This is a genomic window from Cryobacterium cryoconiti, assembly GCF_004403065.1.
GTDB lineage: Bacteria > Actinomycetota > Actinomycetes > Actinomycetales > Microbacteriaceae > Cryobacterium > Cryobacterium cryoconiti.
Map to the genome: position 1 here is coordinate 455,282 of NZ_SOHA01000005.1, position 106,014 is coordinate 561,295.

At 67.6% G+C, this 106,014-nt stretch carries 97 protein-coding genes and 2 tRNA genes (1 of these 99 running past the window's edge); 14 read left to right on the forward strand and 85 right to left on the reverse strand.

Annotated elements, in window-relative coordinates:
* From tkt to pgl, 6 genes are all read left to right on the forward strand, one after another.
* On the forward strand, positions 1–1,676 hold the 3' portion of the coding sequence (tkt, locus tag E3T49_RS03565; RefSeq protein ID WP_134423505.1) for a transketolase. It extends 418 nt beyond the left edge of the window; only the last 1,676 of its 2,094 coding nucleotides appear in the window; the start codon falls outside the window, past its left edge; it ends in the stop codon at positions 1,674–1,676.
* Between the two features lie 58 nt (positions 1,677–1,734).
* A complete protein-coding gene (gene tal, locus E3T49_RS03570) occupies positions 1,735–2,871 on the forward strand; it encodes a transaldolase (protein WP_134423506.1) in 1,137 nt (378 codons plus the stop codon).
* Entirely contained in the window at positions 2,868–4,475 is a 1,608-nt protein-coding gene (locus tag E3T49_RS03575) for a glucose-6-phosphate isomerase (RefSeq protein ID WP_134423508.1), read from the forward strand. Before tal ends, E3T49_RS03575 begins: the two co-directional genes overlap by 4 nt.
* Positions 4,476–4,542: 67 nt before the next feature.
* Positions 4,543–6,084, forward strand: coding sequence for a glucose-6-phosphate dehydrogenase (gene zwf, locus E3T49_RS03580; protein ID WP_134423509.1), 1,542 nt, complete (start codon positions 4,543–4,545; stop codon positions 6,082–6,084).
* Complete coding sequence (locus E3T49_RS03585; RefSeq protein WP_134423510.1) at positions 6,081–7,046, forward strand: glucose-6-phosphate dehydrogenase assembly protein OpcA; 966 nt, start codon at positions 6,081–6,083, stop codon at positions 7,044–7,046. The genes zwf and E3T49_RS03585 overlap by 4 nt, the downstream gene beginning before the upstream one ends.
* The gene (gene pgl / locus E3T49_RS03590) at positions 7,043–7,813 is read left to right on the forward strand and encodes a 6-phosphogluconolactonase (RefSeq protein ID WP_134423511.1); all 771 of its coding nucleotides are present in this window, start codon (positions 7,043–7,045) and stop codon (positions 7,811–7,813) included. The genes E3T49_RS03585 and pgl overlap by 4 nt, the downstream gene beginning before the upstream one ends.
* Positions 7,814–7,905: 92 nt before the next feature.
* Here pgl and E3T49_RS03595 read toward each other — a convergent pair whose 3' ends face one another.
* The 16 genes from E3T49_RS03595 to polA all read right to left on the reverse strand — a co-directional run bounded on the left by E3T49_RS03595 (position 7,906) and on the right by polA (position 29,130).
* The gene (locus tag E3T49_RS03595) at positions 7,906–8,274 is read right to left on the reverse strand and encodes an RNA polymerase-binding protein RbpA (protein WP_134423512.1); all 369 of its coding nucleotides are present in this window, start codon (positions 8,272–8,274) and stop codon (positions 7,906–7,908) included.
* A gap of 91 nt (positions 8,275–8,365) precedes the next feature.
* The gene (gene secG, locus E3T49_RS03600) at positions 8,366–8,617 is read right to left on the reverse strand and encodes a preprotein translocase subunit SecG (RefSeq protein WP_104170978.1); all 252 of its coding nucleotides are present in this window, start codon (positions 8,615–8,617) and stop codon (positions 8,366–8,368) included.
* 168 nt (positions 8,618–8,785) lie between these two features.
* A complete protein-coding gene (gene tpiA, locus E3T49_RS03605; protein WP_134423513.1) occupies positions 8,786–9,586 on the reverse strand; it encodes a triose-phosphate isomerase in 801 nt (266 codons plus the stop codon).
* Positions 9,577–10,791 (reverse strand): phosphoglycerate kinase, encoded by a 1,215-nt coding sequence (locus E3T49_RS03610; RefSeq protein ID WP_134423515.1) that lies wholly within the window; start codon positions 10,789–10,791, stop codon positions 9,577–9,579. Before E3T49_RS03610 ends, tpiA begins: the two co-directional genes overlap by 10 nt.
* A gap of 11 nt (positions 10,792–10,802) precedes the next feature.
* Positions 10,803–11,807, reverse strand: coding sequence for a type I glyceraldehyde-3-phosphate dehydrogenase (gap, locus tag E3T49_RS03615; RefSeq protein ID WP_134423517.1), 1,005 nt, complete (start codon positions 11,805–11,807; stop codon positions 10,803–10,805).
* A gap of 85 nt (positions 11,808–11,892) precedes the next feature.
* Positions 11,893–12,519: a superoxide dismutase gene (locus E3T49_RS03620; protein WP_134423519.1), complete on the reverse strand. Its 627-nt coding sequence runs from the start codon at positions 12,517–12,519 to the stop codon at positions 11,893–11,895.
* Between the two features lie 125 nt (positions 12,520–12,644).
* Positions 12,645–13,625, reverse strand: a complete 981-nt coding sequence (gene whiA / locus E3T49_RS03625) for a DNA-binding protein WhiA (protein ID WP_134423679.1) — start codon at positions 13,623–13,625, stop codon at positions 12,645–12,647.
* Between the two features lie 95 nt (positions 13,626–13,720).
* Positions 13,721–14,596 carry an RNase adapter RapZ gene (gene rapZ, locus E3T49_RS03630; protein WP_134423521.1) on the reverse strand — a complete coding sequence of 292 codons (876 nt, stop codon included), beginning with the start codon at positions 14,594–14,596 and terminating at the stop codon, positions 13,721–13,723.
* A gap of 62 nt (positions 14,597–14,658) precedes the next feature.
* Positions 14,659–16,527 (reverse strand): excinuclease ABC subunit UvrC, encoded by a 1,869-nt coding sequence (gene uvrC, locus E3T49_RS03635; protein WP_134423523.1) that lies wholly within the window; start codon positions 16,525–16,527, stop codon positions 14,659–14,661.
* A gap of 18 nt (positions 16,528–16,545) precedes the next feature.
* The gene (gene uvrA / locus E3T49_RS03640; protein ID WP_241972615.1) at positions 16,546–19,413 is read right to left on the reverse strand and encodes an excinuclease ABC subunit UvrA; all 2,868 of its coding nucleotides are present in this window, start codon (positions 19,411–19,413) and stop codon (positions 16,546–16,548) included.
* A 103-nt stretch (positions 19,414–19,516) separates the two neighbouring features.
* Complete coding sequence (gene uvrB, locus E3T49_RS03645; RefSeq protein ID WP_134423527.1) at positions 19,517–21,580, reverse strand: excinuclease ABC subunit UvrB; 2,064 nt, start codon at positions 21,578–21,580, stop codon at positions 19,517–19,519.
* Positions 21,581–21,590: 10 nt separating this feature from the next.
* Entirely contained in the window at positions 21,591–22,220 is a 630-nt protein-coding gene (gene coaE, locus E3T49_RS03650) for a dephospho-CoA kinase (RefSeq protein WP_134423529.1), read from the reverse strand.
* A gap of 127 nt (positions 22,221–22,347) precedes the next feature.
* Positions 22,348–22,881, reverse strand: coding sequence for a hypothetical protein (locus E3T49_RS03655; protein WP_134423531.1), 534 nt, complete (start codon positions 22,879–22,881; stop codon positions 22,348–22,350).
* Between the two features lie 162 nt (positions 22,882–23,043).
* Positions 23,044–24,501 carry a 30S ribosomal protein S1 gene (gene rpsA / locus E3T49_RS03660; protein WP_134423533.1) on the reverse strand — a complete coding sequence of 486 codons (1,458 nt, stop codon included), beginning with the start codon at positions 24,499–24,501 and terminating at the stop codon, positions 23,044–23,046.
* 179 nt (positions 24,502–24,680) lie between these two features.
* Positions 24,681–26,357 carry a DUF885 domain-containing protein gene (locus E3T49_RS03665; protein ID WP_134423535.1) on the reverse strand — a complete coding sequence of 559 codons (1,677 nt, stop codon included), beginning with the start codon at positions 26,355–26,357 and terminating at the stop codon, positions 24,681–24,683.
* Positions 26,358–26,433: 76 nt separating this feature from the next.
* Entirely contained in the window at positions 26,434–29,130 is a 2,697-nt protein-coding gene (gene polA / locus E3T49_RS03670) for a DNA polymerase I (protein WP_134423537.1), read from the reverse strand.
* Between the two features lie 56 nt (positions 29,131–29,186).
* Between polA and E3T49_RS03675 the strand changes: the two genes are divergently transcribed.
* A complete protein-coding gene (locus E3T49_RS03675) occupies positions 29,187–29,618 on the forward strand; it encodes a hotdog fold thioesterase (protein ID WP_134423539.1) in 432 nt (143 codons plus the stop codon).
* Between the two features lie 64 nt (positions 29,619–29,682).
* On the opposite strand, the gene E3T49_RS03680 is transcribed toward E3T49_RS03675, so the two are convergent.
* The gene (locus E3T49_RS03680; RefSeq protein WP_134423541.1) at positions 29,683–30,288 is read right to left on the reverse strand and encodes an ANTAR domain-containing response regulator; all 606 of its coding nucleotides are present in this window, start codon (positions 30,286–30,288) and stop codon (positions 29,683–29,685) included.
* 38 nt (positions 30,289–30,326) lie between these two features.
* On the opposite strand from E3T49_RS03680, the gene E3T49_RS03685 reads away from it, so the two are divergent.
* A tRNA-Leu gene (locus E3T49_RS03685) sits at positions 30,327–30,412 on the forward strand.
* Between the two features lie 73 nt (positions 30,413–30,485).
* On the opposite strand, the gene E3T49_RS03690 is transcribed toward E3T49_RS03685, so the two are convergent.
* The 37 genes from E3T49_RS03690 to cyoE all read right to left on the reverse strand — a co-directional run bounded on the left by E3T49_RS03690 (position 30,486) and on the right by cyoE (position 70,869).
* On the reverse strand, positions 30,486–30,968 hold the full coding sequence (locus E3T49_RS03690) for a hypothetical protein (protein WP_134423543.1): 483 nt from the start codon (positions 30,966–30,968) through the stop codon (positions 30,486–30,488).
* Positions 30,961–32,007, reverse strand: coding sequence for a DUF6545 domain-containing protein (locus E3T49_RS03695; protein WP_134423545.1), 1,047 nt, complete (start codon positions 32,005–32,007; stop codon positions 30,961–30,963). The genes E3T49_RS03690 and E3T49_RS03695 overlap by 8 nt, the downstream gene beginning before the upstream one ends.
* Entirely contained in the window at positions 32,007–32,546 is a 540-nt protein-coding gene (locus tag E3T49_RS03700) for a hypothetical protein (RefSeq protein WP_134423547.1), read from the reverse strand. Before E3T49_RS03700 ends, E3T49_RS03695 begins: the two co-directional genes overlap by 1 nt.
* Before the next feature lie 292 nt (positions 32,547–32,838).
* Positions 32,839–34,284, reverse strand: a complete 1,446-nt coding sequence (gene pyk / locus E3T49_RS03705; RefSeq protein WP_134423549.1) for a pyruvate kinase — start codon at positions 34,282–34,284, stop codon at positions 32,839–32,841.
* Positions 34,285–34,394: 110 nt separating this feature from the next.
* Positions 34,395–35,852: a glutamate synthase subunit beta gene (locus E3T49_RS03710; RefSeq protein ID WP_134423551.1), complete on the reverse strand. Its 1,458-nt coding sequence runs from the start codon at positions 35,850–35,852 to the stop codon at positions 34,395–34,397.
* Positions 35,845–40,422 carry a glutamate synthase large subunit gene (gene gltB, locus E3T49_RS03715; RefSeq protein ID WP_134423553.1) on the reverse strand — a complete coding sequence of 1,526 codons (4,578 nt, stop codon included), beginning with the start codon at positions 40,420–40,422 and terminating at the stop codon, positions 35,845–35,847. The genes E3T49_RS03710 and gltB overlap by 8 nt, the downstream gene beginning before the upstream one ends.
* A 123-nt stretch (positions 40,423–40,545) precedes the next feature.
* Positions 40,546–41,541, reverse strand: a complete 996-nt coding sequence (gene lgt, locus E3T49_RS03720) for a prolipoprotein diacylglyceryl transferase (RefSeq protein ID WP_134423555.1) — start codon at positions 41,539–41,541, stop codon at positions 40,546–40,548.
* Between the two features lie 50 nt (positions 41,542–41,591).
* On the reverse strand, positions 41,592–42,407 hold the full coding sequence (gene trpA, locus E3T49_RS03725; RefSeq protein WP_134423680.1) for a tryptophan synthase subunit alpha: 816 nt from the start codon (positions 42,405–42,407) through the stop codon (positions 41,592–41,594).
* 32 nt (positions 42,408–42,439) lie between these two features.
* Positions 42,440–43,651, reverse strand: coding sequence for a tryptophan synthase subunit beta (gene trpB / locus E3T49_RS03730; protein WP_134423557.1), 1,212 nt, complete (start codon positions 43,649–43,651; stop codon positions 42,440–42,442).
* Between the two features lie 6 nt (positions 43,652–43,657).
* Positions 43,658–44,428: an indole-3-glycerol phosphate synthase TrpC gene (gene trpC, locus E3T49_RS03735; RefSeq protein WP_134423559.1), complete on the reverse strand. Its 771-nt coding sequence runs from the start codon at positions 44,426–44,428 to the stop codon at positions 43,658–43,660.
* Positions 44,429–44,432: 4 nt separating this feature from the next.
* Positions 44,433–44,657, reverse strand: a complete 225-nt coding sequence (locus E3T49_RS03740; protein ID WP_134423561.1) for a DUF6704 family protein — start codon at positions 44,655–44,657, stop codon at positions 44,433–44,435.
* Between the two features lie 99 nt (positions 44,658–44,756).
* On the reverse strand, positions 44,757–45,410 hold the full coding sequence (locus E3T49_RS03745) for a Trp biosynthesis-associated membrane protein (protein ID WP_134423563.1): 654 nt from the start codon (positions 45,408–45,410) through the stop codon (positions 44,757–44,759).
* A complete protein-coding gene (locus E3T49_RS03750) occupies positions 45,411–46,949 on the reverse strand; it encodes an anthranilate synthase component I (protein ID WP_134423565.1) in 1,539 nt (512 codons plus the stop codon).
* Between the two features lie 2 nt (positions 46,950–46,951).
* Positions 46,952–47,383: a phosphoribosyl-AMP cyclohydrolase gene (gene hisI / locus E3T49_RS03755; RefSeq protein WP_134423566.1), complete on the reverse strand. Its 432-nt coding sequence runs from the start codon at positions 47,381–47,383 to the stop codon at positions 46,952–46,954.
* Between the two features lie 33 nt (positions 47,384–47,416).
* Positions 47,417–48,178, reverse strand: coding sequence for an imidazole glycerol phosphate synthase subunit HisF (gene hisF / locus E3T49_RS03760; RefSeq protein ID WP_134423567.1), 762 nt, complete (start codon positions 48,176–48,178; stop codon positions 47,417–47,419).
* 30 nt (positions 48,179–48,208) lie between these two features.
* Positions 48,209–49,048 (reverse strand): ATP phosphoribosyltransferase, encoded by an 840-nt coding sequence (gene hisG / locus E3T49_RS03765; protein WP_134423568.1) that lies wholly within the window; start codon positions 49,046–49,048, stop codon positions 48,209–48,211.
* A 79-nt stretch (positions 49,049–49,127) separates the two neighbouring features.
* A complete protein-coding gene (locus E3T49_RS03770) occupies positions 49,128–49,391 on the reverse strand; it encodes a phosphoribosyl-ATP diphosphatase (protein WP_134423569.1) in 264 nt (87 codons plus the stop codon).
* Between the two features lie 12 nt (positions 49,392–49,403).
* The gene (gene rpe, locus E3T49_RS03775; protein WP_134423570.1) at positions 49,404–50,072 is read right to left on the reverse strand and encodes a ribulose-phosphate 3-epimerase; all 669 of its coding nucleotides are present in this window, start codon (positions 50,070–50,072) and stop codon (positions 49,404–49,406) included.
* Between the two features lie 31 nt (positions 50,073–50,103).
* Positions 50,104–51,558, reverse strand: coding sequence for an RsmB/NOP family class I SAM-dependent RNA methyltransferase (locus tag E3T49_RS03780; RefSeq protein ID WP_134423571.1), 1,455 nt, complete (start codon positions 51,556–51,558; stop codon positions 50,104–50,106).
* A complete protein-coding gene (gene fmt, locus E3T49_RS03785) occupies positions 51,555–52,472 on the reverse strand; it encodes a methionyl-tRNA formyltransferase (protein WP_134423572.1) in 918 nt (305 codons plus the stop codon). Before fmt ends, E3T49_RS03780 begins: the two co-directional genes overlap by 4 nt.
* Positions 52,473–54,560 (reverse strand): primosomal protein N' family DNA-binding protein, encoded by a 2,088-nt coding sequence (locus E3T49_RS03790; protein ID WP_134423573.1) that lies wholly within the window; start codon positions 54,558–54,560, stop codon positions 52,473–52,475.
* Between the two features lie 53 nt (positions 54,561–54,613).
* Positions 54,614–55,807 (reverse strand): methionine adenosyltransferase, encoded by a 1,194-nt coding sequence (gene metK, locus E3T49_RS03795; protein WP_134423574.1) that lies wholly within the window; start codon positions 55,805–55,807, stop codon positions 54,614–54,616.
* A gap of 169 nt (positions 55,808–55,976) precedes the next feature.
* The gene (gene coaBC / locus E3T49_RS03800) at positions 55,977–57,203 is read right to left on the reverse strand and encodes a bifunctional phosphopantothenoylcysteine decarboxylase/phosphopantothenate--cysteine ligase CoaBC (RefSeq protein ID WP_134423575.1); all 1,227 of its coding nucleotides are present in this window, start codon (positions 57,201–57,203) and stop codon (positions 55,977–55,979) included.
* 21 nt (positions 57,204–57,224) lie between these two features.
* Entirely contained in the window at positions 57,225–57,482 is a 258-nt protein-coding gene (gene rpoZ / locus E3T49_RS03805; RefSeq protein ID WP_134363655.1) for a DNA-directed RNA polymerase subunit omega, read from the reverse strand.
* Between the two features lie 61 nt (positions 57,483–57,543).
* The gene (gene gmk / locus E3T49_RS03810) at positions 57,544–58,464 is read right to left on the reverse strand and encodes a guanylate kinase (protein WP_134423576.1); all 921 of its coding nucleotides are present in this window, start codon (positions 58,462–58,464) and stop codon (positions 57,544–57,546) included.
* On the reverse strand, positions 58,457–59,380 hold the full coding sequence (gene pyrF, locus E3T49_RS03815; RefSeq protein ID WP_134423578.1) for an orotidine-5'-phosphate decarboxylase: 924 nt from the start codon (positions 59,378–59,380) through the stop codon (positions 58,457–58,459). Before pyrF ends, gmk begins: the two co-directional genes overlap by 8 nt.
* Entirely contained in the window at positions 59,377–62,664 is a 3,288-nt protein-coding gene (gene carB / locus E3T49_RS03820) for a carbamoyl-phosphate synthase large subunit (protein WP_134423580.1), read from the reverse strand. The genes pyrF and carB overlap by 4 nt, the downstream gene beginning before the upstream one ends.
* Positions 62,664–63,857, reverse strand: coding sequence for a glutamine-hydrolyzing carbamoyl-phosphate synthase small subunit (gene carA, locus E3T49_RS03825; protein ID WP_174722371.1), 1,194 nt, complete (start codon positions 63,855–63,857; stop codon positions 62,664–62,666). Before carA ends, carB begins: the two co-directional genes overlap by 1 nt.
* Complete coding sequence (locus E3T49_RS03830; protein ID WP_134423582.1) at positions 63,841–64,374, reverse strand: PH-like domain-containing protein; 534 nt, start codon at positions 64,372–64,374, stop codon at positions 63,841–63,843. The genes carA and E3T49_RS03830 overlap by 17 nt, the downstream gene beginning before the upstream one ends.
* Positions 64,367–65,716, reverse strand: a complete 1,350-nt coding sequence (locus E3T49_RS03835; RefSeq protein ID WP_134423584.1) for a dihydroorotase — start codon at positions 65,714–65,716, stop codon at positions 64,367–64,369. The genes E3T49_RS03830 and E3T49_RS03835 overlap by 8 nt, the downstream gene beginning before the upstream one ends.
* Positions 65,717–66,667 (reverse strand): aspartate carbamoyltransferase catalytic subunit, encoded by a 951-nt coding sequence (locus E3T49_RS03840; RefSeq protein ID WP_134423586.1) that lies wholly within the window; start codon positions 66,665–66,667, stop codon positions 65,717–65,719.
* Entirely contained in the window at positions 66,664–67,218 is a 555-nt protein-coding gene (pyrR, locus tag E3T49_RS03845) for a bifunctional pyr operon transcriptional regulator/uracil phosphoribosyltransferase PyrR (protein WP_134423589.1), read from the reverse strand. The genes E3T49_RS03840 and pyrR overlap by 4 nt, the downstream gene beginning before the upstream one ends.
* A gap of 93 nt (positions 67,219–67,311) precedes the next feature.
* Complete coding sequence (locus E3T49_RS03850; protein WP_134423591.1) at positions 67,312–68,307, reverse strand: DUF4190 domain-containing protein; 996 nt, start codon at positions 68,305–68,307, stop codon at positions 67,312–67,314.
* Between the two features lie 22 nt (positions 68,308–68,329).
* The gene (gene nusB, locus E3T49_RS03855) at positions 68,330–68,749 is read right to left on the reverse strand and encodes a transcription antitermination factor NusB (protein ID WP_134423593.1); all 420 of its coding nucleotides are present in this window, start codon (positions 68,747–68,749) and stop codon (positions 68,330–68,332) included.
* A complete protein-coding gene (efp, locus tag E3T49_RS03860) occupies positions 68,749–69,309 on the reverse strand; it encodes an elongation factor P (RefSeq protein ID WP_104100509.1) in 561 nt (186 codons plus the stop codon). Before efp ends, nusB begins: the two co-directional genes overlap by 1 nt.
* A 112-nt stretch (positions 69,310–69,421) precedes the next feature.
* Complete coding sequence (locus E3T49_RS03865; RefSeq protein ID WP_134423595.1) at positions 69,422–69,871, reverse strand: type II 3-dehydroquinate dehydratase; 450 nt, start codon at positions 69,869–69,871, stop codon at positions 69,422–69,424.
* A gap of 47 nt (positions 69,872–69,918) precedes the next feature.
* On the reverse strand, positions 69,919–70,869 hold the full coding sequence (gene cyoE, locus E3T49_RS03870) for a heme o synthase (protein ID WP_166785456.1): 951 nt from the start codon (positions 70,867–70,869) through the stop codon (positions 69,919–69,921).
* 152 nt (positions 70,870–71,021) lie between these two features.
* Here cyoE and E3T49_RS03875 point away from each other — a divergent pair, with 152 nt between their 5' ends.
* From E3T49_RS03875 to E3T49_RS03885, 3 genes are all read left to right on the forward strand, one after another.
* The gene (locus E3T49_RS03875; RefSeq protein ID WP_134423599.1) at positions 71,022–71,195 is read left to right on the forward strand and encodes a YegP family protein; all 174 of its coding nucleotides are present in this window, start codon (positions 71,022–71,024) and stop codon (positions 71,193–71,195) included.
* A gap of 67 nt (positions 71,196–71,262) precedes the next feature.
* Positions 71,263–71,958, forward strand: coding sequence for a signal peptidase I (lepB, locus tag E3T49_RS03880; RefSeq protein ID WP_134423601.1), 696 nt, complete (start codon positions 71,263–71,265; stop codon positions 71,956–71,958).
* A 105-nt stretch (positions 71,959–72,063) separates the two neighbouring features.
* Positions 72,064–73,230, forward strand: coding sequence for an AI-2E family transporter (locus E3T49_RS03885; RefSeq protein ID WP_166785457.1), 1,167 nt, complete (start codon positions 72,064–72,066; stop codon positions 73,228–73,230).
* Between the two features lie 44 nt (positions 73,231–73,274).
* Here E3T49_RS03885 and E3T49_RS03890 read toward each other — a convergent pair whose 3' ends face one another.
* The 17 genes from E3T49_RS03890 to E3T49_RS03965 all read right to left on the reverse strand — a co-directional run bounded on the left by E3T49_RS03890 (position 73,275) and on the right by E3T49_RS03965 (position 89,216).
* Entirely contained in the window at positions 73,275–73,748 is a 474-nt protein-coding gene (locus E3T49_RS03890) for a SixA phosphatase family protein (protein ID WP_134423605.1), read from the reverse strand.
* A 77-nt stretch (positions 73,749–73,825) separates the two neighbouring features.
* Positions 73,826–74,029 (reverse strand): hypothetical protein, encoded by a 204-nt coding sequence (locus tag E3T49_RS03895; protein WP_134423607.1) that lies wholly within the window; start codon positions 74,027–74,029, stop codon positions 73,826–73,828.
* A 50-nt stretch (positions 74,030–74,079) separates the two neighbouring features.
* Complete coding sequence (locus E3T49_RS16095) at positions 74,080–74,229, reverse strand: hypothetical protein (protein ID WP_166785458.1); 150 nt, start codon at positions 74,227–74,229, stop codon at positions 74,080–74,082.
* Positions 74,230–74,311: 82 nt separating this feature from the next.
* Entirely contained in the window at positions 74,312–74,722 is a 411-nt protein-coding gene (locus tag E3T49_RS03900; protein WP_134423609.1) for a DUF779 domain-containing protein, read from the reverse strand.
* A 136-nt stretch (positions 74,723–74,858) separates the two neighbouring features.
* The gene (gene exaC / locus E3T49_RS03905; RefSeq protein WP_134423611.1) at positions 74,859–76,382 is read right to left on the reverse strand and encodes an acetaldehyde dehydrogenase ExaC; all 1,524 of its coding nucleotides are present in this window, start codon (positions 76,380–76,382) and stop codon (positions 74,859–74,861) included.
* Between the two features lie 81 nt (positions 76,383–76,463).
* Positions 76,464–77,831, reverse strand: coding sequence for a sigma-54-dependent transcriptional regulator family protein (locus tag E3T49_RS03910; RefSeq protein WP_134423613.1), 1,368 nt, complete (start codon positions 77,829–77,831; stop codon positions 76,464–76,466).
* 87 nt (positions 77,832–77,918) lie between these two features.
* Positions 77,919–79,049 carry a 3-dehydroquinate synthase gene (aroB, locus tag E3T49_RS03915; protein ID WP_134423615.1) on the reverse strand — a complete coding sequence of 377 codons (1,131 nt, stop codon included), beginning with the start codon at positions 79,047–79,049 and terminating at the stop codon, positions 77,919–77,921.
* Positions 79,046–79,561: a shikimate kinase gene (locus E3T49_RS03920; protein ID WP_174722372.1), complete on the reverse strand. Its 516-nt coding sequence runs from the start codon at positions 79,559–79,561 to the stop codon at positions 79,046–79,048. Before E3T49_RS03920 ends, aroB begins: the two co-directional genes overlap by 4 nt.
* Before the next feature lie 17 nt (positions 79,562–79,578).
* Positions 79,579–80,784, reverse strand: coding sequence for a chorismate synthase (gene aroC, locus E3T49_RS03925; protein WP_134423617.1), 1,206 nt, complete (start codon positions 80,782–80,784; stop codon positions 79,579–79,581).
* A 5-nt stretch (positions 80,785–80,789) separates the two neighbouring features.
* On the reverse strand, positions 80,790–81,683 hold the full coding sequence (locus E3T49_RS03930; protein WP_134423618.1) for a shikimate dehydrogenase family protein: 894 nt from the start codon (positions 81,681–81,683) through the stop codon (positions 80,790–80,792).
* The gene (gene mltG / locus E3T49_RS03935) at positions 81,676–82,920 is read right to left on the reverse strand and encodes an endolytic transglycosylase MltG (protein ID WP_134423619.1); all 1,245 of its coding nucleotides are present in this window, start codon (positions 82,918–82,920) and stop codon (positions 81,676–81,678) included. Before mltG ends, E3T49_RS03930 begins: the two co-directional genes overlap by 8 nt.
* Positions 82,917–83,441, reverse strand: coding sequence for a Holliday junction resolvase RuvX (ruvX, locus tag E3T49_RS03940; protein ID WP_174722373.1), 525 nt, complete (start codon positions 83,439–83,441; stop codon positions 82,917–82,919). The genes mltG and ruvX overlap by 4 nt, the downstream gene beginning before the upstream one ends.
* A 4-nt stretch (positions 83,442–83,445) precedes the next feature.
* On the reverse strand, positions 83,446–86,100 hold the full coding sequence (gene alaS / locus E3T49_RS03945; RefSeq protein WP_134423620.1) for an alanine--tRNA ligase: 2,655 nt from the start codon (positions 86,098–86,100) through the stop codon (positions 83,446–83,448).
* A 43-nt stretch (positions 86,101–86,143) separates the two neighbouring features.
* Positions 86,144–86,374: a hypothetical protein gene (locus E3T49_RS03950; protein ID WP_134423621.1), complete on the reverse strand. Its 231-nt coding sequence runs from the start codon at positions 86,372–86,374 to the stop codon at positions 86,144–86,146.
* 133 nt (positions 86,375–86,507) lie between these two features.
* On the reverse strand, positions 86,508–86,882 hold the full coding sequence (locus E3T49_RS03955; protein ID WP_134423622.1) for a DUF948 domain-containing protein: 375 nt from the start codon (positions 86,880–86,882) through the stop codon (positions 86,508–86,510).
* A 133-nt stretch (positions 86,883–87,015) separates the two neighbouring features.
* Entirely contained in the window at positions 87,016–87,645 is a 630-nt protein-coding gene (gene rpsD, locus E3T49_RS03960; protein WP_134423623.1) for a 30S ribosomal protein S4, read from the reverse strand.
* A 230-nt stretch (positions 87,646–87,875) separates the two neighbouring features.
* Positions 87,876–89,216, reverse strand: a complete 1,341-nt coding sequence (locus tag E3T49_RS03965; protein ID WP_134423624.1) for a replication-associated recombination protein A — start codon at positions 89,214–89,216, stop codon at positions 87,876–87,878.
* Positions 89,217–89,387: 171 nt separating this feature from the next.
* On the opposite strand from E3T49_RS03965, the gene E3T49_RS03970 reads away from it, so the two are divergent.
* The 3 genes from E3T49_RS03970 (at position 89,388) to E3T49_RS03980 (ending at position 92,218) form a co-directional block, all read left to right on the forward strand.
* A complete protein-coding gene (locus E3T49_RS03970; RefSeq protein WP_134423625.1) occupies positions 89,388–90,188 on the forward strand; it encodes a peptidylprolyl isomerase in 801 nt (266 codons plus the stop codon).
* A gap of 91 nt (positions 90,189–90,279) precedes the next feature.
* Positions 90,280–91,512 (forward strand): DUF349 domain-containing protein, encoded by a 1,233-nt coding sequence (locus tag E3T49_RS03975; RefSeq protein ID WP_134423626.1) that lies wholly within the window; start codon positions 90,280–90,282, stop codon positions 91,510–91,512.
* A 103-nt stretch (positions 91,513–91,615) separates the two neighbouring features.
* Positions 91,616–92,218, forward strand: a complete 603-nt coding sequence (locus tag E3T49_RS03980) for a hypothetical protein (protein WP_134423627.1) — start codon at positions 91,616–91,618, stop codon at positions 92,216–92,218.
* 24 nt (positions 92,219–92,242) lie between these two features.
* On the opposite strand, the gene E3T49_RS03985 is transcribed toward E3T49_RS03980, so the two are convergent.
* From E3T49_RS03985 to E3T49_RS04050, 14 genes are all read right to left on the reverse strand, one after another.
* A complete protein-coding gene (locus tag E3T49_RS03985) occupies positions 92,243–94,516 on the reverse strand; it encodes a RelA/SpoT family protein (RefSeq protein WP_420898524.1) in 2,274 nt (757 codons plus the stop codon).
* An 86-nt stretch (positions 94,517–94,602) separates the two neighbouring features.
* Positions 94,603–95,628 (reverse strand): protein translocase subunit SecF, encoded by a 1,026-nt coding sequence (gene secF, locus E3T49_RS03990; protein ID WP_134423628.1) that lies wholly within the window; start codon positions 95,626–95,628, stop codon positions 94,603–94,605.
* On the reverse strand, positions 95,628–97,364 hold the full coding sequence (secD, locus tag E3T49_RS03995; RefSeq protein ID WP_134423629.1) for a protein translocase subunit SecD: 1,737 nt from the start codon (positions 97,362–97,364) through the stop codon (positions 95,628–95,630). Before secD ends, secF begins: the two co-directional genes overlap by 1 nt.
* 67 nt (positions 97,365–97,431) lie before the next feature.
* Entirely contained in the window at positions 97,432–97,818 is a 387-nt protein-coding gene (gene yajC / locus E3T49_RS04000; protein ID WP_134423630.1) for a preprotein translocase subunit YajC, read from the reverse strand.
* A 99-nt stretch (positions 97,819–97,917) separates the two neighbouring features.
* The gene (gene ruvB, locus E3T49_RS04005) at positions 97,918–98,967 is read right to left on the reverse strand and encodes a Holliday junction branch migration DNA helicase RuvB (protein ID WP_134423685.1); all 1,050 of its coding nucleotides are present in this window, start codon (positions 98,965–98,967) and stop codon (positions 97,918–97,920) included.
* A 14-nt stretch (positions 98,968–98,981) separates the two neighbouring features.
* Complete coding sequence (ruvA, locus tag E3T49_RS04010) at positions 98,982–99,605, reverse strand: Holliday junction branch migration protein RuvA (RefSeq protein ID WP_134423631.1); 624 nt, start codon at positions 99,603–99,605, stop codon at positions 98,982–98,984.
* A complete protein-coding gene (gene ruvC, locus E3T49_RS04015) occupies positions 99,602–100,204 on the reverse strand; it encodes a crossover junction endodeoxyribonuclease RuvC (protein WP_241972619.1) in 603 nt (200 codons plus the stop codon). The genes ruvA and ruvC overlap by 4 nt, the downstream gene beginning before the upstream one ends.
* A 4-nt stretch (positions 100,205–100,208) precedes the next feature.
* Positions 100,209–100,973 (reverse strand): YebC/PmpR family DNA-binding transcriptional regulator, encoded by a 765-nt coding sequence (locus E3T49_RS04020; RefSeq protein WP_134423633.1) that lies wholly within the window; start codon positions 100,971–100,973, stop codon positions 100,209–100,211.
* Positions 100,974–101,135: 162 nt separating this feature from the next.
* A complete protein-coding gene (locus tag E3T49_RS04025; RefSeq protein ID WP_134423634.1) occupies positions 101,136–101,678 on the reverse strand; it encodes a DUF1697 domain-containing protein in 543 nt (180 codons plus the stop codon).
* Positions 101,679–101,687: 9 nt separating this feature from the next.
* Positions 101,688–102,281 carry a pyridoxal 5'-phosphate synthase glutaminase subunit PdxT gene (gene pdxT / locus E3T49_RS04030; RefSeq protein WP_134423635.1) on the reverse strand — a complete coding sequence of 198 codons (594 nt, stop codon included), beginning with the start codon at positions 102,279–102,281 and terminating at the stop codon, positions 101,688–101,690.
* A 10-nt stretch (positions 102,282–102,291) separates the two neighbouring features.
* The gene (gene pdxS / locus E3T49_RS04035) at positions 102,292–103,188 is read right to left on the reverse strand and encodes a pyridoxal 5'-phosphate synthase lyase subunit PdxS (RefSeq protein ID WP_134423636.1); all 897 of its coding nucleotides are present in this window, start codon (positions 103,186–103,188) and stop codon (positions 102,292–102,294) included.
* A 68-nt stretch (positions 103,189–103,256) separates the two neighbouring features.
* Positions 103,257–103,820: an HIT family protein gene (locus E3T49_RS04040; RefSeq protein WP_134423637.1), complete on the reverse strand. Its 564-nt coding sequence runs from the start codon at positions 103,818–103,820 to the stop codon at positions 103,257–103,259.
* Between the two features lies 1 nt (position 103,821).
* Entirely contained in the window at positions 103,822–105,744 is a 1,923-nt protein-coding gene (thrS, locus tag E3T49_RS04045; protein WP_241972631.1) for a threonine--tRNA ligase, read from the reverse strand.
* 177 nt (positions 105,745–105,921) lie between these two features.
* Positions 105,922–105,993, reverse strand: a tRNA-Val gene (locus E3T49_RS04050).
* Positions 105,994–106,014: the final 21 nt, after the last annotated feature.

Sequence of the window (106,014 nt, forward strand, 5' to 3'; positions counted from 1 at the left end):
GCGGACTGTTCGACCCCGACGCCTCCGTCGGCCAGAGCCCCTTCGATCACTTCGTCTACGTGATCGCCGGTGACGGCGACCTGCAGGAGGGCATCACGAGTGAGGCCTCCTCGCTCGCCGGCCACCAGCAGCTCGGCAACCTGATCGCGATCTACGACAGCAACCAGATCTCGATCGAGGATGACACCAACATCGCCTTCACCGAGGACGTCGCGGCCCGCTACGCGGCCTACGACTGGCATGTGCAAACGGTCGACTGGAAGAAGACCGGCGAATACGTCGAAGACGTCGCGGCCCTGAACGACGCGATCGAGGCCGCCAAGGCCGCCACGGACAAGCCGTCGCTGATCATCCTGAAGACCATCATCGGCTGGCCCAGCCCGAAGAAGCAGAACACGGGCAAGATCCACGGTTCGGCGCTCGGCGCCGAGGAACTCGCCGGCGTCAAGACCGTACTCGGGTTCGACCCGGAGCAGACCTTCCAGGTCGCCGATGAGGTCATCGCTCACACCCGCCTGGCGCGGGACCGGGGCGCGGCCGCACACAGTGCGTGGACCGCGACGTTCGACGCGTGGGCTGCCGCCAACCCCGAACGCAAGATCCTGCTCGACCGGGTACTCTCCGGCGACCTGCCCGACGGCGTCGACGACGTGCTGCCCGTCTTCCCCGCGGGTACCGAGGTGTCGACCCGCGCCGCCTCCGGCAAGGTCCTGACCGCCCTGGGCACCGTCATCCCCGAACTATGGGGTGGCTCCGCCGACCTCGCCGAGTCGAACAACACGACCATCGGCGGTGCCGCGTCGTTCATTCCGGCCGAGCACTCGACCGGTGAGTGGACAGGGAATGCGTACGGCCGGGTTCTGCACTTCGGGATCCGCGAACACGCCATGGCGGCGATCCTCAACGGCATCGTGCTGCACGGGAACACCCGCCCCTTCGGCGGGACGTTCTTGATCTTCAGCGACTACATGCGTCCCGCCATCCGTCTCGCCGCTCTCATGAAGTCCCCGACCATCTTCGTGTGGACCCATGACTCCGTGGCTCTCGGCGAAGACGGCCCCACCCACCAGCCGGTCGAGCAGCTTGCGACCCTGCGCGCCATCCCCGGGCTCGACGTGGTGCGCCCCGGCGACGCCAACGAGGTCGCCTGGGCGTGGAGGACCATCCTCGAGCGTCGCCAGGGCCCGGCCGGCATCGTGCTGACCCGGCAGAACATCCCCGTGTTCGAGCGCGGCGAGGGCGACGCCATCGGCGACGTCTTCGCATCCGCCAAGAATGTAGCGAAGGGCGCCTACGTGCTCGCCGAAGCTCACGGCGGAACCCCCGACGTCATCCTGATCGGGACCGGCTCTGAGGTACAGCTGGCCCTGGCCGCCCGCGAGCAGCTCCAGGCCGAGGGCATCGCTGCCCGTGTCGTGTCCGCTCCGAGCCTCGAGTGGTTCCGCGAGCAGAGCGCCGAATACCGCGAATCCGTTCTCCCTGCCGCGATCACCGCGCGGGTATCGGTTGAAGCGGGAATCGCGTTGACCTGGGACAAGTACGTCGGCGACCGCGGGCGCAGCGTCTCGATCGAGCACTTCGGTGCGTCTGCCGACTACAAGACGCTGTTCCGCGAATTCGGAATCACGACGGATGCCGTCGTGGCCGCCGCCAAGGAATCCCTCGCCGCGCGCTGAGCTGCGCCGCCGCGACACCACCACACCTGACTACCTGCATTACAAGGAGATACGAATTATGACTGAGAACACCCCCCTCGCCGAGCTGTCACTGGCCGGCGTCAGCATCTGGCTGGACGACCTGTCCCGTGAGCGCATCGCATCGGGCGGTCTGGCGAATCTGATCGCCACCAAGAACGTCGTCGGCGTCACCACCAACCCGACCATCTTCGCCGGCGCCCTCAGCAAGGGCGAGGCGTATGCCGACCAGGTCGCCGCCCTCGCCGCGGCAGGCACCAGTGTGCACGATGCCGTCTTCGAGATCACCACCGACGATGTGACCGCGGCCAGCGATATCTTCCGTCCGGTTTACGATCGCACCAACGGTGTCGACGGGCGCGTCTCCATCGAGGTCGAGCCGGGTCTGGCGCACGATGCGGCCGGCACGGTCGTTCAGGCCCAGCAGCTCTGGGCCAAGGTCAACCGGCCCAACGCCATGATCAAGATCCCCGCCACCATCGAAGGTCTCGACGCGATCACCGCGACGATCGCCCTGGGCATCAGCGTCAACGTCACCCTGATCTTCAGCCTGGAGCGTCACCGTCAGGTCATCAACGCGTACCTGTCCGGTTTGGAAAAGGCCCGGTCTGCGGGCATCGACCTCAGCACGATCCACTCCGTCGCGTCGTTCTTCGTGTCGCGGGTCGACACCGAGATCAACGGGCGCCTCGAGCTCATCGGCACGGATGCCGCGCTCGCCCTGAAGAGCAAGGCCGGCGTCGCGAACGCCCAGCTTGCCTACCAGGTCTACGAGGAGGCGTTCTCGACCGAACGCGCCCTGGGTCTGATCCAGGCAGGTGCGAACAAGCAGCGCCCCCTCTGGGCCTCCACCGGGGTCAAGGACCCGAGCCTGCCCGACACCCTCTATGTGACCAACCTGGTCGCCCCCGAGGTTGTCAACACCATGCCGGAGAAGACGCTCGAGGCCACACTCGATCACGGAGTCATCCCCGCCAACTCCATCAGAGGCACCTACGACGAAGCGAACCGGGTTCTCGACGCCCTCGCCGACGAAGGTGTCTCCTACAACGACGTCACCCAGGTCCTCGAGGCGGAAGGCGTGGCCAAGTTCATCATCTCGTGGAACGAGCTGCTGGACACCGTGACCGCAGCGCTCGAGTCCGCGACACCGATTGACACCGGTTCCGCACTGTGAGCTTTCGCATCTCCGTCAGCGGCTCTGCCGCCGAGGCTGTGCGCACCACCGTTCCGTCTCTCGTAGCCGACCTCGTCGCATCCGGCATCACCGCTCTCGACCCGGCACTGTGGGGTCCCGAGGCGGAAGCCGAGGCCGCCACGCGCCTCGGCTGGACCGAGTCCGTCGCGGACTCCCGCCCATTGATCCCTGAGATCCTCTCTCTGCGCGACTCCCTGCGGGCCGCCGGCGTCACCCGCATCGCCCTGGCCGGCATGGGCGGGTCGTCACTGGCTCCCGAGGTCATCACCCGCACCTCAGGGGTCAACCTCACCGTGCTCGACTCGACCGACCCCGGTCAGGTCCTCGCGGCCCTCGGTGCGAACCTGGCCACCACCGCGCTCGTCGTCTCGTCGAAGTCCGGTTCCACCGCCGAGACCGACAGCCAGCGCCGCGTCTTCGAGCGCGCCTTCCGTGAGGCAGGCATCGACCCGGTCGAACGCATCATCATCGTGACCGACCCTGGCTCTCCACTCGACGCCGACGCGCGGTCCGTGGGCTACCACGTCTTCAACGCGGACCCCACGGTCGGCGGGCGTTTCTCGGTGCTGACCGCTTTCGGACTCGTTCCGTCCGGTCTCGCCGGCGTGGACATCGCCGAGCTGCTCGACGAGGCGGAGGCCATCTCGCTCTCCCTCGCCATTGACAGCCCCGAGAACCCGGGCCTCATCCTCGGTGCTGCCATCGCCGCGTCCACACCGCGTCGGGACAAACTCGCGATCGTCTCCGATGGCACCCACATCGTGGGCTTCGCCGACTGGGCCGAGCAGCTCATCGCTGAATCCACCGGCAAGCAGGGCGTCGGTATCCTTCCCGTCGTGCTCGAACCGGACGCCCCCGAGCTGTCGTGGGACCTGCCGGACCTGCAGGTTGTGCGCCTCGTCGCCGACGCCGGCCTGGAGGTGTTCTCCGACAACGATGGACGGGACGAAATCCGGGTCAGCGGCACCCTCGGCGCCCAGTTCCTCGTTTGGGAGTACGCGACGGCAGTCGCCGGCCGCCTGCTCGGCATCAACCCGTTCGACCAGCCGGATGTCGAGGCCGCCAAAACCGCGACCCGCGGGCTTCTCGACGCGCGCCCCGAGCCGGCTCCCGCCGCGTTCATCTTCGACGGCATCGAGATCCGCGGCACCGCCCACGTGATCGGCGCCGCCAGCGACCTCGCTTCCGCCGTCGACGCGCTGATCGAGGAACTGGGCCCGGACGGCTACATCTCCGTGCAGGCTTACGTGAACCGACTCGCACTGCCGCAGCTCGTCGAGGTTCGCGAGCTGCTGGCTGCTCTGGCCAAGCGACCGGTGACCTTCGGTTGGGGACCCCGGTTCCTGCACTCGACGGGCCAGCTGCACAAGGGCGGCCCTGCCACCGGGGTGTTCCTGCAGATCCTCACCACCGCTGATTCCGACCTTGACATCCCGGATCGCCCGTTCACATTCGGCGAGCTGATCCAGGCGCAGGCCAGCGGTGACGCCAGCGTGCTCGCCGACCACGGTCGCCCGGTTCTGACGCTGACGCTGACCGATCCGGCACGGAACATCACCACCCTGTTCAACGCCCTGCGCTGATCTCTTCGGCGCCGGCCAGCCGGCGCCGGACCGATCGTGTACGACTGTCCCACCTTGAAGGAGCCGCATGTCCCCGGTGGAAATCACCCCGGAGTTCAATCCCCTGCGTTCACCGAACGACTACCGTCTGAATCGTATCGCCGGGCCCAGCAGCCTCGTGATCTTCGGGGTCACCGGTGACCTGTCGCGGAAGAAACTCATGCCGGCCGTCTACGACCTGGCCAACCGTGGCCTGCTTCCACCGGGGTTCGCGCTCGTCGGTTTCGCGCGCCGCGACTGGTCCGACGAGGATTTCATGAAGGTCGTGCACGACTCCGTGAAGGAGTTCGCGCGCACCGAGTTCAACGAGGATGTCTGGGCCCAGCTGGCCGAGGGCATCCGTTTCGTGCAGGGATCGTTCGACGATGCCGCGTCGTTCCAGCTTCTCAAGGACACGATCGCCCAACTCGACGCGGAGCGGGGAACGATGGGCAACCACGCGTTCTACCTGTCGATCCCGCCCAAGGCCTTCCCTCAGGTGACGGAGCAGCTGCGTCGTTCCGGTCTCGCCGAGCAGAAGGACGGCCAGTGGCGCCGCGTCGTGATCGAGAAGCCGTTCGGCAGCGACCTCCAGACCGCGCGTCAGTTGAACGACGTCGTCGAGTCGGTCTTCCCGGCCGATTCCGTCTTCCGCATCGACCACTATCTGGGCAAGGAGACGGTCCAGAACATTCTGGCGCTCCGTTTCGCCAACCAGCTCTATGAACCGATCTGGAACGCCAACTACGTCGATCACGTGCAGATCACCATGGCCGAAGACATCGGCGTCGGCGGCCGAGCCGGCTACTACGACGGTATCGGAGCAGCCAGGGACGTCATCCAGAACCACCTCCTGCAACTGCTGGCGTTGACCGCGATGGAGGAGCCCATTTCCTTCGATGCGGCCGACCTCCGTACGGAGAAGGAGAAGGTGCTGGCCTCTGTCCGGCTTCCGGACGACCTGGCCCGTGGCACAGCCCGCGGCCAGTACGCCGGCGGGTGGCAGGGCGGCGAGAAGGTCCTCGGTTTCCTCGAAGAAGACGGGATGAACCCCGAGTCCGTCACCGAGACGTACGCCGCGCTGCGGCTGACCATCGAGAACCGCCGCTGGTCCGGCGTGCCGTTCTACCTGCGCGCCGGCAAGCGCCTCGGCCGCCGAGTCACCGAGATCGCCGTGGTCTTCAAACGGGCCCCCCAGCATCTCTTCGGCAAGGGCAACTCCACCCCCCTCGGCGAGAACGCCCTGGTCATCCGGGTGCAGCCTGACGAGGGGGTCACCATCCGCTTCGGCTCCAAGGTGCCCGGCGCCGGTATGCAGGTGCGCGACGTCACCATGGACTTCGGCTACGGCCATGCGTTCACCGAGGCCAGCCCCGAGGCGTACGAACGCCTGATCCTGGACGTACTCCTGGGCGACCCGCCGCTGTTCCCCCGACATGAAGAGGTCGAGCTGTCCTGGAAGATCCTCGACCCGATCGAGGAATTCTGGGCGGAGCAGGGCCAACCGGAGCAATACCGACCGGGAACCTGGGGCCCGGTCTCGGCCGATGAACTGCTGTCCCGCGACGGCCGACACTGGAGACGCCCATGATCGTCGATCTGCCCAACACGACCACCTCCAAGATCTCGAAGGCGCTGGTGCGCATCCGGGAGGAGGGCGGTGCCGTCGCCCTCGGGCGGGTGCTCACATTGATCATCGCCGCCACCATGGGCCGTGAGGAAGAGGCCATCGAGGCCGCGAACGACGCGTCTCGGGAGCACCCCATGCGCGTGATCGTGCTGTCGACCAGAGACCAGGATTCGGCCGAGCCGCTGGCACCGCGGGTCGACGCCGAAATCCGGGTCGGCGGCGATGCCGGCGCGAGCGAGGTCATCGTTCTGCGCGCCTACGGAGACGCCGCCAGCGACCCGGAAAGCCTGGTGACGGGTCTGCTGCTGCCGGACGCCCCCGTCGTGGCCTGGTGGCCCGGTGTGGCGCCGGCCGTGCCCGCGGATTCTCCTCTCGGTCGGATTGCCCACCGCCGAATCACGGATGCCTCCGCCCAGCCGGATCCACAATCCGCACTGCACCTGCTCAGCGGCTCGTACCGGCCGGGCGACACCGACTTCGCCTGGACCCGACTCACCCTCTGGCGGGCGCAGTTGGCCGCGGTCCTCGACCAGCCACCCTTCGAGGCCGTCACTGCCGTACAGGTGTCCGGGGCCGCCGACTCACCCTCGACAACCCTGCTCGCCGCGTGGTTGGCCCTGCAGCTGCAGGTTTCCGTCGACTACGAATTCACCACGGGTCCGCTCTCCCACGGCATACGAAGTGTCCATCTCACCCGGGCGGCCGGTGTCATCTCCCTCGAGCGCGAGGTTCCCGACGTAGCCCGCCTCACCCAGCCTGGGCAACCGGTACAGGATCTCACCCTCAAACGACGCAGCCTGCGTGATTGTCTCAGCGATGAGCTGCGCCGGCTCGACCCGGATGAGCTGTATGGTGAGGTCATCACGCGCGGCCTACCGCACCTTGACGATGTGGTCGCAGAACAAACCGAAGGACGACCGTGACCAACGAACGACGCGTACTCGTGCACCCGAATCGGGCTGCTCTCGCCGCCTCCGTGGCGGCCCGCTTCATCACAACGACCGTGGACATCCTGCACGAGCAGGGCGAGGTGAATGTGGTCCTGGCCGGCGGTTCCGTCGCGATGGAAGTGCTGGAAGCCGTCAACGCCTCCGCCGCCCGCGACACCATCGACTGGGACCTGGTCACGTTCTGGTGGGGAGACGAGCGCTGGGTGCCGAAGAACCACCCCGACCGGAACGAACTCCAGGCCCGCACGGCGCTGCTCGACCACATCTCGGTTCCGCCGGAGAACATCCACCCGTTCGCGGCCTCGGACGAGGGCGTCGACCTCGACGATGCGGTCGCGAACTATGCCGCACTGCTCGAGTCCCGCTCGATCGACGGGACAGACCTGCCCCGCTTCGACATCACGCTGCTCGGTGTGGGACCGGACGGCCATATCGCGTCGCTGTTCCCCCACCAGCCCGGTATCCGCGAGCACAGCAGAAGCGTGCTTGCCGTACGCAACTCCCCCAAGCCCCCGTCGGAGCGGCTCAGCCTCAGCCGCCCTGCTCTGAACTCCTCCCGGTGCGTGTGGATGGTGCTGGCCGGCCCGGACAAGGCCTCCGCGCTCGGCCTCGCCCTCGCCGGAGCCAGTCGGGACGAAGTCCCGGTAGCGGGCATCAAGGGCCGACGGTACACGAACTTCTTCGTTGACCAGGAGGCCGCCGCCGAGGTTCCGGAGAACCTCACCGCGTCCACGTTCTGAACGAAGCACCGTTCCGAAGCACCCCGCATCATCAGAAAGGCCCCGACCGAGGTCGGGGCCTTTCTGTTGATGCGAGACCGTGCGTGAGAACGTCAGTTCGTTGCGGACAGCTTGCCGCGACGCACGCGCAGCTGCTGCAGCGCCTCTTCGAGAAGCGACTCTGCCTCTTCTTCGGTGCGACGTTCCTTCACATACGCCAAGTGGGTCTTGTACGGTTCGAGCTTGACCACCGACGGCGGGTTGGCCTTGTCGCGACCGGCCGGAAGACCGGACGACGGGCAATCAATCGTCTCGGGGATCTCTTCATCGGGGAGATTGGCGGCGAAGTACCGGACGGTCTCGTTGCCGAGCGCGTCCCAGTAGGACACCTTGATCCGGTCCGCGTGAAAACCGCGGTCCTGCTCCCCCATCGGGCCGGCACCGACCCGGGATCCTCTGATTGCGCTGCCACCAGATGCCATTTTGTTCCTCCGCTTGAAATGGGCGTTGAAGCCGATTGACCGGTTGAGCCGATGCTCGTCTACCTATAAAACGCGAGCAGTGATGGGGAAGCTAAAGCCCCGTGTCGAACTTGGTGATCAGGCCCAGGATCACGATGCACGTGATCCAGAGCAGCCCCAGGATCACGGTGATGCGGTTGAGGTTGCGTTCGGCAACTCCGGATGCGCCGAGGTTGGACGTGACACCTCCGCCGAACATATCGGAGAGACCGCCACCGCGCCCCTTGTGGAGCAAAATGAGCATGGTCAGCAGGAGGCTCGTAATTCCGAGCAATACCTGCAGCACAACCTGGAGAATCTCCACGCGAAACCTTTCACAGTGCGATGGGCACGAGTCCCATCAAGATCAGTGATAATCATAGCCTGACTCACGAACCAGCCCACCGGCCCCCTGTTGGGGGGCCGATGGGCTGATTCCGAGCCTGCTATCGAGCACTCGGCCGTTTCAGACCGATTGTCGCAGACCGTTCCGTTACAGACCGACGTGCTGCTGGAACCGGACGATGCTCGAGAACTCGTCGATGTCCAGGCTGGCGCCGCCCACAAGGGCGCCGTCAACATTCGGTTCGCGCATGAAGCCCGCGATGTTCGAACCCTTCACGGAACCGCCGTAGAGGATGCGGGTCTTGTCGGCCACATCCTGTCCCAGCGTTTCCAACAGAACGAGACGCAGCTGTGCCGCCACCTGTTCGGCCTGCTCAGGCGTTGCCGCCTGGCCGGAGCCGATCGCCCAGACGGGCTCGTAGGCGACGACGAAGTCGGCCGCATTGGTCACACCGGACAGTGCTGCGCGCAGCTGGGCAACCGGCACGGCGCTCGGGCCGTGCAGTTCCAGGTCTGCGGCGGTCTCGCCGACGCAGATGATCGGAACCAGGTTGTGCTTGAGCGCAGCCGTGACCTTCGCCGCGACGACCTCGTCAGTCTCGGCGTGCAGCGTGCGTCGCTCGGAGTGACCGATCAACACGTACTGGCACTCGAGCTGCGCGAGGAACGCGCCGGAGATCTCGCCGGTATAGGCACCCGAATCCTGAGCCGACAGGTCTTGACCGCCGAAGGCGATCGGGAGCTTGTCGGCGGAGACGAGCGTCTGCACGGAGCGGAGGTCGGTGAACGGTGGGAACACCGCGACCTCGACCGCTGCGACATCGTGCTTCGCATCCTTGAGATTCCAGGCAAGCTTCTGGACGAAAGCGATGGCCTGGAGGTGATCCAGGTTCATCTTCCAGTTGCCGGCGATCAGCGGAGTACGCCGTGGGTGTTCGTTTACTGCCATCCGAGGACCTCCAGTCCTGGCAGGCGCTTACCCTCGAGGAATTCGAGGCTGGCGCCGCCGCCGGTAGAAATGTGACCGAACTGCTCGTCGGTGAAACCGAGGATGCGCACGGCCGCGGCCGAGTCTCCACCTCCGACGACACTCAAGCCGTCGACCTCGGTCAACGCGCCGGCTACCGCACGGGTGCCCTCCGCGAACGGCGCCATCTCGAACACGCCCATCGGGCCGTTCCAGAAGACCGTCTTCGACGACCGGATGATGGCCGCGAAAGCCGCACCGGTCTCCGGGCCGATGTCCAGGCCGAGACCGGAGGCACCGAACGGGGTGTCCTCGATCGCGTTGGCCGGGGTGACCACCAGATCGGCGTCCGCCCCGAACTTGGAGGCGACGACGATATCCGTCGGCAGCACGATCTTCACGCCCAGGCGCTCCGCTTCCAGAAGGTAACCGCGAACGGTCTCGATCTGGTCGGCTTCGAGCAGGCTTGCGCCCACCTTGTGACCCTGAGCGGCGAGGAACGTGTACGTCATGCCGCCGCCGATGAGCAGCGAGTTGACGCGGGGCAGCAGGTGCCCGATGACGCCGAGCTTGTCGGACACCTTCGAGCCGCCCAGAACAACCGCGTACGGCGCTTCGGGCTTCTCGGTGAGGCGGTCCAGGACTTCGAGCTCAGCGGCGATCAGGAGTCCGGCCGCGCTGGGAAGGATCCCGGCGAGGTCGTACACACTGGCCTGCTTGCGGTGCACGACGCCAAAGCCGTCCGAGACGAGCACATCGCCCAGAGCAGCAAGCTCCGTGGCGAACGCTTCGCGCTCGGCGTCGACCTTGGCGGTCTCCCCCGCGTTGAAGCGGAGGTTCTCGAGAACCACCACCTCGCCGTCGGAGAGAGCGGCGACGGCAGCCTGAGCCGACGAGCCGACCGTGTCCGTGGCGAAGGCCACGTCCGCGCCCAGGAGCTCACCGAGTCGGACCGCGACGGGAGCCAGGCTGTACTTGGCTTCCGGTGCGCCCTTCGGGCGACCGAGGTGCGACACGATGACAACGCGCGCACCCTGCTCGATGAGTGCCTTGATAGTGGGCAGGGATGCCCGCACGCGACCGTCGTCGGTGATCTGACCGTCTTGCAACGGCACATTCAGGTCACAACGAACGATGACGCGCTTTCCGCCGAGCTGCCCCAACGAATCGATAGTACGCAGCGTCACTGCGGACTCCGTTAGAGGCTCTTGGCGACGAGGGCGGTGAGGTCAACCATGCGGTTGGAGTAGCCCCACTCGTTGTCGTACCAAGCGGACAGCTTGACCTGGTCGCCGATGACGCGCAGCAGGCCGGCGTCGAAGATCGAGGAGTGCGGGTCGGTGACGATGTCGCTGGAGACGATCTCGTCTTCCGTGTACATCAGGATGCCCTTGAGGGGTCCCTCGGCGGCAGCCTTGTACGCAGCCTTGATGGCCTCGACGGTGACAGGGCGCTCGGCAACGACGGTGAGGTCGGTGATGGAACCGGTGGGAACCGGAACGCGCAGCGCGAAGCCGTCGAGCTTGCCCTTGAGCTCGGGCAGAACCAGGCCGAGGGCCTTGGCTGCACCGGTCGAGGTCGGGATGATGTTCACAGCGGCGGCGCGGGCGCGACGCAGGTCGGAGTGCGGGCCGTCCTGCAGGTTCTGGTCGGCCGTGTACGCGTGGATCGTGGTCATCAGGCCGTGCTTGATCCCGAAGTTGTCGTTGAAGACCTTCGCGAGGGGCGCGAGGCAGTTCGTGGTGCACGACGCGTTGGAGATGATGTCGAACTTGGCCGGGTCGTAGTCCGCCTCGTTGACGCCCATGACGATGGTCGCCACGTCGCCGGTGGCGGGGGCGGAGACGATGACCTTCTTGGCACCGGCGGTGATGTGCTTCTGCGCATCCTCGGCCTTGGTGAAGCGTCCGGTGGACTCGATCACGATGTCGACGCCGAGGGCAGCCCACGGAAGGTTGGCCGGGTCGCGCTCGGCGAGGACCTTAATCGGCTTGCCGTTGACGAGGATGGTGTCGCCATCAACCTCGACGGTGGCGGGCAGGCGACCGGTGATGGAGTCATATTTAAGAAGGTGAGCCAGCGTCTTCGCCTCGGTGAGGTCGTTCACGGCGACGATCTCGATGTCGCTGCCCTGGGCCAGGACGGCGCGAAGATAATTACGGCCGATGCGGCCGAATCCGTTAATACCAATCTTTACAGACACAGATGTCTCCTTTTACTTGTGCGCTGAAGCGCGTTTTTTTTGTTGAACGGGACGGGCTACGGGCCCCCGGAGGGGCCCGGCTCCTCTAGGAGAGGAGCAGAAGACCGTTGGTCTTTTCGCGTGCCACGGTGAAGCGCTCCTGCACATTCGCCCAGTTGACGATGTTCCAGAATGCCTTCACGTAGTCGGCACGAACGTTGCGGTAGTCGAGGTAGTAGGCGTGCTCCCAGACGTCGAGCATCAGCACGGGGATCGTGCCGGCGGCGAAGTTCGCCTGCTGGTCGAAGAACTGCTGGATGATCAGCCGCTGGCCGATGGAGTCCCAGGCCAGCACGGCCCAGCCGGAGCCCTGAACGCCGAGCGCCACGGCTGCGAAGTGCGCCTGGAACTTGTCGAAGGAACCGAAGTTGTCGTCGATGGCACTGGCCAGGTCGCCGACGGGCTTGTCGCCGCCGTCGGGCGAGAGGTTGGTCCAGAAAATCGAGTGGTTGACGTGGCCGCCGAGGTTGAACGCGAGGTCCTTCTCCAGCTTGTTCACATAGGTGAGGTTGCCGGCGTTGCGGGCCTCTGCCAGTTGCGCGAGAGCCGTGTTGGCACCCGTCACATAGGCCTGGTGGTGCTTGCCGTGGTGGAGTTCCATGATGGTGCCGCTGATGCTCGGCGCGAGGGCCGAGTAGTCGTAGGCCAGAGCCGGAAGTGTGTATTCAGCCAATGTGCATCTCCTCTATATTTGCCGGCGTGAAATGCTCCGCCGCCAGTTCGTGAGCAACCATTCCAGTCTACTCAGGATGGGCTGGGGCTGTGACGGACGTGGATGAACGCTGGGTGCCGGGCACCTCAGACGTCGTCGAGATCCGTGGGAAGGTTCGCGTCGGTGCCGGGGATGCCCAGATCGGACGCCTTCTTGTCGGCCATGGCCAGCAGGCGACGGATGCGACCGGCGACGGCATCCTTCGTCATGGGCGGGTCGGCGTGGTGGCCCAGCTCGTCCAGGCTGGAATCGCGGAAGGAGAGACGCAGCTCGCCCGCATACCGGAGGTGCTCCGGGATGTCCTCACCGAGGATCTCCATGGCACGCTGCACGCGAGCGCAGGCGGCCACGGCGGCCTGCGCGGATCGACGCAGGTTCGCGTCGTCGAAGTTGACCAGGCGGTTGGCGGTCGCGCGTACCTCGCGGCGTTGACGCAGTGCCTCCCAGTTGAGGACGGTCTCCTGAGCTCCCATCTGCACGAGCATCGCGCCGATGGCGTCGCCATCCCGGATGACCACGCGGTGCACGCCGCGTACCTCGCGGGCCTTGGCGACGACACCGAGGCGGCCGGCGGCTCCCACCAGCGCCATCGCGGATTCATTGCCGGGGCAGGTGACTTCCAGCGCCGCGGAACGACCGGGGTCGGTCAGGGAACCGTGGGCGAGGAAGGCGCCACGCCAGACGGCGGCGATTTCTTCCTTCGATCCCGTGGTGAGCCGGTTCGGGAGGCCACGGATCGGGCGCCGTCTCGCATCCAGCAGACCCGTCTGGCGCGCAAGGGTTTCGCCGCCGTCGAGCACCCGCACCAGGTAGTGGCTGGCCCGGCGTAGGCCCGCTGCGGGGATCACGGTGACGTCGCTGCGCACGCCGTAGAGTTCGGCAAGGTCCTTGCGCACCCTCCGGGCCAGGAGAGGAGTATCCAGCTCCGACTCGATCGCGATCCGACCGGAAATCATGTGCAGTCCGCCGGAGAAGCGGAGGATGGTCGCCAATTCCGCTGCACGCACCGTGGTCTTCGAAACTTCGACGCGAGCAAGCTCGTCTTTAACGTCGGCGGTGAGTGCCAATCGCTTGTCCATTCTGTCGTCCCGGCCAGAGCTGGCCGGGTTGTATTCGTGCTGGCTGAAGTCGGCGCCTGCAGCAAGCAGTCGCCGTCTTCGTGTCATTCTCGTCCGAGGTCGCGATTCTTGATGCTGACGGCGACGCCGGGGAAATCCTTGACCAGGGCCGCGATTTCTGCGGCCATGGCTACCGAGCGGTGCTTGCCGCCCGTGCACCCGACCGCAATCGTCGCGTGGCGTTTGTTCTCCCGCTGGTAGCCCGCGAGGACAGGTTCCAAGGCGGCCGCATAGTGCCGAATGAAGTCCCGCGCACCGATCTGGTCGAGAACGAAATCCCGCACTTCGGCATCCTGGCCGTTGTGCGCCCGGAGCTCCGGGACCCAGAACGGGTTGGGCAGGAAGCGAACGTCGGCGACCATGTCGACGTCCGTGGGGAGACCGTATTTGAAGCCGAAACTCATCAGGGTGACGTGCACCCCGGCGGCGTCCTCGGCGGCGAAGCGGTCCGAGATCGATGTGGCCAGCTGGTGGATGTTGAGGTCCGAGGTGTCGATCACGAGGTCGCAGGACTCGCGCACGGCGCTGAGCTTGTGCCGCTCCGCCGAGATGCCGTCGAGGATCGTGCCGTCCCCCTGAAGCGGATGCGGGCGACGCACGGATTCGAAGCGGCGCACGAGCACGTCGTCGCGCGCCTCGAGGAAGATGACCCGTACCTGGGTCGTCCTCCGCAGTGAGTGCAGGATCTCCTGGAAGTCGGAGAAGAAATCCCGACCACGAATGTCGACGACGGCCGCGATCTTGGGAAGGCTGGTGCCTGCACGGCCGACGAGTTCGACGAGCGGGCGCAGCATCTGGGGCGGCAGGTTGTCGACGACGTACCAGCCCAGGTCCTCGAGGGCGTTGGCCACCGTGGAGCGACCTGCGCCGGACATACCCGTCACGATAAGCATTTCCTGCCTGTCGATATCCGTTGTCATTCTGCGCTGCGCCTTCGATCGAGTGGAACCTAAGTGTCCAGCCTACCGATCAGCCGGGCGGTTCAGGCGCGCAGGTGACGATGAATCGCCTCCGCCAGCACCGGACCGATGCCGCGAACCTCGGCAATCGCCTCCACCGGCGCCTCCTTGAGGCGGGCGACCGACCCGAAATGTTGCAGCAGCACCTTGACTCGTGCCGGCCCGAGACCGGGGATCTCCCCCAGAACCGACGTGATATCGCGCTTCCGCCTCGACCGCTGGTGCACGATCGCGAACCGGTGCGCCTCGTCCCGGATGCGCTGGATCAGGAACAAAGCGTCGCTGTTCCGCGGCAGGATCACCGGGTAGTCGGAGTCCGGCAACCAGATCTCCTCCAACCGTTTCGCGATGCCGCACAACTGGATGCCGGTCACACCGGACTCCCGCAGGGCACGCGCCGCGGCGGCGACCTGCGGCTGACCGCCGTCGACGATGAGCAGGTTCGGCTGGTACCGGAACTTCTTGCGTTTACCCGTGGCATCGACGTCGCCGTCAGCGGGAGTCGCGTCGTCGGGAACGAGATACGCCAGGCGGCGGGTCAGCGTACGGTAGATGGAGTCCGTGTCATCCGTCGACTCGGGGATGCTGAACCGACGGTACTCGTCGGTGCGCGGCAAACCGTCTTCGAAGACCACCATGGAGGCGACGATGTTGGTGCCGCTGAGGTGCGAAACGTCGTAGCACTCCATCCGGAGCGGCGCCGACGGCATGTCCAACGCCTCCTGGATGTCCTCCAGCGCCTTGGACCGGGCGACGAAGTCGGAGCTTCGCCGGGTCTTGTAGAGCATCAGGGCGTGCTTGGCGTTCTGGGTGGCCGTGGCGAGCAGCGCGGCCTTCTCTCCCCGCTGCGCGGCGACGAGTCTCACTTTGCGCTTGCCGACGCCGGCCAGCCAGGTTTCAAGCGCCTCGGCGTCGTCGGGCAGTTCCGGGACCACGATCTCGCGCGGCGGCGCGGTCCCTGAGCCGTAGGCGGTGAGCATGATCGAGTCGATCAGGTCGCTCGTCGTGAGGTCAAGCTCCTTGTCGACCATCCACCCGCGCACACCGCGGATTCGCCCGCCGCGCACGATGAACAGTTGCACCGCCGCGGCCAGCTCATCCTGGTCGATGGCGAAGAGGTCGATGTCGACGTTGTCGCGGAGCACGACGGCGCTCTTCTCCAGCACCGCATCGAGGGCCCGCACCTGATCGCGCCGTTTCGCGGCGACCTCGTAGTTCTGGGTGAGCGCGGCATCCTTCATCTCCGCGGTCAGCTTGTTGATCAGCTTGCGATCCTGGCTGCCCATGAAGCTGACGAATTCGTTGACGATGGCGCGGTGCGCCTCGATGGTGACCGTGCCTGAGCACGGCCCGAAGCAGCGCCCGATCTGACCGGCGAAGCACGGCTTGCCGGACTGCATGGCGCGTTTGTAATTGGCGTTGTTGCAGGTGCGGATGGGAAAGGCCTTGAGCATGAGCTCGATGGTCTCGTAGACGGCCCAGACCTTGGGGTACGGCCCGAAATACCGGGCGCCGCGGATGCCGGTGGTGCGGGTGACGAGGGCACGCGGCGCCTCGTCGGCGAGGGTCACGGCGAGGTAGGGGTAGGACTTGTCGTCCTTGAACTTCACGTTGAACGGCGGGTCGAACTCGTTGATCCAGGTCCACTCCAGCTGGAGCGCCTCGACCTCGGTACCGACGACCGTCCACTCGACCGACGTGGCCGTCGTGACCATACGCCGGGTACGCTCGTGCAGGCTGTTCAGCGGGGCGAAGTAGTTCGCCAGCCGGGCCCGCAGGTTGTTGGCCTTGCCGACGTAGAGCACCCGGCCGGTTTCGTCACGAAACCGGTACACTCCGGGACTCGTGGGGATCTCGCCCGTCTTGGGGCGGTAGCTCAGCGGCTCGGACATGATGGTTTAACGGCGCGGTCAGTGCGCCGCCAGGATCTCCTTCAGGAACATGCCGGTGTGGCTCTTCTTCACGGTGGCGACGTGCTCGGGCGTGCCGGTGGCCAGCACGCGGCCGCCACCGGAGCCACCCTCGGGGCCGAGATCGATCACCCAGTCGGCGGACTTGATCACATCGAGGTTGTGCTCGATCACGATCACCGTGTTGCCCTTGTCGACGAGGCTGTTCAGCACGAGCAGCAGTTTACGCACATCTTCGAAGTGCAGGCCGGTCGTCGGCTCGTCGAGCACGTAGACGCTGCGGCCGTTGGAACGGCGCTGCAGTTCGGTGGCGAGTTTGACGCGCTGCGCCTCGCCGCCGGACAGGGTCGTGGCACTTTGGCCGAGCCGAACGTAGCCGAGGCCGACCTCGACGAGGGTGTTCAGGAACCGGTGAATGGAGGAGATGGCCTCGAAGAACTCGGCGGCCTCGCTGATGGGCATGTCCAGCACCTCGGCGATGCTCTTGCCCTTGTAGTGGACGGTCAGGGTGTCGCGGTTGTAACGCGCTCCCCCGCAGACCTCGCAGGCGACGTAGACGTCGGGCAGGAAGTTCATCTCGATCTTGATCGTGCCGTCGCCGGAGCAGGCTTCGCAGCGCCCGCCCTTGACGTTGAAACTGAACCGGCCGGGCAGGTAGCCGCGCGCCTTGGCCTCGATCGTCTCGGAGAACAGGGTTCGGATCTTGTCGAAGACGCCGGTGTAGGTGGCCGGGTTGGAGCGCGGGGTGCGACCGATCGGGGCCTGATCGACGTGGATCACCTTGTCGAGCTGGTCGAGCCCGGTGACGCGGGTGTGCCGGCCGGGGAGTTTGCGGGCGCCGTTGAGCCGGTTGGCGAGCACCCGGTACAGGATGTCGTTGACGAGCGACGATTTGCCGGATCCGCTGACGCCGGTCACGGCCGTGAACGTGCCGAGCGGGAAGCTGACCGACACCTTCTTGAGGTTGTTGGCTTCCGCCCCGATGACCGAGATCTCGCGGGCTGGGTCGATCGCGCGCCGGGTGGCCGGGGTCGGGATCGACTTGCGGCCGGCCAGATAGTCGCCGGTGAGAGACTCCGTGTTGGTGAGCAGGTCGGCGTACGAGCCGGAGTGCACCACGTGGCCCCCATTGACGCCGGCCCCCGGACCGATGTCGACGACCCAGTCGGCCATCTTGATGGTGTCCTCATCGTGTTCGACCACGATCAGGGTGTTGCCCAGGTCGCGCAGGGCGACGAGGGTCTCAATCAGCCGCCGGTTGTCACGCTGGTGCAAGCCGATGCTCGGTTCGTCGAGCACGTACAGCACGCCGGTCAGCCCCGAGCCGATCTGGGTGGCCAAACGAATGCGCTGCGCCTCGCCGCCGGACAGGGTCGCCGCGGCCCGCGCCAGGTTGAGGTAGTTGAGGCCGACGCGAATCAGGAAGTCCAGGCGCGCCTTGATCTCGCGCAGCACCTGCGCGGCGATGACGGCCTCCCGGTCGGTCAGCTCGAGCTTGTTCATGAAACCGCGGGCGTCGGTGAGGCTGAGGTTGCACACATCCGCGATGCTGGACCCGTGCACCAGCACCGCGAGGACCTCGGGCTTGAGACGGGTGCCCGAGCAGACCGGGCAGTCCACCTCGCGAAGGTATTCGCCCCACCGGGCGCGCTGGGTGTCGGACTCGGCCTGCAGGTACTGGCGTTCGATGTAGGGCACGACGCCCTCGAAGCCGGAGGTGTAACTCATCTCCCGGCCGTACCGGTTCTTCCACTTCACCTTGACCTCGAAGTTGTCGCCGCGCAGCACGGCGTCCTGCACTTCGGAGGGCAGTTCGCCCCACGGGGTGTCGAGGGAGAAGTCCAGGTCGCGGGCGAGCCCGTCGAGAAGCTTCTCGTAGTACTGGAACAGGCCCTTGCCCTGGGTGGTCCACGGCAGCACGACGCCATCCGCGATGCTCAGTTCCGGGTCGCCGAGCAGCAGTTCCGCGTCGACGGACATGCGGGTGCCGAGCCCGGAGCACTCCGGGCACGCGCCGAAGGGCGCGTTGAAGGAGAACGTGCGCGGCTCGATCTCGGTCAGCTGAACCGGGTGGTTGTTGGGGCAGGAGAGCTTCTCCGAGTAGCTCTGCCAGGCCTCGTCGCCCTCCTGGTCGACGTAGTTGATCTGCACGACGCCGTCGGTCAGCTTGAGGGCCGTCTCGAGCGAGTCGGTCAGCCGGCTGAGCAGGTCGGGGCCCGCGACCAGGCGGTCGATGACCACGGAGATATCGTGCTTGAGTTGCTTCTTCAAAACGGGCGGCTCGTTGAGCTGGATCTGGTTGCCGTCCACAATGGCACGCGAATACCCGCTCGCCGCCAACTCCTTGAACAGGTCGACGAACTCGCCCTTCTTCTGGGTCACCACCGGGCTGAGCACCTGGTAGCGGATGCCCTCGCCCAGTTCCATCAGCTGGTCGGCGATCTGCTGCACCGTCTGAGCCTGGATGATCTCCCCGCACACCGCGCAGTGCGGTACGCCGATGCGCGCCCAGAGCAGGCGCATGTAGTCGTAGACCTCGGTGATGGTACCCACGGTCGAGCGCGGATTGCGGTTGGTCGACCTCTGGTCGATGGAGACGGCGGGGCTCAATCCCTCGATGAAGTCCACGTCGGGCCGGTCCACCTGGCCGAGGAATTGGCGGGCATACGCGGACAGGGACTCGACGTAGCGCCGTTGCCCCTCCGCGAAGATCGTGTCGAACGCAAGCGACGACTTGCCCGAACCGGACAACCCCGTGAATACGACGAGGGAATCGCGCGGGATCTCGAGGTCGACGTTGTGCAGGTTATGCACGCGCGCGCCGCGGACGCTGAGTTTTGAGCCGGTCTCTATCTGGGAAATTGACACCATCCGAGTCTATGCAGTGCCACCGACCCGAACCCTCCAAACCGGCACGCCCTGAGCGAACACATGTTCGAGGTTCACTGGTTGTTTCGGGTTCAGGTCGGGATCAGATGTGCCCGGCCTTCTCCATCTGGCGCAGCTCCCGCTTCAACTCGGACACCTCGTCGCGAAGCCGGGCGGCGAGCTCGAACTTGAGCTCCCCCGCTGCCTCGAGCATCTGGCCGTTGAGGTCGGCGATGATCGATTCCAGGTCGTTCGCGCCGTTTGCCGCCAGCCCCTGCCGCCGCGGCGTCGGTGCGACGCCCTTACGCCGCGCGTCACGGCCGGCCAGCAACTCGGCGGTGTCGGCCTCTTCGCGGGCGAGCACCTCGGTGATGTCCGCGATGCGCTTCCGGAGCGGGGTCGGGTCGATCCCGTGCAGGGTGTTGTAGGCCACCTGCTTCTCGCGGCGGCGGTCGGTCTCGTCGATCGCGCGCTCCATCGAGGCCGTGAGCCGGTCGGCGTACATGTGCACCTCGCCGGAGACGTTGCGGGCCGCGCGACCGATGGTCTGGATCAGGGACGTCGCCGAACGGAGGAAACCCTCCTTGTCGGCGTCGAGGATGGCCACCAGGGACACCTCGGGCAGGTCCAGCCCCTCCCGCAGCAGGTTGATGCCCACGAGCACGTCGTAGACGCCGGCCCGCAATTCGGTGAGGAGTTCGACGCGGCGGAGGGTGTCGACATCCGAATGGAGGTAGCGCACGCGCACGCCGGCCTCGGTGAGGAAGTCGGTGAGCTCTTCCGCCATCTTCTTGGTGAGGGTGGTGACCAGCACGCGTTCGTTGCGCTCGACGCGCTTGTGGATCTCCTCGAGGAGGTCGTCGATCTGGCCCTTGCTGGGCTTCACGATGATCTGCGGGTCGATCAGACCGGTGGGGCGGATGATCTGCTCCACGATGCCGTCGGCGATCCCCATCTCGTATTTGCCGGGCGTCGCGGACAGGTAGACGGTCTGCCCGACCCGGCCCTTGAACTCGGAGAACTTGAGCGGCCGGTTGTCCAGGGCGCTGGGCAGCCGGAATCCGTGGTCGACGAGCGTGCGCTTACGGGACGAGTCGCCCTCGTACATGGCGCCGATCTGAGGCACCGTGACGTGGGACTCGTCGATGACCATCAGGAAGTCATCCGGGAAGTAGTCGAGCAGGCAGTGCGGCGCCTCCCCCGGTTGGCGAGCATCGATGTGACGGGAGTAGTTCTCGATGCCGGAGCAGAAGCCGATCTGCTCCATCATCTCCAGGTCGAAGTTCGTGCGCATCCGCAGACGCTGGGCCTCGAGCAGTTTGCCCTCGCGTTCGAGCTGCACAAGCCGCTCGTCGAGCTCTTCCTGGATGGTGCCCATCGCCCGTTGCATGACGTCGGTACTGGCCACGTAGTGCGATCCGGGGAACACGGCGACGGAGTCGAGTTTCTTCACGATGTCGCCGGTGAGCGGATGCAGACTGTAGAGCGCCTCGATCTCGTCGCCGAACATCTCGATGCGGATGGCGAGTTCTTCGTACATCGGGATGATCTCGATGGTGTCGCCGCGCACCCGGAAGTGACCGCGGGAGAAGTCGATGTCATTGCGCTGGTACTGCATGGCCACGAACTTGCGGATCAGCCAGTCCCGGTTGACCTGCTGGCCCACCTGCAGGGCGACCATGGCCTCGAGGTACCCCTCGGGTGTGCCGAGGCCGTAGATGCAGGAGACGGTGGAGACCACGATGACGTCACGCCGACTGAGAAGAGAGTTCGTGGTGGAGTGCCGCAGCCGCTCGACCTCCGCGTTGATCGAGGAGTCCTTCTCGATGAAGGTGTCGGTCTGGGGCACGTAGGCCTCGGGCTGGTAGTAGTCGTAGTACGACACGAAGTACTCGACGGCGTTGTTGGGCATCAGTTCACGGAATTCGTTCACGAGCTGAGCCGCGAGGGTCTTGTTGTGGGCCAGCACCAGGGTGGGGCGCTGCACCTGTTCGATCAGCCAGGCGGTGGTCGCGGACTTGCCCGTTCCGGTGGCGCCGAGCAACACGATATCGGTCTCTCCGGCGTTGATCCGGCCGGCCAGCTCGGCGATGGCGGTGGGCTGGTCACCGCTGGGTGTGTACTCACTCACCACCTCGAACGGATTGACAGAGCGCGTGGGTTCCATAGGCTCCAGTCTACGGAGCGCCTCTGACACTGCGCTGCTCGCGCTGTGCGTTCACCCGGTCCCACAGCAGGTCGACCTGTTCCTGGGTCTGCGGGAGGGTGCCCCCCGTGTCGATGACGACGTCCGCGACCTGGAGACGCTCGGTGTCGCTGGCTTGCGAGCGGATTCTGCGTTCCGCCTCGCCGGCGTCCATTCCCCGCAACTCCACCATGCGGCGCACCCGGGTCTGTTCGTCGGCCTGGGTGACCACGACGAGGTCGAACGGATGGTCGACGCCGGCTTCCACGAGGAGGGGGACGTCGTAGACGACGATCGCGTTCGGGTCCTCCTCTTCCGCGGCGTGGATCAACGCGTTCGAGAGCGCCCGCACCTCCGGGTGCACAATGGCGTTGAGACGCTCCCGGGCGTGGGGGTCGCGGAACACGATCGCGCCCAGTGCCGGCCGGTTCAAGCTGCCGTCGGGCAACAGGACCGAGTCACCGAAGGCATCCGCGATCTTCACCAGCCCCGGCGTGCCGGGTTCCACGGCCACTCGGGCCAGGTGGTCCGCGTCGATGTGCACCGCGCCGCGCCGCACGAGCCGTCGGGCGACGGTGCTTTTTCCGGATGCGATCCCGCCGGTCAGTCCAATCAGATACACGCAGCAATGCTAACGGGCCGGGTGCGGCTTCACGACGTGTCCGCACATGTCGCCCGTGCGGACAACTGTTGCCCGCACACCGGCGACAGTTGTCCGCACGGGCAACAGTTGCAACGGGGCGAGGGAGTCAGCGGCCGGGATTGCCCGTGCAATCGACTGTTTCCGGGGTGAGTAGCCCCTCGTTGTAGGCCGAGTCCCGGGCTACGATCCGCCCGCCGAAACCCAGAACGCAGCCGAGCGCCCCCGGCGTGGAGCTCGTCGCCGTGAACGTCCAGGGTCCACCGCTGACGTCCGCGACGCAGGCGTAGGCGAGAACGGTGGCAACCGGCCCGAAGACGGTCACACTTCGAGTGGGAGTGCCGCCGGACTGCGTGAACGCCGTGTAGGTGACGGCCACCGGCGTCGTGGCGTCGTCGGAAAGCACCGTGTAGCTCGTGGCCGGAAGCTCGGTATCCGCGCTGGTGCAATCGCCCGGCCGGGCGGACGCAGACGGTGCGGGTGCGGGCGTCGGTGACGGCGACGGGGAGCTTGTCGGCGACCCGCTCGGGGTGACCTGCGGTGCCGCGGACGATGCCTGCGTTGTCGACGGGCCGGCCCCTGCGCACCCGCCCAGGAGCAGCACGATCGCAAGTGGCGCAAGGAGCAGATGCAGGCGAGTCATTTTCGCATTCTACGATCCAGCGGGTCCTCGGCAATCCCCGACCCTCGCACCCCGGGGCAACCGACCTTGTCCACGCAGAAAGGCCGGTCCCGAGGGACCGGCCTTTCGTTGTGCGGTGGAGCCAGTTACTAGGTGGAGCCAGTTACTAGTTGGAGCCAGTTACTAGTTGGAGCTGGAGAGCTTCTCGCGCAGTGCTGCGAGGGCCTCGTCGTCCGCGAGGGTGCCGGCGCCGGCCGTCTCGCTCGAGAAGGTGTTGCCTGCGGCGGACGGGACATCGCCGACGGCGGTGATCTCGTCGTTCGCGGAAGCAACCTGCTTCTTGTGGGCTTCCCAGCGAGCCTGGGCTGCAGCGTAGTCCTGCTCCCACTTCTCGCGCTGGGTTTCGAAGCCTTCGCGCCACTCGTTGGTCTCCGGGTCGAAGCCCTCGGGGTACTTGTAGTTGCCCTGGTCGTCGTACTCGGTGAGCATTCCGTAGAGTGCCGGGTCGAACTCGGTGCCCTCGGGGTCGACACCATCGTTGGCCTGCTTGAGGCTCAGCGAGATGCGGCGACGCTCGAGATCGATGTCGATGACCTTGACGAAGACCTCGTCGCCGACCGCAACGACCTGCTCGGCGAGCTCGACGTGCTTGCCGGAGAGCTCGGAGATGTGGACGAGTCCCTCGATGCCCTCGGCAACGCGAACGAACGCGCCGAACGGAACGAGCTTGGTGACCTTACCCGGTGCAACCTGGCCGATGGCGTGGGTGCGGGCGAAGACCTGCCACGGGTCTTCCTGCGTGGCCTTGAGGGAGAGCGACACGCGCTCGCGCTCGAGGTCGACCTCGAGGATCTCGACGGTGACTTCCTGGCCAACCTCGACGACCTCGCTGGCGTGCTCGATGTGCTTCCAGCTGAGTTCGGAGACGTGAACCAGACCGTCAACGCCACCCAGGTCGACGAACGCACCGAAGTTGACGATCGACGAGACGACGCCCTTGCGGACCTGTCCCTTCTGGAGGTTGTTGAGGAACGTGGTGCGGCTCTCGGACTGAGTCTGCTCGAGCAGCGCACGACGGGACAGCACAACGTTGTTGCGGTTCTTGTCGAGTTCGAGGATCTTGGCCTCGATCTCCTGGCCCAGGTACGGGGTCAGGTCGCGAACACGGCGCAGCTCGATGAGCGACGCCGGCAGGAAGCCACGAAGTCCGATGTCCACGATGAGGCCACCCTTGACAACCTCGATGACCGAACCGGTGACAACGCCATCCGATTCCTTGATCTTCTCGACGTCGCCCCATGCACGCTCGTACTGAGCGCGCTTCTTGGACAGGATGAGACGGCCTTCTTTGTCTTCCTTCTGAAGGACGAGGGCCTCAACCAGGTCGCCGACCTTGACGACCTCGGAGGGGTCAACGTCGTGCTTGATGGAAAGTTCGCGGGAGGGAATGACACCCTCGGTCTTGTAGCCCACGTCGAGGAGAACCTCGTCGCGGTCGATCTTCACGACGGTTCCCTCGATGAGGTCTCCGTCGTTGAAGAATTTCAGAGTCTTTTCGACCGCGGCAAGAAAGTCTTCAGCAGATCCAATGTCGTTGATGGCGACCTGCTTGGGTGCCCGTTCGGTCGTTGCGATTGTCATGTAGTAGTTGCTCCAGGATGGACATCGATAGGGCCACACACGGAGGTGAATCTCGTTCTCGTGCACCGGTGCGGCAACGGATAGTTCGTCACAAACGTGACAGTCAAGCTTAGCGGTTTGCGGGAGGGCCCGGCAACTCTCCGGCCTCACCCCGAATCTACGCCGACCTGTCCCGAACGCTACCCGAGCATCGCCGCCCGGAGGGTGTCCAGGCCGACCCCGCCGAGGTCGAGCGCCTTGCGGTGGAACTCCTTGATCGAGAACGCGTCGCCCTCGCGTGCCGCGTAGGTGTCACGCAGTTCTTCCCAGATCCGCTGGCCCACCTTGTACGAGGGTGCCTGTCCCGGCCAGCCGAGATAGCGGTTCACCTCGAACGAGACGAAGGCGGCGTTCATGTTCACGTTCTGGCCGAGGAAATCGAAGGCGTAGTCGGCGGTCCAGGGCCCGGAGCCGTCGGGCCGCTGCTTCTCGAGGTGCACTCCGATGTCGAGAACGACGCGCGCGGCGCGCATCCGTTGTCCGTCCAACATGCCGAGGCGGTCCGCCGGGTCGTCGAGGTAGCCGAGCTGTTCCATCAGTCGTTCGGCGTAGAGGGCCCATCCCTCGGCGTGGCCGGAGGTGCCGGCGAGCTGCCGGCGCCAGGTGTTGAGCTTCGCGCGGTTGTAGACGGCCTGGCCGATCTGCAGGTGATGGCCGGGGATGCCCTCGTGGTAGACGGTGGTGAGTTCCCGCCAGGTGTCGAATTCGGTGATCCCAACCGGCACCGACCACCACATCCGGCCCGGACGGGAGAAGTCATCTGTGGGCCCGGTGTAGTAGATGCCGCCCTCCTGGGTGGGGGCGATCATGCACTCGAGACGCTTGATCTCGTCGGGGATGTCGAACTGGGTCTCGGAGAGCTCGGCGACGGCGCGGTCGCTGGTCTCCTGCATCCATTTCTGCAGGGCGTCGGTGCCGTGCAGTTTGCGGCGGGGGTCGGTGTCGAGGAACGCGATCGCCTCGAGCACGCTCGCGCCGGGCTTGATCTGGTCGGCGATGCTCTCCTGTTCGGCGGTCATGCGGGCCAGTTCCTCCACACCCCACTCGTACGTTTCGTCGAGGTCGATGGTCGCACCGAGGAAACGTCGCGACTGCAGGGCGTAGAGGTCGCGGCCGATGGCGTCTCGGGTGGGAGCCCTGCCCTCGAGCTCGGTGCCGAGAAAGTCGGCCAGAGCGCCGTACGCGGCGGCCGCAGCACGCGCCCGGGTGCCGAGATCCGTGGCCAGAGAGGCCGGCAGTGAGCCAGCCTCGGGGCTGGCGTTGGCGGCGAACTCGGCGAAGAAGCCGTCGTTGCCGGCGTGGCGCCGAGCCTGCAGAATGACCTCCCGCACCTGGCGGCGGGCAGGCATGCTGCCGCGCTCGATGCCGAGGCGGAGGGTCTGGATGTACCCGTCGATGGCCGCGGGCAGGGCGTGCAGCCGGGCGGAGACGGTGTCCCAGTCCGCGACCGTGGCGGTGGGCATGAGGTCGAAGATGTCGCGGATGCCCTGGGCCGGCGAGGCGATCACGTTCAGGTCGCGCAGCGGCAGGCCTGCCTCGGCGCTCTCGACGTCGAGGGCGAGGGAGCTGCGCAGATCCGTGCGAGTGACCACGTCGACGTCGTCCACCGTCTGGGCGGCGTCGAGGCGGACGATGAAGGAGCGGGCCGCGTCGACACTGCGCTCCACGCCGTCCGGCGAGTAGTCGCCGAAACGTCCGTCCGCCTCGGTGCGGCCGATGTAGGTGCCCACCGTCGGGTCGAGGCCGACCAGGGTGTCCACCCAATCCTCGGCGATCCGGTCGATCGCCGTGGGGGTGCGCTGAGTGTCGGTTGTCATGTCCCGAGCCTAGAACACGCCACCGACCGCACCGGGAGCCCGGGCCCCCGCATTCGGGAGGCCGGGCCGGCGAGGTCTAGTGGGCCGCGGCATCCCAGTTGTCGCCGCGCCCGACCTGCACGTCGAGTGGCACCAGCAGGTCCGCGGCGGTCTCCATCTGGTGCGTCACGAGCTGGCGCAGGGCGTCCCACTCCCCCGTGGCCACCTCGAAGATCAGTTCGTCGTGCACCTGCAGCAGCATCCGCGACTCCAGGCCCCCCTCGGCCAGGTCCTCGGCGATCCCATTCATCGCGATCTTCATGATGTCGGCCGCCGAGCCCTGGATCGGCGCGTTCAGGGCCGCACGCTCGGCGTTCTCCCGCACCATCCGGTTCGCGCTGTGCAGTTCGGGGAACGGGCGGCGACGGCCGAAGATGGTGGCCGTGTAGCCGTCCATCTTCGCCTGCTCGACCACGTTGCGCAGGTAGTCGCGCACGGCGCCGAAGCGCGCGAAATAGTCGGTGATCAGCTGCTTGGCTTCCTTCGTGTCGATCCGCAGCTGCCGGGACAGCCCGAAGGCGCTCAGTCCATACGCAAGGCCGTAGGACATGGCCTTGACCTTGGAACGCATCTCGTTCGTGACGTCCTCCGGGGCAACCCCGAACACGCTCGCCCCGACGAACCGGTGGAGGTCCTCTCCGGCGTTGAAAGCCTCGATCAGGCCCGGGTCCCCGGAGAGGTGCGCCATGATGCGCATCTCGATCTGCGAGTAGTCGGCGGTGAGCAGGCATTCGGCCCCGTTTCCGGCCTGGAAGGCGGCACGGATGCGACGCCCCTCCTCGGTACGCACGGGGATGTTCTGCAGGTTGGGGTCGGTGGAGGAGATCCGCCCGGTGGCCGTTCCGATCTGCACATAGGTGGTGTGGATGCGGCCCGTCTCGTCGACGGCCTTGTCCAGCGTCTCCACGATCTGGCGCAGCTTGGTGGCGTCGCGGTGCTGCAGCAGCATGTCGAGGAACGGATGCGGGTTGCTGGCCTGCAGGTCGGCGAGGGCCCCGGCATCCGTGGAGAACCCGGTCTTGTTCGCCCGGGTCTTGGGCATGCCGAGCTGGTCGAACAGCACCTCCTGCAGCTGCTTGGGTGAGCCGAGGTTCACCTCGCGGCCGATCTCCGCGTAGGCGCCGGCCGCCAGCCCGGCGGCGCGCTCACCCAGCTGGGCGGACAGGGCGGACAGCTGCTCGTGCGACACGGCCACGCCGGCCAGTTCCATGTCGGCCAGGGCCAGCAGGGTGGGCATCTCGATGGCGGTGAGGACTTCGCGCGACCCGTCGTCGAGCAGTGCGTCGATGGCGGCGGCGACGCGGACGGTGTACCAGGATTCCACCGGCACGCCTCCGGCCTCGTTCTCCTCCGGGATCAGCTGGTTGGGATCGCTGACTGGAAGGGTCTCGTCGAGGTAGCGCGTGACGAGGGAGGCGAGGGTCTTGTCCGGCACCCCCGGACGCAGCAGCCAGGCCGCGACCAGGGTGTCGAACACCAGGCCGGAAAAGGGCAGGTTGCTGCGGCGAAGAGCCTTGATCTGACTCTTGGCATCGTGCATGATCTTGGGTGCATCACTGGCCAGCCAGGCCTCGAACGCAAGGTAATCGGCACGTCCGGGCTGCCAGGGCAGGCTGACGGACTCGGAAGGGCCGGACAGGCCGAAGCCGATGGCCCGCCCGTCCTGCACCTCCACGCACAGTCCGATCCCCTGCGGGCAGGTGGCTCCGACACGGGCGATCCAGGCACCCAATTCCTCGTCGAGCAGGTCCTGGGCGAGCGGAGCCTGGGGGGCGGCCACGACGGCCACCTCGGCAACCGCTGCGGCTGAACCCGCAACGCCGCCCGGGGCGTCACCGCCGCCAGCGCCCTCGAGCTTGATCACCCTCTCGAGCAGGGTGCGGAACTCGAGCCGGCCGAACACATCGCGCACGGCCGGTTCGTCGATGGCGCGCCGGATGAGTTCGGGAAGTTCCACCGGGAGGTCGAGGTCGGTGACCAGGTGGTTGAGGCGGCGGTTGCGGATCGCGTTCTCTTTCTGCTCGCGCAGGTTGTTGCCGACGACGCCCTTGATCTCGTCCGCGTGTTCGAGGATCCCGTCGAGGCTGCCGTAGAGGCCGAGCCACTTCACGGCGGTCTTCTCCCCCACCTTGGAGATGCCGATCAGGTTGTCGCTGGTCTCGCCGACCAGGGCCGCGACATCCGGGTACTGGGCCGGCTCGATGCCGTACTTCTCCTTCACCCGGGCCGGGTCGTACCGGGTGAGTGCCGAGACTCCCTGGCTGGCCGGGTAGAGCAGGGTCACGTTCTCGTTGACCAGCTGGATCGTGTCCCGGTCCCCGGAGACCACCAGGACGTGGAAACCCTCCTGGTTGCCGCGCACGGACAGGGTGGCCAGGATGTCGTCGGCTTCGTAGTCTTCCTTGGTCAGCGTCGTGATGTTCATCGCGGCCAGGGCCTCCTGCAGGAGCGGCACCTGCCCGATGAACTCGCTCGGCGTGCTGGCCCGCGTGCCCTTGTAGTCGGCGTATTCGCGGGTGCGGAAGGAGAACCGCGAGATGTCGAAGGCCACGGCGATATGCGTGGGCTTCTCATTGCGCAGCAGGCTGAGCAGCATGGACAGGAAGCCGTGGATGGCGTTGGTGTGCTGCCCGTCGTGGGTCTGGAAACTGTCCACGGGGAGGGCATGGAACGCCCGGTAGGCCAGGGAATGGCCGTCGATGATCATCAGGGTAGGCTTTTCGAAATCTGACACAGAGACAGCCTACAAGCGTCATCCGATGCGGGCCGGTGCAGCGACCGAAGGTGAATATGATCCAGCAGACAACGGATGCCCTTGAGTGGCTCCACCAGCGGGGAGCCGGCTCCCTGGCCGAAAAGATGGGAATCGAGTTCGTCGAGTTCACCATTGAACGGGCTGTCGCGCGCATGCCGGTCGAGGGCAACACGCAGCCCGCGATGCTCCTGCACGGCGGCGCCTATGTGGTCCTCGGCGAGTCGCTCGGCTCGATGGCGGCCAATCTGCATGCCGGCCCTGGGCGACTGGCGGTGGGGATCGAGATCAACGCCACGCACACCCGGTCGGCGACGTCGGGCTTCGTCACGGGTGTGTGCACCCCGGTGCACCTGGGCCGGACCCTGACGACCCACGAGATCGCCGTCACGGACGATCAGGGCCGACGCTGCTCGACGATCCGGATCACGAATCTGATCAAGGACCTGCCGAACCGCCCGCAGTCTTAAACGAAAGGCCGAGCAGACCGCCGGGAGGCGGGTCTGCTCGGCCGATGACGACGGAGTGCTGGTGCTACTTCTTGGCGCTCAGCTGCTCGATGATCGCCTGAGCGACGTCGTGCATGGTGAGCCGGCGGTCCATGGACGCCTTCTGGATCCACCGGAACGCCTCGGGTTCGGTGAGCCCCATCTTCTCGTTCAGCAGCCCCTTGGCCCGGTCGACGAGCTTGCGGGTCTCGAAGCGCTCGACCAGGTCGGCCACCTCGGCCTCGAGGGTGATGATCTGGCTGTAGCGCGACAGGGCGATCTCGATGGCGGGCAGCAGGTCGTTCGGAGTGAACGGCTTGACCACGTAGGCCAGCGCGCCGGCCTCTGTCGCACGCTCGACGAGCTCCTTCTGGCTGAACGCGGTGAGCAGCACGACGGGGGCGATGTGCGCCTTGGTGATGCGCTCGGCTGCAGAGATGCCGTCGAGCTGAGGCATCTTGACGTCCATGATGACCAGGTCGGGCCGCAGCTCGGTGGCGAGGGCGACAGCGGTTTCTCCGTCGCCGGCTTCGCCCACCACCTCGAACCCGGCATCGCGGAGGATTTCGACGATGTCGAGGCGGATCAGGGACTCGTCCTCGGCAACGACAACGCGGCGAGGAGGTACTGGGGTTGAATCTTGGTCGGTCACGGCTCAAAGCCTACGGTATTCTGATGCAGGTGTTGTGAGCCGGTGTGGCGGAATGGCAGACGCGGAGCACTCAAAATGCTTTGTTCGAAAGGACGTGTGGGTTCGAGTCCCACCACCGGTACCAACACCTCGTTTAGAAAATCCCTGTTCAAAGGGGTTTCCCCAGTCTCGGGGATCCCTCGGGGATCCCTCGGGGATCAGCTGTCGGCTTGCTGAAGCGTGGTGTCGCCGCCCTGCATGTCTTCTTCCAACAGGGCCGTGATCGACCGCAGCGTTTCCGGTGAGACATCGCCGAGAGTGCGTGCCGCGAAGCTGACGACGCGCCTGGCGCGCAGGCTCCTCACGAATGCGAGCTGGGAATCGACGCGCTCCGGCAGGTCGTCGTCGGATCCGAGCAGGTATTCCGGCGGAATGCGGAAGAACTCGCCGATGCCGGTGAGCAGGTCGACGTCGGTGACGAGCGGCCCGTCCCCCGTGATCATGTACGCCCAGCGGGCACGGGAGAGGGACAGTCCGCGGTCCTGAAGCCCGGCTGCGATCTGCTTGTAGGTGTGCGGCGTATTCCCCTCGGCGACGACCACGTCGAGCAGAAGGTTCAATTTACGTGCCAGCTCCCGCTGAGGGCTGATCGTTCGGTCGGTCACTGACGAGGCTTCGGCGTCCACTCGGGAATCACTCATGATTATTCGGTCCGCTCGAGATTCTCTGTTGTGTGACGCTGACGGGGGAAGCGAAGGCGGGAGGCCGGGTGCGCACGTGGTCCTCGACCTGGTCGATCAGCCTTTGTTCGCCCGCAGACAGGTGCTGGCCGGGCTCGAGGAGCATGCTGTCCCGGATCTCGACATAGCGCCGGTACAGGTGGGCGCCGGGGCTCCGCACGACGAGAAGGCCGGGCCGGGACAGGTGGCGCTCAATGCTGAGCTCCGGGGACCCGGCCAGGACGCGTTCCCACAGCGGGGTGACCCGCCAGAGCAGCCGCCGGTCCTGAACCGCGTTCCCGGTGAACCGGATCGAATCGACCGCTGCGGTCAGACTCAATCCGACAGCGAGGCTGATCAGGGCCCCGAGCAACGAAAGCTGATACAGGAACAGGAGCCACCCCGAGAACACGAAGGAACCCAGGGTCAGCGATGCGGCGGCGCTGCCCAGGCTGATCATCGTGTAGACCAGAATCCAGAAGCAGCCGAACACCAGAGACCCGAGTGCGATCCGCGTGACGGTACGGCGCTGAGTGCGCCGATCGCTCAGGCACGCGACGGCCACCGATACGGAGAAGAAAGCCATCGTGATCCAGGTGGACGCGGCGTACAGGGCATAGTCGACCCGTGACAGGAAGGGCTGTCGGATGTCATCTGTCAGGTGCCAGTCGCCGCCGAAGAACAGAATGGCCTGCACGAGAATTATCGACCCGGCGAACACGGCAGTGGCCCGCATTCGTCGACGAGTCAGTCCGTGGGGTGCGATGGCCTCCTGCACGAGGTTGCTGACGAGCGCCACGGAGATGATCGCGGTCGCGTGGAAGATGAAGTACGTGACGTGAACGCCGCCGATGAGAGGGTCGATCCGGTAGTACACGACATCCGGCTGGAGGGTGAGCGTCGTGGCGAGGGCGCTGAGCACCCAGAACAACAATCGGCGCTGTCCACGCACGAAGGAGGGGACACAGACCGCGACAGCGACCCAGAGGACGACCGACACGGTCACGAGGATGACCTGCATCACAGCACCCGCCCGAAGCCGGTGCGTGGGCCGTTGGCCGCGTCTGCGCTGTCGCGCAGCATGATCAGGGCCAGCCGGTCACCGATCGCCTCAGCCAGGGCCTCCTGCTCGTCGGTGAAGTTGCTGCGGGACAACGCATAGGCAATGGAATCGAGCGGGATGAGCGGCGCGAGCATCGCCACCCGTTCCTCCGGTACGAGCACGGTGTCGTGCCGGAGGATCATGTGCCCGAACTCGTGGTTGATGAACTGCTGCCGGTGAACCGCCGAGTCGGTCGGTGCATGGTGGATGCGCTCGAAGTTCTCCCCCGCCACCGCGATCCACAGGCCGCAGACGCCGGATTCGAGAAGCCGAGGACTCGCAGCGCGAATGACGATCGGCTTGCCGCGCAGGCCCTCCATGTGGCGATGGAGTGTCACCGCCGTCAACGGAGAGGGCAGGGCGAGGGCATCCACGAGCTCGCGCGCCCGCTCCCTGCGTGTTTCGTAACTCAGGCTGGATTCCCCACTCGACGGCGCCAGCACCCCCTTCGGGGGCATGGGGCGAACGTTAGACATGTCCAACAGGTGATAACGTGAACCCTGATCGAACATGTCTACGCTACCGGGTCGGGGGACCTGCGCAAGCCAGAAGACGATCGGTCATGCACCATCGCGGAGTATACGCGCACAGCCTCATGGGCGGCACCGAAGGGGAACAGGGTGCCGCCCGGGGGCGGTGGGTACGAGCGGCAGGTCCGCGCGATGGGTCCGCTGGTTTCCAGCCTGCGCCGGGTACGAGAAAGCCCCGCCCTCCGTGATTCACGGATGGCGGGGCTTTTCCGGGCCGAGGCTAGCTCTTGGCGTAGGCCGGGTGAACTTCATTGTGGGCATCGCCGACGCGGTGCACACGGATGTCGTTCGTGGAACCGGCGATTCCGGGAGGGGAACCGCTGATGACGACGACCTTGTCACCGAGCTGGGCCAGACCCTGGCCGAGCAGGATGTCATCGACCTGACCGAACATGGCGTCCGTGTGCGTGACACGGTCGACCAGGTACGTCTGGATGCCCCAGGTGAGGGCCAGGCGCCGACGGATGCCGGCCTCCGGGGTGAAGGCCAGCATGGGGATCTTCGAGCGCAGACGGGACATCCGTCGGGCCGAGTCACCGGACTCCGTGAAGATGCAGAGGAACTTCGCCTCGACGAACTCGGCGACCTCGATGGCGGCGAGGGTGATCGCGCCACCCTGGGTGCGCGGCTTGTTCGTCAGCGGAGCAATGCGCTCCAGACCGTGGTCCTCGGTCGACGCGACAATGCGCGCCATCGTCTGGACCGTCACGACGGGGTATTCGCCGACGCTGGTCTCGCCACTGAGCATGACCGCGTCCGCACCGTCGAGCACGGCGTTGGCGACGTCGGACGTCTCCGCGCGAGTCGGGACCGGGCTGTGGATCATGGACTCGAGCATCTGCGTCGCCACGATGACCGGCTTGGCCATGCGGCGCGCCAGCTCCACGGCGTGCTTCTGCACGATCGGAACGGCCTCGAGGGGCAGTTCGACACCCAGGTCGCCACGAGCGACCATGATGGCGTCGAACGCGTCGACGATTCCCTCAAGGTTCTCGACGGCCTGCGGCTTCTCGATCTTGGCGATCACGGGAACGCGACGGCCTTCTTCTTCCATGATTTCGTGCACGCGGGTGATGTCGGCGGCGTCGCGAACGAACGACAGGGCGATCAGGTCCGTGCCGAGGCGGAGGCCCCAGCGCAGGTCTGACTCGTCCTTCTCGGACAGGGCCGGCACATTCACGGCAACGCCGGGAAGGTTGATGCCCTTGTTGTTCGAGACGGGGCCGGCAACGATGACCGTGGTCGTCACGACGGTGTCGTTCGTGGCGACAACCTCGACCTTGACCTTGCCGTCGTCGATCAGCAGGAAGTCGCCCGGCTTGACGTCCTGGGGCAGGCCCTTGTACGTCGTACCGGAGATCTCCTTGGTGCCGAGGATTTCTTCCGTGGTGATCTTAAAAATGTCTCCGACGGCCAGGTCGTAAGGGCCGCCCTCGAACTTGCCGAGACGGATCTTCGGTCCCTGCAGGTCGACCATGACGGCGACGGCGCGACCGGAATCGTTCGCCGCTTTGCGTACATTCGCATAAACACCCTCGTGGACTTGGTAGTCCCCATGGCTGAGGTTCATCCGGCAAACGTCGACTCCGGCATCGATGAGGGCTCGGATCTGGTCGTAGCTGGAAGCTGCCGGCCCGAGGGTGGCAACAATTTTGGCGCGTCTCATGCTGAAAAAGCTCCGGTTTCCGCGCTGTATTGGCGCATGTTCACTGTTGATGGGTGGGAGACCACGAGGTGGTGGATCTCTTGGAATTGAATCACTGGATCAGCGACCAATCAGATTGCGAAGGCATGATCGGTCGGCTTGACCGGTGCAGGCAGTTGCGTCTCGCCTTCGAGGAATTTGTCGACTGCTGCCGCGGCAGCACGGCCCTCGGCGATCGCCCAGACGATGAGCGACTGGCCACGGCCGGCATCACCAGCCACAAACACGCCCTCGTGACTGGTCTGGTAATTAACGTCACGCTCGACATTACTCCGCCCATCGACCGGCACGTGCAGCTGTTCGGTCAGCTCGCGCGACTCGGGGCCGGTGAAACCCATGGCCAGGAGCACCAGGTCCGCGGGGATCTCCCGCTCCGTGCCTGCCTTCGGCACGCGGCGTCCGTCCAGGAACTCGGTTTCCGCCACGCGAATGGCGCGCACCTCGCCGGCCTCGTTGGCCAGGAATTCGACCGTCGACACCAGGAATTCCCGGTTGCCACCCTCCTCGTGGGCGCTCGACACCTCGAACAGGGTGGGTGACAACGGCCAGGGCTGGTGCTCGGGTCGTTCGGTTCCGGGCTGACGCCCGATGGCGAGATTGGTGACGGATGCCGCGGACTGGCGGTGCGCCGTTCCGATGCAGTCCGCGCCGGTGTCGCCGCCGCCGAGCACGACCACGTGCTTGCCCTCCGCGGTGATCTGCTGGTCCACCGTGTCGCCGGCCCCGACCCTGTTCTGCTGCACCAGGTATTCCATGGCGAAGTGCACGCCGGGCAGGTCACGCCCGGGGATAGGCAGGTCGCGGGGAACCATGGCGCCCGTGGCGACCACAACGGCGTCGTAGCGGGCCCGGAGGTCGTCCCAGGTGATGTCCTCACCGATCGTGACGCCCGCCCGGAAGCGGGTGCCCTCGGCGGTCATCTGGGCCAGCCGGGTCTCGAGGTGCTTCTTCTCCATCTTGAAGTCGGGGATGCCGTAACGCAGCAGTCCGCCGATCCGGTCGTCCCGTTCAAAGACGGCGACCGTGTGACCGGCCCGGGTGAGCTGCTGGGCGGCAGCGAGGCCGGCCGGCCCCGAGCCGACCACGGCGACGGTCTTGCCGGTCAGGCGCCCCGGGGGCTGGGGCTGCACCCATCCGTTGGCGAACGCCTGGTCGATGATCGAGACCTCGACCTGTTTGATGGTGACCGCCGGCTGGCTGATGCCGAGCACGCAGGCCGATTCGCACGGCGCCGGGCACAGACGGCCGGTGAACTCCGGGAAGTTGTTGGTGGAGTGCAGCCGTTCGATCGCCTGCCGCCCTTCGCCGCGCCAGGTGAGGTCATTCCATTCCGGGATGATGTTGCCCAGAGGGCAACCCTGCTGGCAGAACGGCACACCGCAGTCCATGCAGCGGCCGGCCTGGCGCTTCAGCATGGCGGAGTCGCGCTGTTCGTAGACCTCTTTCCAGTCCATCAGGCGCACGGACACGGGACGGCGGGGCGGGAGCTCCCGCTCCGTCGTCTTCAGGAATCCCTTCGGATCAGCCATTGGTTGCCTCCAAGATGCGGTTCCAGACGACGACGCCGTCGGGGTCGAGCCCCTCCGTGACGGCGGTCTGCCTGGTTGCCAGGACGGCCGCGTAGTCGCGCGGCAGTACCTTGACGAAAGTGGACATGGTGGTGTCGAGATCGTCCAGCAGCCGGGCCGCCAGGGCGGACTCGGTCTGGTCCCGATGCTGTTCGAGCAGGTCGCGCACGATCTCGCGATCCGCGCTGCCGAGCGGCAGCAGCGTGAGCTCGCCGGAATCGAGGGCCTGACGGTTGACGTTCTCGGTGGTGAGCCCGTAGACGTAGGCGGTTCCACCCGACATGCCGGCCCCGAGGTTGCGCCCGGTGCCGCCCAGGATGACAGCCAGTCCCCCGGTCATGTACTCGAGGGCGTGGTCGCCGACACCCTCCACCACGGCAGTGGCGCCGGAGTTGCGCACCAGGAAGCGTTCGCCCACGATGCCGCGGATGAACATGCTGCCCTGCGTGGCGCCGTATCCGATCACGTTGCCGGCGATCACGTTCTGCTCCGCCTTGAACAGGCTGCCTCGGTCGGGTCGCACGGTGATCTGGCCACCCGAGAGCCCCTTGCCGACATAGTCGTTGGAGTCGCCCTCCAGCCGCAGGATGATCCCGCTGGGCAGGAACGCGCCGAAGGACTGGCCGGCGCTTCCCGTGAGGGTGACGTCGATGGAGCCGGACGGCAGGCCGTTCTCGCCGTGACGAACGGTGACCTCGTGCCCGAGCATGGTGCCCACGGCGCGTTCGGTGTTGCGGATGGGCAGCGACATGGTGATCTGGCCACCGTGCTCCAGAACACTGGCGCTCTGGCGGATCAGTTCGTTGTCGAAGTGAAGGTCGAGCTCGTGTTCCTGCGCCCGCCCGGATTGACGGGGTTCGCCCGCGGAGAAGTCCGGGCCGACCAGGATCGGCGACAGGTCGAGGCCTGAGGCCTTCCAGTGAGTCAGGGCACCGTTGACGTCGAGCACCTCGCGGTGGCCGATGGCCTCCTCCAGGCTGCGGAACCCGAGTTCAGCGAGATATTCGCGCACCTCCTGGGCGATGAACTCGAAGAAGTTGACCACGTGCTCGGCCTTGCCCGTGAAGCGCTTGCGCAGTTCGGGGTTCTGCGTGGCCACGCCGACCGGGCAGGTGTCCAGATGGCAGACCCGCATCATGACGCAGCCCTCAACGATCAGCGGAGCCGTGGCGAAACCGAACTCCTCCGCGCCGAGCAGGGCGCCGATGATGACGTCGCGACCGGTCTTCAACTGGCCGTCGACCTGCAGCACGACGCGGTCCCGCATCCCGTTCAGCATCAGGGTCTGCTGGGTCTCGGCCAGGCCGAGCTCCCAGGGTGTGCCGGCGTGTTTGAGGGAGTTCAGCGGGCTGGCCCCCGTTCCGCCGTCATGGCCGGAGATCAGGATCACGTCGGACAGCGCCTTGGCCACGCCCGCGGCCACCGCGCCGATCCCCGACTGGCTGACGAGCTTGGTGTGGATGCGCGCGGACGGGTTCGCCCGCTTCAGGTCGAAGATCAGCTGTTTGAGATCTTCGATCGAGTAGATGTCGTGGTGCGGGGGCGGCGAGATCAGGCCGACGCCGGCGGTTGCGTGCCGGGTGCGCGCGATCCACGGGTAGACCTTGGTGGGCGGCAGCTGGCCGCCCTCGCCGGGCTTGGCACCCTGGGCAAGTTTGATCTGGATGTCGTCGGCGTGCGACAGGTACATGCTGGTCACGCCGAACCGTCCGGATGCGACCTGCTTGACCGCGCTGCGCCGCTCCGGGTCGAGCAGACGGTCGAGGTCCTCGCCGCCCTCACCGGTGTTGGACTTGCCTCCGAGGCGGTTCATCGCGATCGCAAGGGTTTCGTGCGCTTCGGCGGAGATGGAACCATAGCTCATCGCGCCCGTCGCGAACCGCTTCACAATGGCGGAGACCGGTTCGACCTCGTCCAGCGGAACGGGGTGCCGCTTGCCGCTGGTGAAGGTGAACATACCGCGCAGGGTCATCAGGCTCGACGCCTGGTCGTCGACGAGCTTGGTGTACTCCCGGAAGATGTCGTACCGACGGGTGCGGGTGGAGTGCTGCAGCCGGAAGATGGTGTCCGGGTTGAACAGGTGCGGTGAGCCGTCGCGGCGCCACTGGTATTCCCCGCCGGTGGCCAGACGCTCGTGGGCGGTGACCGCCGCATCCTCCGGGTAGGCGGCCCGATGGCGGGCCTCGTTCTCGGTCGCGATGACATCGATGCCGACACCGCCGAGCTTGCTGGTCGTGCCCGTGAAGTACTGGTCGACGAATTCCTGGCTCAGGCCCACAGCTTCGAAGGTCTGCGCGCCCGCATAGGAGGAGACGGTCGAGATGCCCATCTTGGACATGATCTTGAGCACGCCCTTGCCGAGGGCCTTGATCACGTTGTGCACGGCCTGTTCCGGGGTGCCGGTCGTGATGTAGCCGCTGCGCACCAGGTCCTCGCAGGTCTCCATCGCGAGGTACGGGTTGACGGCGGAGGCGCCGTAGCCGATCAGCAGCGCGACGTGGTGAACCTCCCGCACGTCGCCGGCCTCGACTACGATTCCGACCTTCATCCGGTTCTCGGTGCGGATCAGGTGGTGATGCACCGCGGCGATCATCAGCAGCGACGGGATGGGCGCCAGGTCTTTGTTGGAGTCCCGGTCGGACAGGACGAGGAACATCGCGCCGTCCTCGATGGCCGCGTCGGCCTCGGCGCACATCGCGGTGATGCGCGCCGCGAGGGCGTCCGGCCCGTCTTCGAACCGGTAGAGACCACGGATGGTCGTCGTGGTGCGGCTGCCGGGCGCGGTGTCGATGTGCTGGATCTTGGCCAGCTCGTCATTGTCGATCACGGGGAAGTCGAGCACGACCTGACGGGCGTGCTCGGGGCCTACCGAGAGCAGGTTGCGCTCCGGGCCGAGCCCGAGCTTGAGCGAGGTGACGACCTCCTCGCGGATCGAGTCGAGCGGCGGGTTCGTCACCTGGGCGAACTGCTGGGTGAAATAGTCGAACAGCAGCCGGGGACGTTCGCTGAGCACGGCGATGGGTGTGTCGGACCCCATGGCGCCGAGCGGTTCCCCGCCGAGGCGCGCCATCGGCGCGAGCAGGATCCGCACCTCTTCTTCGGTGTAGCCGAATGTGCGCTGGCGACGAACCACGGATGCCGGCGGGTGCACGATGTGCTCCCGGTCGGGCAGGTCCTTGAGGTTGATCCGGCCGGCGTCCAGCCAGGTTCCCCACGGCTCGCTGGCGGCAAGGTCGGCCTTGATCTCATCGTCTTCGATCAGGCGGCCGGCGACGGTGTCGACGAGGAACATCTTGCCGGGGCGCAGGCGGCCCTTGCGCACGACGCGACTGGGGTCGATGTCGAGCACGCCGATCTCGCTGGCGAGCACGACGAGGCCGTCGTCGGTGATGAGGTAGCGGCCGGGACGCAGACCGTTGCGGTCGAGGGTGGCACCGACAAGGGAACCGTCCGTGAACACGATCGCGGCCGGACCGTCCCACGGCTCCATCAACATGGAGTGGTACTCGTAGAACGCCCGTCGCTCCTCGTCGAGGTCGGTCTGGTTCTCCCAGGCCTCGGGCACCATCATCATGACGGCGTGCGGGAGGGAGCGCCCGGACAGGCTGAGCAGCTCGACCACCTCGTCGAAGGACGCCGAGTCGCTGCCGCCGGGGGTCACGATGGGCAGGAGCGGGTTCAGGTCCCCGAGCAGCTCGGATTCGAGTTGGGACTGGCGGGCCTGCATCCAGTTGCGGTTTCCCTGCACCGTGTTGATCTCACCGTTGTGGGCGATCATGCGGAACGGCTGGGCGAGCGGCCAGGACGGGAAGGTGTTGGTGGAGTAGCGGGAGTGAACGAGTGCGAGCTTCGAGACGAAGAGCGGGTCGGACAGGTCAGGGTAGAACGGCTCCAGCTGCAGCGTCGTCACCATGCCCTTGTAGACCATGGTGCGGCAGGACAGCGAGGCGAAGTAGATCGCCAGCTCCCGTTCGGCCCGCTTGCGCAGCCGCAGGGCCTGGCGGTCGAGGGCGATGTCGCCGAGCGTCTGACCGTCCTCGGTCGTGCGGCTGCTCTGCACGAAAAGCTGCTGGATGGCCGGCATGGCCGCGCGGGCGAGGTTGCCTACCTCGTCGGGGCGCACGGGGACCTCGCGCCAGCCCAGGACCACCAAACCCTCGTCCTGGGCGATCCGGTTGATCTGGCGCTTGATGGCGCTCCGGGCGGTGGGATCGGTGGGCAGGAACACGTTGCCGACGGCGTACCGGCCCATCTCGGGCAGAGCGAACTCGGTCACCGTCCGCAGGAATTCGTCCGGGATCTGTGTGATGATTCCCGCGCCGTCGCCGGTACCGGCATCCGAGCCGACCGCACCACGGTGCTCGAGGTTGCGCAGCGCATCGAGTGCGAGCGTGATGATGTCATGCCCGGCGGTGCCGCGCAGGGTGGCGACCATGGCCAGGCCACAGGCGTCCCGTTCGTCGGCCGGGTTGTAGAGGCCCTGCGGCTTCGGCACGCTGCTGAAGCGCGAGAAGAGGGGTGTTTGCGGCATTGGACCGTCCTCACGAAAGTAACTGGCAAGTGGGGACAACGCTGGCCCGCTCAGGTAGACATTTGCGCGGCGGCCCGTCATACCGGGTCACAAGCCGTGGAACAGGTTGAAGGTTACCTGAGCCTAGAGGCGCGAGTTGCTGGTGCTTGTGGCTGCAACGTTGTTCTCATCGGCGGGTGGCACGGCGTCATCACCGTGATTCGCCGGGTCCGAATCAAACTCTTCAGATTCTACCTCAGGGTCGAGGCCCTTCCACTCGCGGCCCGGTACGTACACGCTCACCGGGAGCCCGGTGTGGCGACGACTCTGCACCACGATGAGGATGATCCCGATCAGGATTGCCGCATAGGCAGCCCACACGTTGGTGCGGATGCCGAAGAACATCTCGCTCGGGTCGACCCGGATCGACTCGAAGAAGCTGCGGCCGAGGCCATACCAGATCAGGTACACGCCGAAGGCCTTGCCCCAGTGCAACGCAACCTTGCGTTCGATCGCGAGGATCAGGACGACGCCGACCACGTTCCAGATCATCTCGTACAGGAAGGTGGGGTGGAACAGTGTCTCCGGGGGCAGGCCGATCGGGAAAGCGGGGTTGGCGGCCGAGATCTCCAGGCCCCAGGGCAGGTCGGTGGGAAGACCGAAAAGCTCCTCGTTGAACCAGTTGCCAAGTCGCCCCATGGCCTGCGCCACGAGCATTCCAGGCGCAAGGGCGTCGGCGAAGGCCCAGAAACGGATGCCGGACATCCGGCAGCCGATGTACGCGCCGACGGCACCGCCCAGAAGAGCACCGAAGATGGCGTTGCCGCCCTCCCAGATCGCGAAGACGTCCCACAGGTTGGCACCGTCGTAGAAGTAGTCCCCAGGGTGGGTGAGCACATGGTAGATGCGGGCGCCGACGATCCCGAGCGGAACGGCCCAGAGGATGATGTCGAGCACCACGCCCGGCTCGCCGCCCTGCTTCGTCAGCCGGCGGGAGGTCATGACGGTGGCGGCGATGATCCCGGCCAGGATGCAGAGGGCATAGGCGTGGATGGTGAACGGGCCGAGGGTGAAGGAGCTCCATTCGGGGCTCGGGCTCGGGAGGCTCAGAAGAACAGACACCTGGGGACTACCTTTCATCGTGACGCCGGACACTCTGCAGTGGCCGAGACCGCCTCGGTCAACTTACCTTAGCTGTGCGGGACTGCGCTGGCTGGCCGGATATCCCGGGCGCCGGCGGCCAGGTCTCGGGCGAGCGCGGCGACGGCCGGGACTCCCCCGTCGGACAGAGCCTTGACGAGTGCGGAACCGACGATGGCGCCGTCGGCGTAGGCCAGGATCTCGCGGACCTGCTCGGGGGTGGAGATGCCGAGGCCCACACAGGCGCTGGTGGACCCGGCTTCCCGGAGACGATCGACGAGCACGCGGGCGGCGGAGTCGACGTCGCCACGGGCACCCGTGATCCCCATGGTGGAGACCGCGTACACGAAGCCGCGGCTCGCATCCACTGCCTGCCGCAGTCGCTCGTCGGAGGAGGAGGGTGCAGCGAGGAAGACCCGGTCCAGGCCGGTGCGCGTGCTCGCGGCCACCCAGGCGGCCGAGTCGTCGGGGATCAGGTCGGGCGTGATCAGTCCGGCGCCGCCGGCGGCGAGCAGGTCGTCGGCGAACCGGTCGACGCCGTACTGCAGGATGGGGTTCCAGTAGGTCATCACCAGAACGGGAACGTCAACCTGGGCGGTGATCGCCGCAACGGCCTCGATCCCGTGCCGGAGGCGGAACCCGTTGGCGAGGGCCTGCTGGGTCGCTGCCTGGATCACCGGGCCGTCCATCACGGGGTCGGTGTAGGGCAGCCCGAGTTCGAGGATGTCGACGCCGCTGTTCGCGATGGCGACTGCAGCGTCGATGCTCTCACTGAGGGTCGGGAAACCCACCGGCAGGTAGCCGATCAGGGCACCGCCACCCTCGGTGCGACGGCGCGCGATGGTCGCCTCGACCGTGCTCGACATTCCGGTGGCCGGGTCGTGACCTGTGTCGGTGCTCATGACTGTTCCGCGCCTTTGTCGAGCAGGTCGAAGTACCGACCCGCGGTTTCCATGTCCTTGTCGCCGCGACCGCTGAGGTTCACCAGGATGGTGGCGTCCGGGCCGAGCTGCTTGCCCAGTTCGAGCGTGCCGGCAAGGGCGTGCGCGGACTCGATGGCGGGGATGATGCCCTCGGTGCGGCTGAGCAGCCGCAGGGCGCTCATCGCCTCGTCGTCGGTGACCGGCAGGTACGTGACCCGTCCGATGCTGGCGAGCCAGGCGTGCTCGGGCCCGACCCCCGGGTAGTCGAGGCCCGCGGAGATCGAGTGCGACTCCACAGTCTGCCCGTCCTCGTCCTGGAGCAGGAGACTGCGGGCGCCGTGCAGGACGCCGGGGCGCCCCTTGGTGATCGTCGCCGCGTGACGGAGGGTCTCCGCTCCGTCTCCGCCGGCCTCATAGCCGAACAGGGCCACCTCCGGGTCGTCGAGGAAGGCGTGGAAGATGCCCATGGCGTTCGACCCGCCGCCGACGCAGGCGGTGACCGCGTCGGGGAGGCGCCCGGTGAGGTCGAGGACCTGCTGGCGGGCTTCTTCGCCGATGATCTTCTGGAAGTCGCGAACCATGGCGGGGAACGGGTGCGGGCCCGCGACCGTTCCGAAGATGTAGTTGGTGGTCTCGACGTTGGTGACCCAGTCGCGCATGGCGTCGTTGATCGCGTCTTTGAGGGTTCGCGACCCGGTCTTGACCGCGACGACCTCGGCGCCGAGGAGGCGCATCCGGGCCACGTTCAGGGCCTGTCGCTCGGTGTCGACCTCGCCCATGTAGACCACGCAGTCGAGCCCGAACAGGGCGGCGGCCGTCGCGGCGGCCACTCCGTGCTGGCCGGCTCCGGTCTCGGCGATCACGCGGGACTTGCCGATGCGCTTGGTGAGCAGCGCCTGGCCGAGCACGTTGTTGATCTTGTGGGATCCGGTGTGGTTGAGGTCTTCCCGCTTCAGGATGATGCGGGCGCCTCCGGCGTGCGCGGCGAACCGGGGCACCTCGGTGATCAGCGACGGCCGACCGGTGTAGGTGCGGTGCAGTTCCATCAGTTCGGCTGCGAAGGCCGGGTCCTGCCGAGCCAGTGTGTACTCGTTGGTGAGCTCGTCGAGGGCCGCGACGAGGGACTCCGGCACGAACCTGCCGCCGAAGTCGCCGAAGTACGGGCCTGCTTCTGTTCTGAGGGACATTGACATTTATACCGCCAGGAATTCGGAGAGCGTGCGGATGGGATCGTTCGTGACGAGGGCCTCGCCGACCAGCACGATGTCGGCGCCGGCGGCACGGTAGTGCGCCACGTCAGACGCGGTCTTCACGGCGGACTCGGCAACGCGAACCACGCCGGACGGAATCTGGTCGGCGAGTCGACCGAACAGGTCCTGGTCGAGCTGGAACGTGGAGAGGTCGCGGGCATTGACCCCGACGAGGCTCGCGCCGATGGAGACGGCACGGTCGACCTCCTCGGCACTGTGCGTCTCGACCAGTGCGGTCATGCCGAGCTGACGGATGAGATCGTGCAGGGACACCAGGGTGGCCTGGTCGAGAGCCGCGACAATGAGCAGCACCATGTCGGCGCCGGCCGCCCTGGCCTCGAAGACCTGGTAGGGCAGTCCGATGAAGTCCTTACGCAGGACCGGGATTCGCACGGCCGAGCGCACCTGCTCCAGGTCGGACAGCGACCCCAGGAACTTGCGGCCCTCGGTGAGCACGCTGATCGCGCTCGCACCGCCGAATTCGTAGGACACGGCGAGGGCGGCAGGGTCGGAGATCTCGGCCAGGGTGCCACGCGACGGGCTGGCTCGCTTGACCTCCGCGATGATCTTGACCCGGTCGGCGGGAGCGAGCACCGAGAGGGCGTCGATCGCGGGCGGGCGGGCGAGGGCTGCAGCCTCGACGACGGAGAACGGGCGGGCGGCCCGGCGCTGGTCAGCGTCGGCGACGGCCCCGGCTAGAAGGTCAGACAGCACTCGACTAGTGGCCCTGGTGCGAAGAGTCGGCTACGCCGTAGCCGACTTTGGACAGAATCCAGCCGACCAGCAGTCCGACCACGAGCAGACCGGCAGAGGCCCAGACGAGCCACGGAATCACCAGGAAGAAGGCGACGGTGCCGATGGTGATGGCCAGAAGCATGATGGTGACGGCGGTCCAGGCCGCGATCGAATGGCCTTCGCCTGGATCTACCGATTCGAAGCTCATGGTTCTCCTTTTGTGCGTTGACTGACAGAACAAGTCTAGCGGCCTCGCGCTTCACCGGCCTGCCCGGGAAGCCGGTGAAACCGGGAATACGGTCCGGGTTCAGCGCGGCGCGGTGGGGTCTTCGCCGCGGCTCAGGCCGTCCCAGTCGTCGACGGCGTCCCGTTCCGGCCCGGTTCCGGTTCCGGTTCCGGCTCCGGCTCCGGCTCCGACGCCCGGATCGCCTGCGTCGACGGGTTCGAAGCGCACGGCCTGATAACGGGACGTCGGCCCGGGCCAGCGGCGGGCGGTGACCAACACCGAGACTCCCGCCCCGGCCATGACCACGCCGGCGAGGAGAGCCACGAACGGCCACGGCGTCACCGAGGCCGAGACGACGGCGTCGACGACCGACTCGGTGCCGGAGATCCCGGTGGCATCGGTGACCGCGCCGGCGCTGGCCGTGGCCGGGTCGGTGATCGCCAGGAAGGCGGACAGCGAAACGGAGAAGCCGAGCAGCACCTCGAGCACGCCGAGGACCAGGCGGATGACGGGACCGGCGATGCTCAACGCCCCGGCCAGGGCCATGCCGGCCAGCGCCAGAGCGGTGACGCCGGGTGCGGCGGTGGCGCCCGCGACCTCGAGGGTCTGCCGGGCCGCCCCTGATTGCGCCACGTCGGCGTTCACCCACGGCTGCGTCCAGGCCAGCAGGGCGAGCCCGCTGGCAGCGAGGACCACAAGGATGTGCGTGAGCTTGACGCGCCGTGCCGATGCCACCTAACGCACCCGCTTCATGGCGTTCGCGACCGCGACCGCGCGGAGGGGCGCCGCCGCTTTGTTCTGCGACTCCTGAAATTCGGAGACCGGGTCGGAGTCGGCGACGAGCCCACCGCCGGCCTGAACCCGGGCCACGCCGCCCATGATGGTGGCGGTGCGGATGGCGATGGCCAGGTCGGCGTCACCGGCGAACCCGAAGTAGCCGACCACTCCCCCGTAGACGCCGCGCTGGGTGGGCTCGAGGGCGTCGATGATCTCCAGGGCGCGCGGTTTCGGCGCTCCGGAGAGGGTCCCGGCCGGGAAGGTGGCGCGGAAGACGTCGATGGCGGACCGGCCCGGCAACAGGTTGCCCTCCACCGAGGAGACCAGATGCATGATGTGGCTGAACCGTTCGATCCGCATGAACTCGGTCACCTCCACCGACCCGGCGGCGCACACCTTGAGCAGGTCGTTGCGGGCCAGGTCGACGAGCATCAGATGCTCGGCGCGTTCCTTGGCGTCGCCCGCGAGCTCGGCTTCGAAGTCGGCGTCGGCTTCCGGGGTCGCGCCGCGTGGCTTCGACCCGGCGATCGGATGCGTGAACACCCGGTCGTTCTGCACCTTGACCAGGGCCTCGGGCGAGGAGCCCACGACCCAGTAGGTTTCCCCGTCCGTGGATTCCAGGCTCAGCAGATACATGTACGGCGAGGGGTTGAGGCTGCGCAGCACCCGGTAGACGTCGATCGGGTCGGCCGTGCAGTCCTGGTCGAACCGCTGCGAGATGACCACCTGGAACACGTCGCCGTCGACGATGTGCTCCTTGGCGACGTCGACCGCGGCGAGGAAATCCTCGCGGCGGGTGCGGTGGGTCGGAGACGCGGGCGTGGACAGGTCGACTTCGGCGAGCCAGGCCTCCGAGGGTTCGGCCAGGCGGGCCTGCAGGGCGTCCAGGCGGGCCTGCGCGGCCGCCCAGAGGGCATCCGTCTCGTCGTGGCCGTCATTGAGCACGTTGGCGATGAGCTGCACCGTGCCGTACTTGTGGTCGATCACGACGAGGTCGGCGACGAAGCTGAAGGCCTGACCGGGCACGTCATAGTCGGCCGTCGGTCGGTTGGGCAGCCGTTCGATCTGGCGGATGGCCTCCCAGCCGATGAAGCCGACGAGGCCGCCGGTCAGGGGTGGCTGGCCGGGCATTCGCGGGGTTTCCCAGCGCTCGTAGAGGGCCGCTAGGGCTGCCAGCGGGCCGAGGCCGACTGCGGCGCCGAGGGCCCGTTCGGCCGAGAGGCCGTAGTCGAGCCAGCGGGTCTCGTCGCCCTGCTGGGTGAGCACACCGAACGAGGACACCCCGACGAAGGAGAACCGGGACCAGATTCCGCCCTGCTCGGCGGATTCGAGCAGGAAGCTGCCGGGCTGGCCCGCCGCGAGCTTGCGGTAGATGCCCACCGGAGTCTCACCGTCTGCGAAGAGTTCACGCACCACCGGGATCACCCGGTGGCCGGAGCTCAGGTTCGCGAACTGCTCGGCGGTCGTCGACGCGGTGTTGGAGCTGTTCGGTGCCATGGTCAGTCCTTCGGCTCGTCGGCGGAGGCCGGATCGGTGGATGTCGGGTCAGCTGCCGCCTCGGCCTCGGGGCGCGTGCCGGTGACGACGTCGATGCCGCGCCCGTCGAAGCAGGTGCGGGCACCCGTGTGGCAGGCGGCCCCGACCTGGTCGGCCTGCACGAGGAGGGTGTCGGCGTCGCAGTCGAGGGCGGCCGACTTCACGTACTGGGCGTGGCCGGAGGTGTCGCCCTTGCGCCAGAATTCCTGGCGGCTGCGGGACCAGAACGTCACGCGCCCCTCGCTGAGGGTGCGGCGCAGCGCTTCCCGGTTCATCCAGCCGAGCATGAGAACCTCACCGGTGTCCCACTGCTGGATCACAGCCGGCAGCAGGCCGTCGGAGTTGAACACGGCCCGGGCCAGGGCGTCGTCGGAGGCGGAGAGCAGGTCGGTCATCGGGGAGCCGTTTCGGTTGTGAGGGAACGCAAATCAGCGCACGGGCATTCCGGCGTTTCGCAACTCCGCCTTGACGTCGCCGACGGTGAGCTGACCGCTGTGGAAAACGGATGCCGCGAGCACGGCGTCCGCTCCGGCCGCGATCGCCGGGGGGAAGTCTTCGACGCGGCCGGCGCCGCCGGATGCGATCACCGGAACACTGCTCAGGGCGCGCATCAGCGTGATCAGTTCGAGGTCGAAGCCGGCCTTCGTGCCGTCGGCGTCGATGGAGTTGACGAGCAGCTCGCCGACCCCGAGTTCGATGGCGGTGCGCGCCCAGGCGAGGGCGTCCAGGTCGGTTTCGGTGCGGCCGCCGTGGGTGGTGACGACGAAACCGGACTCGGTGCGCCCGCTGCGCTTGACGTCGAGTGAGAGCACCAGCACCTGAGAGCCGAACCGGTCGGCGATCTCGCCGATCAGGGCCGGCCGCCGGATGGCGGCGCTGTTCACACCCACCTTGTCGGCGCCGCTGGCCTGCAGCCGCGACACGTCCTCGACGGTGCGGATGCCGCCGCCCACCGTGAGCGGGATGAACACCTGCTCGGCGGTGGCGCGCACGACGTCGTAGGTGGTGGCGCGGTTGTCGACCGTGGCGGTCACGTCGAGGAAGGTGAGCTCATCGGCGCCCTGCTCGTAGTAGCGGCGGGCGAGTTCGACCGGGTCGCCCGCGTCGCGCAGGTTCTGGAAGTTCACGCCCTTCACCACGCGGCCGTCGGCCACGTCGAGGCAGGGGATCACCCGCACCGAAAGACTCACGATCGTGCCTCCATTGTGTGTCGTCGCCCGTTACAGCCGGGCGTTGTGGATGGAGCTGATCAGGATGGCGCGCGCTCCGAGTTCGTAGAGGGCGTCCATGACGTGGTTGGTGTTCAGGCGCGGGATCATGACCCGCACGGCGACCCACTCCGGGTCGTGCAGGGACGACACGGTGGGCGACTCGATACCGGGAGCCAGGAGGCAGGCATCGTCGAGGAGGACCTGCGGGATGTCGTAATCCATCAGCACGTACTGGCGGGCCACGAGCACGCCCTGCAGCCGACGCAGGAGCGTCGCGATGCCGGGTTTGTCGTTCTCGGAGCTGATCAGCACCGCGGTGGACTGCAGGATGACCGGGCCGAAGATCTCGAGGCCGGCCTTGCGCAGGGTGGACCCGGTGGACACGACGTCGGCGACGGCATCCGCCACGCCCAGCTGCACGGCGGATTCGACCGCGCCGTCGAGGGTGACCAGGGTGACGCTGACGTTGTGCTCGGCGAGGAATGCCTCGACGAGTCCGGGGTAGCTGGTGGCGACGCGGAGGCCGGACAGGTCGGCCAGGGCGGTGAAACGACCGGCGGGGCCGGCGAACCGGAAGGTGGAGTCGCCGAAGTCGAGGCTGGCGATCTCCTGCGCGGTGGAGCCCGAGTCGAGCAGCAGGTCGCGACCGGTGATACCGACGTCGAGGGCGCCGGAGCCGACGTAGGTGGCGATGTCACGGGGTCGCAGGTAGAAGAATTCCACGTCATTGTGCGGGTCGGAGACGACGAGGTCGCGGGGGTCGCGGCGGCCGGTATAGCCTGCCTCGAACAGCATCTGCGCGGCGGTTTCGGACAACGAGCCCTTGTTGGGCACGGCAATTCTCAGCATTTCAGTACTCTCTGCGTCTTCAGGCTCTGGCAAAATCAAGTCTCACGGGCGTGACCGGGGCGATGCGCTCTCGGATGCGTCACAGATGCCGGTACAGGTCGGCAGGGCTCAGGCCCTTCGCCAGCATCATCACCTGCACGTGGTAGAGCAGCTGGCTCATCTCGGCGGCGGTTTCGTCGTCGCTCTGGAATTCGGCGGCCATCCACACCTCGGCTGCCTCCTCGACGATCTTCTTGCCGATGGCATGCACGCCGGCGTCGAGTTCGCGAACGGTCCCCGAGCCGTCGGGGCGGGTACGTGCTTTGTCGCTCAGTTCAGCGAACAGTTCGTCGAAAGTCTTCACCTGTCTAGGGTACTAGTGCGAGTGCTGGTGTTCGGTCGCGGCGGCGCGCAGCCGGGCGATCTGCTTCGCGGGGTCCGCGGCGTTGAACACGCTGGACCCGGCCACGAACGTGTTGGCACCGGCCTCGGCGGCGATCACGATGGTGTCCTCGGTGATGCCGCCGTCGACCTGCAGCCACACGTCCAGTCCGGTCTTCTTCACCGCCTCCGACAGGGTGCGGAGCTTGCGCATGGTGGACGGCATGAAGCTCTGCCCGCCGAAACCGGGTTCGACGGTCATCACGAGCACCTGGTCGAATTCGGGCAGCAGCTCCAGGTACGGTTCGACGGCCGTGCCGGGCTTGAGCGCGATGCCGGCCCGGGCTCCGATGGACCGCAGTTTGCGGGCCAGCCCGACCGGATTGGTCGTGGCCTCCGCGTGGAAGGTGACCGAGAACGCGCCTGCCTCCGCGTAGCCGGGCGCCCAGCGTTCGGGGTTCTCGATCATCAGATGCAGGTCGAACGGCAACGGGGAAATCTGGGCGAGGCGGTCGACGACGGGGGGCCCGAACGTCATGTTGGGCACGAAATGGTTGTCCATGATGTCGACGTGCACCAGGTCCGCGGTGCGGATGCGCCCCAGGTCCCGTTCGAGATTCGCGAAATCGGCGGCGAGGATGCTGGGGTTTATCCGGGTGACCATGCTTTCACCCTACTGCGGGCAGGCGCGGCGGCTACTCCGTGCGCTCGAGCAGGGTGATGAACATGGCGTCGGTGCCGTGCCGGTGCGGCCACAGCTGCACACTGCCGACGGCGTCGGCCAGATCGAGCGGCGAGCTGCTCAGGCTCTGCAGAACGGATGCCGTGTCGAGGGTCTGCACGCGCCCCGCCCATTTCTTCAGAGCGGACGCGACGATCCCCCGGGTCTCCGCCACGTGCGGCGAGCAGGTGACGTAGGCAAGCACGCCGCCCGGTTTGAGCGCGCCGAGGGCGGCGTCGATCAGGCCGGACTGGAGGTCCGACAGCTCGGCGACGTCCCGGGGCTGCTTGCGCCACCGGGCCTCCGGGCGCCGCCGCAGCGCGCCGAGCCCGGTGCAGGGGGCATCGAGCAGGATCCGGTCGAATTGCTCCGGGTGCTCGGCACCGAACCGGGTGCCGTCCTCCTCCCAGACAGGTACCGCGGCCGGTACCGCGGCCAGGGCCTTCCGCACGAGGGCGGCCCGGGCCGGGACGATTTCGTTGGCGACGAGGCTGGCCCCGCCGGCCAGCGCCTCGGAGGCGAGCAGGGCTGCCTTGCCGCCGGGGCCGGCGCAGAGGTCGAGCCAGCGCTCCCCCGGCGTCACCGGGCGCGCCCGGCTGAGCGCGAGGGCCGCCAGCTGGGAGCCCTCGTCCTGCACCCGCAGCCGGCCGCCGCTGTCCTGCATCAGGTGCACGGGGTCCCCGCCGGCCAGCACGAAGCCGGTGGGTGAGAAGTCGTTGGCGACACCGAGCCCGTCAGTGTCTTGCGTGTTGCTCAGTCCGGGCAGGATCACCATGTTCACCTTGGGGGCGGCGTTGTCGGCAGCCAGCAGATCATCGAGCTCGGCCTCACGGCCTTCGAGCCGCAGCGATTGCCGGAACGCCCGCACCACCCACACCGGATGCGAGTGCTCGGCGGCGAGGCGGTCGTCGTCGTTCACCGCCTCGCTGAGCACGCGGTCGCGCCACTCGTCGGCGCTGGAACGGGAAATGGTGCGCAGCACCCCGTTGGTGAAGCCGGTGGCGGCGCGGGAGCCCACCTGGCGGGCCAGTTCGACGGACTCGTTCACGGCCGCGTGGGTGGCGACCCGGGTGGCGAGCAGCTGGTGCGCGCCGAGCCGCAGCACGTCCAGGATGGCCGGGTCGATGGCGGTGACCGGCCGGCCGGCCGCGTCGGCGATCACCCGGTCGTAGAAGCCCTGCATGCGCAGGGTGCCGTAGGTCAGCTCGGTGGCCAGCGCGGCATCCGCGGTACTGAGCGCCGCCCGCTTGATCCGGGTGGGCAGCAGCAGGTTCGCATAGGCGTCGGATTCCCGCACTGCTGCGATGACCTCGTAGGCCACCCGCCGGGCCGGCTGCACGACATCAGCCTGCGGGCGCGCACGCTCCGAGGTGCGGCCGCTCTCGGAGCGAGCGCCGTTCTTCCGGCCCTGTACGCGGTCGTCGCTCATGAGGCGACCACCTCCGCCGCCGCTACTCCGCGCCACCAGTCGATTGCCGTCATCTGTGTCTTTCCGGCCGGTTGCACGGTGACGAGCTCGAGCGGCTCGGTCCCCGTTCCAACCAGCACTTTCTTGTCGATTTCGCGGATCAGGCCGGCCGGCTGGGCCTCGAAACCCTGGGTCAGGGCAACGGCCTGGAGCTTGAGGCGGGCGTCGCCGATCACCGTGAACGCACCGGGTTCGGGGGTGACCCCGCGCACCCGGTTGCGCACCACCCCGGCCGGTTCGGTCCAGTCGATGCGGGCATCCGCCAGGGTCAGCTTGGGGGCCAGTGTGATCGGGCCGGACTGCGGGACAGCCGACAGACCGCCCGCCTCGAGGGCGTCGATCACCTGCAGCAGCAGGCGCGCGCCGCTGCCGCTGAGGTCCTGGAGAAGGCTGCCGGCCGTGTCGTCGGAGTCGATGGTCTGCGCGGACTGGGCGAACACCGCACCGGCGTCGAGTTCCGGCACCAGCTGGAACACGGCGGCCCCGGTCTGCAGGTCGCCGGCGATCAGCGCATGCTGCACGGGGGCGGCGCCGCGCCAGCGCGGCAGCAGGGAGAAGTGCAGGTTGATCCAGCCGAGCCGGGGCACCGAGAGGAGCGGCTCGCGCACGAGCCCGCCGTAGGCGACGATGACGCCGAGGTCGGGCTGCAGCGCGGCGATCTGGGCTGTCACATCCGCGTCGAGACGGTTGGTCTTGATCAGAGGCAGCCCGCGGTCCGCGGCCGCGCGGGCGAGCGGCGACGGGGTCAGCAGTCGTTTGCGGCCCAGCGGGGCATCCGCCCGGCTGATCACGGCCGCGAGGTCGTGGTGGGACTGGGCCAGGGCGACCAGGCTGGGCACGGCCGCCTGGGGCGTGCCGGCGAAGACGAGTTTCATTTAGAGCAGCTCCGGGTCGTCGAATCGTACTTTGAGTGTAGGCGCGGGGCGGAAGGACGCCCCCTTCGGGCGTCGGCGGCGGGCGGCGTTCCGCACGATCGCGGCCTTGAGCGCGCGGGCGACCTCGTCGCCGCTGGCATAGGGCAACCGCACGATCGCGCGCACGAGGGGATCCTCCGTGCCGACCGGACCGAGCACGTCGACACCGTCCATCCCGGCGAGGTCCGCCAGGGCGGCCGCGACATCGGCGTCGGTTCCGGTGACGGATGCCGCCCGCACCGCAGGGGGGAACTTGAGCTGGCGGCGATCGGCCAGCTCGGCTGCGGCGAGCATTTCGGGTTGCCACGAGTTGAGCGCGCGGGCGACGAGCCCGCCCACACCGACCAGCACCACGGCGGCGCCCGGCGCAGCGAGGGCAGCCGCGTTGCACCACCAGCGCAGGCAGTCCTCCCCCACCCGGAGGGACTCCCGGGCGAGCATCCGTTCGCCGTCGAGCAGCAGGATGGCCCGGTACCCGCCCGTGGGAATGGGCTCGGCCCCCCGGGTGGCGATCACCAGGGCCGGAGCGTCGCCCAGGTGCTGCAGCGGGTGGTCGCCGTCGGCGATGATGATGCGCGCGCCGGGGAATGCCCGGCCGAGTTCTTCGGCGGTGCGCCCGGTGCCGAGGGTGACCACCCGGAGGGCGCGCCCCTCGCAGTGCGTGCAACTCCAGTTCGCGGCCAGGGCCCCGCACCAGCGGCACGACGGGGTCGAGTTCTTGGACGCCAGGGCGAGCGGACCCTGGCAGGTGGTGCAGCGGGCTGCCTTCTTGCAGCTCTGGCAGGCGAGCATCGGCGCGTATCCCGGGCTGGCGACCTGCACCAGGACGGGGCCGTGGCCGAGCGCCTCCTTGGCGGCCCGCCACGCGGCCGTCGGGATGCGCGCGGCGCGGGCCTGCTGGTCGGGCTCGGACTGGAAATCGGTGGGGATCACCCGCGGATGCCGGCTCTTCGCGGGATGCACCGCCGTGAGCCAACCCAGTTCGACCAGCCGCTGAACCTCGACCGTTCGCGAGTGGCCGAGGAAGACCAGGGCACAGCCCGATTGGCCCTGGCGCACCAGCGCCGCGTCGCGGGAGTGCACGTAGGGGCTGAGCGGTTCACCCTGCAGCGGGTCGCCGTCGTCGAAGAGCGCGATCAGACCCAGGTTCGCCGCCGGCGCGTACACGGCCGAACGGTTGCCGAGAATGATCCGCGGCTCGGGGCCGAGCGCCGCCAGGAAGGCCCGGTAGCGGTCCGGGTTCGGCTGGCGCGCATCGACGCGGCTGACCGAGCCGGCCGGGGCGAGCAGGTCGAGGGCGGCCTGCAGCTGGTCCTGGTCGCGGTAGTCGGGCACGACCAGGATGGCGCTCTGCCCGGCGGCCAGGCCGGCCACCGCGAGTTCGGCCAGGGTCAGCGCCCAGTGCCCGATCGTCTGCCCGTCGGGCAGCAGCTGCAGTGCGGGCACCGCTGCGACGCAGAGCCGAGCGTGAGTCTCGACGGCCGTGTCCAGGGTGCCGGCCGGGTAGTCGGCCAGGGCCCGCGCCGCCCGCGCCCCCGGCGTCGCCGGGTCGGCAGGGCCGGTGGGTGCCAGGGATGCCACGGCTGACCCGGCCGGCGTCCCGTCGGCCGGCCCGTCGGCATCCGTGGCCCGCGCCGCCAGCCAGGCCTTCTCCACCCGCACCTGGCGTGGGGGCACGGCGAGACGGATGACGTCGCTCGCGTTCCCGGAGGCCCGGTCGGCCACCCGGCGGGCAAGCTCCCAGACCTCGGGCGTGAGCACCTGGGCGGCGGAGACCACACTCTCGATCGGGCTGAGCGCGCCTCGGAAGTCGCTGCCCGCGTCGAGGCCGGGCAGCGCCTCCGGGTCTGCGGCCGGTGCGGACGGCTCAAGGACCTCGATCAGGTACCCGTCGGCCACCCGGCCGGCCGAGCGCAGCGGAACCCGCACCCGTACTCCGGGCAGGGCGATGGCAGAAAGCTCGGCGGGGATGCTGTAATCGAACAGGTGGTCCAGCTGCGGCAGCGGCGAGTCGATCAGCACCCGGGCCACGGGGCCTGGGCGGGTCATCGACGGCGCGCCTGCCGGGTCACAGCGTGTGCCGGGTCACAGCGTGTGCCGGTTCATAGTCCGGCAGCGCTTCTCAACTCGTCGACGCGATCGAGGCGTTCCCAGGTGAAGTCGGGGAGCTCGCGGCCGAAGTGGCCGTAGGCGGCGGTCTGGGCGTAGATCGGGCGCAGGAGGTCGAGCGAGTGGATGATGGCGGCCGGGCGCAGGTCGAAGACCTCTCGGATCGCCGCGGTGATGTCCCGGTCGGCCATCACCCCGGTGCCGAAGGTCTCCACGTACAGCCCGACCGGCGACGCCTTGCCGATCGCGTAGGCAACCTGGATCTCGAGGCGCTCGGCGAGTCCGGCGGCCACGGCGTTCTTGGCCACCCAGCGCATGGCGTACGCGGCCGAGCGGTCGACTTTGGACGGGTCCTTACCGCTGAATGCGCCGCCGCCGTGGCGGCTGGACCCGCCGTAGGTGTCGATGATGATCTTGCGGCCGGTGAGGCCGGCGTCGCCCTGGGGCCCGCCGATCTCGAACCGCCCGGTGGGGTTGATCAGCATGTTCAGCCCCGACGCGTCCAGGTCGATGCGGTCGAGCACCGGGCGGATGACGAGCTCTTCGACCTCCGCACGCAGCTGCTCGTTGGACACCTTCGGCGAATGCTGGGTGGACAGCACGACGGTCTCCACCGTGCGCGGCGTGATGCCGTCGTAGCCGATGGTGACCTGGGTCTTGCCGTCGGGCCGGAGGTAGTCGAGCTCGCCGGACTTGCGCACCTCGGCGAGGCGTTCGGCGAGGCGGTGAGCGATCCAGATCGGGATCGGCATGAGCTCGGGGGTCTCCCGGGTGGCATAGCCGAACATGATGCCCTGGTCGCCGGCACCCTGGCGGTCGAAGTCCTCGACGCTGGACTCCTCGCGGCGCTCGAAGGCGTTGTCGACGCCCTGCGCGATGTCGGGCGACTGGCCGCCGATAGAGATCTCCACGCCGCAGGACCGCCCGTCGAACCAGACGTCGGAGGAGTCGTAGCCGATGTCCGTGATGCACTTGCGCACGATCGACGGGATCTCCACGTAGGCCTCGGTGGTGACCTCGCCCGCGACGTGCACGAGGCCGGTCGTGACGAGGGTCTCGACGGCGACCCGGCTGTGCGGGTCTTCCGTCAGGAGGGCGTCGAGGATGCTGTCGGAGATCTGGTCGCAGATCTTGTCGGGGTGACCCTCGGTTACCGATTCCGAAGTGAAGAGGCGAAGATCGCGCATCTGGCCCGTCTCTGTTGGTGAACAACGTGTTGAAGAAATGAACGTGCAAAAGAATGGGACCGGCCTCAGAACGCAACCGGACGGCCGCGTGACCTCGACGGTCCAGGGCGTAAGCGCAGAGAACCGGACACCGGTGATCGGCAAACCGGCACCGGATGTCCGGGGCGGCTCAGACGATCAGGTCAAGGATGCGCTCCGCCACCGACAATTTGCTCCCGGAGGCCTCACACACTATATCTCCGCGGCGATCCAGCACCGTGATCTCGTTACGGTCCGAGGCAAACCCCTCGGTCCAGCCCACCCGGTTGAGCACCAGGAAGTCGCAGCCCTTGCGGGCCATTTTTGTGCGTCCGAGCGCAAGCAGCCGGTCCGCATCCGGTTCCGTCTCTGCGGCGAAGCCGATCAGCAGCCGGCCCGGCCGCCCTGCTGCGGCGAGCCCGGCGAGGATATCGGGGTTGCGGGTCAGCTCAAGCAGGAGGGAGTCTCCGGTGTCGTCCTTTTTGATCTTGTCGGCGCGCACCGCTGCCGGCCGATAGTCCGCGACCGCTGCCGCCATGATCACGACGTCAGCGTGCGCGGCGGCATCCGTGACCGCCGCGTCGAGTTCCAGCGCGGTGCCCACACGCCGCACGTCGGCCGACGCGGGAGCGGGAACCTCCAGGTTCGCGGCGATCAGGGTCACCCAGGCCCCCCGGGCCAGCGCGGCCTGGGCCAGGGCCACACCCTGCTTTCCACTGGACCGGTTGCCGAGAAAGCGCACGGGGTCGAGGGGTTCACGGGTGCCGCCCGCCGTGATCACGACGTGCTTGCCGGCCAGATCCCGGCGCGGATCGCCACGGCGCCCCGCCGTTCGATCAGCCGCGTCGAGGGCGGCGAGAGCGGCGACGACGATGCTGTCGGGCTCTTCCATCCGGCCTGCCCCCGTGTCGGAGCCGGTCAGCTGGCCGACGCCCGGACCCACGACGATGACGCCGCGGGAGCGCAGGGTGGCCACATTGGCCACCGTGGCCGCGTTGTTCCACATCTCCGTGTGCATGGCCGGAGCGATCACGAGCGGGGCGGTGCTGGCCAGGATGGTGTTGCCGAGCAGGTCGTCGGCAAGGCCGGCCGCAAGCTTCGCGATGGTGTTCGCCGTGGCCGGGGCCACCACGATGAGGTCGGCGGATTGGCCGATGGCCACGTGCCGCACCTCGGCGACGCCCTCGTAGAGGTCCGTGTGCACGGGGTTGCGGGAGATGGCCTCCAGGGTGGGCTTGCCCACGAAGCGCAGGGCGGCGGCCGTGGCCACGACGTGCACGGTGTCGCCGCGCAGCACGAAAGCGCGCACGACGTTGACGGCCTTATAGGCGGCGATGCCGCCGGTTATCCCGACGACGATCGTACGACCTGACGACATCCTGCGCGCTTGGTGGGAGCGTTACTCGACGATGGGGCGGGAAACGAGCTTGTCCTCGTTGATCTCGCGCAGCGCGACGGACAGCGGCTTGTCGTCGACGGTCGAGTCGACGAGCGGGCCGACGTTGTCGAACAGGCTGCCCTCGTGGAGGTCGGCGTAGTAGTCGTTGATCTGACGGGCGCGCTTGGAGGCGAAGACCACGAGGGCGTACTTGGAGTCGACCTTGGTCAGCAGGTCGTCGATGGGCGGGTCGATGATGCCAGTGAGCTTGGTAGCCATTGGTGTCACTCCTTCAGAGCGGTTTGTGCTGCGGAACGCGCAGAATCACGGAAAACGGGCGCTACGGCAGCAACGGCGCCGTACGCAGATTCATCAAGTCTACGACCTCGCGCGCGGCTTCGCCCACGTCGTGGTTCACGACCCGGTGATCGAACTCCCCCTGAGCCGCCAATTCGAGTTTGGCGGTCTCGAGTCGCCGGGCCTGTTCGGCGGGTGTCTCGGTGCCCCGTCCGATCAGGCGGCGCACCAGTTCGTCCCAGCTCGGCGGGAGCAGGAAGACCAGTCTCGCCTCCGGCATGGCCCGGCGCACGGCCCGGGCACCCTGGATGTCGATCTCGAGAAGCACACTGTGGCCCTGGGCCAGCGCCTCCGCGACCGGACCCCGCGGCGTGCCGTAGCGGGAGGCGTTGTGCACGGTCGCCCATTCGAGCAGTTCTTCGGTCTCGACCATCCGGTCGAACTCGGCGTCGTCGACGAAGAAGTAGCTCACGCCTTCGGTCTCCCCCGGGCGAGGCGCACGCGTCGTGGCCGACACGGACAGGTGCACGTCGGGGTAATGCTGACGGATGTACGCGGCGACGGTCCCCTTGCCGACCGCGGTCGGCCCGGCGAGCACGACGAGCTTCGCGGAGGAATCCCTGCGCCGGGACATGGTGCGCTCGGTGAGAAAATCTCGCAGCCGATCGCGCTGGTGCTTGCCCAGACCCCCCAGACGCTTCGAGGGCGAAATCTCGAGCTTGTCCATGATGCGGTGCATCTTGGTGACGCCGATCGCCGGAATGCTGATCAGGAACTCGGTCACGCGCAGGCGCCCTTCGACGCCTTCCGGACTCTCGGTCGCCGCGGAAAGCACCTCGAGTGCCGTGCGTTTTCCATGGGCGATCTGGCCTTTGACAGCGGCGCGGGCGCGGCGGGCCGCCACGGCGGCGCGCGAGGCGGCAACCCGATCGACGTCGGGCGGGGTAGGGCGATTCTCAGCCACGGGCAGCTCCTGCTTCAACTACTCGGCGCGCAATCGCCTGTCTGATTCGGTCGGGGCCGGCCGATAAAACGCTGCGCGATTCACTCACGATAACGCCTTGAGCGTACCCCCCGTACAAGTTCCTCAGATCGGAGACCTGCGCGCCCTGGTGGCCGAAGCCGGGGGCGAGTATGGGGGTGAGCCCCCGGGCGGGCGCCTCGGCGAGGTCGATGCCGAACGTGGCCAGGTCGAGCGTGGCGCCGAGGACGACACCGAACGAGCCGATCGAGCCGGTCGAGCCGACTCCGTTCCGTGCATTCCGTGCGCTGACGGCGTCGAAGACCGCCCCGGCGACGGTGTGACCGGCCTGGGTGCCCTCGGCGACTACGGCGCGCTGGAACGCCGCCGCTTCGGGGTTGGACGTGGCGGCCAACAGGAAGAGACCCTTCCCGGTCTGACCGGCCAGGGCGAACACCGGTTCGAGCGATCCGACGCCCATGTAGGCGTTCACGGTCATGGCGTCGACCTCGAGGGCCGAACCCGGACTCAGCCAGGCCTGCCCGTAGGCCTCCGCGCTGGTGCCGAGGTCGCCGCGCTTGACGTCGGCGATCGAGAGCAGTCCGGCCGCACGCGCATCCGTGAGCACCCGTTCGAGGGCCACGTACCCCGCGGACCCGAAACGCTCGTAGAAGGCCACCTGGGGCTTCACCAGGCCGACCTGACCGGCGGCCGCGGCCACAACCTGACGCCCGAAGGATTCGGCGCCCGCGGCGGTGTCGGGCAGACCCCAGTCGCGAAGGAGCCAGGCGTGCGGGTCGATGCCCACGCATACCGGCCCCCGCAGGTCGAAGGCACGGCCGAGCCGGTCGCCGAAGGACGGTGTTTCGAGCGGGTCGACCGGACTGGTCGACCCGCTCGGTTCGGGTGCGTGGGTCACAGCGCCGCGGTGCGGGTGAGCGCGTATTCCTGCAGCGATGTCACCTCGAAGCCGCCACGGATGGCGTCGATCGAAGCCACCGCGGCGCTCAGTTCGGCAATGGTCGTGAACAGCGGGAGGTCAGCGGCCACCGCGGCCGCGCGAATCTCATAGCCGTCGGCCCGGGCGGTGCGCCCGCCCGGCGTGTTGATCACGATCTGCACCTCTTCGCGGCGGATCAGCTCGACGATCGAGACGTCGGCCTCGTCGGCCTTCTCACTGAACTTGGTCACAATGCCGGCGCGGATGCCGTTCCGCTGCAACACCTCGGCGGTCCCCTCCGTGGCGGTGATCGTGTAGCCCAGCTGCTGGAGTCGCAGCATCGGCAGGATGATCGCGCGCTTGTCCCGGTCCGAGACGGACACGAAGACGGTGCCGGTGAGCGGGATTCCGCCGTAGGCGGCGAGCTGGCTCTTGGCGAAGGCACGGGGGAAGTCACGGTCGATGCCCATGACCTCGCCCGTCGAGCGCATCTCCGGGCCGAGCACGGAATCCACGACGAGGCCCTCAGGTGTCCGGAACCGGTTGAACGGCAGTACGGCTTCCTTCACGGCGACCGGGGCGTCCATCGGCACCCGCGAGCCGTCGATCAGGGGCAGCTTGCCCTCGGCCTTGAGCTCGGCGATGGTCTTGCCGACCATGATCAGCGCGGCGGCCTTGGCCAGGGTGATGCCGAGCGCCTTGGCCACGAACGGCACCGTGCGCGAGGCGCGCGGGTTCGCTTCGAGCACGTAGAGCACGCCCGCGCCGATGGCGAACTGCACGTTGAGCAGTCCACGCACACCGATGCCGCGGGCGATGCCGAGCGTCGCCTCCCGGACCCGGTCGATCTCCGCACGGCCGAGAGTCACCGGCGGCAGCGTGCAACTCGAGTCGCCGGAGTGGATCCCGGCTTCCTCGATGTGCTCCATCACGCCGCCGATGTAGAGCTCGGTGCCGTCGAAGATGGCATCCACGTCGATCTCGATGGCGTCGTCGAGGAACCGGTCCACCAGCAGCGGATGCGACGGGCCGATGATGCCCTGCCCGGCCATCCGGGTGAAGTAGTCGGCCAGCGACGCGGAGTCGTAGACGATCTCCATGCCGCGGCCGCCGAGTACGTAGCTCGGGCGTACGAGCACGGGGTAGCCGATCTCCTCGGCCACCACGACGGCACCGGCGTAGTCGGTGGCGACGCCGTTGCGGGGTGCGAGCAGGCCCGCCTGGTCGAGAATGCCGGAGAACAGCCCGCGCTCCTCCGCCAGGTCGATGGCCGTCGGGCTGGTCCCCAGGATCGGGATCCCCTCGGCCTCGAGGCCCTTGGCGAGACCCAGCGCGGTCTGGCCGCCGAGCTGCACGACCACGCCGACGAGCTCGCCGCTCTGGCTCTCGGCGTGGATCACCTCGAGCACGTCCTCGAGGGTGAGCGGCTCGAAGTAGAGCCGGTCGGAGGTGTCGTAGTCGGTCGAGACCGTCTCCGGGTTGCAGTTGATCATGATGGTCTCGTAGCCGGCCTCGGAGAGGGCGAACGAGGCGTGCACGCAGGAGTAGTCGAACTCGACGCCCTGGCCGATCCGGTTGGGGCCGGAGCCGAGGATGACGACCTTCTTGCGGTCGCTGGCCACGACCTCGGTCTCCTGGTCGTAGCTGGAGTAGTGGTACGGGGTGAGCGCGGGGAACTCCCCCGCGCACGTGTCGACGGTCTTGAAGACCGGGCGCACGCCGAGGATGTGGCGCACCTTGCGCACATCCGCTTCGCCGAAGCCGCGCAGCTCGCCGATCTGGGCGTCGGAGAAGCCGTGATCCTTGGCGGTGCGGAGGATGTCGGTGTCGAGACGCTCGGCGGCAGCGATTTCAACGGCGATCTCGTTGATCAGGACAATCTGGTCGATGAACCACGGGTCGATCTTGGTGGCTTCGAAGACCTGCTCGATCGAAGCGCCCTTGCGGAGTGCCTGCTGCACCGTGACGATGCGGCCGTCGGTGGGGATCTCGGCGACCGTGAGCAGTTCCTCGACGGACCGGGCTTCGGCACCCCAGTGGAAGGACGATCCGCGCTTCTCAAGCGAGCGGAGCGCCTTCTGCAGCGCGGAGGCGTAGCTGCGGCCGATGGCCATCGCCTCGCCCACGGACTTCATGGTGGTGGTCAGGCGCTGGTCGGCGGCGGGGAACTTCTCGAACGCGAACCGGGGAACCTTGACCACGACGTAGTCGAGGGTGGGCTCGAAGCTGGCCGGGGTGACACCGGTGATGTCGTTCGGGATCTCGTCGAGCCGATAGCCGAGCGCGAGCTTCGCGGCGATCTTGGCGATCGGGAAGCCGGTCGCCTTGCTCGCGAGGGCGGAGGAGCGGGAGACGCGCGGGTTCATCTCGATCACGATGATGCGGCCGTCGGCCGGGTTGATTGCGAACTGGATGTTGCAGCCGCCGGTGTCCACGCCGACGGCGCGGATGATGTCGATGCTGATGTCGCGCAGCTTCTGGTACTCGCGGTCGGTCAGGGTCAGCGCCGGGGCGACCGTGATCGAGTCCCCGGTGTGCACGCCGACCGGGTCGACGTTCTCGATGGAGCAGACGACGACCGTGTTGTCGGCCGTGTCGCGCATCATCTCGAGCTCGTACTCCTTCCAGCCGAGGATGGATTCCTCGAGCAGGACCTCGCTGGTGGGGCTCTGGTGCAGCCCGTCGCCGACGATGCGGCGGAGTTCCGCCTCGGTGTAGGCGAAGCCGGAGCCGAGGCCGCCCATGGTGAAGGAGGGGCGGACCACGAGCGGGTAGCCGAGGTCGCCTGCGAAGCCGACTGCCTCCTCGACCGTGCGGGCGATGAAGGACCGGGCGACGCCGGCGCCCGCATCGAGCACCAGCTGCTTGAAGATCTGGCGGTCCTCGCCCTTCTGGATGGCGTCGAAGGAGGCGCCGATGAGTTCGACGTCGTACTTGACCAGGATTCCGCGCTCGTGCAGCGCGATGGCCGCGTTCAGCGCGGTCTGGCCGCCGAGGGTCGGCAGGATCGCGTCGGGGCGTTCCTTCTTGATGATCGTCTCGAGGATTTCCGGGGTGATCGGCTCGATGTACGTCGCATCGGCGAAGTCGGGGTCGGTCATGATCGTGGCCGGGTTGGAGTTGACCAGGATGACCCGCACGCCCTCGGCCCGCAGCACACGGCAGGCCTGGGTGCCGGAATAGTCGAACTCGCAGGCCTGGCCGATCACGATCGGACCCGATCCGATGACGAGAACGCTGTTGATGTCGTCGCGCTTGGGCATTACTTGGCGTCTCCTGCTCCGGTGGCCGCATTGTGCGCGACCACCACGTCCCTGAACCGATCGAAAAGATACTCGGCGTCGTGCGGGCCGGCCGCCGACTCCGGGTGGTACTGCACCGAGAAGGCGGGCCTGTCGAGGCAGCGGATGCCCTCGACCACCTGGTCGTTGAGGCTGTAGTGGCTCACCTCCACCCGGCCGAAGCCGGTGCGGGACTCATGCACGCCCTCGATGGGCATATCCACGGCGAAGCCGTGGTTCTGCGAGGTGATCTCCACCTTGCCGGTGGTCTTGTCGAGTACGGGCTGGTTGATGCCCCGGTGTCCGAACGGCAACTTGTAGGTGCGGAAACCGAGAGCCCGTCCGAGCAGCTGGTTGCCGAAGCAGATGCCGAAGTAGGGCACTCCCGCCCGCAGAACCTCCTGCAGCAGCGCCACGTGAGCGTCGGAGGCGGCAGGATCGCCGGGACCGTTCGAGAAGAACAGGGCCGAGGGGTTCAGCGAGAGCACGTGCTCGGCCGTCACCGACTGCGGCAGAACCAGCACCTCGAAACCGCGTGCGGCGAGGTGATTCAGGGTGGAGGTCTTGACGCCCAGGTCGAGCACCGCGACGGAGCCGATCCGATCACCCTGCGCGGGCACCGAGAAGGGTTCGACCGTGGACACCTCGTCGGAGAGGTTGCGGCCGCGCATGGCGGCGCCGGAACGCACCAGTTCGAGCTGCTCGCCGTCGGAGAGGGCGAACCGGTCGCCGGAGAAGATGCCGCTCTTCATGGCGCCGGCCGAGCGGATGTGCCGGGTGATCGCACGCGTGTCGATCCCGCTGATCCCGACGATCCCCCCGGATTCGAGGTCAGCGTCGAGGGTGCGGGTGGAGCGGAAGTTGGAGGCGATCCGGGCGGGCTCCCGCACCACGAAGCCGGACACCCAGATCCGCCGGGATTCCATGTCCTCGTCGTTGGCGCCCGTGTTGCCGATGTGCGGCGCTGTCATCAGAACGATCTGACCGGCGTAGGACGGGTCGGTGAGGGTCTCCTGGTAGCCGGTCATGCCGGTGGCGAAGACGATCTCGCCGAGGGTCTGTCCCCGGCTGCCGTAGGCACGGCCTTCGTAGCGGCGGCCGTCTTCCAGCACGAGCACGGCAGGTGTGGGTCGGTCGGGGGTCGTTGCGTCGCTCACGCTACGCCTCGCTTTCATCGGGCGCGGCCGGGCGCAGGGCGTCGGCCGCAATGGTTCGGATGGCGTCGTTCACGCTGACGCGGTCGGATGGGTCGAGAATGCGGAAGTAGCTGTCGACGATCTGGCCGTCGGTGCCGGGCAGTCGCCAGCCGAGCAGGAGCAGGCCGTCGGTCTCGACGACGCGGTCGATCGCGACCGTGGCGTCTTCCAGCACGGCGATGGCCGAGGCGGGGATGAACACCGCCTCCTCGCCGGCCAGGGCGAGGATGACACCGGCGTCGGTCACGGTCAGGCGGGCCCGGGCCCGGAAGCCCAGACCGGGGATGTTCAGACGTTCGAGCGGCCGGGCGCGCAGAGTCGTGGCGACGTAGAGCACCGCGGCGGAGGCCAGCTCCACTGCGGCGTCGAACGGCAGCGGGTAGCCGGCCGGCAGGCCGGCATCCCGGCGGCTGCGACGCCGCCAGCTGCGCAGCATGAGTCCGAGCAGGCCGAGCAGCACGGCGACGGTGATGACGGTGGCAAGGGTCCTAGCCATGGGTGCGCACCCCCTGGGCGGCGATCTCGGCGGCAGGGCGCAGCGCACCGTCGAGCACGGTGGCGTAGCCGCGGTGGAAGGTGGCCTGCACGCGCCCGGGCAGGGTCATCTCCAGGTACGGGGAGTTGGCGCTCTTGCCGGCCAGGCTGCCGCGCCCGAAGACCCGGCTGGCAGCCGGGTCGTACAGTGTGAGCTCGGCCGGTCCGCCGACGAGCAGACCCTGCCCCTGGCCGGCCAGCCGGCCGATCCGGGCGGGCGTGCTGGAAAGGACCCGGGCGATGTCGTTCCAGTCGAGCAGGCCGGTGTCGATGACTGAGGCGTGCACCACGGAGAGGGCCGACTCGAGGCCGACCATGCCGTTCGCCGCGGCGTCCCACTCGCAGTCCTTCGCCTCGATCGGATGCGGGGCATGATCGGTGGCCACGATGTCGATGGTGCCGTCGGCGAGGCCGGCGCGCAGGGCTTCGACGTCTTCCCGGCGGCGCAACGGTGGGTTGACCTTGAACCGGGCGTCGTACCCGACGACGAGGTCCTCGGTCAGCATCAGGTGGTGCGGGGTGGCCTCCGCCGTCACCTGGATGCCGCGGGCCTTGGCCCAGCGGATGACGTCGACCGAGCCGGCCGTGGACACGTGGCACACGTGCAGGCGCGATCCGACATGCTCGGCGAGCAGCACGTCACGGGCGATGATCGATTCCTCGGCGACCGCGGGCCAGCCGACCATCCCAAGTTCGCTGGAGAGGGCGCCCTCGTTCATCTGCGCCTTCTCGGTCAGCCGCGGTTCCTGGGAGTGCTGGGCGACGACGCCGTCGAACGCCTTGACGTACTCGAGGGCCCGGCGCATCAGCAGCGGGTCGGAGACGCAGAAGCCGTCGTCGGAGAAGACCCGCACCCGGGCGCGGCTCGTGGCCATGGCGCCCAGTTCGGCCAGGCGCTCCCCCGCGAGTCCGACGGTGACGGCTCCGATCGGCTGCACGGTGACGTACCCGGCCTGCTCGCCGAGCGCCAGAACCTGGTCGACGACGCCGGCGGTGTCCTGCACGGGCGAGGTGTTGGCCATTGCGAACACGCTGGTGAAGCCGCCCACGGCCGCCGCCTGACTGCCGGACAGGATGGTCTCGCTCTGTTCCCCGCCCGGCTCGCGCAGGTGCGTGTGCAGGTCGACCAGGCCGGGCAGCGCGATCAAGCCGGCCGCGTCGACCACACTCGCACCGGCGCGGGAGAGCCCGGAGCCGATCTCGGCGATGCGGCCGTCGGCGAGGACGAGGTCGGTGCGGGTACCGTCCGGGAGCGTCGCGCCCCGGATCAGGTACGGCGTGCTGGCAGCGTTGTCGCTGGACATCTATGAATCCTCCCGATCGCCGGACAGCAGCAGGTACAGTGCCGCCATCCGCACTGAAACTCCGTTTGCGACCTGTTCGCGCACGGTTGAGCCGGCCGAGTCGGCCGCCGCTGAAGATATTTCCAGGCCGCGATTCATGGGGCCGGGGTGCATCACAATGGTAGTCGGGGCCAAACGGCCGAAGCGCTCATCGTCCAGTCCCCAGCGGCGCGAGTACTCGCGGCTGTTGGGGAAGAACGCGGCGTTCATGCGTTCCTGCTGGATGCGCAGCATCATCACCACGTCCGGCCCGGCGTCGATGGCGGCGTCCAGGTCGAACCCGGCCTCGGCCGGCCAGCCGCTCATGTCCATGGGCAGCAGGGTCGGCGGCGCGATGAACGTCACGTGCGCGCCGAGCGTGGTGAGCAGCCACAGGTTCGAACGGGCCACGCGCGAGTGCAGCACGTCGCCGACGATGGTGACCGTGACCCCGTCCAGGCCCTTGCCGCGCGCCGCGCCCCGGTGCAACCGGCGACGGATGGTGAACGCGTCCAGCAGCGCCTGGGTCGGATGTTCGTGGGTGCCGTCGCCCGCGTTGATGATGCCTGCGTCGATCCAGCCGCTCTCGGCCAGCACGTGCGGCGCGCCAGAGGCCGGGTGGCGGATGACGACACCGTCCGCGCCCATCGCGGCGAGGGTCTGGGCGGTGTCTTTGAGGCTTTCGCCCTTCGACACGCTCGAGCCTTTGGCGCTGAAGTTGATCACGTCCGCGCTGAGCCTCTTGGCGGCGGCCTCGAAGGAGATCCGGGTGCGGGTGGAGTCCTCGAAGAAGAGGTTGACCACGGTCTTGCCGCGCAGGGTGGGCAGCTTCTTCACCTCACGGTTCGCCACATCCGCCATGTCCTCGGCGATGTCGAGCAGCAGGATCGCTTCGTCCCGGCTCATACCCTTGGTGGAGAGGAGGTGCCTCATGACGCGTCCTCCGCTGCCCCGCCGTCGATACTGACGAATTCGTCCCCGTCGACCTCCAGCAGGTGCACGTTGATGCGTTCCTCGGTCGAGCTCGGCAGGTTCTTGCCCACGAAATCGGCCCGGATCGGCAGTTCGCGGTGGCCGCGGTCCACGAGCACGGCCAGTCGCACGATCGTGGGGCGCCCGTGGTCGCCGAGGGCGTCGAGGGCGGAACGGATGGTGCGACCCGAGTAGAGCACGTCGTCGACGAGCACGACCGTGACGCCGTCGATGCTGCCGGGCACCTGCGTGCGCGTCGGCGTGCGGGTGCGCGTCTGGCCGAGGTCATCGCGGTACATCGTGACGTCGAGTGAGCCCACCCGCACATCCGTCGCGGTGGGCTCGATCCGCGCGATGGTCTCGGCGATGCGCCGTGCCAGAACGACGCCGCGGGTGGGGATGCCCAGGATCACGAGGTTCTCAGCACCTCGGTTGGACTCCAGGATCTCGTGGGAGATCCGAGTCAATGCCCGAGTGATATCAGCCTGGTTCAACACGATTCGTGCCATCAACCCGACCTCCTTCCCCGCCTCACCGGACGGCTGTTAAAGGATGTCTTTTTCCGTGGTCCAGCGTAGCACCTGGCCGGGGCTCCCCTGCCGGGCTCAGCCGATGGAGCTGGCCGTGAGGAACGCCAGGAACTCGGCCGGGTCGGTCAGCCCGCCGGAGTAGACGCTGCCGTTGACGAGTGCCGTCGGCGTGCCCTGGATCCGGCTGATCTCCGCATCCGCGATCGGGCCGTTCAGGGCCTGCTCGGTGTTGACCTGGGACCAGGCCTGGTAGTGACCGGAAGCCAGGCAATCGCTGATGTCGACGGGACTGTCGACAAGGCCGGCGAGCTCGGAATCGCTCAGCCCCTCGGTGTTCTCGGCAGGCTGGTTCGCGAACAGGGCAGCCTGGAAGGCAAGCAGGTTGTCCGGGTTGAGGGTGGCCTGGCAGGTCAGCGCGGCGGAGGCCCGGCTCGAGTACTCCGTGCCCTGCGATACGCGGTCGAGGAAAGTGAGCGAGTGCAACCGCAGGGTGATGGAGCCGTCGGCTGCCAGGGCGGCCAGCTGGCTGCCGTTCGTCTCCTCGAACTGCCGGCAGAACGGGCACATCGGGTCGAAGTAGACGTCGACGACCTGCACGCCGGTACCGACCGAGAGGTAGCCGTCGTCGAAGTGGGCCGCGCCGACGGTGCCCGTGGCCAGCGTCCCGGTCGGCTCGTCCGTGCCGGGGTTGTCGGCGCGGGGCTCGCTCGTGGAGGAGATCGGGGGCATGCCGGCAGCGCCGCCGTTCGCGACCGCGATGATGAAGGGGATCACCGTCGCGGCGAAGACGAAGACGATGGCGATCACGACCACCAGCACCTGGGCGCCGATGCCCACGTAGCCGAGCACCAGCCCGCTGATGGCGAGACCGCGACCGGATTCGCCGGTGCGCCGGATCTGACCCAGGGCGATGTGGCCGGTGATCACGGCGGCCAGGGAGACGAAGAAGGCGGACACCAGCGAGATGATCGCCAGCGTGTTCGTCCTCGGCGCGACCGGAGACGGCTGCTGCGCGTAGGCCGGCGGAAACTCATCCGGCGCGCGCATCGGGTCGTTCTCGGTGTTCGTCATGCTGCCCCCCTGGCAGGCCGGATTACGCGGATGGAGCGGTTTGGGCGATGCGCCCGAGGAGGCCGTTCACGAAGCCGGCCGAGTCATCCGTCGACAGGATCTTGGCGGCCTCGACCGCCTCGTCGATGGCGACGGCGTGCGGAACGGCGTCGTTGAAGAGGATCTCCCAGATGCCGATGCGCAGGATGGCGCGGTCGACCACGGGCATGCGTTTGAGCGTCCAGCCCTGCGAATACGTCTCGATCAGTTCGTCGATCTCCTCGCGGTGATCCACGACGCCGTCGATGATGTCTCGGGCGTAGAGCCACGACGCCATCCGGGCCGGCTCGCTCGCGGCGCGCTGCGCCTCGATCGCGAGCGACTCCGGGATGGTGCTCTGCCGCACGTCGGCGGCGTAGAGGATGTCGATCGCGCGCTTGCGCGCCTTGGTCCGAGCACTCACTAGTTGACGCGGCCCAGGTAATCGCCCGTACGGGTGTCGACCTTGACGCGGGTGCCCTGCTCGAGGAACAGCGGCACCTGGATCTGGAAGCCGGTCTCAACGGTGGCCGGCTTGGTTCCGCCGGTCGAGCGGTCGCCCTGCAGGCCCGGCTCGGTGTAGGTGATCTCGAGAACGACGGATGCCGGCAGCTCCACGTAGAGCGGGTTTCCGTTGTGCAGGGCGATCGTCACGTTCTGGTTCTCGAGCATGAAGTTGACCGCGTCGCCCACGACGACGGCCGGCACGTGCAGCTGGTCGAAATCGGACACGTCCATGAAGACGTAGGAGTCGCCGTCCGCGTACAGGTACTGGAAGTCCTGGCGGTCGACGTTCTCGGTCTCGATCTTGGCGCCGGCGTTGAAGGTGCGGTCCACGGTCTTGCCCGTGACGACGTTCTTCAGCTTGGTGCGGACGAAGGCGCCGCCCTTGCCCGGCTTGACGTGCTGGAAGTCGGTGACGGCCCAGAGCTGGCCGTCGATGTTGAGGACGACGCCATTTCGGATATCGGCGGTTGATGCCATGAAAAGATGTTCCGTTCACTTGGTTCAATTAGGAAGGTGCGCGGCCGACACGGCCTCAGACGAGTGTAGTTGCCCCGCAGCCCGCGCACCAAAGACGGGACCGGGCAGCGGATCAGGCCGCCGGCGGCAGGGAACGCGTGATGACGTCGAGGGCCAGCCGGTAGGACTCGAAGCCGAAACCGGCGATCACGCCGGTCGCCACGGCGCTGACCACGCTCGTGTGGCGGAACGTCTCCCGGGCGTGGGGGTTGGACAGGTGCACCTCGACCAGGGTCACGCCGGCCTTGGTCACCAGGGCCGCGGCATCCCGCAGCGCGTAGCTGTAATGCGTGAACGCTGCCGGATTCAAGATGACGGGGATGCGCTCGTCGACGGCCTCGTAGAGCCAGTGGATCAGCTCGGCCTCGTCGTCGGTCTGGCGCAGATCGACCGTGATCCCTTCCGGCGCGGCCTGCATGAGGGTGGCGCGGAGCTGCTCGAGGTCGGCGGACCCGTAGACGTCGGGTTCGCGGCTGCCGAGCCGCCCCAGGTTCGGACCGTTCAGAACGAGGACTGTACTCATCCCCACAGCCTAAGGGAGCGCGCGCGTGACGGTGGTGGGGCCGTCGGTCAGGGCAGGACCGGGCCGACCGAGATCATCAGGCAATAGACCAGGATCATCACCAGCGAATACCGGAACATGCGCCTCGCCCACGCCGCGGGATCGTCGGCGCGGAGTCCCACGATGCCGAGCCAGATCCAGTAGGCGCCGAGCACACCCATCAGGGCGGTGTAGACGTAGCCGACGTAGCCGAACACCGGCAGGAGCAGGGTCGAAACGACAAAGCCGATCGTGTAGACGAGGATCTGCACGGTGGTGTTCGGGATCCCTCGCACCACGGAGATGACGGGAACGCCGGCGCGGGCGTACTCGTCGTGCCGGTAGATGGCGATGGAGTAGAACTCCGGCATCTGCCAGAGGAACACAGCCAGGAAGGCGAGCACGGCCCCCACGTCGATGGCCCCGGTGACGGCGACGTAACCGGCCAGAATGGGAGCGGCGCCCGAGACGCTGCCGACCAGGGTGCCGTGGATCGACAGTCGCTTGGACAGCATCCCGTAGAGCACGACGTAGACCAGGAAACCGCCGAGACCGACGACCACGACGAGCCAGTTGGTCCAGGCCACGAGCATCGCCATTCCGAGTACGAACAGCACAATGGAGAAGATGACCGCGTTGCGCACGCCGATGCGCCCGGTGACCGTGGCCCGCTTCTTGGTGCGTTCCATGACCGTGTCGATGTCGCGGTCGAGCACATTGTTCAGCACGGTGGCCGACGCGATCACGAGGGTGGTGCCGACGCAGAGCGCAATGAACAGGAAGAGGTCGACCTGTCCCCGGGCTGCCAGCAGAAAGCCCGCCGCGGCCGTCAGGGCATTGCCGTACAGCACGCCGGGTTTGGTCAGGGAGTAGTAGCGGGTGACCGTGTCACGCAGGCTGGTACCGTCGGCCCGCCCGGCGAGAGCCCCGTCGGTGCCGTCCACCCGATTGCGAACGAAGAATGGTGCACGCGCAGTCATGCGAAAAGGGTTCCCATCGGGTTGCCGGACGACTTCAATCATAAGCCGGAAAGCCTGTGCGCTCCCCGTGCCTCTATCGGGTGTCCGGCACCGGAGGTAGGGTGTCGCAACCGGTCGTCCGGCCGGGACGAGGCCTAGGACAAGGGTGTGACATGGCCGGCAAATTCGAGGTCTACCGGGATGCGTCCGGAAGCTACCGTTTTCACTTCGCCGCGGACAGCGGCCAGACGATTCCGTCGCCGGAGCGCTACCAAACGGAAGACGAAGCGCTCGAGCGGGTTGAGTCCCTCCGCGCGAACGTCAGCCCGCGTCAACCCTCCAGCTGACCCGCTGTCGGTTGCCACACCCGCCGTCGGACACCGCTGCCCCATCCCGCATCGCATCAGGGGGAAAATGTCAGATTACGAGAGTGTGGGGAACCGTGCTTCGTCCGAGCATCGCGGGGGCCGCCTGCTCCGGGACCTGGTGATCATCGTCGTCGTGGCCGTGTCGATCTCGCTCCTCAGCAGGGCGTACCTGGTGCGGTCGTTCTACATCCCGTCCGGGTCGATGCAGGACACCCTGCAGATCAACGACCGGATCCTCGTCAACGAGCTGGTCCCCGACCTCATCGTGCTCAATCGCGGCGATATCGTGGTGTTCACCGACCCCGGCGGATGGCTGACAGCCGCCGGCGAGGGTGCGGCCGGGCCCGGGAACCCCGTGACCGACGGCGTCCGGTGGGTCTCCGATGTGGCTGGCCTGGGTGCCCAGGACGCCGCAGACCATCTCGTGAAACGCGTCATCGGCTTGCCGGGCGACCGGGTGGCCTGCTGCGACGCCTCGGGTCGCACGACCGTCAACGGCGAACCGATCAGCGAACCGTACCTCAAGCTGCCCGCGGGGGCAACCCGCGCCTCAGAGCATGACTTCTCCGTGACCGTGCCGGCGGAGTCGCTCTGGGTCGAGGGCGACAACCGGTACAACTCGGCGGACAGCCGTCTGCACACCGACACGCCGCACCAGGGCTTCGTGCCCGTGGGCAACGTTGTCGGCCGCGCCTTCGTGGTGAACTGGCCGCTGCGCCGCTGGTCCTGGCTCGACGAGTAACGCCCGGGTTCGTTCTATCCAGGTGCGCTGCACGGGTCTACGTTCGGGGAAACGCGCCGAGGAACGGAGGCTTTCATGCGATGGCACCGACGAAAGCCTCCCGGCGTGGCATCACCGGCATCCGTCGCCGCGGCACCTCCCCCCGAACCCCCACCGTCACGTGACGTCCCCCGAGGTCTCCCCCGGGGCGACGCCATCCTGATCGGTCTGGCCGCCGCCACCGTCGCCGCGTTCGGCCTGGCGTCCATCAGGTCCATTGCAGCCCCCGTGCTGCTGGCCCTCGTTCTGACGATCTGCGTTCATCCGTTGCGTAGCGCCCTGGAACGCCGTGGCGTGCCGCGCGGGCTGGCCACCGGCTCGGTCGCCGCGGCGGTCTTCCTCGTTCTGGCGGCCTTCCTGGCTGCGCTTCTGCTGGCCCTGGCCCAGTTCCCCGCCCTCCTCAGCCAGTACAGTTCCGAGATCGCCCGGATCGGCGCGTCGATCGGTGCCGCGCTGACGGACTTCGGAGTCGGAACCGATGAGGTGCAGACGATCGTGTCCGGTTTCGAACCCTCGCAGATCACCGGTTTCGTGTCGGACGTGCTGGGCAACGTGGCCGGGCTGGCGGGGGCCCTGGTCATCATCGCCACCACGCTGCTCCTGATGGCGATGGACGCCAGCTACCTGTCCACCCTGCTGCGGGAACTCGAACCGGCCCACCGGAATCTGGTCGGTGCGCTGCGAGCGACCGCCTCCCATGTGCGGCGGTACATGGTCACCACGACGCTGCTCGGGGTCGTGCAGGGCGTGCTCAACGGCGTGGCGCTCGTGATCCTGGGCGTTCCCGGCGCGTTCCTCTGGGGAGTGCTCTCATTCCTGGGCAGCTTCATTCCCAATGTCGGCTACCTGGTCGCACTGGTGCCTCCCGTCGTCTTCGGGTTCCTGGCCGGCGGCTGGCAGACGGCGATTTCGGTGATCCTCGTGTACACCCTCGTGAACGCCATCGTGCAGGGCGCGATCCAGTCCCGGCTCGTCAGCAACGCCGTCGCCCTCAGCCAGACCGTCACCTTCGTGTCGGTGTTGGTCTGGACGGCCATCATCGGCCCCATCGGCGCGCTTCTGGCCACCCCGCTCACCCTTCTGGTGCGCATGATCCTGGTCGACTCCGACCCGGCCGCGCGCTGGTTTCGACCGCTGCTCGGTGACGTGGCGGCGACGCGGGCGCTGATGGTGAGGGAGACGGCCCAGCGCAGGGCCGCGCGCCGGGCCGGGCGCGCGGGCGTACAGCCCTGACCCGTCGGTTCAGACGCGGCTCCGCTCCCGTGCGCCGGGGCCGATCAGCGGCCGGATGCCAGGAGTATCCCCTCGGACCGACCGGCGGATGTCCAGGAACCGTCCCAGGCGATCACGGCCAGGGCCGAGGTCGGCAGGGCGACCTCGGTGCCGGTGAGCCGGGCGGCCAGATCTTCGAATCCCGGATTGTGACCCACGAGCACGACCGAGTGTGCCTCGTCGGGCAGTGCGAGCACGACGGCCAGGAGTTGACCGGCCGTCGCAGCGTAGACGCGGTCATCGATCCGGGTCGGCGGCACCTCGGGGAGCTCGGCCGCGACGAGGTCCCAGGTTTCCCGGGCCCGCACGGCCGGCGACACCAGGGCGAGATCGATCCGGTGGATGAGGCCGGCCAGCCGTGCCCCGGCCCGCGGGGCCTGCCGGAGTCCCCGGGCGGCCAGCGGCCGATCGAGGTCGGCCTGCCGGCCCTCCCAATCCGACTTGGCGTGGCGAAGCAGGACCAGGGTGCGCTCAGGCATCCGTCGCCCCGGGTACGCACGGCGAGTTTCGCCGGCCGGTGAGAGTCATCGTCTCAGTCTGCCACCGCGAGGCGCGGTCACACTACGAGTTCGCAGACTCCCGAATCGTGGGCGACGAACATGCCCGTGATGCGCAGCAGCTTGCCGAAGGAGGTGGCGAGTTCTCGTCCCCAGGCCTGGTCGGGAGCGGTCAGGGCGGCCGTTCCCGGGCGTTCGAGGGTGAGGATGACGCTGCCGCCCGGCCCGTGTTCGGCCAGGACCTGGTTGACCGCGGTGGCCATGGCTGCGGCGCCGCCCGGTTCCGGGCGGAGCGGAATGCCACTGACGGGGATCAGCAGGGGGATCTGCCTCCCCGGGCGTCGAGGAGCATGAACCAGAGCTGGTGGCTGATCGCCTGGCCCACCAACTCGGCCACCCGCTCTCGCGCTTGCTCGGTGGTGGTCACGGGAGCGGCGTCCCGGAGTCGGAGTGGGGTTGTCATGCGCACCAGACTGCCCGGACGGGCATCCGTCGCAGCCGCGGTGCACAGGATTGCACCTGGCAGGGATCGGTGGAGGAGAGGACTACTCGAAGGACTCCATCAGCCGGGATCGCAGCAGGAACCGCACGCCGCGGGGCGCTTCGACGGAGAATCCGCCGCCGCGGCCGGGAACGACGTCGACCGTGAGGAAGGTGTGGCTCCAGTACTCGAATTGCTCCGCCGACATCCAGAAGTCGATCGGCTGCGCGGTCCCGCCGAGTGGTGCGACGTCGAGTCGACCGAGCAGAACGTCCCGGTCCGAGACGATGAATTCGCCCTCCGGAAAGCACATCGGTGAGGAGCCGTCGCAGCAGCCCCCGGACTGGTGGAACATCAGCGGGCCGTGTTCGTCCCAGAGGCTGCGGAGCAGGTCGACCGCGACGGCCGTGAGCTCCACCCGCGGAATCGTCTCTCCCGGGATGGTGATCGTTGCGGTGACGCCTGTCTCCGGCATGGATGTTCCCTTCTGGTTGCGACCCCCGGGCCTGGGTCCGCCGAGGGTTATCGCCTCGGCGGCCCCTGGCCGGGGCCGGTGGTGCCGTGAGTGGTCCGGCTGTCGCGCCAGCGTAGGCCGGACCGGCGTCACGTGCCTAGAAGAAGCCCAGCTTGTTCTCGCTGTAGGACACGAGGAGGTTCTTCGTCTGCTGGTAGGCGGTCAGCGCGAGCTTGTTGTTCTCCCGGCCGATTCCCGAACTCTTGTAGCCGCCGAACGACGCCCCCGCCGGGTAGGCGTGGTAGTTGTTCACCCAGACCCGGCCGGCCTGGATGTCCCGCCCGGCCCGGTAGGCGATGTTTCCGTTGCGGGACCAGACCCCGGCTCCGAGCCCGTAGAGGGTGTCGTTGGCGATGGAGATGGCGTCGTCGTAATCGGTGAAGCTGGTCACCGCGAGCACCGGTCCGAAGATCTCCTCCTGGAACAGGCCCATCTTGTTGTGGCCCTCGAAGATGGTGGGCTCCACGTAGTAGCCTCCGCTCAGGTCACCGCCGAGGTCGACCCGCTCTCCGCCGAGCGCCAGCGTCGCACCCTCCTTCTTGCCGATGTCGATGTAGGAGAGGATCTTCTCGAGCTGGTCGTTGCTGGACTGCGCGCCGACCTGGGTCGCGGTGTCGAGCGGGTTGCCCTGGATCACCGTGCGGGTGCGCTCGACGGCGTCGCTCAGGAAGTCGTCATAGATCGGTTTCTGCAGCAGCGCCCGGCTGGGCGCGGTGCACACCTCGCCCTGGTTGAACGCGAAGAGCACGAAGCCCTCCTGCGCCTTGTCGTAGAAGGCGTCCTTCTCCTGGGCCACATCGCTGAAAAAGATGTTGGGGCTCTTGCCGCCGAGTTCCATCGTCGACGGGATGATGTTGGCGCTCGCGTACTGCATGATCAGGCGCCCGGTCGAGGTCTCCCCCGTGAACGCGATCTTGCGGATCCGCGACGACGACGCGAGCGGCTTGCCGGCCTCGATGCCGAATCCGTTGACGATGTTGAGCACCCCCGGTGGCAGCACGTCACCGATCAGGTCGATCAGCACGAGGATCGACACGGGGGTCTGTTCGGCCGGCTTGAGGACGATCGCGTTGCCGGCGGCCAGGGCCGGGGCCAGCTTCCACACGGCCATCAGGAGCGGGAAGTTCCAGGGGATGATCTGCCCGACGACGCCGAGAGGCTCGTGGAACTGGTACGAGACCATGTCCCCGTTCAGTTCGGCATGGTCGCCGTCCTGGGCCCGGATCGCGGAGGCGAAGTATCGGAAGTGGTCGGAGCAGAGCGGGATGTCCGCGTTCAGGGTTTCCCGGACCGGCTTGCCGTTCTCCCAGGTCTCGGCGACGCTGAGCAGTTCGAGGTTCGCGTCGATGATGTCGGCGATCCTGTTGAGCACCGCCGCGCGCTCAGTCGATGAGGTCTTGCCCCACGCCGGCGCTGCCCGGTGTGCGGCATCCAGTGCCAATTCGATGTCCTCCGCCGTGCCGCGGGCCACCTCGGCGAATGGCTTGCCGTTGACGGGCGAGATGTCTTCGAAGTACTGACCCTTGACGGGTTTGACCCACTCGCCGCCGATCCAGTTCTCGTAGCGGGGCTTGAAGGTGACTAGGGCACCCGGTGTTCCGGGGTTGGAATAGACGGTCATGATCTCTCCTCGTCGACGACATTGTCGGTGGGATTCGCCTGTTGCGAACCTGGGCCTGAGCCTAGGAAAGAGAACGTTTCTTCAGCGTTGCGGGAGGTTGCGGGGCGCGGAGACCGGACCCGCGTGGTCCAGCTCGGCTTCGATCCGGCTGAGCCGCGCCACCACGGATGCCCGTTTCGGCGACCGGGCCGGCAACAGTTCCAGGCACGCGCGCCACACCTCACTGTCGTAGGTGGCCTCGTCGGTGCGGGCGTACTCCAGCAGGAGTTCGGCGGACGCATCCGTGAGCATGGCCTGCCGCAGCCGCGCCGAGATCTCGGCGCGGATCTCGACGATCCCGGGTGCGGTCGAACTCGGCAGCACGGGCCCTCGGTAGGCCCCGAGCGCCACCCGATGCGCACCGCGCTCCAGGAAGGCGAGCACGCGCTGCGCGTCCAGTTCGATGGCCGTCTCCAGACGGTAGGGGCGGGAGGCGATGCTGATCCTCGGGCTGGTGTGTTCGAGGACCTTGCGCAGCCGCACCATCTCGGCGCGCAGGTTGTCGACGGCGTTGGCCTGGTCGGTGAGCAGCAGCGACAGCCGGTCGGCGGAGAGGCCGTCCCGGTTCCACGCCAGCAGGGTGAGGATTTCCGCGTGCCGCGGGCTGATCTCCAGCGGGCCGTCGGCAGTCTCTAACCGGCCGTGATCGCCGCCCAGCACTCCCAGCCGGGCGGGCGCGGGCCGAGTGATCGGCGGACCCGAGGGTACGCCGAAGAAGCGGGCGACGGTGGCCGGTCCCGCCGCCGCGCTCAGCCGCTGGATGCGCAGTTCAGCCTCCATGGCCGCGACGGCCGCTTCCACCAGTGGCAGGGTCTGCGGAGCGACGGCTTCGTCGCCACCCGTGATGTCGATCACGCCGAGAACGGCTCCGGAGTGCGGGTCGTGGATGGGCACGGCCGTGCAACTCCACGGATGCGCCAGCTCGTTGAAGTGTTCGGCCCGCTGGATCTGGATCCCATGACCGAGGGTCAGCGCCGTTCCCGGTGCGCTCGTGCCCACCCGGCGCTCGGACCAGTCGGAGCCTTCCACGAAAAGCATGTCTTCGGCCCGCCGACGCACGACACGGTCTCCGTCGATCCAGAGCAGACGTCCGAACTCGTCGCCGATGGCGACGATCAGGCCGGAGTGAAACGTGTGGCGGATCAGGAGATTGTGAACCACCGGCAGCACCGATGCCAGTGGGTGCCGGTCGCGCAGTTCCCGCAGCGCGTCGACGCTGACCTCCTGCTCGGGAGCGAGCCGGGACGGATCGAGGCTGAGCGACAGCGACCGCTCCCAGGATTCTTTGACCACTCGGCGTACCCCGGGACCCACATACCGTTCCGTGACGGCGGCTTCGTGGGCCTGCGCAAGCCGACCGTGACTGCCTCCGGCGAACCCGGCCGGCCGATCGATCCACGGACTCGTCATGAAACCTCCGAACAGCTTTGGTCAGCGGCGATCGGAGGCGAAGCCCGATCAGGGGCCAGTCTAGGCCTCCCGGTCGGGCAATACCGTCTAGGAGCCGATCTCCTGGTACGCGGCGAAGAGAAGGGATGTGTCGGGTCCTTCCAACACGGTGGGCTTGCCGATGTCGTCGAGCACGATGAAACGGAGCATTCCGCTGCGGGTCTTCTTGTCGCGCTGCATGGTGGCGAGAAGGGTGCTCCACCGGCCGACCGGGTAGGTGGTGGGCAGAGTCAGAGATTCCAGGATGCGGCGGTGCCGGTCGACCGCCTCGTCGGAGAGGCGTCCGCTCAGCCGGGCCACCTCCGCGGCGAACATCATGCCCACAGCGACGGCGGCCCCGTGGCGCCAGCCGTAGCGTTCGGCGTGCTCGACCGCGTGGCCGAGAGTGTGACCGTAGTTCAGGATCTCGCGCAGGCCGGACTCCTTGAAGTCCTCCCCCACAACCTGGGCCTTCATCCCGACCGCGAGTTCGAGCACCCGCCGGAACTGCGGGGTGTGCGGGTCGGTGACCGCCGCGACATCCGCTTCGACGATGTCGAGGATCTCGGGGAGCTGGATGAAACCGGCCTTCACGATCTCGGCGAAACCGGCCAGGATCTCGTTCCGGGGCAGGTCGTCGAGCACGTCCAGGTCGCAGAGGACCGCGGCGGGCGCGTAGAACGTGCCCACGAGGTTCTTGCCCTCGGCGGTGTTGATGCCGTTCTTGCCGCCCACGGCGGCGTCCACCATGCCGAGCACGCTGGTCGGGATCTGCACCAGGCGCACGCCGCGCAGCCAGGTCGCCGCGACGAAGCCGGCCAGGTCGGTGACGGCGCCGCCGCCGAAACCGATGACGGCATCGGTGCGGCTGAAGTCGGCCTGGCCCATGACCTGCCAGCAGAACGCGGCCACCTCGACCCGCTTGGCGGCTTCGGCGTCGGGCACCTCGGCGATCAGCACCTCGAATTTGCCGAGCAGGCTCTCGCGCAGGGCGACGGCGCGGGCGCCGAGGTGGGACGTGTGCACGATGAGCACCTTCGCCACCTTCGGGCCGAGCTGTTCGACGACGTCGTCGATGAGGCCGCGCCCGATCAGCACGGGGTAGCTGTCGGCACCGGCAACGGTGATGACGGTGGTGGCGGGCTCGAGGGCAGGCTCAGTGATGGGCTCGGTGGATTCAGGCACAGGTGCTCCGGTCATGATCGTTTCTTGGTCCATTTCACGACGTCATCAGCGATGGCGTCCAGGGGACGATGTGAGGTGTCGAACCGGATGCCGGCCAGAGCCTCGTAGACGGGCCGGCGCTCGGCGTAGATGCGCTTCCAGTCCGCGATCCCGTTTCGCAGGAGCGGTCGTTTGCCGCCGGTGATCCTGGCCCCGGCGGCTCGGGCCGACACGCTCAGGTACACGACGGAACACCCGGCCAGGTCGGCCTGGGTTTCCGTGTCGAGCACGGCTCCCCCGCCGAGCGAGACCACGGCCTGCTCGGTCAGGGCGTGGGCCACGGCCTGACGTTCAAGCGCTCTGAAGTGCTCCTCGCCGTGTTGCTCGAAGATGTCCTTGATCGGGCCGTGCTGGTCGACGATGCGGTGGTCGGTGTCGATGAACGGCACGTCGAGCGCCTTGGCCACCCTCCGACCGATCTTGGTCTTGCCGGCGGCCATGGGCCCGATGAAGACGAGGGGCAGGATCGGATGCGTCGGCGCGGCCATTGCGTACTCCGGCGTCTCTAGAGGGAGGCGTCGCTGGACGCGCCCGTCTGGAGGTTCGCCGGGATGTGGGCCAGGTAGGCGTCCAGGTTGCGGCGGGTCTCCGCGACGGAGTCGCCACCGAACTTCTCCAGGACGGAGTTCGCGAGAACGAGGGCGACCATGGCTTCGGCGACCACGCCGGCGGCTGGAACGGCACAGACATCCGACCGCTGGTGGTGCGCGGGGGCTGCCTCGCCGGTGGCCACATCGACCGTGCGCAGGGCACGCGGGATGGTGGAGATCGGTTTCATTCCGGCGCGCACGCGCAGCACGGTTCCCGTGCTCATGCCGCCTTCGGTGCCGCCGGCCCGGTCGCTGACCCGCTGGATTCGCCCGTCGGACTGCACGAGCTCGTCGTGGGCCACCGAGCCCCGCCGGGTGGTGGTCAGGAAGCCGTCGCCGACCTCGACGCCCTTGATGGCCTGGATGCCCATCAGCGCGGCCGCCAGCTGCGAATCGAGGCGGCGGTCCCAGTGCACGAACGAGCCGAGCCCGGGGGGAAGATTGTAGGCCAGCACCTCGACGACCCCGCCGAGGGTGTCGCCGTCCTTGTGGGCCTGATCGACCTCGGCCACCATCAGGGCGCTGGTCGCGGCGTCGAAGCAGCGCAGCGGGTCGGCGTCGAGGACGTCGACGTCGTCGGGTGCGGGCAGCAGGGCGTCTTCGGGAACCCGGACCGGCCCGATCGACAGGGTGTGGCTGACCAGGGTGATGCCGAGCTCGGCCAGGAATGAGCGGGCGACCGCACCGAGCGCGACGCGAGCGGCGGTTTCGCGGGCGCTGGCACGCTCCAGCACCGGGCGGGATTCGTCGAAGTCGTACTTCTGCATGCCGACAAGGTCGGCGTGGCCGGGCCGGGGCCGGGTCAGCGGGGCGCCGCGTCCGCGGGCGGACGAGGTCTGCACCGGCTCGGGGCTCATCACCTCGGCCCACTTGGGCCATTCGGTGTTGCCGATCCGCAGGGCCACCGGTCCACCCATGGTGAGACCGTGGCGCACGCCGCCGGAGATGTTCAGTTCATCCTGCTCGAATTTCATGCGCGCACCACGGCCGTAGCCGAGTTTGCGGCGCGCAAGGTCGAGGCGGATCGCATCTAGAGTGACCGGGATTCCAGCGGGCAAACCCTCGACGATAGCGATGAGTTCGGGGCCGTGGGACTCTCCGGCAGTGAGCCAACGAAGCATGACCACTATCCTGTCACAGCCTGTCGGGTCAGGGCGCCGCGCATGGCCTGCAGCACGCCGGCCTCGTTCGGAAGGGGCTCGAACGGGTCCCCGGAGACGAAGATCCGCACCTGGACCAGGGCCTGGTGCAGCAGCATGCCCTCGCCGGACACGGCGGTGCCGCCCGCGAGCACCCACGACCGGGCGAGGGAGCTGGGCCACGGAGCGTAGCTGACGTCGAAGAGAACCGCCGTGCGGCGCAGGTCGGCGGGGAACTCCGCGCCGAGGACGCTGCCTCCGGGGAGGGTGCTGATGACCAGGTCGCTCACGCGTTCGGGGTTGGGCAGGTCGGTCAGGGGGTGCACCGTGACGACGACCCCGAGGCTCTGGCCCAGTGCGACCAGGGCGGCGGCCTTGGCGGGGCTGCGGACGAGCACGTCGACAGTCTCGGCGCCCAGCTCGGCCGCGGCGACCAGGGCGGATGCCGCCGTGGCGCCGGCTCCGAGCAGGGTCACGTGCACCGCGCGCCGCACGCCGGCTTCGGCGAGGGCGCGCACCAGGCCGGTCACATCCGTGTTGAAGCCGTGCAGTGTTCGCCGGCCGTCGGTCTCACCGAGCAGCACCGTGTTGACCGAGCCGGTCTGCTCGGCGATCCGGTCGAGCCCGTCGAGGTGCGCCTGCACCTCGTGCTTGAGGGGCATGGTCAGGGAGAGTCCCCGCCACTCGCCCCCCAGGGAACCGAGAAAGTCGGACAACCCGCCGGCCGCCACGCGCACGGCGTCGTAGCGCCAGTCCAGCCCGAGCGCCCCGTAGGCGGCGCGGTGCAGCGCGGGCGACAGGGAATGTTCGATGGGTGAGCCCAGCACCGCCAGACGGCAGGCGGGGGGCGGGGCAGGGGTGGAGGTGACGGGCTCAGTCATATTCGGGGTGCTCGTCCATCCACGCGAGCCACTTCGCCACGGCGGCCTCATGCTCCTCGATGGTGGTGGAGAAGATCGTCTCACCGGTGTCCAGGTTCCACGATACGAAGTACAGCCAGCTGCCCTCGGCCGGGTTGACGGCGGCGTCGATCGCCACGTCGCCGGGGTTCGAGATCGGTCCCACGGGCAGCCCGGGGTGCACATAGGTGTTGTAGGCATTGGCGGCGTCGGCGCGTTCGGCATCCGTGGTGGTCACCCGGTCGGTGGCCCCGGTGCCGTAGGCGACGGTGGCGTCGGACTGCAGCAGTCCGCTCTCCCACCGGGCCGGGTCGAGCCGGTTCAGGAAGACCCGGGACACCTTGTAGAAGTCCTCGGTCAGTCCGGCCTCACGCTGGATGAGAGCCGCGAGCACGATGGTCTTCCAGCGGTCTGCCGGGGCGACGCCCGCGGCGTCGAGCGCCTCGAATTGCCGGTCCACGAGCATCCGGATGGCATCGGTGGCCGTGGTGTCCGCGGGGAACGTGTACGTCGCCGGGAACAGGAACCCCTCGAGCGTGGTGGCCTCGGCAGGCAGCCCGTACGGTGTCACGTCCGCGGCGGCGACCTTCAGGTCGGCGAGAGGGATGCTGGTTCCCTCGGTGATCAACTGCAGGATGGCCGTGGTCGTGGTGCCCTCGGGGATGACGACGGTCTGCTCGAGCTTGGTGTCCGCATCGAGCAGGGCGTCGAGGGCCGCGCGGGCGCTCATCTGCTCGGCCAACCGGTAGGCACCCGGCTGGAATACGGGTTCCGGGGACTCCTCGCGCAGCAGCTGGTAGAACGCGTCGTAGCTCTTCACGACGTCCTGGGCGACGAGAGTGTTCGCAATGTCTTGCCCGGTGTCGCCGTCATGGATCATCACCACGACCTCCGCATCGCCGGTGCCGTCGTAGTCGGCCGGCCCCTGCACCATGCCGATGACCGTGCCGATCGGCTCCTGCAGCAGGACGGCGGCGGCGCCGGCCAGGCCGATCAGAACCAGGAACACGATCAGGCAGCCCCAGGCGCCGCGGCGACTTTTCTTCTTCTTCCGGGCCGGTTCGGAATCCAGCAGGGCACGGCGGCTGGACCGGGTCCCCTCCTCCCGCGATTCGCGCAGGGCGCGGCGCGAGCTCGATGTGTCGACGGGACTCTCGGGATTCGCCGGGTCGGCCGGAACGTGCGGAGGTCCGGCGGGGCCGGCGGGAGGGATCGTCATCGTCGAGGGTGCCCTTCAGGTGGTGCGGCAGCCGGCGGTGCGGCGGCTGAAAGCGGTTCGGTCCCAGGATCAACGGCGACGCCGGCGGGCGCGCCCTGGGTGCGTTCGCTGTCGAGGGCATGCTGCAGGATGATCACCGCGGCAACCTGGTCGACCACGGTCTTCTGGGTCTTGGCCTTGCGCCCCGCGGCACGCAGAACAGACTGCGCCGCGACGGTGGAGAGGCGTTCGTCGACCAGGCGCACCGGCACGGCCAGGGTGCGGGCCAGAACCTCGGCGAAGCCCACGGCATCATTGGTCGATGCCGTCCGGTTGCCCGACAGTGCCAGGGGCAGCCCCACGACGACCTCGATCGCGTCCAGCTCGGCCACCACTGCCACGATCCGGGCTACGTCCAGGGTGCCGGAGAGGTCACGGCTCACGGTCTCGACCGGGGTGGCCAGCATTCCGTGCGGGTCGCTGCGGGCCAGTCCGATCCGGGCTTTCCCGACGTCGACTCCGACCCGCACGCCATGACGCATGGGCTCAGCCTGCTACGGCTGATCGGACGGCCATGAGGGCCTTCGGAATGGCGGCCACGTCGGTGCCACCACCCTGCGCGAGGTCGTCTTTGCCGCCACCGCCACCGCCGAGGATGCCGGCGACCTGCTTGGCCAGGGACCCGGCGCGGTGTCCGGCTTCCCGTGCTGCGGGGTTGGTGGCCACGATGACCACGGGCTTGTCGGCGACGACTGCTGCCAGGGCCACGACGGCCGGCGCACCGCCGAGTTGGGTGCGCGTGGCCGTGACCAGCATCCGCAGGTCGTCGGCGGAGCCCAGCGGGCCCACATTCTCAGCCACGACGCTGACGGAGCCCGCCATCGCGGCGGAGGAGACGAGGGCCGGCACCTTGTCGGTGAGCGCCCGGGCCTCGAACGCCGCAATCTTCTTCTCCGCGGCCTTGAGGTTCAGCACGAGCTCGTTGATGCGCTCGGGCAGCTGGTCCCTGGGCGTCTTCAGATTCGCGGTCAGCTGGGAGACGAGCGCGCGCTCCGCGGCCAGGTCGCGGAAAGCCTCGAGCCCCACCAGCGATTCGACCCGGCGATTCGTCGATCCGACGGAACCCTCGCTGACGAGGCTGATCATGCCGATCTCCGCACTGGATTCGACGTGGGTTCCCGCGCACAGTTCGCGCGACCAGGGACCGCCGATGTCTACCACACGCACGCGGTCGCCGTACTTCTCGCTGAAAAGGGCCATCGCGCCGAGGGCCTTGGCCTCGGCGAGAGGCAGCTCCCGGGTGACCACGGGCAGGTTGTCCCGGATGGCGTTGTTGGAGATCTCTTCGATTTCGCTGCGCGTCGCCGGGGACAGCGCCTGGTTCCAGGAGAAGTCGAGGCGGAAGAAGCCGGCTTTGTTGTACGAACCCGACTGGTGCGCGTTCGGGCCGAGCACCTGGCGCAGCGCCGCATGCAGCACGTGGGTGCCCGAGTGCGCCTGGCGGGCGCCGCGGCGCCAGTCCGGGTCGACGACGCTGGTGGCCGGGTCCCCGACGCCGACCTCTCCGGAGCGCACCTGTACCTTGTGGCTGATCAGTCCCTTGACGGGCTTCTGCACGTCGAGGACCTCGAGCTCGTAGCCGGTGCCGACGATCAGCCCGGCGTCGGCTTCCTGTCCCCCGGATTCCGCATAGAGGGCCGTCTCGGCGAGGATGACTTCGGCGATCTCGCCGGACACGGCACGGTCGACGGACAGTCCCTTGACGATGATGCCGAGCACGCATGATTCGGTCTGCAGGGCGTCATAACCGGTGAAGACCGTCTCCCCCGCCGCCCGGAAGGCGCTGTACACCGACAGGTCGGCGAGGTGCGTCTTCTTGGCCTTGGCGTCGGCCTTGGCCATGGCGCGCTGTTTGCTCATGAGAGTGTCGAAGGCTTCGCGGTTGACGCTGAGGCCGGCTTCCTCGGCCATTTCGAGGGTGATCTCGATCGGGAAACCATAGGTGTCGTGCAGGAGGAACGCGGTGTCCCCCGGCAGCACGGCCTTATCGGCCTTCTTCGTCTTCGCCACGGCAAGGTCGAGCACGGCGCTGCCGCTGGCGAGGGTGCGCAGGAAGGTTTCCTCTTCGGCATACGCTGCCTGGCTGATCCGGGCGTAGTCGGCTTTGACCTCGGGGTACGCGCCCGCCATGGCATCGCGCGAGGCCGGGAACAGCTCGGGGAAGGTCGCGGCGTCGACGCCGAGGAGGCGCATGGCGCGCACGCTGCGGCGCATCAGGCGACGCAGGATGTATCCGCGGCCCTCATTGGACGGCATGACTCCGTCACTCATCAGCATCAGGGACGACCGCACGTGGTCGGCGACGATGCGCATCCGTACGTCGTCGTCGTGCACCGCACCATAGCGGCGGCCGGACAGTTCCGCGGCCCGGTCGAGGACCGGGCGCACCTGGTCGATTTCGTACATGTTCTGCACGCCCTGCTTGAGGAAGGCGACGCGTTCGAGCCCCATGCCCGTGTCGATGTTCTTCTTGGGCAGATCGCCGAGGATGACGAAGTCGTTCTTGCTGGTGCCCTCGCCGCGGAGGTACTGCATGAACACCAGGTTCCAGATTTCGACGTAGCGGTCGTCGTCGGTGGCCGGGCCGCCGTCGATGCCGTACTCGGGACCACGGTCGAAGAAGATCTCCGAGCAGGGGCCGGCGGGGCCGGGCTGCCCGGTAGACCAGTAGTTCGTGTCCATGCCCAGACGCTGGATGCGGTGCTCGGGCAGGCCGAGGGCGCGCCAGTAGCGGAACGCTTCGTCGTCGTCTTCGTAGACGGTCACCCAGAGGTCCTTCTCGGCGAAGCCGTAGCCGCCGTCCGCCTCGGAGCTGGTGAGCAGCTCCCACGCGTATCCGATCGCTTCTTCCTTGAAGTAGTCGCCGAACGAGAAGTTGCCGTTCATCTGGAAGAAGGTGCCGTGGCGCGGTGTTTTGCCGACCTCTTCGATGTCGTTGGTGCGGATGCATTTCTGCACACTGGTCGCACGCGGGTACGGCGCCGGCACCAGACCGGTCAGGTAGGGCACGAACGGAACCATGCCGGCCACCGTGAAGAGGAGTGTGGGGTCGTCGCTGACCAGCGAAGCGGACGGGACGACAGTGTGTCCACGATCGGCAAAGAAGTCGAGCCAGCGCCCGCGAATTTCAGCAGTCTGCATTAGTTCCGTAGTTCGTTGAAGCGAAAAATGAGAGGGGTGTTGCTTATTTGGTGAGGGTGTCGATCACGTCTTCGGTGTTCGATGCCGCGTCGCCGATGGCGTCCCTCAGTTCGGCTTCGCGCTTCCGGTAGCCGTCCGAGATGGCCTCACCGAATTCGCGCGCCTTGGTGTCGAGATCGGCGAAGAACTGCTTGCCTTGACGCGTCTTGCCGGCCTCACGGGCGACGAGAAGCCCGGTGGTCAGACCGACGACAAACCAGATGAAACTCTTCATGACAATGCTCCCTGACTACGTGTGGAGACCCTGATAGGTGGTGAAACTGGTGGCTCACGGCGGCCCGAGTGTCTCGAACGACCACCTGACCGGTGAATCCCAGACTCGACCGGCCCCTTGCCAGAGTAGCCGACTAGCTGCGCCGCCGACGGGTGCCGCCGCCGCGGACAGAGCCGAGGGCCGCCCGAACGCCGGCGGAGAAGCCGGCCAACTTGACCAGCGGGCCGCCGACCGTCGCCGCGACGAGCGCCACCAGTGCGGACACGTTACCGGTGACATCCGCCACATTCGACGTGATGGTGTCGACCCGGGCCAGCTGGGCGTTGGTCTCCTGGATGGTTTTCGTGGATTCCTCGAGCAGTGGGGTCACGGTGTGCGTCAGGTCACGGATGGACCGGGTCGTTTCGTCGAAGACCCGACCGATCTTGAACAGGGGCACCGCCAGGGCCAGGACCAGGACCAGGAATCCGCCCGCGAACGCGAGACCGACGATATCTCCACCTGACATTGACCAACCATCCATTCCAGATTCGGCATACGAGAGCCGGGTGCATACGCAAAGAGCGGACCACCCCACGGGTGATCCGCTCTCCAGCGTAGTTCAGTTGCAACGCCTGACGGCGGAGCGGGTGAAAAGGAACCTAGCGGGCCGCGTAGTACTCGACGACGAGCTGGACTTCACAGGTCACGGGGACTTCGATGCGCTTCGGGCGGCGCACGAGGCGGGCCTGCAGCTTGTCGATCTCGACCTCGAGGTAGGGCGGGAGCTTCGGCAGAACGTCGACGTGACCGCCGGCAGCTGCAACCTGGAACGGCTCCATGGCCTCGCTCTTGGGCTTGACGTGGATGAGCTGGCCCGGCTTCACACGGAAGGAGGGACGGTCAACCAGCTGGCCATCGATCAGGATGTGACGGTGCACGATCATCTGACGGGCCTGGGCCGTGGTGCGGGCGATGGCGGAACGCACGAGAAGAGCGTCGAGACGGGTCTCGAGGATCTCGACGAGGTTCTCACCGGTCAGTCCCTGAGCGCGGCGAGCTTCCTCGAATGCGATCTTGAGCTGAGCTTCGCGGATGCCGTACTGGGCGCGTAAGCGCTGCTTTTCGCGGAGGCGAACGGCGTAGTCGGAGTCGGTCTTGCGCTTGGTGCGACCGTGCTCGCCCGGTGCGTAAGGACGCTTCTCCAGGTAGCGAGCGGCCTTCGGGGTCAGGGCGATGCCCAGGGCCCGCGAGAGGCGGGTCTTACTGCGGGTACGTGACTTGGTAGACACGGTGTCCTTTCGATGGAACTGCAAACAAGGGGAAACCAGGGCGTGCTCCTGGGGCGCGAGCCAGCAGGGCTGACTGGGCACAGGCACAGCGTCATGGGAGTTCAGAGGGGTGGTGCCACGGGTTGCCCGGCTACAGAGCGAAACCCATCCAAACCGGAATCGGACGCAGCCGCATGCCAATTCCAGTTGTAGGCAGCCTTCAGGTTAGCACAGCGGCACGCTCGGCCGGCCTACCGGGCCCGGATGATCTTGCGCAACTTGGCGAGTCGGGCGGACACCTCACGCTCATGGCCGTGCTCCGTGGGTGCGTAGTACCGCACGTCGGTGAGCTCGTCCGGCGGGTACTGCTGCGCGAGCACGCCGAGTGCGTCGTCGTGGGGGTATTTGTAGCCCCGGCCATGCCCGAGACGCTTGGCGCCCGGGTAGTGCGCGTCCCGCAGCGGCTTCGGAACCCGACCGGTCTTACCGGCGCGCACGTCGGCGATCGCCGCGTCCAGCGCCACATAGGCCGCGTTGGACTTGGGTGCCGTCGCCAGGTGCACGACCGCCTGGGCCAGCGGAATGCGCCCTTCCGGCATGCCGATGTACGCCACGGCATCCGCGGCGGCGATGGCGATCAGCAGCGCCTGGGGGTCCGCCATGCCGATGTCCTCCGACGCCAGCACGATGATGCGACGGCAGATGAACCGGGGGTCTTCACCGGCCTCGATCATGCGCGCAAGGTAGTGCAGTGAGGCGTCCACGTCTGAGCCGCGAACGGATTTGATGAACGCGCTGATGACGTCGTAGTGCTCGTCGCCGTTGCGGTCGTAGCGCAGCAGGGCGCGGTCGACGGCGAGCGAGACGATCTCGGTCGTGATGACCGGCTGCGTGCCGGCGTCCGGCGGGGTGGAGGACGCCGCCGCCACCGAACCTGCCTCCAGCGCGGTCAGGGCACGCCGAGCATCGCCCGAGGCGAGCCGGATGATGGCCGCTCGAGCCTCGGGGTCGAGCCGGAACCGGTCAGCGAGACCCCGCGGGTCGATGACGGCGCGGTCGACCACAACCCCGAGATCCTCGTCGCTCAGCGTCTCGAGGGTCAGGAGCAGAGAGCGGGACAGCAGCGGGGAGATGACGGAGAAGGAAGGGTTCTCGGTCGTCGCGGCCACGAGGATGATGACCCCGTTCTCCACCCCGGGAAGAAGGGCATCCTGCTGGGCTTTGCTGAATCGGTGGATCTCGTCGAGGAAGAGCACCGTGGACAGGCCGTAGAGGTCGCGGCTGGTGCGTGCCTCCTCCATCACCTGGCGCACGTCGCGCACACCGGCGGACACGGCCGACAGCTCGACGAAACGGCGCCCTGAACTGTGGGCGATGGCCTGGGCCAGAGTGGTCTTGCCTGTGCCGGGCGGTCCCCACAGGATGACCGAGACAGCACCCTGCTCCCCCGTCTTGTCACTGGCCAGGCTGACCAGGGGCGACCCGGGGGTGAGCAGATGCTTCTGGCCGGCGACCTCGTCAAGGCTCGTCGGGCGCATCCGCACGGCCAGGGGTGTGGCGCCGCTGCGGAGTCCCGGTTGTGAATCCACCATGGGTCCAGCGTAGTTTGTGCCGGTGACCGGGCCGATCCCCGACCGATTCGGTGCAGGGAGTGTTTTGCCCGGGTAGGCCGGGTTGCGTAGAGTTCAACGAGGTTCGGGCGTTGCCGCCCGGCCATTCCTGCTCGATCTGGCCTCCACTGAAGGCCGCCTGGAGGCTACGACGTGGTACCGAACAAGAAGCAAGATCGTGAAGCCCGTGAAGCGCGCGTTCGAGTGCGCGCATTCCAGGCCCGTCGGACGGTGAACGAACACCAGGTGAAGCGGCGCACACGGGACAACGTCATCGCCGGAGTCGCCGGGGTTGCCGTCGTGGCCCTGGCCGTCGGGGCCCAGATCCTGTTCTTCTCCGCCGGCCCCGGCAGCACGGCTCCCTCGACCGCGGCCTCGGCCACGCCCAGCGCTTCGGCGGACCCGTCCGAGAATGCCAACACGGGCGACGTGCCCCCCAGTTCCCTCGCCGAGGACCGCACCTGGAGCGGCACGCTGGCTCTCAATGACATCCCGCTCGGGATCGAACTCGACGGCGCCCTGGCCCCGCAGGCCGTGTCGTCGACGATCGACTTGATCAACACCGGTTTCTACCAGGATGTGACCTGTCACCGGCTGACCGACGGCGGCTTCTTCGTGCTGCAGTGCGGCGACCCGGAGGGTACCGGTTCCGGTGGGCCCGGTTACAGCTACGGGCCGATCGAGAACGCCCCCGCCGACAACGTGTACCCGGCCGGCACGCTGGCCATGGCCCGCCAGGGCGGCAACGCGTACAGCATGGGCAGCCAGTTCTTCATCGTGTACGACGACACGACCATCCCGGCGGACGCGGTGGGCGGCTACACGGTCCTCGGCAAGGTCACGAGCGGGCTGGACGAAATCAAGGCCCAGATCACGGATGCCGGCGTCGCCGACGGCTCTGCGGACGGCGCCCCCGCGGTGCCGACGAGCATCACTGAGGTATCAGTTCAGTAGAACAGACAAACAGCGGTCAGGCTTGCAATAAGCTTGGTTCTGTATTGGCTCATCCGTGGGCACACACAACGACATCATTAAGGTGAGGCTCTTGACTACGACAGATCAGCAACCATGGGGTCGCGTAGACGAAACCGGCACGGTTTACGTGCGCGAAGCATCAGGCGAACGCGCCGTCGGTCAGTATCCCGACGCGACGCCGGAGGAGGCACTGGCCTACTTCGAACGTAAATACGTCGAGCTCAACGGCCAGGTCACGCTCCTCGAACAGCGCGCCAAGGGTGGAGCTCCCGCCGCCGACATCGCGAAATCCGTCAAACACCTGACGGAGACCGTGGCGACCGCCAACGCGGTCGGCAACCTGGCAGCGCTGGCCGCTCGCCTGGGCGCCCTCGGCGGTGCCGTCACCGAGCTCACCGAGCAGCAGGGCGCCGAAGCGAAGGCAGCGGCCACCGCGGCCATCGCCGAGCGGGCCGCGATCGTCGCCGAGGCCGAGGCTCTCGCCGCCGAAGATCCGGCCAAGACGCAGTGGAAGCAGACCAGCGCTGCTCTCGAGGCTCTCTTCGCCAAGTGGCAGGCCCACCAGCACGACGCTCCGCGCATCCCCAAGGGTGAGGCCAATGACCTGTGGAAGCGTTTCCGTGCCGCCCGCACCACGATCGAGCAGAACCGCAAGGCGTTCTTCGCTGAGCTGGACAGTGCTCACAAAGACGTTCGCAACCGCAAGCAGCACCTGATCGAGCAGGCCGAAGCGCTCGCGCCCAAGGGTGCCGACGGCATCCCGGCCTACCGCAACCTTCTCGACGAGTGGAAGCTCGCCGGCCGTAGCGGCAAGAAGCAGGACGACGCCATGTGGGCCAAGTTCAAGGCTGCCGGCGACGTGCTCTACTCGGTGAAGTCCGAGATCGATGCGCAGGACGACGAGGAGTTCGCGGGCAACCTGACGCTCAAGCTCGAACTGCTCACCGAGGCGGAACTGCTGCTGAACGAGACGGACCGGGCGAAGGCGCGCACCGCGCTGAGCTCGATCCAGCGTCGCTGGGATGCCATCGGCAAGGTTCCCCGCGACTCGGTCAAATCCGTCGAGGACCGCATGCGCAAGGTGGAAGCCGCCGTGCGCAAGCTCGACGACGACCACTGGAAGCGCAACAACCCGGAGACCAAGGCTCGCGCTGAGGGTATGGCCGGCCAGCTGCACGACGCCATCACCAAGCTCGAGGCCGAACTGGCCACCGCGCAGGCCGGTGGCGACGCCGCGGCCATCGCCGCCGCCACCGAGGCCCTCGAGACCCGGAAGGCGTGGCTGAAGGCCATCGGCCAGTAGCCAATAGCCAGTAGCCAACCATCCACAGCACGCCGAACGGGGATCTGTCCACAGATCCCCGTTCTGCGTTCCGGTCGGCCGACCGTGGCCGCACGCTGTGTCGATGACCTCGCGGCTGCGCTCAGTGCTCTCTTCCCGGGACCTTCCCCTCGCCGAGCTGTGCAGCGCCCGGCTCGATGGGGAACTCTTCAGCCTGGGCGACTTCTGGTGCCCGGTCGACGAGATTGACGATGCCGCTCGGCGCGCCCGTGCCGCCGGACTGCTTCCATCGTCGCCGCGGGCGATCGCCGAGCGGATGACGGCGGCCTGGATCTACGGTCTGGCACCCGTGCCGCGCCGCCACCAATTCTGCGTGCAGGTTTCGGCACGGATGAAACTGGTGCCATCGCCGCGACTGCAGATCCGCGAGCTCAGCTGTCCCTCGGACCAGCTTCAGAGCATCTCCGGCCTGCGCGTCACCCTGCCCCTGCGGACGGCCGTCGACCTGGCACGCTGGCCGCATGACGACGCCGAGCCGGCCGACCCGGCAGGCGAACCCTTCCAGGCTGCCGTGGACCGGGTCCCGCTGATCGCGGCGCTCATCCGGTTCGCGGGCCACACCACCGTCGAGCCCGCGCGCCGCCTGCTGGAGGCGCCCAACCTGCCGTTCAAGGCGCAGGCCCTCGCCCGGCTGGACGACGTGCAACGATATCTCGACACGTACTAGCGCGTCGGCACCGCGTGGTGCGGGTCAGCCGTCGTTGACGCGGTACACGTCGTACACGGCGTCGATCCGCCGCACGGCGTTCAGCACGCGGTCGAGGTGGGTGGTGTCCCCCATCTCGAAGACGAACCGGCTGATCGCGAGGCGATCGGTCGAGGTGTGCACCGTCGCCGACAGGATGTTGACGTGGTGCTCGGACAGAACGCGGGTGACGTCGGAGAGCAGCCCGGACCGGTCGAGGGCTTCGATCTGAATCTGCACCAGGAAGAGGCTCTTGGACGTGGGCGCCCAATCGACCTCGATCATCCGTTCGGGCTCCTTGAGCAGGGACTGCACATTGCGGCAGGATGCCTGGTGCACGGACACACCGGCCCCGCGGGTGATGAACCCGACGACCTTGTCACCGGGAACGGGCGTGCAGCAGCGGGCGAGCTTCACCAGGATGTCGGGCGCACCGCGCACGAGGATTCCGGAGTCACTGTTTCGCAGCGTCTGCGTGCGGCCGTGGGGTGCGAAGGGAAGGTCGGTCGCGTCGCTCTCCTCGACGCTCTGCAACGTGGCGACGACCTTCTCCAGGACCGACTGCGTGGACACGTGGCCTTCGCCGACGGCCGCGTACAGCGCGGAGACGTCTTCGTACTTCATCACCGCGGCGACCTCGGCGAAGGAGTCCTGGTTCATCAGTTTCTGCAGCGGCAGGTTCTGCTTGCGCATGGCGCGGGCGATGGCATCCCGGCCCTGCTCGATCGCCTCGTCGCGGCGTTCCTTGGTGAACCACTGCCGGATCTTGTTGCGCGCCCGGGGGCTCTTGACGAAGTTCAGCCAGTCCTTGCTGGGTCCGGAGTCGGGGTTCTTCGAGGTGAAGACCTCTACGACGTCTCCGGTGAGAAGTGGGCTCTCGAGCGGCACCAGGCGGCCGTTGACCTTGGCGCCCATCGTGCGGTGCCCGACCTCGGTGTGCACCGCGTAGGCGAAGTCGACCGGGGTGGCGTCGGCAGGCAGGCCGATCACGCGACCCTTGGGTGTGAAGACGTAGACCTCTTTGGCGCCGATCTCGTACCGGAGCGAGTCGAGGAACTCCCCCGGGTCGGCCGTCTCGGCCTGCCAGTCCGAGATGTGCGCGAGCCACGCCATGTCGGTGTCGCTCTGCGGGCCGGGACCGGCGCTCTTACCGGTGGTCTGTTCCTTGTACTTCCAGTGCGAGGCCACACCGAACTCGGCACGCTGGTGCATCTCCTGCGTGCGGATCTGGATTTCCACCGCACGGCCGCTCGGGCCGAGGACCGTGGTGTGCAGGGACTGGTACAGGTTGAACTTGGGGGTGGCGATGTAGTCCTTGAACCGGCCGGGCAGCGGAGTCCAGCGGGCATGGATGGCGCCGAGCACCGCGTAGCAGTCCCGCACCGAATTGACGAGCACCCGGATGCCGACCAGGTCGTAGATCTCGTCGAAGTCGCGGCCGCGCACGACCATCTTCTGGTAGATCGAGTAGTACTGCTTGGGTCGACCGGCCACCTTGCCCCGGATGCGAGCGGCCTTCAGGTCGTCGACGATCGAGTCGATGACGTGCTGCACGAACTCTTCCCGTTGGGGTGTGCGTTGTTTGACGAGGCTGTCGATCTCGGCGTAGAGCTTGGGGTACAGCACCGCGAAGGACAGGTCTTCGAGCTCCCATTTGATGGTTTGGATGCCCAGCCGGTGCGCGAGCGGGGCGTAGATCTCCAGGGTCTCGGTGGCTTTGCGCATCGCCGACTCGGCCGGAACGAAACCCCAGGTGCGCGCATTGTGCAGGCGGTCGGCGAGTTTGATGATCAGGACCCGGATGTCCTTCGACATCGCGACGATCATCTTGCGCACGGTCTCGGCCTGCGTGCTGTCGCCGTACTTGACCTTGTCGAGCTTGGTCACACCGTCGACGAGCATGGTGATCTCGTCACCGAAATCACCACGAAGCTGGTCAAGGGTGTACTCGGTGTCCTCGACGGTGTCGTGCAGCAGCGCGGCAGAGACGGTCTTCGGTCCGATGCCCAGATCCGCCAGGATCTGGGCGACTGCGACCGGATGCGTGATGTACGGCTCCCCGCTGCGCCGGAACTGCCCCTCATGGGCCTGTTCGGCAACGGAGTAGGCACGCTCGATGATCGACAGGTCCACCTTGGGGTGGTGCATCCGCAGGGTCTTCAGCAGCGTGTCGACGGCTCCGACAGGCTGGGCCCGGGAGAAGATCCGGGGCACCAGTCGCCGCAGTGACGCGGGCGGGAGCGGAGCCGGGGAGGCAGGCGGGGTTGTCAGCTCGGTCACCTGGTCGCCTCCATCCGTTTGATCAATTATCACTGCTCCCGGGCCGGTTGCTTACCACTCCGGCCCGGGCAGGACGAGTCTCGCTGTCAGGCCTCGACCTGCTCGGCCACCTTCACAGAGCCGGCCTTCACAGAGCCGGCCTTCGCCCGCTGGGCGAGCACCTTCTGGTCGGCCCTCCGCACGGCCGGCTCCGCGGAGCGGATCTGAGCGTACAGCGGCGACGCGATGAAGATCGTCGAGTAGGCGCCGGCGATGATGCCGATCAGCAGGGCCAGCGAGATGTCCCGCAGGGTTCCGGCCCCGAGCACGAGGGTTCCGATGAAGAGGATCGAGGCCACCGGCAGCACCGCGACGACCGAGGTGTTGATCGAGCGCACCAAGGTCTGGTTGACCGCAAGGTTGACCGACTCGCCGAACGTGCGCGTCTCCGCACCGGGTTCGGTCGTGTTCTCACGGATCTTGTCGAAGACCACGACGGTGTCGTAGAGCGAGTAACCGAGGATGGTGAGGAATCCGATCACGGCCGCCGGGGTGATCTCGAACCCGGTGATGCCGTAGATACCGGCGGTGATGACGAGGTCGTGCATCAGCGCCGTCATGGCCGCGAGCGACATCTTCCAGGTGCGGAAGTACAGGGCCATGCCGATGGCGGCGAGCACGAGGAAGATGAGGAGTCCGCGCAGGGCCTGACCGGTGATGTCCTGGCCCCAGGTCGCGCCGATGAAGGAGGCGGTGACCTGTTCGATCGGCACCTCGAAGGCATCCGCCAGGGCGGCGCGCACCTCGCGGGTCTCGTCGCTGGTGAGCTGGTCGGTCTGTACCCGGATGCCGGTGGTGCTGACGCTGGTCACCTTCGGCGCGGCCAGCGGCACAACCTCGGTCACCGCGTCGGCGGCCGCGGCCTGGTCCTGCTCGGCCACATCGGAGATCTTGAACTCGGATCCTCCCGTGAATTCGATGCCGAAGACGAATCCGCCGCGCAGCTGGGGAACCACAATGGCCACGAGGAGAGCCACCAGGGCGACCAGGTACCAGGTCTTGCGGCGTCCGACGATGTCGAACGAACGCTTACCGGTGTGCAGATCGTTGCCGAACTGGGCGAAGCTGGCCATTAGGAATCCTTCCCATCGGTCGATCGATCCGTACTGGAACCGACGAGTTCTGCTGCCTTGCGTTCGGCGATGGTCTGGCGTTTGGCTGCCTCACGGCTGGCCGAGGACAGTTTGGCGGACGGCATGTCCGACGCCGTCTTGAACGTTGCCCGGCCGCGGTAGGCGGCGCCCAGTGCCCGCGGGTCGAGCCCACTGTACTTGTGACCCTCGTTGAAGAACCGGGTGCGCGCAAGCAGCTGGAGCATCGGGTGCGTGAAGAGCATGACGACGAGCACGTCGACCAGGGTGGTGAGTCCGAGGGTGAGGGCGAAGCCCTTCACATTGCCGACGGCGACGATGAACAGAACACCGGCCGCCAGGATGTTGACGGCGTCGGAGGCGAGGATGGTGCGCAGGGCGCGCTTCCAGCCGGCTTCCACCGAGGACTCGAGCCCGCGGCCGTCCCGGAGTTCGTCACGCACACGCTCGAAGTAGACGATGAAGGAGTCCGCCGTGATGCCGATCGCGACGATCAGACCGGCGACGCCGGCCAGGGACAGGCGGTAGCCCTCCCGCCAGGACAGGATCGTGATCAACAGATAGGTGATGACGGCGGCGACGGTGAGAGACGCGACCGTGACAAGCCCGAGCAGCCGGTATTGGATGAGCGAGTAGATCACGACCAGGATGAGGCCGATCAGACCGGCGATCAGGCCACCGGTGAGCTGGCTCGAGCCGAGGGTGGCGGAGATGGTGTCCTGGCTCTGCACCGTGAAGCTGATCGGCAGGGCGCCGAATTTGAGCTGGTCGGCGAGGGCCTTGGAGGAATCCTGGTCGAAGTTGCCGCTGATCTGCGCGTTGCCGTCGGTGATGACGGCGAGGGTGCGCGGGGCGGAGATGACGTTGCCGTCGAGCACGATCGCGAACTGGTTCTGAGCCCCGGTGAGTCCGCTCAGCCGCGTGCTGACCGTGGCGAAGTACTTCGCTCCCGTGCTGTCGAAGACGATGTTGACGACCCATTCGCCGGTGGTGGCGCCGCTCTGGGTGGTCTGCTGGCCGTTGGTGGCGTCGGAGACGTTCTCACCGCTGACTTCCACCGGCCCGAGGATGTACTTGATCGACCCGTCGGACTCGCAGGTGATCAGAGGCTCGTCGGCCGGGGCCACACTGGTGTTGTCGATCTTGCTGCAATCGAAGGCTTCGTACTCGGCCTGGAGAGCGGGAGTGATCCAGTTCAGGTCGCTCCCGTCGGTGGGAACCGCGGTGGGGGTGCTCTCCAGGCTGGGGTCGACCGTGGGCGCCGGGGCGGGCGTGGCCACACCGTCTTCGCCGATCACGTCTTCACCCACGGCTGCCACCGAGGGTGCTCCGGCGACGAGGACCGGCCGGAACTCGAGCTTGGCCGAGGACTCGATCCGGTTGATGGTGGCGTCGTCCGGCACACCGGGGATGGACACGACGATGTTCTGGCCGCCCTGGGTGTTGATCTCCGCTTCGGAGACTCCCGCCGAGTCGATGCGTTGCCGGATGATCTTCACGGCCTCGTTCAGCTGGTCCGAGGAGACGGACTGCCCGGTTTCGAGCTTCGGCGCGAGGATGATCTGCGTGCCACCCTCGAGGTCGAGGGCCAGCTTGGGCGTCCAGGATCCGCCGCCGGTGAGGACGCCGGCCGTGTTGAGCGCGATCAGGCCGACGATGATCACACCCAGCCACGTGAGGGAACGCCAGGCCTTCTTGGCCGGAGACGACTTTGCCACCAGAGAACTCAGCTTTCTATGCTCATGCTCATGCCCGCGCCGAGGCGCGGGCATGGAGAGGGATTGGTTACGCGTCGCCCTTTTTGGGCTCGTCGTCGGTGTCTGCGATGCGCTGGCCGAAGTCGGGCTCGCCCATGACGGTGGCGTTGTCCTGGTTCAGTTCGGCGACACCCTCATCTTCAGGCTCGGCCACGATCGGTTCGACGACACGGGCGATGGTCTGACGGTGCAGCTGAACGACGGTGCCCGGAGCGATCTCAAGGGCGACCTTGTTCGCTTCTTCATCGATCGCGATGATCGTGCCGTACAGGCCGAAGTTGGTCATCACGTCGGCTCCGACGACCATCTGGGACTGCAGTGCAGCCTGATCCTTCTGGCGCTTGCGGCTGTTGCGGAACATGAAGAACACGAGCGCCGCGAGAACGGCGAGCATGACAAGAGTCAACGGATCCATAAAACTGTGAACCTTCCGGTAGCGGCACGAGGGCCGAAGTCTGTGCGTGCCGGTTCCGGGGGGAACCCGCACGAATGGTTCTAGGCGAACCAACTCGAATTATAGGTCATCCAGCATAAGAGGCACTGGCGGCCCGCCTGCCTGAGGTGCGCTCAGGCCGAAATGCCGCCACGCCTCCGGGGTGGCCACGCGTCCACGCGGGGTGCGCATCAGAAAACCGATTCGCACGAGGAACGGCTCCACGACTGCCTCGATGGTCTCGGACTCCTCGCCCACGGAGACCGCCAGGGTGTTGAGACCCACCGGTCCTCCCCCAAAACGGGTCAGGATGATGCGCATCACCTCCCGGTCGAGCCGGTCGAGGCCGATGGCGTCCACGTCGTAGAGCTCGAGGGCGGCGTGAACGGCGGCGAGATCGGCGTCTCCCCCGTGCACCAGCGCATAGTCGCGAACCCGTCGGAGGAGACGGTTGGCGATTCGCGGCGTGCCGCGGCAGCGGCCGGCGATCTCGGCCAAGGCCTCCTTCTCGATGACGAGGTCGAGCAGCTTGGCGGCGCGACCGAGGACCTGTTCGAGTTCGTGGTCGGCGTAGAACTCCAGGTGGGCGGTGAAACCGAACCGGTCGCGAAGCGGGTTGGGCAGCAGCCCGGACCGGGTGGTGGCACCCACGAGGGTGAACGGCGCCAGGTCGAGCGGCACGGAGGTGGCTCCGGCACCCTTGCCGACCATGATGTCGATACGGAAGTCTTCCATGGCCAGGTAGAGCATTTCCTCGGCGGAACGGGCCATCCGGTGGATCTCGTCGATGAAGAGCACCTCCCCCGGCACCAGCGATGAGAGCACGGCTGCGAGGTCGCCCGCGTGCTGGATGGCCGGGCCGCTGGACATCCGTAACGGTCGGTTGCCCTCATAGGCGATGATCATGGCGAGGGTGGTCTTGCCGAGCCCGGGCGGGCCCGCGAGGAGGATGTGATCGGGGGTGCGGCTCTGCATGGTGGCCGCCGTCAGCAGCAGCTGGAGTTGACCGCGCACCTTCTGCTGGCCGACGAACTCGCCCAGGCTGCGCGGTCGCAAGGCCCCCTCGAAGGCCAGTTCGGCGTCGCCTTCGAGTTCCGGCCGGGTCAGTTCAACGCCGGGGTCGCCCGCCAGGCCCTGCGCGCCGCTCACGCGCGACGCTCCGATGCCTGCTGGGCCGGTCCGAGTCGGGCCAGAACCAGGCGGAGCAGGGCGGCCACACCGATCAGCTCTGGTTCGTTCGACTCGGCGAGGGTCTCCTCGACGGCCTGCGCGGCCACCTTCTCCGACCAGCCGAGACCGATCAGAGCCGCCTGCACATTCGCCGAAGCGCTCGTGGGCGCCGGGCGGGAGGCTGCCGCGGCCGTGGTCGTGACGAAGACCTTGCCGGCCAGCGACAGCACGATCAGTTTCGCCGTCTTCGGGCCGATGCCGCTGACCTTGCGGAAGGCGCCGTCGTCTTCGGACGAGACGGCTTGGGCGATCTGGCTGGGGCTGAGCACCGCCAGCACGCCGAGGGCAGATTTCGGCCCGACCCCGGTCACGCCGACCAGGAGTTCGAAGACCTCGAGTTCATCTGCGGCCGGAAAGCCGTAGAGCGTGAGCGAGTCTTCGCGCACGATCAGCGTGGTGGAGAGCAGCGCTTCGGTGCCGACGCGGAGGCTCAGGGCGGTCGTCGGGGTGACCTGCACAGCGAGGCCGACTCCCCCGACCTCGATCACCGCCACGGAACCCAGGGCAGACAGGACAAGGCCACGTACGGAAGCAATCACCGCTTCAGACTACGGGGCACCGACGACACCGCGCTGCGCTCGGCGGCGCGCCACGCCTTCTGGGCCGGCGTCAGGATGCCGGGTGCGACGTCGGCGGCCGTGGGCAGGGTGCCGCCGGAGGCACCGGTGCGCCACGCGTGGCAGATGGCGATGGCCAGGGCGTCCGCGGCATCCGCCGGCTTGGGTACCTCGGTCAGGCCCAGCACCCGCGCGACCATGAGGCCGACCTGGGCCTTGTCCGCGGAACCGTACCCGGTGATGGCGGCCTTGACCTCGCTCGGGGTGTGCAGGGTGACGGTGAGTCCGCGCTGCGCCGCGAGGAGCAGGGCGACGCCGCTGATCTGGGCCGTTCCCATCACCGTGCTGACGTTGTTCTGGGCGAAGACCCGCTCGATGGCGACGACGGCAGGCTGGTGGCGGTCGAGCATGTCTTCCAGGCCCCGGCTGATCAGCAGCAACCGCTGCTCGAGGGGCAGGTCGGGCGAGCTGCGCAGCACGGTCACGTCGACGAGCGTCGCGGAACGGTTGCCGGCGACGTCGACGATGCCCACCCCGCAGCGGGTCAGCCCGGGATCGATGCCCAGAACCCGGACTGACACCGCGTTACTCGGCTTCGGCCTGAAGCTCCGCGATGACCTCGGGCGACACGTCGTAGTTGCTGTAGATGTTCTGCACGTCATCGAGCTCTTCGAGGGCGTCGATCAGCCGGAAGACCTTGCGGGCGGTCTCGGCGTCGACCTCGACCTTGAGCTGGGGCACGAAGGCGATGTCGGCGGAGTCGTAGTCGATTCCCGCCGTCTGCAGGGCGGTGCGGGTCGCGACGAGGTCGTGCGCTTCGCTGAAGACCTCGAATTTCTCCCCGTCGTCGACGACCTCTTCGGCACCCGCGTCGAGCACGGCGAGGAGCACGTCGTCTTCGGTGAGGGCGTTGCTCTTCGGCACGACGACGATGCCCTTGCGGTGGAAGTTGTACGCAACACTGCCCGGGTCGGCCATGTTGCCGCCGTTGCGGGACATGGTGGTGCGCACCTCGGCGGCCGCGCGGTTCTTGTTGTCGGTCAGACACTCGATCATCACGGCGACGCCGTGCGCGGCGTAGCCCTCGTACATGATGGTCGTGTAGTCGACAACTTCGCCGGACAGTCCGGCGCCGCGCTTGACGGCACGATCGATGTTGTCATTGGGAACAGAGGTCTTCTTGGCCTTCTGGATCGCGTCGACCAGGGTCGGGTTCCCGGAGAGGTCGGCGCCGCCCATGCGGGCCGCGACTTCGATGTTCTTGATCAGCTTGGCGAAGGCCTTGGCCCGACGCGAGTCGGTGACCGCCTTCTGGTGCTTCGTTGTCGCCCACTTGGAATGTCCGGACATGAATCTCCCGTTGTCTTTGGCTGTCGTGACTTGGCTGTCGTGACTTGGCTGTCGATTGGCGCCGGGGTGCTCGCTGCCGCTGGTCGCTGCACTGCTGTGCCACTGGTCGCTGCACCTTGGAGTGCGCCCCATTCTAACCCGCGATGCCTGATGGGACGGGCTTCACGCGCCCGGGGCGGCGGCGAGCACCTTGTGCAGTGTGCGCAGGTTGCGCGTGGTCGTGGTCGACCGATAGCGGGCCCTGCCGCTGAGCTTGCTGAACGGGCTGTTGATGCCGACGCTTCGGCGCACCTGCCAGTAGAGCACGCTCGCCCCGGGCCGCACCTCTTCCGTGAGCGGGTCGAGCGGACCGGCCGCCTCGATCAACTCGTCGAGAGCGGATTGTTCGGCTCCGAAGACGACATAGGGATGCCAGCCGTCGCGCTGGGCGTCGAACGGGAAGTCCCGCACCACCGCATCGAGGGTGCCGACGCCGACGAGCACGATCCACGCCTGATAGCCGAAGGCGTTGGACAGGGCGCGTTCGATCCGGAGTTTGAGCGCCGCGGCATCCGTTTCACCCGACGTGAACAGCACGTTGCCGCTGGCCAGGACCGTGCGGACATGCGTGTGGCCGAGTTCGCGGAACACACCCTGCAGGTCCGCCATTGTGATGGTGATCCCGTTCACGTTGATTCCGCGCAGGAGCGCCACCCAGTCGGCCATGAGCGGAGCCTAGTGACGGAAGCGGGCGTCGGCCACCTTCTGCAGGAAATATTCGTGGAAGCGGTATTCCCCGCTGATCTCCGGGTGGAACGAGGTGCCGAGCAGGTTGTCCTGCTCGACCGCGACGCAGCGTCCGTCGGGGAGCGTGGCCAGGGCCCGGGCGCGGGGCCCGACGGTCTCCACCACGGGAGCCCGGATGAACACGGCATGCACCGGCGAAGCGCCGAGCACGGGAACGTCGAGGTCGGTCTCGAAGGACAGCGTCTGCGAGCCGAAGGCGTTGCGGCGCACCGCGATGTCGAGCCCGCCGATGGTCTGCTGGCCTCGGATCCCGTCGATGACGGAGTCGGCGAGCATGATCAGCCCGGCGCAGGTTCCATACACGGGCAAGCCGGCCCGCACGGCCTTCGCGAGCGGGTCGGCGAGGCCGAACGCGCGCGCCAGTTTGTCCATCACGCTGGATTCACCGCCCGGAATCACCAGCCCGCTGATGCGGGCCAGTTCTTCCGGGCGGCGGATGAGTTCGACCTCGGCGCCGAGGTTCCGAAGAACCGCGGCATGCTCACGAAAGTCACCCTGGAGGGCGAGAACTCCAACGCTCACGAACGGGTGGCTACCAGCCGCGCTCGGAGAGGCGGTGCGGCGCGGCGAGGTCGGACACGTTGATGCCGACCATGGCCTCGCCCAGTCCGCGGGAGACGGAGGCGATCACACTGGGGTCGTCGTAGAACGTTACGGCCTTGACGATGGCGTTCGCGCGAGCCTGCGGGTTGCCCGACTTGAAGATGCCGGAGCCGACGAACACGCCGTCCGCACCCATCTGCATCATCAGGGCCGCGTCGGCCGGGGTGGCCACGCCGCCGGCGACGAACAACACGACGGGGAGCTTGCCGGTGGAGGCGATCTCGGCGACGAGTTCGTACGGGGCCTGCAATTCCTTCGCGGCGACGTACAGTTCGTCCTTGCTCAGGGCGGACAGGCGCGCAACCTCGCCCTTGATGGTGCGGATGTGCTTCATGGCCTCGGAGACGTCGCCGGTGCCGGCCTCGCCCTTGGACCGGATCATGGCCGCGCCCTCCGTGATGCGGCGAAGCGCCTCACCCAGGTTGGTGGCTCCGCAAACGAACGGAACCGTGAAGTTCCACTTGTCGATGTGGTTGACGTAGTCAGCGGGGCTGAGCACCTCGGACTCGTCGATGTAGTCGACGTTCAGCGCCTGCAGGATCTGCGCTTCCACGAAGTGGCCGATCCGTGCCTTGGCCATCACGGGGATGGAGACCTCGGCGATGATGCTGTCGATCAGGTCCGGGTCGCTCATGCGGGCGACACCACCCTGGGAGCGGATGTCGGCGGGTACGCGTTCAAGGGCCATGACGGCGACAGCACCGGCGTCCTCGGCGATGCGTGCCTGCTCGGCGTTGACGACGTCCATGATGACGCCGCCCTTCATCATGTCGGCGAGTCCACGCTTGACGCGGCTCGAACCAAAGGCGGAAGTGGTTTCAGTCATAGCTGTGATTCTATTCCTTGGGTGGTGTCGGTTCCGGCCGGCGGGTGCCGGTGGGGAGGTATATACGGCTAGTTGCCATCCTTCGGCCAGCCGTCTGCGACTTCGCGTCGAACATCGCCGAGCAGACGGGGAATCGCCTTCGTGCCGGCGATGATCGGGAAGAAGTTCGAGTCCAGCGCCCAGCGGGGAACGATGTGCTGGTGCAGGTGCTCGGCGATCCCGGCGCCCGCGATCCGGCCCTGGTTCATGCCGATATTGAACCCGTCGCAGTGGGACACCGCCTTGAGCACGCGCATGGCCACCTGGGTCAGACTACCGATTTCGGCGATCTCCTCCGGGCTCGCCTCGTCATACGTCGCAATGTGCCGGTAGGGGCAGACCAGAAGGTGTCCGCTGTTATAGGGGAACAGGTTCAGCAGCACGTAGGCGTGTTCACCGCGCGCCACGATCAGGGCCTTCTCGTCGGTCATGCTGGGTGCCAGGCAGAACGGGCAGGCGTCGGCGTGCGGCTGCTGCCCGTCCTGGATGTAGACCATGCGGTGGGGTGTCCAGAGCCGTTGGAAGGCATCCGGGACCGCGGCGAAATCGGACGACTGTTCGAGCCCTTCGAACCCGCCGCTCTGCTCCTCCACGTCAGGCCTGGCCCTGAGTCGTGACCTGGGCCCGTGTCTCGATCGCAGCGATGATGCGACGGATGGCCTCGTCGGCCGGTACGCCGTTCTCCTGGGTGCCGTCACGGAACCGGAAGCTGACCGCACCGTTGTCACGGTCGTCCTCGCCGACGATCAGCTGGAACGGAACCTTGGCCTTGGTGTGGTTACGGATCTTCTTCTGCATCCGGTCGTCGGAGTGGTCGACCTCGGCACGCACGCCGGCGGCCTTGAGACGGCCGACGATCTCGTCGAGGTACGGGCCGTACTGCTCGGAGACCGGGATGCCCACCACCTGCACCGGGGACAGCCACACCGGGAAGGCCCCCGCGTAGTGCTCGGTGAGCACGGCGAAGAAGCGCTCGATCGATCCGAACAGGGCGCGGTGGATCATCACCGGGCGCTGGCGTGAGCCGTCGGGGGCGGTGTATTCGAGGTCGAAGCGCTCCGGCAGGTTGAAGTCCAGCTGAATCGTGGACATCTGCCAGGTGCGGCCGATCGCGTCGCGAGCCTGCACGGAGATCTTCGGGCCGTAGAAGGCGGCGCCGCCCGGGTCGGCGACGAGCTCGAGGCCGGATGCTTCGGCGACCTCGCGCAGGGTGTCGGTCGCTTCCGCCCAGGCCTCGTCGGTGCCGACGAATTTCTTCGGGTCCTTCGTGGACAGTTCGAGGTAGTAGTCCTCGAGGCCGTAGTCGGCGAGCAGCTTCAGCACGAAATTCAGGGTGCTGGTGAGCTCGTCCTTCATGCCTTCGCGGGTGGTGTAGATGTGCGCGTCGTCCTGCGTCATGCCGCGCACACGGGTGAGGCCGTGCACGACCCCGGACTTCTCGTAGCGGTAGACGGAGCCGAATTCGAACAGTCGCATCGGCAGGTCGCGATAGCTGCGGCCGCTGGAGCGGAAAATCAGGTTGTGGAACGGGCAGTTCATCGGCTTGAGGTAATAGTCGACGCCCTGGCGGGTCATATGACCGTCGGCGTCGTACTCCGCATCGAGCTTCATGGGCGGGAACATGCCGTCGGAGTACCAGTCGAGGTGGCCGGAGGTTTCGAACAGGTTCGACTTGGTGATGTGAGGCGTGTAGACGAAGTCATAGCCGGCCTCGGTGTGCCGCTTGCGGGAGTAGTTCTCCATCTCCTGGCGGATGATGCCGCCCTTGGGGTGGAAGACAGGCAGACCCGACCCGATCTCCTCAGGAAAGCTGAACAGGTCCAGTTCGGCGCCGAGCTTGCGGTGGTCGCGCTTGGCAGCCTCCTCCTGGCGGGCCTTGTAGGCGCGCAACTCGTCCTTGGTCGGCCAGGCGGTGCCGTAGATGCGCTGCAGTTGCGGGTTCTTCTCGGAACCACGCCAGTAGGCGGCGGCCAGCCGGGTCAGGGAGTATCCGTTGCCGATCATGCGGGTGTTCGGCAGGTGCGGGCCTCGGCAGAGGTCCTTCCAGACCGTCTCCCCCGTCTTCGGGTCCACGTTGTCGTAGATGGTGAGTTCGGCGCCGCCGACCTCGACCGACTCGTTGTCGGCGGTGTCCGCGGCACCGCCCTTGAGCCCGATCAGCTCCAACTTGTACGGCTCCGCTGCAAGTTCTTCCCTCGCCTGGTCGTCGGTCACGACGCGGCGCACGAACCGCTGGCCCTGCCGGATGATCCGGTCCATGGCCTTTTCGAGCGACTTGACGTCCTCGGGGGTGAATGCCTCTGCGACGTCGAAGTCGTAGTAGAAACCGTCGGTGACGGGCGGGCCGATGCCCAGCCGCGCGGCGGGGTTCACGGTCTGCACGGCCTGGGCGAGCACGTGGGCCGCGGAGTGGCGCAGGATGCTGAGACCGTCGGGAGAGCCGATCGTCACCGGTTCGACGACGTCGGTCGGGGTCACCGTCGTGGCGAGATCCCTGAGCTCGCCGTTGACGCGCATTGCGACAACGGACCGGTCGGTGAATAGCTCAAAGCCGTCAGCCACGTGTATTACTCCTCAGTATTGTTCGAACCCCATCAACTTTAGCGGCGCACCCCGACCCGGATGGGCACAGCGGTATCGGGCACAAAAAAACCCCCGAGTTACCGGGGGTTTATCTGTCTCGCACTGCAACTGTGGGCGATACTGGGATCGAACCAGTGACCTCTTCCGTGTCAGGGAAGCGCGCTACCGCTGCGCCAATCGCCCAGTTCCTGAAAATCGCTTTTC

Coding starts and splice junctions, on each gene's coding strand:
- tal (WP_134423506.1), top strand. CDS start 1,735: ATGACTGAGAACACCCCCCTCGCCGAGCTGTCACTGGCCGGCGTCAGC.
- zwf (WP_134423509.1), top strand. CDS start 4,543: ATGTCCCCGGTGGAAATCACCCCGGAGTTCAATCCCCTGCGTTCACCG.
- E3T49_RS03585 (WP_134423510.1), top strand. CDS start 6,081: ATGATCGTCGATCTGCCCAACACGACCACCTCCAAGATCTCGAAGGCG.
- E3T49_RS03595 (WP_134423512.1), bottom strand. CDS start 8,274: ATGGCATCTGGTGGCAGCGCAATCAGAGGATCCCGGGTCGGTGCCGGC.
- tpiA (WP_134423513.1), bottom strand. CDS start 9,586: ATGGCAGTAAACGAACACCCACGGCGTACTCCGCTGATCGCCGGCAAC.
- rapZ (WP_134423521.1), bottom strand. CDS start 14,596: ATGACAACGGATATCGACAGGCAGGAAATGCTTATCGTGACGGGTATG.
- uvrC (WP_134423523.1), bottom strand. CDS start 16,527: ATGTCCGAGCCGCTGAGCTACCGCCCCAAGACGGGCGAGATCCCCACG.
- uvrB (WP_134423527.1), bottom strand. CDS start 21,580: ATGGAACCCACGCGCTCTGTCAATCCGTTCGAGGTGGTGAGTGAGTAC.
- E3T49_RS03655 (WP_134423531.1), bottom strand. CDS start 22,881: ATGACTCGCCTGCATCTGCTCCTTGCGCCACTTGCGATCGTGCTGCTC.
- rpsA (WP_134423533.1), bottom strand. CDS start 24,501: ATGACAATCGCAACGACCGAACGGGCACCCAAGCAGGTCGCCATCAAC.
- E3T49_RS03665 (WP_134423535.1), bottom strand. CDS start 26,357: ATGACAACCGACACTCAGCGCACCCCCACGGCGATCGACCGGATCGCC.
- E3T49_RS03675 (WP_134423539.1), top strand. CDS start 29,187: ATGATCCAGCAGACAACGGATGCCCTTGAGTGGCTCCACCAGCGGGGA.
- E3T49_RS03690 (WP_134423543.1), bottom strand. CDS start 30,968: ATGAGTGATTCCCGAGTGGACGCCGAAGCCTCGTCAGTGACCGACCGA.
- E3T49_RS03695 (WP_134423545.1), bottom strand. CDS start 32,007: ATGCAGGTCATCCTCGTGACCGTGTCGGTCGTCCTCTGGGTCGCTGTC.
- E3T49_RS03700 (WP_134423547.1), bottom strand. CDS start 32,546: ATGCCCCCGAAGGGGGTGCTGGCGCCGTCGAGTGGGGAATCCAGCCTG.
- pyk (WP_134423549.1), bottom strand. CDS start 34,284: ATGAGACGCGCCAAAATTGTTGCCACCCTCGGGCCGGCAGCTTCCAGC.
- E3T49_RS03710 (WP_134423551.1), bottom strand. CDS start 35,852: ATGGCTGATCCGAAGGGATTCCTGAAGACGACGGAGCGGGAGCTCCCG.
- gltB (WP_134423553.1), bottom strand. CDS start 40,422: ATGCCGCAAACACCCCTCTTCTCGCGCTTCAGCAGCGTGCCGAAGCCG.
- lgt (WP_134423555.1), bottom strand. CDS start 41,541: ATGAAAGGTAGTCCCCAGGTGTCTGTTCTTCTGAGCCTCCCGAGCCCG.
- trpA (WP_134423680.1), bottom strand. CDS start 42,407: ATGTCGAGCACGGTCGAGGCGACCATCGCGCGCCGTCGCACCGAGGGT.
- trpB (WP_134423557.1), bottom strand. CDS start 43,651: ATGTCCCTCAGAACAGAAGCAGGCCCGTACTTCGGCGACTTCGGCGGC.
- E3T49_RS03740 (WP_134423561.1), bottom strand. CDS start 44,657: ATGAGCTTCGAATCGGTAGATCCAGGCGAAGGCCATTCGATCGCGGCC.
- E3T49_RS03750 (WP_134423565.1), bottom strand. CDS start 46,949: ATGGCACCGAACAGCTCCAACACCGCGTCGACGACCGCCGAGCAGTTC.
- hisI (WP_134423566.1), bottom strand. CDS start 47,383: ATGACCGACCTGCTCTCCGCCTCCGACGACGCCCTGGCCCGGGCCGTG.
- hisG (WP_134423568.1), bottom strand. CDS start 49,048: ATGCTGAGAATTGCCGTGCCCAACAAGGGCTCGTTGTCCGAAACCGCC.
- rpe (WP_134423570.1), bottom strand. CDS start 50,072: ATGGTCACCCGGATAAACCCCAGCATCCTCGCCGCCGATTTCGCGAAT.
- E3T49_RS03780 (WP_134423571.1), bottom strand. CDS start 51,558: ATGAGCGACGACCGCGTACAGGGCCGGAAGAACGGCGCTCGCTCCGAG.
- fmt (WP_134423572.1), bottom strand. CDS start 52,472: ATGAAACTCGTCTTCGCCGGCACGCCCCAGGCGGCCGTGCCCAGCCTG.
- E3T49_RS03790 (WP_134423573.1), bottom strand. CDS start 54,560: ATGACCCGCCCAGGCCCCGTGGCCCGGGTGCTGATCGACTCGCCGCTG.
- metK (WP_134423574.1), bottom strand. CDS start 55,807: ATGCGCGATCTTCGCCTCTTCACTTCGGAATCGGTAACCGAGGGTCAC.
- coaBC (WP_134423575.1), bottom strand. CDS start 57,203: ATGTCGTCAGGTCGTACGATCGTCGTCGGGATAACCGGCGGCATCGCC.
- rpoZ (WP_134363655.1), bottom strand. CDS start 57,482: ATGGCTACCAAGCTCACTGGCATCATCGACCCGCCCATCGACGACCTG.
- carB (WP_134423580.1), bottom strand. CDS start 62,664: ATGCCCAAGCGCGACGACATCAACAGCGTTCTCGTCATCGGATCGGGT.
- carA (WP_174722371.1), bottom strand. CDS start 63,857: ATGAAAGCGAGGCGTAGCGTGAGCGACGCAACGACCCCCGACCGACCC.
- E3T49_RS03830 (WP_134423582.1), bottom strand. CDS start 64,374: ATGGCTAGGACCCTTGCCACCGTCATCACCGTCGCCGTGCTGCTCGGC.
- E3T49_RS03835 (WP_134423584.1), bottom strand. CDS start 65,716: ATGTCCAGCGACAACGCTGCCAGCACGCCGTACCTGATCCGGGGCGCG.
- E3T49_RS03840 (WP_134423586.1), bottom strand. CDS start 66,667: ATGAGGCACCTCCTCTCCACCAAGGGTATGAGCCGGGACGAAGCGATC.
- E3T49_RS03850 (WP_134423591.1), bottom strand. CDS start 68,307: ATGACGAACACCGAGAACGACCCGATGCGCGCGCCGGATGAGTTTCCG.
- efp (WP_104100509.1), bottom strand. CDS start 69,309: ATGGCATCAACCGCCGATATCCGAAATGGCGTCGTCCTCAACATCGAC.
- E3T49_RS03865 (WP_134423595.1), bottom strand. CDS start 69,871: ATGAGTACAGTCCTCGTTCTGAACGGTCCGAACCTGGGGCGGCTCGGC.
- cyoE (WP_166785456.1), bottom strand. CDS start 70,869: ATGACTGCGCGTGCACCATTCTTCGTTCGCAATCGGGTGGACGGCACC.
- E3T49_RS03875 (WP_134423599.1), top strand. CDS start 71,022: ATGGCCGGCAAATTCGAGGTCTACCGGGATGCGTCCGGAAGCTACCGT.
- lepB (WP_134423601.1), top strand. CDS start 71,263: ATGTCAGATTACGAGAGTGTGGGGAACCGTGCTTCGTCCGAGCATCGC.
- E3T49_RS03890 (WP_134423605.1), bottom strand. CDS start 73,748: ATGCCTGAGCGCACCCTGGTCCTGCTTCGCCACGCCAAGTCGGATTGG.
- E3T49_RS03895 (WP_134423607.1), bottom strand. CDS start 74,029: ATGGCCACCGCGGTCAACCAGGTCCTGGCCGAACACGGGCCGGGCGGC.
- E3T49_RS16095 (WP_166785458.1), bottom strand. CDS start 74,229: ATGACAACCCCACTCCGACTCCGGGACGCCGCTCCCGTGACCACCACC.
- E3T49_RS03900 (WP_134423609.1), bottom strand. CDS start 74,722: ATGCCGGAGACAGGCGTCACCGCAACGATCACCATCCCGGGAGAGACG.
- exaC (WP_134423611.1), bottom strand. CDS start 76,382: ATGACCGTCTATTCCAACCCCGGAACACCGGGTGCCCTAGTCACCTTC.
- E3T49_RS03910 (WP_134423613.1), bottom strand. CDS start 77,831: ATGACGAGTCCGTGGATCGATCGGCCGGCCGGGTTCGCCGGAGGCAGT.
- aroB (WP_134423615.1), bottom strand. CDS start 79,049: ATGACCGGAGCACCTGTGCCTGAATCCACCGAGCCCATCACTGAGCCT.
- E3T49_RS03920 (WP_174722372.1), bottom strand. CDS start 79,561: ATGGCCGCGCCGACGCATCCGATCCTGCCCCTCGTCTTCATCGGGCCC.
- aroC (WP_134423617.1), bottom strand. CDS start 80,784: ATGCTTCGTTGGCTCACTGCCGGAGAGTCCCACGGCCCCGAACTCATC.
- E3T49_RS03930 (WP_134423618.1), bottom strand. CDS start 81,683: ATGACTGAGCCCGTCACCTCCACCCCTGCCCCGCCCCCCGCCTGCCGT.
- mltG (WP_134423619.1), bottom strand. CDS start 82,920: ATGACGATCCCTCCCGCCGGCCCCGCCGGACCTCCGCACGTTCCGGCC.
- ruvX (WP_174722373.1), bottom strand. CDS start 83,441: ATGCGTCATGGCGTGCGGGTCGGAGTCGACGTCGGGAAAGCCCGGATC.
- alaS (WP_134423620.1), bottom strand. CDS start 86,100: ATGCAGACTGCTGAAATTCGCGGGCGCTGGCTCGACTTCTTTGCCGAT.
- E3T49_RS03950 (WP_134423621.1), bottom strand. CDS start 86,374: ATGAAGAGTTTCATCTGGTTTGTCGTCGGTCTGACCACCGGGCTTCTC.
- E3T49_RS03955 (WP_134423622.1), bottom strand. CDS start 86,882: ATGTCAGGTGGAGATATCGTCGGTCTCGCGTTCGCGGGCGGATTCCTG.
- E3T49_RS03965 (WP_134423624.1), bottom strand. CDS start 89,216: ATGGTGGATTCACAACCGGGACTCCGCAGCGGCGCCACACCCCTGGCC.
- E3T49_RS03980 (WP_134423627.1), top strand. CDS start 91,616: ATGACCTCGCGGCTGCGCTCAGTGCTCTCTTCCCGGGACCTTCCCCTC.
- secF (WP_134423628.1), bottom strand. CDS start 95,628: ATGGCCAGCTTCGCCCAGTTCGGCAACGATCTGCACACCGGTAAGCGT.
- yajC (WP_134423630.1), bottom strand. CDS start 97,818: ATGGATCCGTTGACTCTTGTCATGCTCGCCGTTCTCGCGGCGCTCGTG.
- E3T49_RS04020 (WP_134423633.1), bottom strand. CDS start 100,973: ATGTCCGGACATTCCAAGTGGGCGACAACGAAGCACCAGAAGGCGGTC.
- E3T49_RS04025 (WP_134423634.1), bottom strand. CDS start 101,678: ATGGCCGACTGGGTGGCGCTCCTGCGCGGAATCAACGTGAACGGGATC.
- pdxS (WP_134423636.1), bottom strand. CDS start 103,188: ATGACTGAAACCACTTCCGCCTTTGGTTCGAGCCGCGTCAAGCGTGGA.
- thrS (WP_241972631.1), bottom strand. CDS start 105,744: ATGCGCGTCAACGGCGAGCTCAGGGATCTCGCCACGACGGTGACCCCG.